The sequence below is a fragment of the Paenibacillus sp. CFBP13512 genome (genome assembly GCF_005233705.1).
GTDB classification, from domain to species: Bacteria; Bacillota; Bacilli; order Paenibacillales; family Paenibacillaceae; genus Saccharibacillus; species Saccharibacillus nuruki.
This window is the reverse complement of the sequence record NZ_QGAD01000005.1, coordinates 57,672-173,014: the sequence shown is the minus strand read 5'-3', so window position 1 is coordinate 173,014 and position 115,343 is coordinate 57,672. Positions and strand designations below refer to the sequence as shown.

At 40.1% G+C, this 115,343-nt stretch carries 113 protein-coding genes (2 of these 113 cut by a window edge); 7 read left to right on the top strand and 106 right to left on the bottom strand.

Translation table 11 applies throughout. From position 1 onward, the window contains the following. The 42 genes from PaeCFBP13512_RS09520 to PaeCFBP13512_RS09315 all read right to left on the bottom strand — a co-directional run. Positions 1 to 1,326, bottom strand: partial view of a DUF342 domain-containing protein gene (locus PaeCFBP13512_RS09520; protein WP_069327356.1) — the 5' portion only. The gene continues 81 nt to the left of window position 1, outside the view; the window shows 1,326 of its 1,407 coding nt (coding positions 1-1,326); it begins with the start codon at positions 1,324 to 1,326; its stop codon lies beyond the left edge, outside the window. A 34-nt stretch (positions 1,327 to 1,360) separates the two neighbouring features. Next, complete coding sequence (locus PaeCFBP13512_RS09515) at positions 1,361 to 2,149, bottom strand: FliA/WhiG family RNA polymerase sigma factor (RefSeq protein ID WP_069327357.1); 789 nt, start codon at positions 2,147 to 2,149, stop codon at positions 1,361 to 1,363. Positions 2,150 to 2,164: 15 nt separating this feature from the next. Further along, positions 2,165 to 2,614, bottom strand: coding sequence for a hypothetical protein (locus PaeCFBP13512_RS09510; protein ID WP_069327358.1), 450 nt, complete (start codon positions 2,612 to 2,614; stop codon positions 2,165 to 2,167). A gap of 3 nt (positions 2,615 to 2,617) precedes the next feature. Beyond that, positions 2,618 to 3,115 (bottom strand): chemotaxis protein CheD, encoded by a 498-nt coding sequence (locus PaeCFBP13512_RS09505; RefSeq protein ID WP_069327359.1) that lies wholly within the window; start codon positions 3,113 to 3,115, stop codon positions 2,618 to 2,620. After that, the gene (locus tag PaeCFBP13512_RS09500) at positions 3,108 to 3,734 is read right to left on the bottom strand and encodes a chemotaxis protein CheC (protein ID WP_069327360.1); all 627 of its coding nucleotides are present in this window, start codon (positions 3,732 to 3,734) and stop codon (positions 3,108 to 3,110) included. The genes PaeCFBP13512_RS09505 and PaeCFBP13512_RS09500 overlap by 8 nt, the downstream gene beginning before the upstream one ends. Before the next feature lie 4 nt (positions 3,735 to 3,738). Then, entirely contained in the window at positions 3,739 to 4,200 is a 462-nt protein-coding gene (locus PaeCFBP13512_RS09495; RefSeq protein ID WP_069327361.1) for a chemotaxis protein CheW, read from the bottom strand. A 28-nt stretch (positions 4,201 to 4,228) separates the two neighbouring features. Continuing rightward, positions 4,229 to 6,325, bottom strand: coding sequence for a chemotaxis protein CheA (locus PaeCFBP13512_RS09490; RefSeq protein WP_137222725.1), 2,097 nt, complete (start codon positions 6,323 to 6,325; stop codon positions 4,229 to 4,231). A 44-nt stretch (positions 6,326 to 6,369) separates the two neighbouring features. Then, the gene (locus tag PaeCFBP13512_RS09485; RefSeq protein WP_137222723.1) at positions 6,370 to 7,887 is read right to left on the bottom strand and encodes a protein-glutamate methylesterase/protein-glutamine glutaminase; all 1,518 of its coding nucleotides are present in this window, start codon (positions 7,885 to 7,887) and stop codon (positions 6,370 to 6,372) included. 25 nt (positions 7,888 to 7,912) lie between these two features. Beyond that, positions 7,913 to 8,797, bottom strand: coding sequence for a MinD/ParA family protein (locus PaeCFBP13512_RS09480; protein WP_069327364.1), 885 nt, complete (start codon positions 8,795 to 8,797; stop codon positions 7,913 to 7,915). Next, positions 8,794 to 10,137: a flagellar biosynthesis protein FlhF gene (gene flhF, locus PaeCFBP13512_RS09475; protein ID WP_137222721.1), complete on the bottom strand. Its 1,344-nt coding sequence runs from the start codon at positions 10,135 to 10,137 to the stop codon at positions 8,794 to 8,796. The genes PaeCFBP13512_RS09480 and flhF overlap by 4 nt, the downstream gene beginning before the upstream one ends. Further along, positions 10,134 to 12,167: a flagellar biosynthesis protein FlhA gene (flhA, locus tag PaeCFBP13512_RS09470; RefSeq protein ID WP_069327366.1), complete on the bottom strand. Its 2,034-nt coding sequence runs from the start codon at positions 12,165 to 12,167 to the stop codon at positions 10,134 to 10,136. The genes flhF and flhA overlap by 4 nt, the downstream gene beginning before the upstream one ends. Before the next feature lie 27 nt (positions 12,168 to 12,194). Further along, positions 12,195 to 13,283 (bottom strand): flagellar biosynthesis protein FlhB, encoded by a 1,089-nt coding sequence (flhB, locus tag PaeCFBP13512_RS09465; protein ID WP_137222719.1) that lies wholly within the window; start codon positions 13,281 to 13,283, stop codon positions 12,195 to 12,197. A gap of 25 nt (positions 13,284 to 13,308) precedes the next feature. Further along, positions 13,309 to 14,100: a flagellar biosynthetic protein FliR gene (gene fliR, locus PaeCFBP13512_RS09460; RefSeq protein WP_137222717.1), complete on the bottom strand. Its 792-nt coding sequence runs from the start codon at positions 14,098 to 14,100 to the stop codon at positions 13,309 to 13,311. 11 nt (positions 14,101 to 14,111) lie between these two features. After that, positions 14,112 to 14,381 carry a flagellar biosynthesis protein FliQ gene (gene fliQ / locus PaeCFBP13512_RS09455; RefSeq protein ID WP_069327369.1) on the bottom strand — a complete coding sequence of 90 codons (270 nt, stop codon included), beginning with the start codon at positions 14,379 to 14,381 and terminating at the stop codon, positions 14,112 to 14,114. Positions 14,382 to 14,418: 37 nt separating this feature from the next. Next, entirely contained in the window at positions 14,419 to 15,186 is a 768-nt protein-coding gene (gene fliP, locus PaeCFBP13512_RS09450) for a flagellar type III secretion system pore protein FliP (RefSeq protein WP_137222714.1), read from the bottom strand. Further along, a complete protein-coding gene (locus tag PaeCFBP13512_RS09445; protein ID WP_069327371.1) occupies positions 15,183 to 15,713 on the bottom strand; it encodes a flagellar biosynthetic protein FliO in 531 nt (176 codons plus the stop codon). The genes fliP and PaeCFBP13512_RS09445 overlap by 4 nt, the downstream gene beginning before the upstream one ends. Positions 15,714 to 15,725: 12 nt before the next feature. Next, positions 15,726 to 16,091, bottom strand: coding sequence for a response regulator (locus PaeCFBP13512_RS09440; protein ID WP_069327372.1), 366 nt, complete (start codon positions 16,089 to 16,091; stop codon positions 15,726 to 15,728). Between the two features lie 27 nt (positions 16,092 to 16,118). Then, entirely contained in the window at positions 16,119 to 17,429 is a 1,311-nt protein-coding gene (gene fliY / locus PaeCFBP13512_RS09435) for a flagellar motor switch phosphatase FliY (protein ID WP_137222712.1), read from the bottom strand. Continuing rightward, positions 17,419 to 18,417: a flagellar motor switch protein FliM gene (gene fliM, locus PaeCFBP13512_RS09430; protein WP_069327374.1), complete on the bottom strand. Its 999-nt coding sequence runs from the start codon at positions 18,415 to 18,417 to the stop codon at positions 17,419 to 17,421. Before fliM ends, fliY begins: the two co-directional genes overlap by 11 nt. 53 nt (positions 18,418 to 18,470) lie before the next feature. Further along, complete coding sequence (locus PaeCFBP13512_RS09425) at positions 18,471 to 18,953, bottom strand: flagellar basal body-associated FliL family protein (RefSeq protein ID WP_069327375.1); 483 nt, start codon at positions 18,951 to 18,953, stop codon at positions 18,471 to 18,473. Beyond that, positions 18,950 to 19,174 (bottom strand): flagellar FlbD family protein, encoded by a 225-nt coding sequence (locus PaeCFBP13512_RS09420; RefSeq protein ID WP_069327376.1) that lies wholly within the window; start codon positions 19,172 to 19,174, stop codon positions 18,950 to 18,952. Before PaeCFBP13512_RS09420 ends, PaeCFBP13512_RS09425 begins: the two co-directional genes overlap by 4 nt. Positions 19,175 to 19,253: 79 nt before the next feature. After that, positions 19,254 to 20,069, bottom strand: a complete 816-nt coding sequence (gene flgG / locus PaeCFBP13512_RS09415; RefSeq protein WP_137222710.1) for a flagellar basal body rod protein FlgG — start codon at positions 20,067 to 20,069, stop codon at positions 19,254 to 19,256. Between the two features lie 95 nt (positions 20,070 to 20,164). Then, the gene (locus tag PaeCFBP13512_RS09410) at positions 20,165 to 20,545 is read right to left on the bottom strand and encodes a TIGR02530 family flagellar biosynthesis protein (RefSeq protein ID WP_137222708.1); all 381 of its coding nucleotides are present in this window, start codon (positions 20,543 to 20,545) and stop codon (positions 20,165 to 20,167) included. Then, positions 20,542 to 21,273 carry a flagellar hook capping FlgD N-terminal domain-containing protein gene (locus PaeCFBP13512_RS09405; protein WP_241669337.1) on the bottom strand — a complete coding sequence of 244 codons (732 nt, stop codon included), beginning with the start codon at positions 21,271 to 21,273 and terminating at the stop codon, positions 20,542 to 20,544. Before PaeCFBP13512_RS09405 ends, PaeCFBP13512_RS09410 begins: the two co-directional genes overlap by 4 nt. Positions 21,274 to 21,293: 20 nt before the next feature. Then, positions 21,294 to 22,751: a flagellar hook-length control protein FliK gene (locus PaeCFBP13512_RS09400; RefSeq protein ID WP_137222706.1), complete on the bottom strand. Its 1,458-nt coding sequence runs from the start codon at positions 22,749 to 22,751 to the stop codon at positions 21,294 to 21,296. A gap of 97 nt (positions 22,752 to 22,848) precedes the next feature. Continuing rightward, positions 22,849 to 23,724 (bottom strand): MotE family protein, encoded by an 876-nt coding sequence (locus PaeCFBP13512_RS09395; RefSeq protein ID WP_161594246.1) that lies wholly within the window; start codon positions 23,722 to 23,724, stop codon positions 22,849 to 22,851. A gap of 69 nt (positions 23,725 to 23,793) precedes the next feature. Next, complete coding sequence (gene fliJ, locus PaeCFBP13512_RS09390) at positions 23,794 to 24,237, bottom strand: flagellar export protein FliJ (RefSeq protein ID WP_069327382.1); 444 nt, start codon at positions 24,235 to 24,237, stop codon at positions 23,794 to 23,796. 6 nt (positions 24,238 to 24,243) lie between these two features. After that, positions 24,244 to 25,563, bottom strand: coding sequence for a flagellar protein export ATPase FliI (fliI, locus tag PaeCFBP13512_RS09385; protein ID WP_069327383.1), 1,320 nt, complete (start codon positions 25,561 to 25,563; stop codon positions 24,244 to 24,246). Further along, positions 25,550 to 26,407, bottom strand: a complete 858-nt coding sequence (locus PaeCFBP13512_RS09380) for a FliH/SctL family protein (RefSeq protein ID WP_137222702.1) — start codon at positions 26,405 to 26,407, stop codon at positions 25,550 to 25,552. The genes fliI and PaeCFBP13512_RS09380 overlap by 14 nt, the downstream gene beginning before the upstream one ends. Further along, the gene (gene fliG / locus PaeCFBP13512_RS09375) at positions 26,400 to 27,416 is read right to left on the bottom strand and encodes a flagellar motor switch protein FliG (protein WP_137222700.1); all 1,017 of its coding nucleotides are present in this window, start codon (positions 27,414 to 27,416) and stop codon (positions 26,400 to 26,402) included. Before fliG ends, PaeCFBP13512_RS09380 begins: the two co-directional genes overlap by 8 nt. An 11-nt stretch (positions 27,417 to 27,427) precedes the next feature. After that, the gene (gene fliF, locus PaeCFBP13512_RS09370; RefSeq protein WP_137222698.1) at positions 27,428 to 29,017 is read right to left on the bottom strand and encodes a flagellar basal-body MS-ring/collar protein FliF; all 1,590 of its coding nucleotides are present in this window, start codon (positions 29,015 to 29,017) and stop codon (positions 27,428 to 27,430) included. Between the two features lie 43 nt (positions 29,018 to 29,060). Next, positions 29,061 to 29,369: a flagellar hook-basal body complex protein FliE gene (fliE, locus tag PaeCFBP13512_RS09365; protein ID WP_137222696.1), complete on the bottom strand. Its 309-nt coding sequence runs from the start codon at positions 29,367 to 29,369 to the stop codon at positions 29,061 to 29,063. A 30-nt stretch (positions 29,370 to 29,399) separates the two neighbouring features. Then, on the bottom strand, positions 29,400 to 29,852 hold the full coding sequence (gene flgC, locus PaeCFBP13512_RS09360; RefSeq protein ID WP_137222694.1) for a flagellar basal body rod protein FlgC: 453 nt from the start codon (positions 29,850 to 29,852) through the stop codon (positions 29,400 to 29,402). Between the two features lie 3 nt (positions 29,853 to 29,855). Continuing rightward, positions 29,856 to 30,266 (bottom strand): flagellar basal body rod protein FlgB, encoded by a 411-nt coding sequence (gene flgB / locus PaeCFBP13512_RS09355; protein WP_069327389.1) that lies wholly within the window; start codon positions 30,264 to 30,266, stop codon positions 29,856 to 29,858. Positions 30,267 to 31,104: 838 nt separating this feature from the next. Then, positions 31,105 to 32,505: an ATP-dependent protease ATPase subunit HslU gene (hslU, locus tag PaeCFBP13512_RS09350; RefSeq protein ID WP_069327390.1), complete on the bottom strand. Its 1,401-nt coding sequence runs from the start codon at positions 32,503 to 32,505 to the stop codon at positions 31,105 to 31,107. 129 nt (positions 32,506 to 32,634) lie between these two features. Continuing rightward, complete coding sequence (gene hslV, locus PaeCFBP13512_RS09345) at positions 32,635 to 33,177, bottom strand: ATP-dependent protease subunit HslV (RefSeq protein ID WP_069327391.1); 543 nt, start codon at positions 33,175 to 33,177, stop codon at positions 32,635 to 32,637. 35 nt (positions 33,178 to 33,212) lie between these two features. After that, a complete protein-coding gene (trmFO, locus tag PaeCFBP13512_RS09340; RefSeq protein ID WP_069327392.1) occupies positions 33,213 to 34,544 on the bottom strand; it encodes an FADH(2)-oxidizing methylenetetrahydrofolate--tRNA-(uracil(54)-C(5))-methyltransferase TrmFO in 1,332 nt (443 codons plus the stop codon). Between the two features lie 176 nt (positions 34,545 to 34,720). Then, the gene (gene topA, locus PaeCFBP13512_RS09335; protein WP_069327393.1) at positions 34,721 to 36,829 is read right to left on the bottom strand and encodes a type I DNA topoisomerase; all 2,109 of its coding nucleotides are present in this window, start codon (positions 36,827 to 36,829) and stop codon (positions 34,721 to 34,723) included. Between the two features lie 41 nt (positions 36,830 to 36,870). Continuing rightward, positions 36,871 to 38,010 (bottom strand): DNA-processing protein DprA, encoded by a 1,140-nt coding sequence (dprA, locus tag PaeCFBP13512_RS09330; RefSeq protein WP_137222692.1) that lies wholly within the window; start codon positions 38,008 to 38,010, stop codon positions 36,871 to 36,873. 277 nt (positions 38,011 to 38,287) lie between these two features. Further along, complete coding sequence (gene sucD / locus PaeCFBP13512_RS09325; RefSeq protein ID WP_069327395.1) at positions 38,288 to 39,217, bottom strand: succinate--CoA ligase subunit alpha; 930 nt, start codon at positions 39,215 to 39,217, stop codon at positions 38,288 to 38,290. A 42-nt stretch (positions 39,218 to 39,259) separates the two neighbouring features. Beyond that, positions 39,260 to 40,417: an ADP-forming succinate--CoA ligase subunit beta gene (gene sucC, locus PaeCFBP13512_RS09320; protein ID WP_069327396.1), complete on the bottom strand. Its 1,158-nt coding sequence runs from the start codon at positions 40,415 to 40,417 to the stop codon at positions 39,260 to 39,262. A 277-nt stretch (positions 40,418 to 40,694) separates the two neighbouring features. Then, positions 40,695 to 41,177, bottom strand: coding sequence for a MarR family winged helix-turn-helix transcriptional regulator (locus PaeCFBP13512_RS09315; protein ID WP_069327397.1), 483 nt, complete (start codon positions 41,175 to 41,177; stop codon positions 40,695 to 40,697). A gap of 233 nt (positions 41,178 to 41,410) precedes the next feature. Between PaeCFBP13512_RS09315 and PaeCFBP13512_RS09310 the strand changes: the two genes are divergently transcribed. Together PaeCFBP13512_RS09310 and PaeCFBP13512_RS09305 are read left to right on the top strand one after the other, a co-directional pair. Beyond that, positions 41,411 to 41,839, top strand: a complete 429-nt coding sequence (locus PaeCFBP13512_RS09310) for an organic hydroperoxide resistance protein (protein WP_137222690.1) — start codon at positions 41,411 to 41,413, stop codon at positions 41,837 to 41,839. A 383-nt stretch (positions 41,840 to 42,222) separates the two neighbouring features. After that, complete coding sequence (locus tag PaeCFBP13512_RS09305) at positions 42,223 to 42,861, top strand: hypothetical protein (RefSeq protein WP_137222688.1); 639 nt, start codon at positions 42,223 to 42,225, stop codon at positions 42,859 to 42,861. A gap of 196 nt (positions 42,862 to 43,057) precedes the next feature. Here PaeCFBP13512_RS09305 and PaeCFBP13512_RS23365 read toward each other — a convergent pair whose 3' ends face one another. Then, complete coding sequence (locus PaeCFBP13512_RS23365; protein ID WP_175425160.1) at positions 43,058 to 43,213, bottom strand: hypothetical protein; 156 nt, start codon at positions 43,211 to 43,213, stop codon at positions 43,058 to 43,060. Between the two features lie 19 nt (positions 43,214 to 43,232). Further along, positions 43,233 to 43,907, bottom strand: a complete 675-nt coding sequence (locus PaeCFBP13512_RS09300) for a sulfite oxidase-like oxidoreductase (protein WP_137222686.1) — start codon at positions 43,905 to 43,907, stop codon at positions 43,233 to 43,235. Between the two features lie 774 nt (positions 43,908 to 44,681). Here PaeCFBP13512_RS09300 and PaeCFBP13512_RS09295 point away from each other — a divergent pair. Beyond that, positions 44,682 to 45,911: a replication initiation protein gene (locus PaeCFBP13512_RS09295; RefSeq protein WP_137222684.1), complete on the top strand. Its 1,230-nt coding sequence runs from the start codon at positions 44,682 to 44,684 to the stop codon at positions 45,909 to 45,911. Between the two features lie 47 nt (positions 45,912 to 45,958). On the opposite strand, the gene PaeCFBP13512_RS09290 is transcribed toward PaeCFBP13512_RS09295, so the two are convergent. After that, positions 45,959 to 46,588, bottom strand: coding sequence for a TetR/AcrR family transcriptional regulator (locus PaeCFBP13512_RS09290; RefSeq protein ID WP_137222682.1), 630 nt, complete (start codon positions 46,586 to 46,588; stop codon positions 45,959 to 45,961). A 118-nt stretch (positions 46,589 to 46,706) separates the two neighbouring features. On the opposite strand from PaeCFBP13512_RS09290, the gene PaeCFBP13512_RS09285 reads away from it, so the two are divergent. Further along, the gene (locus PaeCFBP13512_RS09285) at positions 46,707 to 48,275 is read left to right on the top strand and encodes an FAD-dependent monooxygenase (protein ID WP_137222680.1); all 1,569 of its coding nucleotides are present in this window, start codon (positions 46,707 to 46,709) and stop codon (positions 48,273 to 48,275) included. 106 nt (positions 48,276 to 48,381) lie between these two features. On the opposite strand, the gene PaeCFBP13512_RS09280 is transcribed toward PaeCFBP13512_RS09285, so the two are convergent. From PaeCFBP13512_RS09280 to PaeCFBP13512_RS09145, 28 genes are all read right to left on the bottom strand, one after another. Further along, positions 48,382 to 50,142, bottom strand: coding sequence for a YifB family Mg chelatase-like AAA ATPase (locus PaeCFBP13512_RS09280; RefSeq protein ID WP_137222678.1), 1,761 nt, complete (start codon positions 50,140 to 50,142; stop codon positions 48,382 to 48,384). 125 nt (positions 50,143 to 50,267) lie between these two features. Beyond that, positions 50,268 to 50,636 carry a YraN family protein gene (locus tag PaeCFBP13512_RS09275; protein ID WP_241669336.1) on the bottom strand — a complete coding sequence of 123 codons (369 nt, stop codon included), beginning with the start codon at positions 50,634 to 50,636 and terminating at the stop codon, positions 50,268 to 50,270. Then, a complete protein-coding gene (locus tag PaeCFBP13512_RS09270) occupies positions 50,633 to 50,938 on the bottom strand; it encodes an EscU/YscU/HrcU family type III secretion system export apparatus switch protein (RefSeq protein WP_069327406.1) in 306 nt (101 codons plus the stop codon). Before PaeCFBP13512_RS09270 ends, PaeCFBP13512_RS09275 begins: the two co-directional genes overlap by 4 nt. Next, entirely contained in the window at positions 50,935 to 53,070 is a 2,136-nt protein-coding gene (locus PaeCFBP13512_RS09265) for a hypothetical protein (protein WP_137222676.1), read from the bottom strand. The genes PaeCFBP13512_RS09270 and PaeCFBP13512_RS09265 overlap by 4 nt, the downstream gene beginning before the upstream one ends. 321 nt (positions 53,071 to 53,391) lie before the next feature. Continuing rightward, a complete protein-coding gene (locus PaeCFBP13512_RS09260) occupies positions 53,392 to 54,012 on the bottom strand; it encodes a ribonuclease HII (RefSeq protein WP_137222674.1) in 621 nt (206 codons plus the stop codon). Between the two features lie 17 nt (positions 54,013 to 54,029). Continuing rightward, complete coding sequence (ylqF, locus tag PaeCFBP13512_RS09255; RefSeq protein ID WP_069327409.1) at positions 54,030 to 54,890, bottom strand: ribosome biogenesis GTPase YlqF; 861 nt, start codon at positions 54,888 to 54,890, stop codon at positions 54,030 to 54,032. Positions 54,891 to 54,942: 52 nt separating this feature from the next. After that, positions 54,943 to 55,614 (bottom strand): signal peptidase I, encoded by a 672-nt coding sequence (lepB, locus tag PaeCFBP13512_RS09250; RefSeq protein WP_137222672.1) that lies wholly within the window; start codon positions 55,612 to 55,614, stop codon positions 54,943 to 54,945. Positions 55,615 to 55,920: 306 nt separating this feature from the next. After that, positions 55,921 to 56,265, bottom strand: coding sequence for a 50S ribosomal protein L19 (rplS, locus tag PaeCFBP13512_RS09245; protein ID WP_069327410.1), 345 nt, complete (start codon positions 56,263 to 56,265; stop codon positions 55,921 to 55,923). A 196-nt stretch (positions 56,266 to 56,461) separates the two neighbouring features. Further along, complete coding sequence (locus PaeCFBP13512_RS09240) at positions 56,462 to 56,833, bottom strand: hypothetical protein (protein ID WP_137222670.1); 372 nt, start codon at positions 56,831 to 56,833, stop codon at positions 56,462 to 56,464. A gap of 124 nt (positions 56,834 to 56,957) precedes the next feature. Further along, on the bottom strand, positions 56,958 to 57,689 hold the full coding sequence (trmD, locus tag PaeCFBP13512_RS09235) for a tRNA (guanosine(37)-N1)-methyltransferase TrmD (RefSeq protein ID WP_137222920.1): 732 nt from the start codon (positions 57,687 to 57,689) through the stop codon (positions 56,958 to 56,960). Continuing rightward, a complete protein-coding gene (rimM, locus tag PaeCFBP13512_RS09230) occupies positions 57,689 to 58,210 on the bottom strand; it encodes a ribosome maturation factor RimM (RefSeq protein WP_137222668.1) in 522 nt (173 codons plus the stop codon). The genes trmD and rimM overlap by 1 nt, the downstream gene beginning before the upstream one ends. A gap of 99 nt (positions 58,211 to 58,309) precedes the next feature. Next, positions 58,310 to 58,540 carry a KH domain-containing protein gene (locus tag PaeCFBP13512_RS09225; RefSeq protein ID WP_069327413.1) on the bottom strand — a complete coding sequence of 77 codons (231 nt, stop codon included), beginning with the start codon at positions 58,538 to 58,540 and terminating at the stop codon, positions 58,310 to 58,312. 22 nt (positions 58,541 to 58,562) lie between these two features. Next, complete coding sequence (rpsP, locus tag PaeCFBP13512_RS09220; RefSeq protein WP_069327414.1) at positions 58,563 to 58,835, bottom strand: 30S ribosomal protein S16; 273 nt, start codon at positions 58,833 to 58,835, stop codon at positions 58,563 to 58,565. A gap of 55 nt (positions 58,836 to 58,890) precedes the next feature. Next, positions 58,891 to 60,273 carry a signal recognition particle protein gene (gene ffh / locus PaeCFBP13512_RS09215; protein ID WP_069327415.1) on the bottom strand — a complete coding sequence of 461 codons (1,383 nt, stop codon included), beginning with the start codon at positions 60,271 to 60,273 and terminating at the stop codon, positions 58,891 to 58,893. 88 nt (positions 60,274 to 60,361) lie between these two features. Then, positions 60,362 to 60,718 carry a putative DNA-binding protein gene (locus tag PaeCFBP13512_RS09210; RefSeq protein WP_069327416.1) on the bottom strand — a complete coding sequence of 119 codons (357 nt, stop codon included), beginning with the start codon at positions 60,716 to 60,718 and terminating at the stop codon, positions 60,362 to 60,364. 178 nt (positions 60,719 to 60,896) lie between these two features. Further along, complete coding sequence (gene trhA, locus PaeCFBP13512_RS09205; protein ID WP_069327417.1) at positions 60,897 to 61,547, bottom strand: PAQR family membrane homeostasis protein TrhA; 651 nt, start codon at positions 61,545 to 61,547, stop codon at positions 60,897 to 60,899. A 206-nt stretch (positions 61,548 to 61,753) separates the two neighbouring features. After that, a complete protein-coding gene (ftsY, locus tag PaeCFBP13512_RS09200; protein WP_069327418.1) occupies positions 61,754 to 62,761 on the bottom strand; it encodes a signal recognition particle-docking protein FtsY in 1,008 nt (335 codons plus the stop codon). 62 nt (positions 62,762 to 62,823) lie between these two features. Then, complete coding sequence (gene smc, locus PaeCFBP13512_RS09195) at positions 62,824 to 66,393, bottom strand: chromosome segregation protein SMC (protein ID WP_137222666.1); 3,570 nt, start codon at positions 66,391 to 66,393, stop codon at positions 62,824 to 62,826. A gap of 159 nt (positions 66,394 to 66,552) precedes the next feature. Next, positions 66,553 to 67,245: a ribonuclease III gene (gene rnc, locus PaeCFBP13512_RS09190; protein WP_069327420.1), complete on the bottom strand. Its 693-nt coding sequence runs from the start codon at positions 67,243 to 67,245 to the stop codon at positions 66,553 to 66,555. Positions 67,246 to 67,257: 12 nt separating this feature from the next. Continuing rightward, complete coding sequence (gene fabF / locus PaeCFBP13512_RS09185) at positions 67,258 to 68,496, bottom strand: beta-ketoacyl-ACP synthase II (protein WP_161594245.1); 1,239 nt, start codon at positions 68,494 to 68,496, stop codon at positions 67,258 to 67,260. 116 nt (positions 68,497 to 68,612) lie between these two features. Next, positions 68,613 to 68,846, bottom strand: coding sequence for an acyl carrier protein (acpP, locus tag PaeCFBP13512_RS09180; protein WP_069327422.1), 234 nt, complete (start codon positions 68,844 to 68,846; stop codon positions 68,613 to 68,615). Between the two features lie 83 nt (positions 68,847 to 68,929). Next, positions 68,930 to 69,679 (bottom strand): 3-oxoacyl-[acyl-carrier-protein] reductase, encoded by a 750-nt coding sequence (gene fabG, locus PaeCFBP13512_RS09175; RefSeq protein WP_137222663.1) that lies wholly within the window; start codon positions 69,677 to 69,679, stop codon positions 68,930 to 68,932. Between the two features lie 55 nt (positions 69,680 to 69,734). Beyond that, a complete protein-coding gene (fabD, locus tag PaeCFBP13512_RS09170) occupies positions 69,735 to 70,667 on the bottom strand; it encodes an ACP S-malonyltransferase (protein WP_137222661.1) in 933 nt (310 codons plus the stop codon). 47 nt (positions 70,668 to 70,714) lie between these two features. Next, positions 70,715 to 71,704 carry a beta-ketoacyl-ACP synthase III gene (locus tag PaeCFBP13512_RS09165; protein WP_137222918.1) on the bottom strand — a complete coding sequence of 330 codons (990 nt, stop codon included), beginning with the start codon at positions 71,702 to 71,704 and terminating at the stop codon, positions 70,715 to 70,717. Between the two features lie 86 nt (positions 71,705 to 71,790). After that, complete coding sequence (plsX, locus tag PaeCFBP13512_RS09160) at positions 71,791 to 72,774, bottom strand: phosphate acyltransferase PlsX (protein ID WP_069327426.1); 984 nt, start codon at positions 72,772 to 72,774, stop codon at positions 71,791 to 71,793. Beyond that, positions 72,758 to 73,354 carry a transcription factor FapR gene (fapR, locus tag PaeCFBP13512_RS09155; protein WP_069327427.1) on the bottom strand — a complete coding sequence of 199 codons (597 nt, stop codon included), beginning with the start codon at positions 73,352 to 73,354 and terminating at the stop codon, positions 72,758 to 72,760. The genes plsX and fapR overlap by 17 nt, the downstream gene beginning before the upstream one ends. A gap of 333 nt (positions 73,355 to 73,687) precedes the next feature. Then, the gene (gene rpmF / locus PaeCFBP13512_RS09150) at positions 73,688 to 73,861 is read right to left on the bottom strand and encodes a 50S ribosomal protein L32 (protein WP_069327428.1); all 174 of its coding nucleotides are present in this window, start codon (positions 73,859 to 73,861) and stop codon (positions 73,688 to 73,690) included. Positions 73,862 to 73,921: 60 nt separating this feature from the next. Next, positions 73,922 to 74,362: a YceD family protein gene (locus PaeCFBP13512_RS09145; protein ID WP_241669335.1), complete on the bottom strand. Its 441-nt coding sequence runs from the start codon at positions 74,360 to 74,362 to the stop codon at positions 73,922 to 73,924. Positions 74,363 to 74,582: 220 nt separating this feature from the next. On the opposite strand from PaeCFBP13512_RS09145, the gene PaeCFBP13512_RS09140 reads away from it, so the two are divergent. Further along, complete coding sequence (locus PaeCFBP13512_RS09140; RefSeq protein WP_137222659.1) at positions 74,583 to 75,803, top strand: nucleotidyltransferase; 1,221 nt, start codon at positions 74,583 to 74,585, stop codon at positions 75,801 to 75,803. Between the two features lie 23 nt (positions 75,804 to 75,826). Here the strand turns inward: PaeCFBP13512_RS09140 and PaeCFBP13512_RS09135 are convergent, their stop codons facing one another. From PaeCFBP13512_RS09135 to PaeCFBP13512_RS09120, 4 genes are all read right to left on the bottom strand, one after another. Beyond that, positions 75,827 to 76,852 carry a YlbL family protein gene (locus PaeCFBP13512_RS09135; RefSeq protein WP_137222657.1) on the bottom strand — a complete coding sequence of 342 codons (1,026 nt, stop codon included), beginning with the start codon at positions 76,850 to 76,852 and terminating at the stop codon, positions 75,827 to 75,829. 92 nt (positions 76,853 to 76,944) lie between these two features. Beyond that, positions 76,945 to 77,460, bottom strand: a complete 516-nt coding sequence (coaD, locus tag PaeCFBP13512_RS09130; protein ID WP_069327432.1) for a pantetheine-phosphate adenylyltransferase — start codon at positions 77,458 to 77,460, stop codon at positions 76,945 to 76,947. Beyond that, entirely contained in the window at positions 77,453 to 78,076 is a 624-nt protein-coding gene (gene rsmD / locus PaeCFBP13512_RS09125; RefSeq protein WP_137222655.1) for a 16S rRNA (guanine(966)-N(2))-methyltransferase RsmD, read from the bottom strand. The genes coaD and rsmD overlap by 8 nt, the downstream gene beginning before the upstream one ends. A 199-nt stretch (positions 78,077 to 78,275) precedes the next feature. After that, on the bottom strand, positions 78,276 to 78,671 hold the full coding sequence (locus PaeCFBP13512_RS09120; RefSeq protein WP_371748229.1) for a NucA/NucB deoxyribonuclease domain-containing protein: 396 nt from the start codon (positions 78,669 to 78,671) through the stop codon (positions 78,276 to 78,278). Positions 78,672 to 79,110: 439 nt separating this feature from the next. On the opposite strand from PaeCFBP13512_RS09120, the gene PaeCFBP13512_RS09115 reads away from it, so the two are divergent. Continuing rightward, the gene (locus tag PaeCFBP13512_RS09115; protein WP_069327434.1) at positions 79,111 to 79,287 is read left to right on the top strand and encodes a YjfB family protein; all 177 of its coding nucleotides are present in this window, start codon (positions 79,111 to 79,113) and stop codon (positions 79,285 to 79,287) included. Between the two features lie 161 nt (positions 79,288 to 79,448). On the opposite strand, the gene PaeCFBP13512_RS09110 is transcribed toward PaeCFBP13512_RS09115, so the two are convergent. The 4 genes from PaeCFBP13512_RS09110 to PaeCFBP13512_RS09095 form a co-directional block, all read right to left on the bottom strand. Further along, the gene (locus PaeCFBP13512_RS09110; protein ID WP_137222914.1) at positions 79,449 to 80,363 is read right to left on the bottom strand and encodes an SMP-30/gluconolactonase/LRE family protein; all 915 of its coding nucleotides are present in this window, start codon (positions 80,361 to 80,363) and stop codon (positions 79,449 to 79,451) included. A gap of 23 nt (positions 80,364 to 80,386) precedes the next feature. Continuing rightward, the gene (locus tag PaeCFBP13512_RS09105) at positions 80,387 to 81,049 is read right to left on the bottom strand and encodes an SGNH/GDSL hydrolase family protein (RefSeq protein ID WP_069327435.1); all 663 of its coding nucleotides are present in this window, start codon (positions 81,047 to 81,049) and stop codon (positions 80,387 to 80,389) included. 54 nt (positions 81,050 to 81,103) lie between these two features. After that, a complete protein-coding gene (locus PaeCFBP13512_RS09100) occupies positions 81,104 to 81,883 on the bottom strand; it encodes an alpha/beta hydrolase (RefSeq protein ID WP_241669333.1) in 780 nt (259 codons plus the stop codon). Positions 81,884 to 82,010: 127 nt separating this feature from the next. Next, positions 82,011 to 82,844, bottom strand: coding sequence for an AraC family transcriptional regulator (locus PaeCFBP13512_RS09095; protein ID WP_069327437.1), 834 nt, complete (start codon positions 82,842 to 82,844; stop codon positions 82,011 to 82,013). Between the two features lie 111 nt (positions 82,845 to 82,955). Here PaeCFBP13512_RS09095 and PaeCFBP13512_RS09090 point away from each other — a divergent pair, with 111 nt between their 5' ends. Next, positions 82,956 to 84,992 carry a beta-galactosidase gene (locus PaeCFBP13512_RS09090; RefSeq protein ID WP_069327438.1) on the top strand — a complete coding sequence of 679 codons (2,037 nt, stop codon included), beginning with the start codon at positions 82,956 to 82,958 and terminating at the stop codon, positions 84,990 to 84,992. 172 nt (positions 84,993 to 85,164) lie between these two features. Here the strand turns inward: PaeCFBP13512_RS09090 and PaeCFBP13512_RS09085 are convergent, their stop codons facing one another. The 25 genes from PaeCFBP13512_RS09085 to PaeCFBP13512_RS08965 form a co-directional block, all read right to left on the bottom strand. Beyond that, positions 85,165 to 86,673 (bottom strand): UxaA family hydrolase, encoded by a 1,509-nt coding sequence (locus PaeCFBP13512_RS09085; RefSeq protein ID WP_137222653.1) that lies wholly within the window; start codon positions 86,671 to 86,673, stop codon positions 85,165 to 85,167. Beyond that, positions 86,670 to 88,169, bottom strand: coding sequence for a tagaturonate reductase (locus tag PaeCFBP13512_RS09080; protein WP_137222652.1), 1,500 nt, complete (start codon positions 88,167 to 88,169; stop codon positions 86,670 to 86,672). The genes PaeCFBP13512_RS09085 and PaeCFBP13512_RS09080 overlap by 4 nt, the downstream gene beginning before the upstream one ends. Positions 88,170 to 88,467: 298 nt before the next feature. Beyond that, complete coding sequence (locus PaeCFBP13512_RS09075; RefSeq protein ID WP_083243450.1) at positions 88,468 to 89,517, bottom strand: phosphotransferase; 1,050 nt, start codon at positions 89,515 to 89,517, stop codon at positions 88,468 to 88,470. Positions 89,518 to 90,023: 506 nt separating this feature from the next. Then, positions 90,024 to 90,548 carry a (2Fe-2S)-binding protein gene (locus tag PaeCFBP13512_RS09070; RefSeq protein ID WP_137222650.1) on the bottom strand — a complete coding sequence of 175 codons (525 nt, stop codon included), beginning with the start codon at positions 90,546 to 90,548 and terminating at the stop codon, positions 90,024 to 90,026. Continuing rightward, positions 90,545 to 92,926, bottom strand: coding sequence for a xanthine dehydrogenase subunit D (gene pucD / locus PaeCFBP13512_RS09065; RefSeq protein ID WP_137222648.1), 2,382 nt, complete (start codon positions 92,924 to 92,926; stop codon positions 90,545 to 90,547). The genes PaeCFBP13512_RS09070 and pucD overlap by 4 nt, the downstream gene beginning before the upstream one ends. Positions 92,927 to 92,932: 6 nt before the next feature. Continuing rightward, entirely contained in the window at positions 92,933 to 93,856 is a 924-nt protein-coding gene (locus PaeCFBP13512_RS09060; RefSeq protein ID WP_137222646.1) for an FAD binding domain-containing protein, read from the bottom strand. A gap of 221 nt (positions 93,857 to 94,077) precedes the next feature. Then, the gene (locus tag PaeCFBP13512_RS09055; RefSeq protein ID WP_137222644.1) at positions 94,078 to 94,731 is read right to left on the bottom strand and encodes a nucleotidyltransferase family protein; all 654 of its coding nucleotides are present in this window, start codon (positions 94,729 to 94,731) and stop codon (positions 94,078 to 94,080) included. Then, the gene (locus PaeCFBP13512_RS09050; protein ID WP_137222642.1) at positions 94,697 to 95,728 is read right to left on the bottom strand and encodes an XdhC family protein; all 1,032 of its coding nucleotides are present in this window, start codon (positions 95,726 to 95,728) and stop codon (positions 94,697 to 94,699) included. The genes PaeCFBP13512_RS09055 and PaeCFBP13512_RS09050 overlap by 35 nt, the downstream gene beginning before the upstream one ends. A gap of 34 nt (positions 95,729 to 95,762) precedes the next feature. After that, entirely contained in the window at positions 95,763 to 97,085 is a 1,323-nt protein-coding gene (locus PaeCFBP13512_RS09045) for a 5'-deoxyadenosine deaminase (protein ID WP_137222640.1), read from the bottom strand. A 31-nt stretch (positions 97,086 to 97,116) separates the two neighbouring features. Next, complete coding sequence (gene ggt / locus PaeCFBP13512_RS09040; RefSeq protein ID WP_441343327.1) at positions 97,117 to 98,706, bottom strand: gamma-glutamyltransferase; 1,590 nt, start codon at positions 98,704 to 98,706, stop codon at positions 97,117 to 97,119. Continuing rightward, a complete protein-coding gene (locus tag PaeCFBP13512_RS09035) occupies positions 98,703 to 99,959 on the bottom strand; it encodes a pyridoxal-phosphate-dependent aminotransferase family protein (RefSeq protein WP_137222636.1) in 1,257 nt (418 codons plus the stop codon). Before PaeCFBP13512_RS09035 ends, ggt begins: the two co-directional genes overlap by 4 nt. Then, a complete protein-coding gene (gene allC / locus PaeCFBP13512_RS09030) occupies positions 99,946 to 101,220 on the bottom strand; it encodes an allantoate deiminase (protein WP_137222634.1) in 1,275 nt (424 codons plus the stop codon). The genes PaeCFBP13512_RS09035 and allC overlap by 14 nt, the downstream gene beginning before the upstream one ends. Continuing rightward, positions 101,213 to 102,604: an allantoinase gene (locus tag PaeCFBP13512_RS09025; RefSeq protein ID WP_137222632.1), complete on the bottom strand. Its 1,392-nt coding sequence runs from the start codon at positions 102,602 to 102,604 to the stop codon at positions 101,213 to 101,215. Before PaeCFBP13512_RS09025 ends, allC begins: the two co-directional genes overlap by 8 nt. A 73-nt stretch (positions 102,605 to 102,677) precedes the next feature. Beyond that, positions 102,678 to 103,028: a hydroxyisourate hydrolase gene (gene uraH, locus PaeCFBP13512_RS09020; RefSeq protein WP_137222630.1), complete on the bottom strand. Its 351-nt coding sequence runs from the start codon at positions 103,026 to 103,028 to the stop codon at positions 102,678 to 102,680. Further along, positions 103,029 to 103,556: a 2-oxo-4-hydroxy-4-carboxy-5-ureidoimidazoline decarboxylase gene (gene uraD, locus PaeCFBP13512_RS09015; RefSeq protein ID WP_137222628.1), complete on the bottom strand. Its 528-nt coding sequence runs from the start codon at positions 103,554 to 103,556 to the stop codon at positions 103,029 to 103,031. A 282-nt stretch (positions 103,557 to 103,838) separates the two neighbouring features. Beyond that, a complete protein-coding gene (locus tag PaeCFBP13512_RS09010) occupies positions 103,839 to 105,431 on the bottom strand; it encodes a PucR family transcriptional regulator (protein WP_137222626.1) in 1,593 nt (530 codons plus the stop codon). A 306-nt stretch (positions 105,432 to 105,737) separates the two neighbouring features. After that, positions 105,738 to 106,175: a GNAT family N-acetyltransferase gene (locus PaeCFBP13512_RS09005; RefSeq protein WP_137222624.1), complete on the bottom strand. Its 438-nt coding sequence runs from the start codon at positions 106,173 to 106,175 to the stop codon at positions 105,738 to 105,740. A gap of 85 nt (positions 106,176 to 106,260) precedes the next feature. Beyond that, entirely contained in the window at positions 106,261 to 107,022 is a 762-nt protein-coding gene (locus PaeCFBP13512_RS09000; RefSeq protein WP_137222622.1) for a class I SAM-dependent methyltransferase, read from the bottom strand. 164 nt (positions 107,023 to 107,186) lie between these two features. Then, entirely contained in the window at positions 107,187 to 108,914 is a 1,728-nt protein-coding gene (locus PaeCFBP13512_RS08995) for an ATP-binding protein (protein ID WP_161594244.1), read from the bottom strand. Between the two features lie 28 nt (positions 108,915 to 108,942). Beyond that, complete coding sequence (locus PaeCFBP13512_RS08990) at positions 108,943 to 110,037, bottom strand: cobalamin B12-binding domain-containing protein (protein WP_137222618.1); 1,095 nt, start codon at positions 110,035 to 110,037, stop codon at positions 108,943 to 108,945. A 236-nt stretch (positions 110,038 to 110,273) separates the two neighbouring features. Beyond that, positions 110,274 to 110,741, bottom strand: coding sequence for a hypothetical protein (locus tag PaeCFBP13512_RS08985; RefSeq protein ID WP_137222616.1), 468 nt, complete (start codon positions 110,739 to 110,741; stop codon positions 110,274 to 110,276). Continuing rightward, entirely contained in the window at positions 110,738 to 112,753 is a 2,016-nt protein-coding gene (locus tag PaeCFBP13512_RS08980) for a S9 family peptidase (RefSeq protein ID WP_161594243.1), read from the bottom strand. Before PaeCFBP13512_RS08980 ends, PaeCFBP13512_RS08985 begins: the two co-directional genes overlap by 4 nt. A gap of 85 nt (positions 112,754 to 112,838) precedes the next feature. Beyond that, positions 112,839 to 113,702 carry an ABC transporter permease gene (locus tag PaeCFBP13512_RS08975; protein ID WP_137222612.1) on the bottom strand — a complete coding sequence of 288 codons (864 nt, stop codon included), beginning with the start codon at positions 113,700 to 113,702 and terminating at the stop codon, positions 112,839 to 112,841. Between the two features lie 34 nt (positions 113,703 to 113,736). Next, positions 113,737 to 114,654, bottom strand: a complete 918-nt coding sequence (locus tag PaeCFBP13512_RS08970; protein WP_137222610.1) for an ABC transporter permease — start codon at positions 114,652 to 114,654, stop codon at positions 113,737 to 113,739. 94 nt (positions 114,655 to 114,748) lie between these two features. Then, on the bottom strand, positions 114,749 to 115,343 hold the 3' portion of the coding sequence (locus PaeCFBP13512_RS08965) for an ABC transporter substrate-binding protein (RefSeq protein WP_137222608.1). The gene runs 941 nt beyond the window's last position; the window shows 595 of its 1,536 coding nt (coding positions 942-1,536); the start codon falls outside the window, past its right edge — the gene reads right to left on this strand; it ends in the stop codon at positions 114,749 to 114,751.

The window sequence follows — 115,343 nt, the reverse complement described above, 5'->3', positions numbered from 1 at the left end:
ATATCTACCGATAACCACTTTAGAACCACCGAAGATAGTATGAATGACTTCAACTTTAGCTTTCGCCGATTCTTCCAGTGTTCTTTCGATTTCCCAAATACTTTCTTTGATTTCATCATGTTCACGCAGTTGGCTTTTTTTAGTCGCTGATAATTTAATACGCAAAGCCAATTTATCTGAACCAAGTTGTCCAGCAGAAGCAAGTTGATCTAATAAATGAAGTGCTTTTTCTGTTTTTTCCAAATTCTCTACATGGGTTTTTAATTCTTTACGTAGTACACCCAGTTGATTGCGTAATTCAGGAAGAACACCCACTTCAATATCAGTCACCGTAAAGCTGCTATTTCCGATTGTTCGCGCAACAACTGTTTCACCTGCTTGTAATTGTCCACCTACTATTAATCCTTTAGGTCCATTACATACAATCGTTTTACCTGCACGTACATTGGAATGCATAATACTTTGAGATACGATAACCGCTTCGCCCGCTTCTACATTTCCATCTTGAATAAATGAGCTTTTCACATTTACCGCAGCTTTGACTAACCCTTTATGATAACCGATAACTCCGCCTGTGATTTCGATTGAACCCCCTGCTTCGAGTTCTGCACCTTCTACACCACCAACGATACGAATATCACCCGATGCTTTGACACGAAAATTAGATAGCACATTACCACGTATAACGACCGTACCTACAAAGTCGATATTACCTGTATGATAATCAATATCTCCGTTAACTTCATAGACAGGAAATACATTAATCTTACTTTTTTCGGTCAATGATATCATACCATCTAAAGCAGCATAAATAACGGTATGTTCTGGATTTAACACAATATTTTTACCAACTTTAAATCGAGCTTCTTTGCCCGGTTTGTAAGGAATAGGTTCACCTGTAACCGATATTCCATCTTCTCCAGGTAATGGATCGATTTTCTTACCGATCATTTGCCCTTTACGAACATTGTTAAGTTGGACTAATTCTTTGTAATCTACTTTACCATCTTGAGTTTCAAGTGGTCTTCTACCTACATCATCAAATGATACGGTATATTCAATTCTTCCATCTATTCCATTCACCGGCTTTTGCCCTTGAGCAACGATTGCTTTGTCCAAAGTATAAGCTTCAGGCTGACTAGAAATTTGTTGTAAAATCATTGAATCGATCCCATGACTCAAACCTTGCGTACGCAAAAATCCCTCCAGTTGTTCGGCTGTGCATTCAAATTCTTCATCAAACTTTGTAAATTCAAGATAAGCGATAGATTTGTCTTCAGAAAAGATAACTTTTAAATATGGGTCTATTGCTAATTGAGAGGTCACGCCTAATTCACCCTTTCATACAAGTAGCGGCGTCTCACATGTCTTGCATTAATAGACCTTTTTGCTTATCCAGTGCTCCACGCAAACGTAGAATAGCTTTGGAATGAAGTTGAGAGATTCGTGATGGTGATAATGACATGACTTCAGCAATCTCACTGAGTGATAGGTCTTCATAATAGAGCAGTGATACAACCGTTCTCTCTTTCTCGGTAAGCTTTTCGATCCCTTTCATAAGCGATTCTTTAAGTACAAAATCGTTTACAGCGCGATCTGGATTTTTGGCTTTCTCATCTACGATCAAAGACATTCTTGTTTCTGATTCTTCTTCACGAATAGGATCTTCCAAAGAAGTAATCGTCATTACAGCTACATCTTGAAGCATATTTTGAAAATCTTTTTCCGTAATATCCAAATAGTTACTGATCTCTGCATCGGATACAGAACGCAGATATTTTTGTTCTAGTTGCTGATAAGCGTCTTCAATTTTGCGTGCTTTCTCACGTACCGATCTTGGAACCCAATCTCCTTGACGAAGACCATCCAATATGGCACCACGTACTCTCCAAGAAGCATACGTTTCAAATTGAAGTCCACGTTTATAATCAAACTTTTCAATAGCATCAATTAAACCCATGACCCCATTACTCATCAGATCATCTTTAGAAACATTTTTGGGTAATCCAATTGCAAGGCGGCTGGAAACATATTCAACGGTGCCATAGTAGTTTTCAATCAGCTTCTTTTTGGCTTCTACGTTTCCATACTCCTTCCATTGTACCCACAATTCTGAGTGATTTAGATGTGCTGCCTTTTGCTCGCTCAATTGCTTTCACCCTCCTTACTTTTGTGTCAGGTGACGAACAGCCTTCGCCATTTCCTCCGGATCTTGTTGCTTATTTGAAACCAGTTTTGGCGGATTAAGAGGTGCAAAGCCACCCTTGTCCACTGTGTCTGTTGGTTTCGGTGTTAGCAAATCGCTTAACTCCTGATCTTGATCAGGCGTTACTACATCAAATTGGCCCCCTCTGCTTGGATCATCTACGGAAGAATCAGGTTGTCCATTTTCCGAAGAAGTTGGAGTAGAAGGCTTATTCGTGGCTGCACCTGCAGGATTGGCTAGAATCCCAAGAACAAAGCGCAGCACGAATGCCAGGAAAAACCATAATGCAAATCCTAAAACGCCTCTAAATAAGCTAGTGGTCCATAAATTGTTTTCGATAGAAGCAAAAAAGGTAATCAAAAAACCGATTAAGCCTAACCAGAGATTAATTTTAATATTCCCTACCATAGGCTATAATTCCTTCTTACCCATTTGTACGCTTCTTATGAACAAAATCCCAGAAATACAATCCATTTCTATCGTTCGTCCGTAATTAGCGCCAGTATCCTCAGCTAACAATGGAATTTTGTATTCTTCTAAAAACAATTTACACGCTTCCACATTGCGAGGACCAATTCGCATGTGATCACCACCACTAGAAAAGTTAAACATTTGAGCACCGCCAGCCATTTTAGCAACGATTCGTGAGCGCGAAGCACCCAACGCTGTCATTTTGCGAACAAGTTCTGGAAGTGCTGTATCTGCATATTTGGCTATATTCAATTGTCCGTCTCTAGCAATATCCGATGAAGGAAGCATCACATGAGCCATCCCTGCAAGTTGAATGTTTTTGTCATATAGCGTTAGGCCCACACAAGAACCAAGTCCCGTCGTTCGAATAATTCCGGATGTTTTCACGACGTTTAAATCCGCCATACCCACTTTAACAATGTTTTGCTCTTCAATCATCAGTCAATGGAACTCCTAATGATTTAAAAATTTTATCAAAAGATTCAGGGTCCGGAATCAAGAAAAACTGCCCTTCCACTTCTTCTTTTCCTTCTAAGAAAGTCGTATCGATCAACAGTGCATCGTCGCCCATTTCACCGAATTGGATCAGACCATAATTTAAAATAGCACCCGCCATATCCATTGCTAAGCCAGGAACAGTCGGTGTCATTGAAAGTTGTGTGAAATCAGCTAATGAAGATAGATACGAGCCTGCCAAAATATTTCCAATCTCAGATAATGCAGATTGTTCCATTTCGTTGAAAAACTCTTCTTCACTTGCTTCAATTCCTGCTAAACGATGAAGTAATCCTTTACCCGCTTCAGGAGTTAGAATAAAGAACAAATTCCCTGGTGCTTCACCTTCTACACGAAAGAAAACAGCAAGTACGATTTGTTCAGGTCCTCCAACTTTATCCGCAATCTTTTCAAAAGGTAAAATCTGCACTTTAGGCACTGCCATATCAATCGGTTTATCTAAAAGTTGGGAAAGGGCAGTGGCTGCATTGCCTGCCCCTATGTTTCCCACTTCTTTTAGAACATCCATTTTGAACCCTTCAAGATCATCAAAAAGGTTCATAAGTTTAGTCCTCGATATTTTCTAGTTGACTGACTTCGCTTCGGTTCAAGACTTCAGCAAGGTTAAGCATAATCAGCAGCCGTTCTTCGTCCAGCTTAGCAACTCCATCAAGATATCTAGCTTTCACTCCACCTACAACTTCAGGCGGTTTCTCAATACGACCACGATCTAGATCCACTACATCATTAGCAGAATCAACGATAAATCCAACTTGAGTGGTATCTACGTCTACAATGATAATACGTGTTTGATCGTTATATTCATTTTCCGGAAGGTTAAAACGTCCACGAAGGTCAATAACCGGAATAACAACACCACGTAAATTGATAACACCTTTTACAAAATCAAATGTTTTCGGTACACGTGTAATTGGTAACATACGTTCAATCGTTTGTACTTTATCTACTTCAATACCGTATTCTTCTTTTGCAAGCTTAAAAACGATAACTTTTATATCTTCTGCCATGGGTAAATCCTCCTTGTTATAAACTACATCACTTGATAAATGCGTTCGGATCAATAATCAAAGCCACTTGGCCATCCCCAAGAATCGTTGCTCCTGAAACCCCTTGAATATCTGGAAGATATTTGCCCAAGCTTTTCAGTACGATTTCGTTTTGACCAATAAAGTTCTCAACAGCTAGTGCTGCTAGTTTGTCACCTTTACGGATTACGACAATTTCTGTTTCTTCTTCTTCACGCTCATCAAAGTCTGGAACTTCGAATACACGGCTCAATGAAAGTAACGGAATATGCGTTTCACGATAAGGAATTAATTGACTACCATGCAAATCACGTACCTGTTTGGATTTGATAATACCTGTTTCCACAATTGAAGTTAATGGAATCGCATATTTCTCTGAACCTACACGAATCAACATCGCTGAAATAATAGACAATGTCAATGGAAGTTGTACAGAGAACTTGGTTCCTTTACCTGGTGTGGAGTACACAGTTACATGTCCGCCAAGTGATGAAATTTTGGATTTAACCACGTCTAGACCAACACCACGTCCAGAAATATCAGAGATCACTTCAGCTGTACTGAATCCTGGTGCGAAAAGAAGTTGATATACTTCTTCATCTTTCATCGTAACAGATTGCTCTTGAGTTACGACGCCTTTTTTGATTGCACTTTGAAGAATTTTGTCGCGGTAGATTCCACGTCCATCATCCTCAATCTCAATAAATACATGATTACCACTATGAAATGCGCTTAGTTTGACAACGCCTGTCTCATCTTTACCTGCTGCAATACGATCTGCAATAGGCTCAACACCGTGGTCAACTGAGTTACGCAGTAAATGAACCAGTGGATCACCGATTTCATCAATAACTGTGCGGTCTAGCTCTGTTTCAGCACCTGTGATAATTAAGTCTAATTTTTTGTCTAATGATTTAGCCAAATCACGTACCATACGAGGGAAACGGTTAAATACAGTATCTACCGGAACCATTCTCAATTTGAGTACGATATTTTGCAAATCACTACTTACACGACCCATATGCTCTACAGCATCTGTTAGTGCAGGTACTTTCACTTCACTTGCAAGCTGTTCTAGACGTACACGGTCAATAAGCAATTCGCTGAACAAGTTCATAAGAACATCCAAGCGATCGATATCTACACGGATTGTACGAGATGGAGCAGCAACCGCTACTTTGGCAGCCGCTTTCGGTGCAGCTGGTGGCGCTGCTGCGACTTTAGCTTCTTCAACGACTGGAGCTGAAGCAACAGATGCCGTTTCTACAGGCAAGATTTCAGAAGAAATTGGAGATGATTTAGCTGCTGTAGCAGACATTTCTCTCAACGATTCTGCATCCAAGCGTGTCATCGTTACATTTTCAATCTCAGATACGCCGAGGATCATCGTTTTGAGTTCAGCTTCATCTTTTTGCGTGATGTAATACAGAGAGAAGCTACGATCAAATTTATCCTGTTCGATATCTTGTGTAGAAGGTTCAGATTTGATAACTTCACCGAAACGCTCTAACATATCAAACACCATATAGGCACGAACCGCTTTTAGTTGACAATCTTCACGAATAAAGACTTCAAGGTAAAGCGCTTGATGACCTTCAGACATCGATTGTTCAATAACAGATTGTTGGAACTCATCCAATTGGATTCCTTTGCTCTCTTGAACAATTTCAGCTGGTGTTGATGATGTTGGTGTAGCAGATACTGCTTTAGATGCAGCTGGTGCCATGTCTCCACGTACAATCGCTTGTAATGATTCTACGATTGCGGTTACATCTGCTTTACCTTCTCCGCCTTGTGTAATATCTTGAACCATTGATTCCAAAGCATCCAAACTTTTAAACAATGTATCAAAAATAAATTCTTGCATTGCTAATTTTTCATTACGTACCAAATCAAGTACATTTTCCATTTGGTGCGTTAGTGCTGCTAAATCTTCAAAACCCATTGTTGCTGCCATACCTTTAAGTGTATGTGCTGAGCGGAAAATAACTTGGACGATCCCAAGGTCAGCCGGGCTGCTTTCCAATTCCAGCATTTTTTCGTTCAACGATTGTAGATGATCGTTCGACTCATCAATAAACATGTTTAGATATTGATTCATGTCCACCGTGAGACACCTCCTCCATAAGATAGCATATAGCTTGTTGTAAACTATTTAACGATTTGTATAAGTTTAGGCGCAATTTCCGGCAATGGCAGGAGGTGATTGACACATCCAAGCTCTACGGCCGACCGCGGCATTCCGTACACTACACAGGTATCTTCGTTTTCTGCGATTGTAGAGTTTATACCGCTATCATATAAATTTTTCATTTCTCTTGCGCCATCGCTTCCCATACCTGTCATTAATACAGCATGACGCTGTAGCTCGGTAAAAGGTTGGATAGAGGCAAAAAGCGTATCCACTGAAGGGCGATGTCCATTACGTGGTGGTTCTTGTGTAAGCTGTATCCGGTAACTTCCTTGATTGCGAGCGACAGTCATATGATAACCGCCAGGAGCAATATAAGCTGTACCTGCTTGAAGAACCATTCCCTGTTCTGCTTCAACGACAGTAATACGACTTAAACTGTTCAAACGCTGTGCCAGAGATCGTGTAAAATTCGGCGGCATATGCTGAACAATCACAATCGGAGCAGGAAAGTTAGCCGGGATATTTTCTAATAAGCTTTTAAGCGCTCTAGGACCGCCGGTAGAGCATCCAACTGCTACCAACTGACGCCAAGGAGCTGTATTGCGTTCAACGCCTGCTGGGCGATTTACAGCCGGAGTAGACATTGATGGTGAAACAGGTGCTACTGGTTTTTCGATTTCTTTTTTGAAAGAAGAAGCCGCCGGTGGAGTAACCACTGGTTTGGTGCGTTTCGGTTCTTCTTCACGAACAGGCTTAGTCGGTATCTCCGGTTGCTTTTTAACCGGTGTTCCAGTAACAAAGGAAGGCTTAGACACATGACGCGGGTCCGCAGGCTTAGGTGCTACAGGACGTTTGTCTTGTGCTTGCTTGTCTGTTGTTACTTCTGGACGTGAAGGACGTGCAGTTGTATTCGGTGTTGGCGATGCTGGTTTGACCTGAAACCGTTCTGGACGACCTTGTTCCAGACGTTTATCAATGTCACGTTTAGATGTTTTTTTCTCAGAAGGTGCTGCCTGAGGTTCTGTTGAAGGTTGTTTGCCTTCTTCTTGCAGCTCTTGACTGTCTTGCAGATATGGCGACGGAGCAACGTCAGCCGCCATGTTTTTTTGTTCAGCTCTTTTGCGGTTTCTTTCCAGTGCATGAACAGCGGTATGAAGTTGTCTTCGTAGCTGTTGCCCAACCTCTTCAATATCCTGCGAATTACTGACCGAAGGCTTACGAATAAAGTCAAAAGCACCATTTTCCAAAGCCATAATTGTTTCACGCATACCCTGCTCATTAATGCCTGATAACATAATTATCGGCAGAGGACGCTGAGACATTATAATTTTTAGTGCTTCTAGCCCATTCATTTCTGGCATTTCTACATCCATTGTAACAACATCGGGTTTAAGTTCGACTACTTTTTTAGCAGCTTCACGCCCGTTATTTGCAGTATCTATCACGTGAAACAGAGGATCTGTCTCAATTAAATCCGAAATGATTTTTCTCATAAAAGGAGAATCGTCAACAACTAATATTTTATAAGTTGTCATATCAGCACCTCTGTTCCCTACAGAATCATTTAGTACGTTTAAGCCATTTTTGCATAAATCCTTTGATTCCTGTTAAGGTTCCTTCTGGACTTGCGTTTGGTGCAACCATATAACGTTGAGCCAAATTTTGAATGTCTTTGGATGCAATACATCCAGGAGAGTAGATTGAAAAAGGAACTTGTTTTTTTACGGATTGACTCACATGAGAATCATCGCTTACAAATCCCAAGAGAGGAATTTCTAAGTTCAGAAAGCGACTGGTAACCAATCTAATTTTATCTGAAGTCTGTACTGCTTCTTTTTCACTTTCAGCTCGATTCACGACTAATTTGAAAGAAACATCTTCTTCCATTCCGTGAACCACTTTGATCAATGCATACGCATCTGTAATCGAAGTTGGTTCTGGTGTCGTTACTACAATACATTCGTCAGCTGACATGATAAATTGTAGTGTTTCTTTCGACAAACCTGCTCCAGTGTCAAACAGAATATAATCCATATCTGTTGCTACTTTTTGAATCTGGTCTGTAAAGTAGATTAAATCTTTATCGGATAAAGAGAACAATGAGGTTAGCCCGGATCCACCAGCGATATAAGGTAATGATCCTGCTCCCTTTTCAATAATCTCATTGATCTGTTTCTCTCCACTAAGTAGATGAGACAAGTTAAACTTAGATCGTACACCCATCAGTACATCGATATTCGCCATTCCAATATCTGCATCAAATACCAACACTTTTCGCCCGAGCCGTTGAAGAGCAAGTGCAAAATTAAGCGTGAAATTGGATTTGCCTACTCCACCTTTACCGCTAGTGATCGTGATAAACTTCGCACTACGTGGTTCTGATTTAGGAGCCTGCACCGTTTTGGACGACATCAAATTTCTTAGTGATTGGGCTTGGTCCATCATGGCAATATATCTCCAAGCAATAGATTGGCAAGAAAGTCTGGACTTGGCATCAATAGATCGTCAGGTACATTCTGTCCATTGGTCATATAAGAGAGTCGCAATGGATATTCCTGAAGAAGATTGAACAAAGCACCATAACTTCCTGTCTCGTCTGCTTTGGTAAAGATCACTTTGTCCAATGGATACTTACTAAAATGTTCTGTGATCGTTCTCATATCTTCTGTTTTGGAAGTAAAAGATAAAACCAGATACGTTTCACTATTTTCCAATGGAGCTAATAAGCTTTGTAATTCAGATACCAGTAATTCATTACGGTAATTACGACCCGCTGTATCCATCAAAATCAGATCACATTCAGCTAAACGTTGTAGTGAGCGCTGCAAATCTCCAGGAGATTGAACCACTTCTAAAGGTACTCCTAAAATAGAGGCATACGTTCTAAGCTGCTCTACCGCCGATATACGGTACGTATCCGAAGTAATAAGACCTACTTTACGTTTATACTTAAATAACTGTTCAGCAGCCAGCTTAGCGATTGTAGTAGTCTTTCCTACACCTGTAGGACCTGCGACATATACAATTTTGGTAGCCGGATCAATCCCACCACCGATGCGTGATTGCGTAAACTGTTCGATCTGAAACTTCATAGCTGCTTTGGCATCGACATTGGTAATTAATTCTGGAGCTGGAAATTGTCCCATAGCTTCACTTAACCATGAATCAAGCAATTCTTGATCTAATCCTTGCTTTTTAAGACGGTCTGCGATTTCAATCAATGATGTTGGTAACGTCGCCATTTCTTTTTCACGACTTAAGTCAGCCATCATTTTTTTCATTTCACGTAATTCTTCAAACAATTTGTCTTGTTGATCCGATTGACTTGCACCATTAGATTCTGGAGCCTTATACACTGGCTGTTCAGCAACGAATGGAACATGACGTAAAGAAGATTGGGCTTGGTCTGAAATGCTTGGTTCCAGTGGAGCCGAGAATGGTGTTGAAGCTACCGAGTTACCTTCAGCTGAATCGGTTGGTTCTCCTGCTAATGCTTGTCGCATCGATTCAGCAAAAGCTTCACTTGATTTACGATAGGCGTCTGGTACTACACGTTTAGGCACCGCAGCCGGAATATTAATCTCCGGCTGTGCTTTTACTGGTTCAACAGCTTGTTCTTTCTCTACGGCTGCAATCACTTCAATCTTCTTTTTCTGAAACATCCCTAGAAAGCCGCCTGTTTTAAGTTCTTTGGTACTTAAAATAACTGCATCGCTACCAAGATCAGTTCGAATTTTTAACATCGCATCGGGCATTGTATCAACGATATATCGTTTTACCCTCATAAGTTCACCACCCCGACACTTTGAATTTCAACGTTAGGTTCAAGTTCACTGTAAGAAAGAACTGGAATATCCTGCATCGTGCGTTCAATCACTTGACGCAGATACATGCGTATAGCTGGCGAAGTCAACACGATCGGTTGTTGTCCCATTTGCAAAAGACGATTCACTTGCTCATTCATCTTCTGATACATCGACTGGGTCGATACCGGATCAAGTGCCAGATAACTTCCTTGTTCAGATTGCTGTACACTTTCGGCAATCTTTTTCTCCAGATTAGGTCCTACTGTAATCACACGTAGTGTTTCACCCTGGCTTGTAAATTGCTGCGTAATTTGTCGGGATAGAGCTTGACGTACATATTCAGTTAATACATCTGGATCTTTGGTATATGTTCCATAATCGGCAAGTGTCTCGAATATTGTAACCATATCCCGTATAGAAATTTTTTCTCTTAGTAATTTCACGAATACTTTTTGGATATCTCCTACTGCTAACACCGAAGGAATCAAGTCATCTACAAGCACAGGATAATTCTCGCGCAAGTTGTCAATCAATGCTCTTGTTTCTTGACGACCTAGTAGTTCATGACAATGTTTTTTGATCAGTTCAGTTAAATGTGTAGCAACAACTGAAGGTGGATCAACCACAGTGTATCCAGATAATTCAGCACGTTCTTTGGTTAATTCATCAATCCACAAAGCTGGCAGACCAAAGGCTGGTTCTAAAGTCTCTATTCCTGTAATTGAATCATCATCAAACCCAGGACTCATAGCGAGATAGTGATTTAGTAGTAATTCACCACCACCTACCACATTTCCTTTAATTTTGATGACATATTCATTTGGTTTTAATTGAATATTATCCCGAATACGGATAACAGGTACCACAAGACCTAGTTCAAGTGCGCATTGACGACGAATCATAATAATACGATCTAGTAAATCGCCACCTTGCTGTGTATCAGCCAGAGGAATCAGACCATATCCAAATTCGAACTCAATCGGATCGATCTGCAATAAGTTGATAACACTTTCAGGACTACGTACTTCTTCGATCTGTTGTTCTTCTTGTTGCTGTTCGGCTTCGACTACTTTTAAGTCAAGATTAGACTGCATCTTCCGAGCAGCGAATACTAACAGAATCGCTAGAGGGAATGTAGTTAAAAAGTGAATCGGTGTAAAAATACCTAACAGTGTAATTACGCCTGCTACGATATATAACAATTTTGGATAGGAGAATAGTTGTGCTGTAATATCGTCTGCCAAGTTACCTTCAGAAGAAGCTCTTGTAACAATTAGACCCGCAGCTGTTGAAATCAGTAATGCTGGAATCTGACTGACTAGACCATCACCAATAGTTAAAACAGAATACGTTGAAAGTGCTTCAGCGAATGGCATTCCGTGAACAGTCATCCCAATAATAAATCCACCAATTAGATTAATTAAGAGGATGATAATACTCGCAATAGCATCCCCTTTTACAAATTTACTTGCACCATCCATCGCTCCGTAGAAATCGGCTTCACGTTCGATTTTGCTACGACGTTCTCTAGCTTGATGTTCATTGATTAGACCTGCATTTAGATCCGCATCAATACTCATTTGCTTACCAGGCATAGCATCGAGCGTAAAACGTGCTCCAACCTCTGCTACCCGTTCAGAACCTTTAGTGATAACGATAAATTGTACAACGACGAGAATAAGGAAAACAACAAATCCAATAGCGATTTGTCCACCTGCAATCCAGCTACCAAATGTAGCAACAACTGAACCTGCATCCCCTTGTCCCAAAATCAATTTTGTTGTAGATATATTCAAAGCTAGCCGGAATAATGTGGTTATGAGCAACATAGCCGGGAAGATAGAAAATTCCAGTGCTTCTTTTGTATTCATTGCAATCAAAAGAATAATCATTGCCAGGGAAATATTTACAATCAGCAATACATCGAGTAGCCATGTCGGGATCGGAAGAATCATCATCATAATAATTCCTATGACACCCGCAAGCACAACCAAATCTTTAGTTTTCAATGCTATCCAGCCCTCCGATCCCCTGGTTTACTTGTTTTTACCTTTCATCTTGTACACATAAGCAAGAACTTCTGCTACCGCTTGAAAAAGATCACCAGGAATAGAATCTCCTATTTCTGATCTAGCAAACAATGCTCTTGCGAGCGGTTTGTTTTCCATCACGACAACACCATGTTGCTTGGCAAGTTCTCTTATTCGCAGGGCGACGTAATCTTGACCTTTCGCCACCACTTGTGGAGCAGCCATCTGACCATTGTCATATTTCAAAGCTACTGCAAAGTGAGTCGGGTTGGTAATAATAACGTCAGCATTGGGAACGTCCTGCATCATTCGCTGCATCGCCATACGGCGCTGTCTTTCGCGAATTTTCCCTTTTATCAACGGATCCCCTTCCACCTTTTTATATTCATCTTTAATATCTTGTTTGGACATCCGTATTCCTTTATTATGCTCATATCGCTGATACATATAATCAAAGATAGCAAGTACAAGTAAAGCAACACCTACTTTTATGCCCAAGCTCATTGTTAATCCAGCCGTATAGTGAAGAATGGCTTCAACAGACATATAAGCTGTTTTGGATAATTCATGAGAAGCACCAGACAATGTCTGATAAACCAGATACCCGATGACCGAGAGTTTGAGTATTGATTTCAAAAATTCTACGACTGAACGCATAGAAGCAATATTTTTAAATCCTTTAATCGGATCAAGTTTACTAAACTTAGGCTGTATAGGCTCTCCGACTAGCAAAAAGCCAACCTGTGCATAATTAGCGACTAATCCAAGTACAACAACAACTCCGAATACAGGTGAAACCAACATCATAATCTGTATCGCATATTGACCAAGCATCTGCATAATATTAGAAACCGTAACATCCATTGTTAAACGATGTAGAAAAGAATCTGTGAACAGCCATTCGATTCGTTTCATAAAAAAACTGCTAAACATCATCAAAGAAAATAATCCACCTAGCAATACCGCAGAACCGGGTATATCCATACTTTTAGCAACTTGACCTTTTTTACGCGTTTCTTGCTTTTTCTGAGATGTGGCTTCTTCTGTTTTTTCTCCAGAAAATAATTGCAGATTGATCCGTAATCTGAATGCCAATTCACAACCTCCTTCTACACGAAGTTTATTGTGGTCTGTTACCTACTACTTTTAATAACGATTGCATCGCTTGAAATAGTTGAGCAAAAACATGTTCGAACAGATAGCCAAAGCTTGGAGTTAACAGCATTAACATGAAGAGTCCAAGAATAATCTTCACCGGTACACCGATAACAAAAATATTGAACTGAGGTGCACTACGTGCTAAGAATCCGAGTCCTACATCTGTTAAGAACATAGCTACTACAATAGGTGCAGCCATTTGAAAAGCTATTAAAAATGAATTACTGAATGTTCGAATAAGAAATTCACTAATCGAACCATCCATCATTTTACTCATGATCTCGGAATCAATCGGAATCCAGTCATAACTGTAAAGGACGGACTGGATCAAGTAATGATGACCATTCATACTTAAGAACAATAAAATCGCAATCATATACTTCAAATTACCTAACAAAGGTGCAGATGCGCCTGTTAACGGATCTAGTACACTAGCGATACCAAAACCTGTTTGAATATCAATAAACGCACCAGCCATTTGTATAACAGTAAACATCAAATAAGCAACATAACCAAGCATTAATCCAATCATGACTTCTCTTATAACAAGTAGGATATAAATTTCTGGACTTTCTGATACAGTTACTGTGGTATTTTTGATCAAAAAAATTAAAAGGGATATAAAAAAGGCGATGCCTACTTTAAATGTATTTGGCACTCCTCTTGATGAAAAGATGGGTGAAACTACAAAAAAAGCAATCATTCGACAAAAAACAAGCAAAAAAACAGGAAAACTTTGCTGTAACATCTCCATAAGCAATCAGCCTAACCGACATATTTGTATAAATTGTCGAGAATATTATACGTGTAATCTACTAGAACACTCAGTATCCATGGACCGAATAGCAGAAGTGCAAGCATAACAGCCACAATCTTAGGTACAAAGGCAAGCGTTTGCTCCTGAATTTGCGTAGTAGCCTGAAAAATACTCACTAACAGACCTACTACAAGTCCAAGTACAAGCATCGGTGCGCTGACTTTGAGTACTGTATACACTGCCTGTCCCGCCATCCCGATGATAAACTCCGAACTCATGATTAACCTCCTTTAATAAGGAACATCTCTGACTACGCTAATTGAAGCTGAGTAAGAGGGACTTAACGACCAAATACCATCCGTCTACAAGAACGAACAGTAAAATTTTAAACGGTAATGAAATCATTACTGGCGGCAGCATCATCATACCCATGGCCATAAGTACACTGGCGACCACAATATCAATAACTAGAAAAGGTATGAAAATCATAAAGCCCATTTGAAAAGCTGTTTTCAATTCACTGATCGCGTAAGAAGGCACCATAACCGTAAGCGGAATATCTTGGATATTGCTAGGTTTTTCTGCACCAGTGTAATTGAGGAAAAGAATTAAATCTTTTTCACGTGTATGTTTAAACATAAATTCTTTAATCGGTATTTCAGCAGCTTTCAACGCCTCAGTCTGTGTAATACTACCTTTTAAATAAGGTTGAAGAGCTGTTTGGTTCATTGTCGATAATACCGGCGACATTATAAAAATAGTTAAAAATAAAGCCAGCCCCACCAATACCTGGTTAGGAGGCATCTGGTTAGTCCCGAGCGCAGTCCGGACAAAGCTGAGCACAATAACAATACGGGTAAAGCTAGTCATTAAGACTAAGAATGCTGGCGCAACACTTATAACGGTAAGCAGCAACAGGATAGATAACGAGCTAGTTGCTGGTGCTGCATCTCCTGAGCCACTATCATTGCCGATCTGAATATCAATATTAGGTATCGGATCGGCAGTGGCAAATGCTGAACTTACAGATGTCAGACTAACGATAAAAAGCAGTACGAGCGTTATAATCAGCTTTTTTTTCATGAATCCCTCGACCGATCTGTAGAGTTTTCCTCCTTCATCAGCTCTTCCATCTTCTGTTTACGATTAGGAATTTGGCGAAGCTTGCTTTCAAATACTTCTTGAAAAGCTTCAGTTTCTCCCAGTTCCTCTTCTTGCACATCCGATTTTGGACGAAATCTTGCACTGATTTTGGAGATTAGTGGAGAAAGAATATTTTTCTGCTCCACTGCTTCTGTTTGAAATGAACGGATAATCAGCATAGCTTCTTCAGGATCAGAAATTTTATCCACTAATGTGATATCATCTCCAACACCTACCAAATATATACTGCTACCAATTTCTATAACTTGTAATGATTTATTTGGCCCCATCGCTACCCCGCCGATCGTGCGTATCGCACGACGTGATAACCAGGTTTGACTTTTACGACCAAGAAATTTAAGTAGTAAAATGATAAGGGCTATAATTACAGCCAAGACGATTATAACCCAGACTATGCTTAGGAAATAATCGCCTGTTCCTCCCATTGTGGCTGTTTCACCTGACATGGGAATAATCTCCTACACGCCAAGCGTTTTGCTAATTGCTTCGATAACACGGTCAGCTTGGAAGGGTTTAACGATAAAATCTTTAGCTCCCGCTTGAATTGCATCAATAACCATTGCTTGTTGACCCATCGCAGAGCACATAATTACTTTTGCAGCTGCATCCAGCTTTTTGATTTCTTTAAGAGCAGCGATACCGTCCATTTCAGGCATTGTGATATCCATAGTAATTAAATCAGGACGCAATTCTTTAAATTTCTCGATAGCTTGTGAGCCATCTTGTGCTTCCCCCACTACTTCATATCCGTTTTTACTCAAAATGTCGCGAATCATCATTCTCATAAAAGCTGCATCGTCCACGATAAGAATTCGGTTTGCCATTGATTTAAAATCCTCCCTAAATGATCATTATTGTATTTTTTGAATGCGGTCCCATTGGCTGATGATATCCGTAACACGAACACCAAAGTTTTCATCAATAACAACAACTTCGCCTTTAGCAATCAGTTTGTTATTTACAAGGATGTCTACCGGTTCACCTGCCAATTTGTCTAGTTCAATGATTGCGCCCTGAGACAATTCGAGGATATCTTTAATTTGCTTTTGGGTCCTACCTAATTCTACGGTTACTTTGAGCGGTATGTCCATCAATAAGTTCAAATTATTTTCATCCATGTTCGTCACAGACGGTGATTGGAAGTTTGCAAATTGAACAGGTTGAACATTAACCTCTCTTCCAGCCATACCACCATAATGCTGTGGAGCCTGTGGTGGATAAGCCTGAGGCGGGTAAGCCTGTGGTGGCATCCCATACCCTGGTGGATATTGCGGATACGGTGGGTAAGGCGGATATGGCTGTTCTGGCGCTCCGTATGGAGGCTGTTGGCTATAATCCGGTTGCATACCCGGCATACCTGGTTGTGGCATATTAGGCGGTGCCATAGGTTGCTGTGGAGCCTGTTGAGGTGGTACGGCAGCCGTAGGTGCTGGTGCGACTGGAACTTCTGGTTCGGCTACTGTTTCTTCAGCACCTCCATTAATTAATATATCTACCATATATTTAGCAAATTCGACTGTTAACAATTGCATAATTGTAGAATCAATCAAATCACCAATCAAAAGTCGGAATGAAATTTTGATTAAGGTCTCATCATTAGGCAACATCGTTACCCCTTGATCATTACTTACATCAAGGATATCAATTCCTGGTGGTGAAATATTAACAAAACGGTTAAAAATAGTCGACATCGATGTTGCTGAGGAACCCATCATTTGATTCATTGCTTCTTGAACCGCACTGATATGAATCTCATTCAACTCTTCGTCTTTTGGTTCTCCTTCGCCACCTAACATCAGATCGGCGATTACTTGTGCATCTCTTTTTTGAATCACTAATGAATTTATCCCTTGAAATCCATCTACATATTCAACATGAACAGCAACATGAGGTTTAGGGAACTCATTTTCAAACTCAGGACGTGTAATAATTCCTACTTGAGGAGTTGTAATATCTACCTTTTGTCCAAGTAGTGTAGATAATGCTGTTGCTGCACTACCGAAAGTAATATTACCAATCTCACCAAGAGCATCCTGCTCCATAGGAGTCAAAAAGTCGTCCACCGTTTTGACAGACGATGACGAAGAAGTATCTTCATCGCTTGCAGACTGCTTAAGCAAAGCGTCGATTTCTTCTTGTGACAAATAATCCTTACTCGTCAAATTCTTCCACTCCTTCACTCACAATTTCATCAATCTGAATAGCTACCCGGTCTTTTACTGTTCCCGGACTGCCAATAAATTTAACTTTATTTCCTATTTTGATCGATAGTGCATCATGTACAGGCTTGTTCAGTGAAATCACATCACCTATAGATAAGCCGATAAACTCCTGAATCGATAAATTAGATTCTCCTAACTCAGCAATAACAGGTAATGTAGCACGATTCACACGATGTTGTAGAGCTTCTACTTCTTCTGGAGCAGGCTCTTTCTTCTGAGAAACGAACCAGTGATGCGCAGATAACTTCGTCATAATCGGCTCAATAACCACGTGAGGAATACATAAGTTGATCATCCCTGTCGTGTCACCGATTTTGGTACTTAGTGAGATCAAGGCTATCGTTTCATTGGGTGAGACAATCTGCATAAATTGTGGATTCGTCTCTAATGCTTCCATTCGCGGTGTAAGATCGATCACCGTTTTCCAAGCTTCTTGCAAACTATCGAATGTACGGCTAAATACTCGCTCAATAATTGTCGTCTCGATCTCTGTCAACGCGTTTATTTTAGAAGGAGCATTCCCTACACCACCAAGCAAACGATCTAGCATTGCATAAGCAATATTAGGATGAACTTCCATGACCATTCGACCTTCAAGCGGTTCAGCTTCAAATATATTAAGTATCGTCATTTTAGGAATAGAACGAATAAACTCATCATACGGAAGTTGTTCTACCTGTACCACACTAATTTGAACAAAAGTACGAAGTTGAGCAGAAAAATAGGTTGTCAGATATCTGGCAAAGTTCTCGTGAATCCTTGTCAAACTTCGAATATGATCTTTAGAAAAACGGACAGCCCGTTTAAAATCATATGCTCTAACCTTTTTCTGTGTATCCTCTTTTTTCAGTTCTTCTGCATCCATCTCACCAGAAGAAAGTGCTGCTAAAAGAGCATCTATCTCATTTTGGGATAATACATCTACCATAATCTCACCCCCCTTGCTAGTTTATTTGTAATGAGGATCATCTTATTCCAAAATTAAATCGCACTTACAATAAAATTAGTGATCTCAATATCTACGACTTTACCTCCATCTTCTGGAAGAGAACTGTTAATCAATTTGAGTAACTTGTCATTTAGAGCATCTTTTCCTTTTGCTCCATTTAATGCATCAGGGTTCGTATCAGCAAGTGTTTTGATGATCAATGGTTTTACTTTCAAATCTTTGATCAATTCAAAAGCCTCTTTTGTTTTACCATCTTGAAGTTGGAAGGAGAAACTCATATTAACTACGTATGAAGGATCACCCAAGTTTGTTTTGATATCGTCTATTGTTGAAGAGACCTCGGCTATTTCAGAAGCTGTCATTTTAGACAAGGCTTCTTTTTCAGCAGCAGCTGCGGCGGCAGCACTTACGGGTTCTTTCTCTCCGAACATATTTCCCATTAAGAAATAGGCTACTACACCGATTAATCCTACTGCCAATACCCCGCTAACGAGCCAAGGTAGTAACTTTTTCATGATAATTCCTCCATATGCTGCACTTTAATAGTTCCTGTTAATGTGCCTATACTTTTGTTGTATTCGTGGATGAGTTTGTTTAATTGGTCTGCTTTTTCTAAAACGATAATTCGTTTGCCTGTAGTTAATGTGACATACGTATCAGGTGTTTCTTCGATCATCTCGATTAAGAGTGAATTAAGCCACATTGGCGAACCATTTAATCTTGTTACAGGGATCATTTTGCCCCTCCTCAAAAAATGTCCTTATACAGCAAAAGGATGAGAAGGATAATATCATCCTTCTCGAACCTTTCATTAATTATCGTTTCAAGTTAACAATTTCTTCAAGAATAGAATCAGAAGTCGTAATAATACGAGAGTTCGCTTGGAAACCACGTTGAGCGACGATCATTTCTGTAAATTCACTTGTTAAATCAACGTTAGACATTTCAAGCTGACCTGCTACGATTGCACCAGTACCCGTTTCAGCATTATTTGCTGTAGTTAGAGTAATTTCTCCATCTAAAATCGCATTTGGTGTTACACGATACAAGCTACCTCCGATTTTTTCCAAACCTTCAGGGTTAGTTACTTTAGCAACTGCTAAAGTCTGACCTGTAGCTGTTGTGCCATCTGCCAATGTGTATAATAATTGACCATTTTGCTGAATCGTAAATGAAGTTGCTTCTTCTCCAACAACTACAGGAGCGCCGTCACTATCGACTACAAAAGCTCCATCTGAAGTGACAAGGTTACGGTTAGCATCTACATGGAAGTCACCAGCACGTGTTAGATAAGGTACTTCTTGCTCTTCAGTCAATTTAACAGCGAAGAATCCATCACCATCTAGACGTAAGTCTGTAGGGTTATTTGTTGTTTGTGCACTACCTGCTAAGTGAAGAGTATCGATAGAAGATACTGATGAACCTAAACCGATCTGTTGAGCATTTACACCACCAGCTGTATCTGTAGGCGCTGAAGTTCCTTTAACCGTTTGACTCAAAATATCTTGGAACATTACGCGAGATTGTTTAAAACCTACTGTATTTACATTGGCAATATTATTACCAATAACATCTAATTTAGTTTGAAAGCCTTTCATACCTGAAATTCCTGAATATAAAGATCTTAACATTGTGTTTCCTCCTATGGATGTTCAATTAGTGGGATGAGACTGCTTCAGTCGGTCGGCTAGTCTCCTGACTTTCCAATAATGGTCCAAGTCAGCAATCAAATAATTACAGCACTGTCGATTTGAGTAAAAACGTTATCTTTCATTGATTTGCCATCCATGGCGGTAACAACGGTCCGATTGGGTACATTCACTATTAAAGCGACATTGTTTTGCATCAGAATCAGCGATTCTTTGGACCCTTTTGCAGCGGCTTTATCTATAGCCTGATTAACACTTTTCAACTGATCTGCACTAAGTTCGATTCCTCGTTGCTCTAATCGTTTAGAAGCATGATTGCTGAACTTTAGTAATTTGTTATCTAAAATATTTTGAAAGTCAGATGTTGACGTTTCATTGTTTACATTTTTGGTACGTCCCAGTAGACCGGAATTGAGATTAGTCGGATATAACTGACCTACTTGGATAGGACCACTCATGATGAACCTTCTTCACTGGCCGGTGTTGGTGTATCCGTTACAGGCTCTGGTGTTGTCTGTGTTGCTCCTGTAGGTGTACCTGCTTGTTCTCCTGAAGATTCAGTAGACGTTTCTTCAGTGGTAGGCGTAGGCACTGTTGCAGCTGGTTCAGTCGTTGTTGCCGGTGTTGTTGTTTCTACTGGTGCTGTTGGTGTCTCTGTTACGCCTGATGGTGTTGTTGGCGCCGGTGTCGTTGTAGCCGTATCAGGTTTGGCTGGTGTTGTCGTTGCATTAGCTGCTTCTACCATAGCAATAATACTAAGCGGAACAGCATTTTCTCCTACCTGCGCATATTGCACGCCAGCTTTCATAACAATCGATCCTACAACTCCGGATTGATATGTTGTTGTTTTCTCACCTGTTGCACTATCTGTTTTTTCTTCAGGCCAAGTGATTTTTTTACCGATCAATTGGGAAGAAGCTCCTAGTGAACTATCTACAGATGAACCTACAGAATCAATTTTTTTACCGATGTTGATCAACTGTTCTAATGAGGAGAACTGAGCCATCTGTCCGATAAATTCAGTGTTTTCCATTGGAGACATTGGATCCTGGTTTTTTAATTGAGCGACTAGAATCGTTAGAAACTGATCTTTACCTAACTCGCTTTTGTTTGTTTCGGCTGCTTTCTTTACATTACTTGCAGAGTAATTAGGCCACATATTGGATGTTGAAATTGCATCTGCCAATTAAATTCACCTCCGTTCGTTTATGCCTTAGCTACATAAGTGCTACCATAGTTGACTGTGCTCGATGCTGTAGCGGCTTTTGTTTCTTCACGCCATTCTTTCAACTCACCATTCAATTCAGCTGCAAGGATTGCATCATCATTCTGTTCTTCTCGTCCATTAGAACGTCGTCCAGACTGCTGTTGACCTGCACTCGAACCAAATCCCTGTCCGCCATTATACATTTGAGATTGCAATGAAGAACTTTGTGTTACCTCTAGCTTTTCAACTTGAAGTCCTTGAGATTGAAGCGCTGAGCGTAATTGAGACATTTGTTGATCCAACATATCTTTTGCCATATGCTTTTCAGTAATAAATTGAGCTAAGACTTGACCGTTTTGTATTGTAATTTTGACATCCACTTTACCCAAGTTTTCAGGATTCAATGAAATGGTTGCTTCAGAGATATCTTTGAATTGTTGGACATCTAATTTATTAACGATAAATTTACTCATTTCATCTGGAAAGTTCTGAATATTCACAGTTGTTGTTGGTACTACAACTTTTGCATTAGGTACGGCTTCCGCACGCATTGCAAATTGTCCTACTGTCATTACAACTGGTTCAGGTTGCTCATCCGCTTGATCAGACGCAGCTCCTTGCTCACCACTAGCATCTTTTGCAGCATTTTGAATAATGCTTTGTACTGCACCTTGTTCAGCAGCTTTCTTCGTTTCATCTACTACTGTGATCTGTGCCGCTGTATTTGCTTTCGCTTCATCTTTAGGGGCTGTAATGATAGCTCCTTGATTATTTACAGAAGTTGTCACTGCATCAGGTGTTTGAGTACTCGCTTTTTGCAACATCGTTTGTAGTCCTGTAAGCAATTGTTCTAGTTCAGGATTAGCTGCTTGTGTACCATTTTTGACAGCTTGTAAAGTATCTACAATTTGTGTCACAGCATCTGCTACTGCAAATCGAAGTGTTTCTGGGTTTTTAGCCAGATTGTTCATAGCGGATTGTGCTGTATCCAAAACGTTAGAAGCTGTTACGTCTTGTGCATCTGTTCCTTCTGTTGGAGATGTTGATTCTGAAGAACCTGATAAAACTTGTTGAACTTGTGTCAACCAACCTTGTAAAGATTGAACAAGAGCAGGATCTGTTGTAATGGCTTGATCCATATCTTGCAGTTTGTCTAGTAGATCGTCTAGAAGCTTACCTACTTTCTCCACTTGTTCCCCATTTGTTCCATCACCTGTGACATCAGTAGATTGTTGTCCACCAGAAATCATCGCCTGTAGTGTTTCTAATAAAGAAGCAGCAGTACCCATAATTCCAGAAGCCGTTTCTACTAATGGATTAGTTGGTGTACCATTTACTCCCATTACCTGTACAAGAGCTTGATTAAAGCCTGGAGCCGAAGTAACATTCGTACCTGATGCTTTGGTTGCCGTCATTGCGCCCGCATTACCTAATAAGTTTTGAAGTATCATACTCATTTATTATCACCTCCTTTAAGGAAAAGGTTAATAAGACAGACTTCCCAACTGTGACCTATATCGACACAATAGGAAATGCTTCCGACTCTATTCATCATTAGTTACCTAACAATTTATTGACGATCTGTGCAGTGCCTGTAGGATCTGTTGTAGACATTGCAGCCAAAATACTAGAACGTGTAGAATCATCCATTGTATTCAAAATTTGAAGCACTTTAGTCTGACTCACTTTAGCTGTTTGTAATAACAATGTTGCTGCACTGCTTGCTGGCATACTTGTAAATGTCTGAGCCATCGCTTCTGCATCTAATTTTGTACTAGAAGTAGACGCTGGTGTCGTCGCTACAGTAGGCGCATTCGCAGGTGTTGGTTTGGCATTTCTCAAAGCCAAAGATGTTTCTGCTGCTATTTTAGGATCCATTTTTTGCAAGATACCTGCTTGATCCGTAGCATTCATTTCATTTAAAATCAAAACCTGTTCATCTGTAGTCATGACTTGCATAATCGCTGCTGCTTTAGAAGAGCTCATCTCAGCATAGACTTTAGAAAGATTTTTGATCTGTTTTTGATATCCAGTAGGTGGAGCTGTACCCGCGGCTGCCGCAGTAGCATCCGCCAATTCTTTAGTTTTTTTCTCTTCTTCTAGTGTGTTGATAGTTGTTTGTTGTTTTGTATTTACCACATTTGCTGCATCCAATTTTTCTTTTAATGCTTTGACGGTTGCATCGTTGCTTTCAGTTTGAGTCGCACTTGCTGTTGTACTACTTTCTTTATCGGCAGAAGGCACCCAATTTTTCACTATAGGAATTTGGTCTAGTGTATTAAACATACTTTTACGTAAATCTACGTTGAATAACATAACGATTACGCCTACTAATACAAGGGTAAACAGAATTGGAGTTGCAATAAAAAGGAATCTTCCCATTCCACCTGATTCCTTTTCCACTTCCATTTCTGGACTTTTCTTCGCCACGGTAAACCTCCTTGAGCCAAACATACTTAATTCTAATTAGCGTCATACTGGTATCAATTGGTGTATATATTACTTGGAGTTCATTACATAACGCACTGTAGCCATTTCGTCGAGATCATTTTGCTCACGAACCATATGTTCATGAGTAAATTTAGTCTTTGCTTTATCTTTGGCTTGTAACCACACTTTTTCATCAACCATTTTTTCAGTTAAATGAAGTTTTTTGTGCTCCACTTCTACCTGAGCTTCACGAATATCGATAATTTTGCGTGAGATACATTGATCGAGATAAACGACATAACGTTGTAAATCTTGCAATTCAGAAATAGGCGCTCTATTTTCAATCGCTTGATTAATCATTTCCAACGTGCGGCCTTGATCTTCCAGCAGTTGATCTAATGTTTGTTCCTGTGCTTGTAGTTCTCCCAGTGCTGAAGATAATAGCCATTCTGCCTGGTTCTTTGCACTCGATTTGATATCAACAACTTTTTGAAAAGTATACTGGAATTTCATAAATTATCAGCTCCTCGCAAATTCGGCAATCATCTGTTCTTGTGCTCCAGAAAGTGTCGTTTTTTCATGTACTTTTTGTTTGGTGAATCTCCAGATATCTTGTATACGCTCAATCGCTTCATCAATATCAGGACTGGATCCTTTTTGATAAGCACCGATATTAATTAAATCTTCTGATTCTTTAAATACAGACATCAGTCGCTTGATATTATCTGCTGCATCTGTCTGCTCTTCTTCTACAATGTCTTTCATTACCCGGCTGATACTGGCTAATACATCAATCGCTGGAAACTGTCCTTTGTTAGCAATAGAGCGATTCAGCACGATATGACCATCCAAGATCCCTCTGACAGCATCGGCAATCGGTTCATTCATATCATCACCATCTACCAGTACGGTATAGAAGGCAGTGATAGAGCCTGTAGGTCCTGTACCTGCTCTTTCTAACAACTTAGGTAAGCCAGCAAATACAGATGGTGTATATCCTCTCATTGCAGGTGGTTCGCCGACAGCCAATCCTACCTCACGTTGAGCCATAGCATAACGAGTGACTGAATCCATCATAAACATCACGTTCATTCCGCGATCTCTGAAATATTCAGCTATCGTTGTAGCAATCAAAGCACCTTTGATACGAATGAGTGCAGGTTGATCAGATGTAGCCACGATAACGACAGAACGTTGTAACCCTTCTGGACCTAGATCGCGTTCGATAAAATCGCGTACTTCACGTCCACGTTCTCCAATAAGTGCAATTACATTCACATCTGCTTCTGTATTACGAGCAATCATTCCCATTAACGTACTTTTACCAACACCAGAACCAGCGAAGATACCTACACGCTGACCTTTACCTATGGTTAGCAGTCCGTCAATCGCTCTTACTCCTATACTGATAGGATCTTGAACTCTGGGTCTTGAAAGTGGATTAGGTGGTGTGTTAAAAGTAGAATAATGGGTCATTCTTGCTGGAATCAATGAACCATCTAAAGGTTGTCCTAATCCATCTAGCACTTTACCTAGTAATTCTGAACCTACTTGAACAGTAAGCGGCTTCCCTGTACCGACAACATCGCATCCTGGACCAATCGATTGTAATTCACCGAGTGGCATTAACAGAACTTTGTTATCCCGGAAACCAACTACTTCAGCTCGTAATGGAGCAATACCTTTTGTTGGATAGATATAACATACATCTCCAATGCTTGCGTCCGGCCCTTCAGACTCAACCATTAATCCTATCACCTGAGTCACTTTACCGTTGATACGAACCGGATCAAGTTGCTTTAAATATTCTAAATATCGTGAAGAATTAAGATCCTGCATTTCCATTCCCCCGCTCTTCATCATGAAGCGCTAAGCGAACCAATTCTTTTTTAATTTCGCTTAGTTGAGTATCAATACGAGCATCCACACTACCAAATGCTGATCGAATGACACAGCCGCGATCGGTTACCGTCGAATCCGGTAAGATTTGAAGTTCTGCTTGAGAGTCGATTGACAGTGTTAACTCTTCTCTAGCAGCATGTACAAAATCGAATTGACTTGGACTAATACACAATGTAATGACACCTTGCTCTCGCTTGCGAGCGAGTGTTCTTTTAATCAAATCAATCACATAATCTTCTTGTTCTTCAAGCTTTTTATTAATCACTTTTTCAGCTATACCACAACTCAAGTTTACTAAGAAAGGTTCTGCTTCTTGAATGATTTGCTCTTTGGCTTCATAAGCTTGACCAAGAACTGTCTGTGCTTCTTGCATCACTTCAGTCATATGAATTTGCATTTCAGCTTCGACACGTTCTCTTCCTTCTTCAAAACCTTCTTGAAAAGCTTGTACTTTAATCGCTTCAATCAAGTGCTCATCTTGCTGACGACGCTCTTCCCACCAAGCTGCAATCATTTCTTGTGCATTTTGGAGAATACGTTCTGCTTCTTCAGCCGCTTCGCGTACTTGACGTTCTGCAAATTCTTTGGCATCTGTTAACATTTCTTCTTTCAAGCGAACCGTATGCTCATCCACATGCGGTTGATCATAAGCATGTGAATGAGGAACAATATAGGATTCTTGATGATTTAGATCTGATTGTTTGTAATAATCACGGCTAAAGTCGAGCTTTTTAAGCACTTCCACCGGAGTGTACTGGGATGATTTAATCAAATTAGACAATGATATCATCTCCTCCACCGCGCGCTATGATAATTTCACCAGACTCTTCAAGTCTTCTGATAATACCTACAATACGAGTCTGAGCTTCTTCTACATCTTTCAAACGTACAGGACCCATGAATTCCATTTCTTCTTTGAATGTCTCCGCCATACGTTTGGACATATTTTTGAATACGGATTCGCGTACATCTTCGCTTGCCACTTTGAGCGCCAATTGAAGATCGGCGTTTTCCACATCCCGTACAATCCGCTGAATCGAACGATCGTCGATATTGACAATATCTTCGAAAACAAACATCCGTTTTTTGATTTCTTCAGCAAGTTCAGGATCTTGAATTTCTAGTGAATCCAGGATCGTTCTTTCTGTTCCTCGGTCAACACCATTCAAGATTTGAACAATCGATTCGATACCACCAGCATTTGTATAATCTTGTGTAACTGTTGCTGATAGTTTCTGTTCTAGTACACGTTCAATTTGTGAAATAACTTCTGGTGATGTACTGTCCATCATCGCAACTCTTCTTGCAACTTCAGCTTGCTTTTCTTGAGGTAACGAAGAAAGAATAGCTGCTGCTTGTTCGAATTGCAGATAAGACAATACTAGAGCAATCGTTTGTGGATTTTCATTTTGGATAAAGTTCAAAATCTGACTAGGATCTGCTTTACGAGCAAAATCAAATGGTCTTACTTGTAAAGTAGCTGTTAGTCTGTTAATCACTTCAAGCGCTTTATTTTCACCTAACGCTTTTTCAAGAATTTCTTTGGCGTAATTGATACCGCCTTGAGAAATATATTCTTGTGCTAAGCAAATTTGGTGAAATTCGGAAACTACCGAGTCTTTTTCACTACTTTCTACTTTGCGTACGTTAGCAATTTCGAGTGTTAATTGTTCTATTTCTTCATCACGTAGATGTTTAAATATTTGAGCCGATACTTCCGGTCCGAGTGAGATTAATAATATGGCTGCTTTCTGTCTTCCGTTAAGCGCCTGAGTACTTCCCTTTGCCATCGATTCACCTCTTATTCATCAGCAAGCCATGTACGTAATAAGTTAACAAATTCATCTGGTTTCTTTTTGGCAAGTGATTCAAGTTGTTTACGTACTTGACTATCATTCGTCAAGTTATCCAAACTAATCGAAGGAAGCTCAGTTACTACCGGTAACAGCATATCTTCTTCATAGTTTCCTGTTTGTTGTTGCTTACGACGACGGTAGATTACGAACACTACTGCTGCGATTACAAGTGCCGCAAGTGCTGCAATAATCCAAGTCATATTGTTAGCGAAAAATCCTTCATCTGTTGTATCTGTAACGAATGCTTGTGAGAACACATTTACTTTAGATGTTAAAGCAGCATCATTTGCTGCATAGGTCACTCCGTTTTCTGACAACGAAGTTCTAACGATACTTTCCAGCATACCTTTGACATTATCCAAAGTTGCTTGGTCTGCTGGTTGTCCAGGTAAAGGATCAATAGCAACGTTGATTGTTAGATCTTTTACAAAATAAGGACTGGATACAATTTCATTATGAATTTTGTTGACATCATAATTGATTGTACTTTGAGATTTTTCTGATTCATTACTACCTGATGATGAGCCACCTGGATAAGTTGGAGTATCTGTACCTCCTGTGCCAGCAACACCGCTATCAGGAGTCGAAGAACCGGTACTGCTTTCTTGGATCTGTTGAGCACTGATCTCGATGCCTTTCATATTTTCAACATCGACAGGCTCTACACGATCTTCTTTTGAATTTTTTTGATCAAAATTCAAGTTCGAAGCAACCAGTACATTTACCCGTTCAGGTCCTAGCAATCTTCCCAAAAACTGTCTTACATTATTTTCAATATCAGCTTCATACTTTTTCTGTAAAGCCATGTTTTCTTGCACTGCACCTGCAAGTCCAGAAGGACCGCCACCTTTAACAGTGGATACTAATTCGCTACCGTCTGTACCATTTGTGATAGTAATATTCACAATCGGTAAGTGAGGAACAGCTGTACTTACTAAGTTATAGTACCCGTCGATAGCTTCTTGCGTCACACGAAAACCTGGCTTGAACTGCATCACTACGGAAGCTGTCCCTGTGTCTTCATCTTCTGTGCTAGCAAAAAGGCTCTCTTGTGGCAAATTCACTAATACTTTTGCATTGCTTACTCCGTTCATTTGTTTAAGCAATTGTGATACTTCACCATTCAAAGCGTTATTATATTTTACGTTAAACTCATTATCTGTCATACCAATAGCAGAAGAACTAGCGTTAAATTCGCTAAATCCGATCGTTCCGTTCTGCATCAACCCTTGCGATCCTACAGCTACTTTTGCTTTAGCAGCACTTTCACTCGCTACGGAAATACTCGTACCATCTTGATTTAACTGGTAAGGAATACCTTGTCCTTCCAAGTATTCCATAATCGCAGCCGAGTCTGTAGAATCTAAATTCTGAAATGCTACTTCATATTGCACTTTAGAAAACTGAATTGTTAGTACAACAATAGCTAGAATAATAAACGCCAGCGTTGAGATTAGTAATATTTTTTGGTTTTTATTAAAATTCTTCCAGTATTGGACAAGTTTATCTCTATACTGGGCAACTCTCTCATTCACACTGTCACCCCACTCGAAACTATGCTATGAAACATATAATTGATTACAATTGCGTACGCATGATTTCTTGATACGCTTCAAGCGCTTTGTTACGAACTTGAGAAACCATTTGTAGACTCAGTAGCGATTTCTCGGCAGCGACCATGACTTGATCAACATCCACTTGTCCTAAAATGAATTTGTCGTTCATCTGGTGAACTGTTTTCTCCTGTTGTCCAACTTGATTCATAGCATCTTCTAAGTAAGAACCAAATTGTTCCATCGCTTCACCAGGTGTTGCTTTGGCTTGCGTTGTCATTCCCGTCGTCATCTTTAAAGGGGATGCAGCATTGAACATTGTGTTCTCTATCATTATTTACCCCGCCTTTCTATCTTTGATCGTTTATTTACCAATTTGTAGTGCTTTGGTAATCATTGCTTTAGAAGCATTGAGTGCAGTTACGTTAGCTTCATATGAACGCGAAGCTGATATCATGTCCACCATTTCTTTTAAATTATCGACGTTTGGCATTTTCACATAGCCGTCTTTGTCTGCGTCTGGATGAGTCGGATTATATACAAGTTTGAAAGGTTCTGGATCTTCTTGAATCGCTGAAGCTTTAACACCGTTAATTCCGTTGCGGCTTCCATTCATTGCGGAATCAAGTGTATCTGAGAAAGAAGGTTTGTTTGTTGACAACACAACTTCTTTACGACGGTAAGGAACAGCTTCACCATTGACGACTTGAGCTCTTGTTGTCTCTGCATTCGCAATATTAGAGGAGACGACATCCATCCGAAGTCGTTGTGCGGTTAAAGCAGAAGCGCTAATATCAAAACTGCTACTAATTCTCATGGATTAGCTTCCTCCCTGAATAGCGGTTCGCATCATTTTAATCTGATGATTAATTTGTTCAATATAAGCATTGTAACGAAGTTGGTTTTCAGCAAGATTGCTCATTTCTACATCCATGTCCACATTGTTTAAGTTGTTATTCATGACTGTGCTTTCGTTGCTAGTGACCATTGCTTGAGGAATAGAATTTGTATTACCTAATTGAAAATGTCTTTTATCTTCAACTTTACCACTAAATGGCATCTGAGAATCATCCATTTGGCTTTTAAGCATATTTTCAAAAGATACATCTGATCTTTTAAAATAAGGAGTATCTGCATTGGCAATGTTATTTGAAATAACTTGCTGTCTGAGTGTAGCTGCTCCCATTGCTCCTTCTAATCTTTTAAATCCAACATCATTTAAAAGGTTCATTGACATCACTCCTTTCAATATCCATGCTGATCTGGAAAGTAAATTCCATATTTTTATCATAATTCCTTTTTTTTCGACAAAATCATTGCAAATCATGTTCGTAGTTAAAGTTGTTTTGTGCGTCATTCTTCCTAAAATCTTATACCATAAGTTTCCTAGAGAATTGGACATAACACAATGAGAATAAAGCCCTATCTTTTGACAAAAACTGAGTCTTTTTGTCTTGTTTTAAAAAAATTCTTCCAAATTACATGAAGAAAATACCATTTAAGATGAATTAAACCATGTAATTTTTGTCGATTATGCACGAAATTAACTAACTTAACTTTTAAAGGTTTTATTTAATTTTAAATATTTTAGGTCTTTTATCATCTATAGCGTCCTGATAAAAATTAAGAAGATTAGTTAATTGAACAACTTTTAGCACGATTTAGCGACATATAGCCTAGTGCATATTACTTACTGAAAAATAATTTTTTAAGGTTTTGTGAATTTTATTTCATTTATCCATTTTATTTTTGACTAAATGTGCTTTTTAGAGAATAGTGCATGCTGGGGAAAAAGAATTTGCATGTTTGCGAAAATGAATCAATCATAACGTATTCATTGTAAATTGGCTAGTATAATATATACGTGTTCTTTACTATATCGGATCATCTCAACTGTTCTTGTACTGTGTTTTTCTTTCTGTACTCATCATACAACTTTCGCGAGTATGAAAATATAGGAAAAAGGCGGGGAACTTTGAGAAACAGTACCCCACCTTTTTCCTAAAAAGATGATTTCCTATTCAATTTTAGTCTTTAGCGACTAGTACAAGTACTATAGCCATAGAAATTTACAGAATATACTGACTCAAATCTCTGTTTTGAGCAATTTCTCTTAATTTCTCTTGAACATATTGAGGGGTAATAATCATTTTTTCTAACGTCAATTCAGGTGCTTCAAAAGATAAATCTTCAAGCAGTTTTTCCAAAATCGTATGCAATCGACGTGCACCAATATTTTCAGTATTCTGATTAACAGCTGCGGCGATCGAAGCAATCTCACGGATCGCTTCAGCAGAAAATTCTAATTCTATATTTTCTGAACGTAAAAGATAAATGTATTGTTTTGTTAACGCATTTTCAGGCTCTGTTAAAATATTTACAAAGTCTTCTAAAGTTAAACTATCCAATTCTACCCGAATCGGGAAGCGTCCTTGTAATTCAGGAATCAAATCTGAAGGCTTGGACGTATGGAAAGCTCCAGCTGCGATAAATAAAATATAATCGGTTTTGACCGGACCATATTTGGTCATAATGGTAGAACCTTCAACGATTGGAAGGATATCGCGTTGTACCCCTTCTCTCGAAACGTCAGGTCCTGTACCACGTCCAGAACTGGTTACTTTATCAATCTCATCGATAAAAATAATACCAGTCTGTTCTGCACGACGTAGCGACTCTTGATTCACATCGTCCATGTCCATCAATTTATTCGCTTCTTGTTGCGTTAATATTTTACGAGCATCTTTAATCGGGAGTTTACGTTTTTTTGTTTTTTTAGGTAAAAAGCTACCTAACATTTCTTGCATATTCATGCCCATTTGATCATTGCCTTGACCTGCAAACATATCCATTAAAGAAGGCATAGAATCTTCAACTTCAACTTCAATCACATCGTTTTCTAACTTGCCTGCCAACAGATCAAAACGCACTCTACGTCTTTTATCTTGAATCGAACCCTCTTGTTCAAAATTCGTCTGAGGTTCTTCAGGCTGACTTTGATTACCAAATAGCATTTCAAGCGGATTACGTTGTGATTTATTTTTAAAACCAGAAGGTACTAGGATTTCGACGATACGTTCATTCGCCATTTCTTCTGCTTGATCTTTTACTTTTTCAGTACGTTCTAATTTCACCATACGAATAGCTGTTTCTACTAGGTCGCGTACCATAGATTCAACATCTCTTCCTACATAACCTACTTCAGTAAACTTGGTTGCTTCTACTTTAATAAACGGAGCATGAACCAACTTCGCTAAGCGACGAGCAATTTCTGTTTTACCTACACCTGTTGGACCGATCATTAAAATATTTTTAGGTACGATCTCATCCTGCATATTTTCCGGTAATAGGCTACGACGATAACGATTACGAAGTGCGACCGCAACTGATTTTTTAGCGTTTTTTTGTCCAACAATATACTTATCCAATTCGGTAACTATTTCTCTAGGGGTCAAAGCAGTGGTTGTCATGATCTTACCTCCATATCGATAAAAGTAGTGAACTGATATTAATGATCATTATTAAACAAAGATACGATTATATAAAAACCGGTGCTTCGTCGCACCTGTTACTAAAGTACGCAGTAGCACCGGTCCCTCTTACAATTCTTCTACAATAATATTATCATTCGTATATACACAAATCTCCGCAGCGATATGCAAAGAGGCTTCTACGATATCTTTAGCTTCCATATCTTTACTATGACGTTTAAGTGCACGAGCCGCAGACAATGCAAAATTGCCTCCAGAACCGATAGCAATCACATCATCGTCAGGTTCAATGATTTCTCCGCCACCTGAAATCAATAAAATTCCACTTTGATCCATAACGATCAATAAAGCTTCTAGTTTGCGAAGTACACGATCAGAACGCCATTCTTTCGCTAGCTCTACAGCAGCACGTTGCAAATTACCATGATGTTCTTCAAGCTTTTCTTCAAACTTTTCAAACAACGTAATCGCATCAGCTACAGAACCTGCAAATCCAGCGAGTACTTGTCCGCGATAGAGGCGACGTATTTTTTTGGCATGTTGCTTCATAATAACATTTTGTCCGAATGTAACTTGACCGTCACCCGCGATAGCTGCTTTACCATTGTGACGAACAGCACATATCGTTGTAGCGTGAAATGAGAGATCCATTTATACTTCCCCTCCTTTACATAGTCAAACGTTAATTATTGTGTAACTTCTGATGGCTCTAGCTCAAAAAATGTTTTAATACTTTCTAAAGCTTGATGCGCCAGCATTTCGTTTTTCTCTTTTTTATTACGAATACGTTTTTCTGGTTTAGGTAGCAGACCAAAGTTCGCATTCATCGGTTGGAAATGATCTGGATCAGCATGTGTAATATAGTGAGCCATACTTCCTAGTGTACTCTCCAAAGGTAAATGAAGCAATTCTTGCCCTTTAGCTAGACGTGCTGCGTTCATACCTGCTATCAATCCAGATGCCGCAGATTCTACATATCCTTCTACACCTGTCATTTGTCCAGCAAAGAAAATACGATGATCATTTTTAAGCTGATACGTATCTTCTAACAGTCTAGGCGAATTGATAAATGTATTACGGTGCATTACTCCAAAACGAACGTATTCCGCATTTTCAAGACCAGGAATCATTGAAAATACACGACGCTGCTCGCCCCATTTCAAATGCGTCTGGAATCCAACTAGATTATATAACGTACCTGCTGCATTATCTTGACGCAATTGAACAACTGCATAAGGTAATTCACCTGTATGAGGATTAATTAAACCTACAGGTTTCATCGGTCCAAATAAAGCGGTTTGTCTACCACGTTTCATCATCACTTCAATAGGCATACAACCTTCAAAATAGATTTCTTTTTCAAAATCTTTTAATTGAGCAGTTTCTGCTTCGATCAGTGCTTCATAAAACGCATTAAACTCTTCTTCATTCATCGGACAGTTCAGGTAAGCGGCTTCACCTTTATCATAACGTGAAGCTAAGTAGACTTTATTCATATCAATAGAATCTTTTTCAACGATAGGTGCCGCAGCATCATAGAAATAGAAATATTCTTCACCTAATAAAGCTTGAATTTGCTGTGACAATGCAGGTGAAGTTAGAGGACCTGTAGCAATAACTACAATACCGTCTGTAGGAATTTGTTGTAATTCTTCATTGACTACAGTCACCAACGGATGGTTATGCAGAGTAGATGTAATTTCGCCGGAGAACCCATCACGGTCTACAGCAAGAGCTCCTCCTGCTGGAACAGCATGACGATCCGCTGCTCCAAGTACCAAAGAGTTCAGCATACGCATTTCTTCTTTCATTACCCCTACTGCATTTGCTAATGTATTCGAACGTAATGAATTACTACATACCAATTCTGCAAATTGATTTGTATGATGCGCTGGTGTTTTTACAACAGGACGCATTTCATATAAAGTGACAGGCACACCTTGACTTGCGATTTGCCAAGCCGCTTCACTACCTGCAAGTCCTGCCCCAATAACCGTTACTTTTTGAATATCTGACACAATAAAAAACCTCCTGCATAATGCACTTAATCTAAATAGTTATAACTTGTACCCTATTTAAATGAATAAATAAGATACAAGTTATAGGTAAAGTGGATACAGTGATCCACACTTTATTTAATGATACGTATTATACGTGAAAAAGTCTCAAAATCCTACTTCTTAGCAACTAAACGTCAATCCACCTCTAATGCCTCATCTTCTTGTTCTTCAACCATCTCCGTATGATCACAATGAGTACATTGCAACTTCACACCTTGTTTGTTGCGTTTTTCGACCATCATCGATTCGCAGACTGGACAAGGTTTAGGCGATGGACGATCCCATGATACAAAATCACAATCAGGGTAACGATCGCAACCATAAAAGACTCTGCCTTTTTTACTGCGACGTTCAACGACATGTCCTTCTTTACACGTTGGACAGGTTACGCCGATGTCTTTGATAATAGGCTTCGTGTTACGACAATCTGGGAAGCCTGAGCAAGCTAAGAATTTACCGAAACGTCCTAATTTATATACAAGTGGCAATCCACATTTATCACAAATTTCATCAGACACTTCGTCTTCAATTTCGATTTCTTTCATTTCTTCTTCTGCAAATTCTAAGCGCTTTTCAAAAGACTCGTAAAACTCGCTCAAAACATGAACCCAGTTCTCTTCACCTTCTTCAACATGGTCCAAATTCTGTTCCATATTCGCAGTAAACTCAGCATTCAATATTTCAGGGAAAAATTCTTCCATCAACTGAATAACCAATTCACCCAGTTCTGTAGGCATAAATTTCTTTTCTTCAATCGCTACATAACCACGCTTTTGAATCGTTTCAAGTGTTGGTGCATACGTACTTGGTCGCCCTATACCTAACTCTTCCAACGTTTTAACTAAACGTGCTTCTGTATAACGCGGAGGCGGTTGAGTGAAATGCTGTTTGGGTTCGATCTCTTCTTTTTGAAGTTGATCGCCTTGAGCAAGTGGTGGTAAGAATTTGTCGCCTTCTTCTTTACCATCATCATTACCTTCCACATACAATTTCATAAACCCTTGAAAACGCACTTTGGAACCTACTGCACGGAAGGTTGTAGGACCTGCTGTGATATCAACAGATAATGTATCCAAAACAGCTGAAGACATTTGACTGGCTGCAAAACGTTCCCAGATCAATTTGTATAAGCGGAATTGATCACGACTCATTAATGGCTTCAATGTATCCGGTTCACGGATTGCAGAAGTTGGACGAATCGCTTCATGCGCATCTTGTGAATTTGCTGCTTTTTTAGAATACTGGCGTGGTTCATCAGGAACGAACTCTTTACCGTATTTTTCTAAAATAAATTCTTTCACTTCTTCTTGTGCTGATGCAGCTACACGGGTTGAATCGGTACGCATATAGGTAATCAAACCAACGGTTCCTTCTTTACCTAGATCGATACCTTCGTATAATTGTTGAGCTACTGACATCGTTTTGGCTGCACGGAAGTTTAATTTACGAGCAGCTTCCTGCTGTAAAGAAGATGTTGTAAATGGTGCAGATGGATGACGCAAACGTTCACGTTCTTTGACATTGGATACTTCAAAAGAAGAATCTCCAATCGCCGCTAGAATTTCTTTCACTTCTGCTTCATTATGAAGTTCCTTTTTCTCGCCATTTAAGCGGTTGAACTTCGCTTCAAACGTTGTATCATTAATCGTTAATTTCGCTGTAATACTCCAGTACTCTTCAGCTACGAAATCAGAGATTTCATTTTCACGATCAATAATAATTTTAACAGCTACAGATTGAACACGACCTGCGGACAAACCTTTTTTTACTTTTTTCCATAATAATGGACTGATTTTGTACCCTACTAATCGATCCAGTATACGACGTGCTTGTTGAGCGTTTACAAGATCCATATTAATTTGACGCGGTGTTTTGAAAGCGTCTTTTACTGCTTGTTTGGTGATTTCATTAAATACAACACGACACATTTCGGTTTCGCCAACGTCAAGCGCATGAGCCAAATGCCATGCTATTGCTTCACCTTCGCGATCCGGATCGGCTGCGAGATAGACTTTTTTCACTTTTTTACGGGCATCTTTTAATTCTTTGAGGATAGAACCTTTGCCTCGAATCGTAATATATCTAGGATCAAAATTATGTTCTACATCAACACCTATTTGGCTTTTAGGCAAATCGCGAACATGACCCATAGATGCTTTAACAATATATTTACTACCCAGGTACTTACCGATTGTTTTTGCTTTTGCCGGTGATTCTACAATAACCAGTGTATCTGCTGCCATTAGGTTCGTCCCCCTTTCATCATTTCTATCTTTTATATTATTTATATTAAGGTATATAGCGCACCAGAGCGTTGACTGATCTGTTTTTTTATGATTAAAGATAACAGAACGGTATGCAAAAGTCCAAAATCAAACTTCGATTGAATATGTAATTCATCAATCGTTGCATCACCCTGCTCCAATATAAGGTATATCGTTTTTTCGTCTGTTGTCAAATCGAATTTTGCAGAAAAGTCTGAAATTGGAGGTTTTGAAGCACTGATTTGACTGGATTTTTCTTTCATTTCGTACGGATTATCACACCGTTTGATTAAACTTGAATCATATTCCTTCATTATATCTTCTGTAGAGGTAACCAGAATGGCTCCTTGCTTCAGTAGAGAAAGCGTCCCCTGACTTTTGGGAGAAGTGATTGGCCCCGGTACAGCAAAAACATCACGATTCTGTTCCATGGCAAAATCAGCGGTAATCAAAGAACCACTTCTAGCATCAGCTTCAACAACCACAGACCCGTAAGAGAGCCCTGATATAATACGATTACGTTGTGGAAATAGCCCGGGTGAGGATTTGGTACCTATCGGATACTCAGATAATACAAGTCCTTGATCAGCAATTCGATGATACAATGAGCGATTTTCCGCAGGATAAATAGTATCAATCGCTGTGCCTAGAACAGCAATAGTCTGTCCATTCGCTCGAAGCGCTGCTTCGTGACATACACTATCAATACCTCTCGCCATTCCACTGACTATCGTAACACCACGCTCTGCCATTTCACCAGCAAGTAACTCACCAACTTTGCGTCCATAAGCGGTCGGAACCCTTGTCCCTACCATACCGATACAGAAGCTAGATAGCAGTTCTACCCGTCCTTTAGCATATAAGATCCATGGCGGTTGAAAAGTTTCCTTCATTAAAGTAGGATACTCCTCATCAAGCATCGTGATAATATGAATTCCTTGCTCCTCATACTTCTTTATTTTGGTTTGGAGATACTCTGGTTGTAGCTGTTCAGGTAAAGATTGAGCTACTTTCTCAGGCATGCCTAATCCACGCCAGCTTCCGGCATCCCATTCCGGCAGTTCGCGCAGATCTACATGATTCTGCAATATATCCTTCATTCTTTTCCAACCTATACCAGAAGCTTCACATAGTCCAAGCCATATCAATTTATCATCCATTGTAATGATCTCCTTTTCAGGAGCAGGAACAAATCTTCCTTCTCCATTTAATCGTAAACCTAACTATTTTGCAAGCGTTTACTTCATTTTTAGGTATTTTCTTCCATTATTCTAAGTCATTTTGAGGTAAAAAATCTAAATGAACGCAAAAAAAGCAACCTTTGTCTCCTCAAGAGAATACAAAGGTTGCTTACCTTATACGTCCGTTACTATCTAATTACATTCATTATAAAGAACAGACTGTAAAAAGTCTATATGTGAGTATTAAAGTCCCTTTTTAGTGCGTAGTACACTCACTTAAAAGACCTTTTTCTTCTAAAACTTCAACTAATGTTGAACCCATTTCAGAAGGAGTAGGTGCTACTTTAATACCGCAAGATTCTAGCTTAGCAATTTTTTCAGCAGCAGTACCTTTACCACCGGAAATGATTGCGCCTGCATGTCCCATACGTTTGCCCGGAGGAGCTGTAGCGCCGCCGATAAAGCCTACTACAGGCTTCGTCATATTCGCTTCAATCCACTCTGCCGCTTCTTCTTCTGCTGTACCACCGATCTCACCAATCATAATGACTGCGCGAGTATTCGGATCTTCGTTAAACATTTTCAGAATATCAATAAATTCTGAACCTTTAACTGGATCTCCACCGATACCTACAGCAGATGATTGACCGATTCCACGAGTAGACAATTGATGAACAGCTTCATACGTTAATGTACCACTACGTGATACAACACCTACATAACCTGGCTTGTGAATATAACCTGGCATAATACCAATTTTACATTCGCCTGGTGTAATAACACCCGGGCAGTTAGGTCCGATTAAGACTGTTTTTTTGCCTTCTAGATAACGGGATACTTTAACCATATCCAACACTGGAATACCTTCTGTAATACAGATAACCAGATCTAGTTCAGCATCGATTGCTTCAAGAATAGAATCAGCTGCAAATGCAGGAGGTACATAGATAACACTTGCTGTAGCGCCTGTTTTTTCCTTAGCTTCTACAACCGTATTAAAGACTGGCAATTTAACTGTTTTGCCATCTTCCAGTGTAATCTCAACATCAGTTCCACCTTTACCAGGTGTTACGCCGCCAACCATTTGAGTACCGTAATCTAGCGCACCCTTAGTATGAAAGAGTCCTGTTGCCCCGGTAATACCCTGAGTGATGACTTTTGTATGCTTATCTACCAAAATACTCATTGTTTAGACACAGCTCCTATCACTTAATTTAGGTCCTGGATTTTATACGAGAGCTACGATCTTCTGTGCTCCGTCCGCCATAGAATCCGCGGCAACGATGTTTAGCCCTGATTCGGCGAGAATTTGTTTACCTAAATCTACGTTCGTACCTTCAAGTCTTACAACTAAAGGACGATCCAGACCGATTTGTTTGGCAGCTTCAACTACGCCGTTAGCGATAACATCACAACGCATAATACCACCAAATATATTAATGAAAATACCTTTTACACTACTATCGGACAAAATAATTTTGAATGCTTCTGTTACTTTCTCCGTTGTTGCACCGCCCCCTACGTCAAGGAAGTTAGCCGGTTCGCCGCCATAATATTTGATAATATCCATCGTAGCCATAGCCAGACCTGCACCATTAACCATACAACCGATATTACCATCAAGAGCGATATAACTTAGATCGTATTTGGAAGCTTCAATTTCTTTTGCATCTTCTTCATCCAGATCACGAAGTTCAAGAATATCAGGATGTCTAAAGATCGCATTCGAATCAAAATTCAATTTTGCATCCAAAGCAATAACTTCACCGTCACCAGTAACAACTAGCGGGTTGATTTCTGCGATAGAGCAATCTTTTTCGATAAAAGCAGTATACAATGCAGTCATAAATTTAGCTGCTTTGTTCACTTGTTTTGTCGGAATATTGATTGCGTATGCTAGTTTACGAGCTTGGAACATTTGTAGACCAATAGCCGGGTCTACGGTTTCACGGAAAATCTTTTCAGGTGTTTTCTCAGCGACTTCTTCAATTTCAGTGCCGCCTTCTTCAGATGCCATGATCACGACTCTACCTGTAGCACGGTCGATAACAACACCTATGTAATATTCTTTTTGAATATCACAGCCTTCTTCGATTAGAAGTCGTTTAACTTCTTTTCCTTCAGGACCTGTCTGATGTGTTACAAGCACTTTACCCAAAATCTCTTGAGCATAAGTACGTACTTCGTCCAGACTTTTAGCTACTTTAACTCCGCCAGCTTTACCACGACCACCAGCATGAATTTGAGCTTTGACCACACACACTGGGCTGCCCAGTGATTGAGCTGCTTCTACAGCTTCTTCTACCGTGAAAGCAACTTTACCTTCCGGTACAACTACTCCGTACTGTTTAAGTACTTGTTTTCCCTGATATTCATGGATATTCATTCAATAAATCCTCCTATCAACATGAATGCATTCCGGCAAGAGCCCCCGGCAAATCAATAACCTTCAATATTGTAACATGTTTTTAAAACGCTTTCCTTAAAAATTTCGCCAATTTACTCCATTTACTGGAAGTTATCTTGAGTAAGCTAGCTCTTACTTAATATATCATGTATACGCTATCAAAGTAAAAAAACAAAAGCCCTTTTACCAAAATTCGATAAAAGGGCTTTATTTCAACCGATATGCTGTTACACAAGATACCTGTATTTTGTATAGATTAAGACTTGTTATTCGCCATTTCGATATTCGTTTGGTGTACATTATGAAGCAACTGTTTAAATTCGCCTAGCAATTCTTCGAGTTTCTTCGTATTCATACATGTTCCATCCATAACATCTTGTGGAATATTAACTGCTTGTTCCTGCAACTGCTGGCCTGCTTCAGTCAATGTAATATGCACTTTACGCTCGTCTTCTGTAGAACGTTTACGAATAATCAAGCCAGCGGCTTCTAAACGTTTAAGCAAAGGAGTCAATGTACCTGAATCCAAATACAAAGCATTTCCTAATTCTTTAACTGTACACTCTTGTTGCTCCCATAACACGATCATTACGAGATATTGAGAATAAGTCACTCCCAAGCGATCCAATAGCGGTTGATACATTTTAGTCATTTCACGAGAAGAAGCATAAATAGCAAAACAAAGTTGATTTTCAAGCTTTAACTGCGGATGTGGATACTCATTAGAATCTGTAGTCATGCTATATCACCTACCTATAATTATTATAAAATATATTTTTCTTTAACTAATATTTTACCCAAATACAAAAAAATGAACGACTAACAAGAGTGTGCGAAATCTACTTTATAGATATGATTATATCATAAAATCTACTGATTTACATAAAGATAGCGAAAAATATTTTACTTTTCATATTAATTGTGTTAAATTTAATTTTGTAAAATAAATTATATAAAAAGGTGGAGTTATTCATGTTAACTATCCAACAAAAAATGTATGAAACTACAGTAAAAGCAGTTGGAGGTCGTGCAGGTTATGTTGAATCTTCTAGCCCTGAACTTCGTTTAGATATTGCAACACCAAAAGAAATGGGCGGCGCTGGCGGTGCTGGTACTAACCCTGAACAATTATTTGCAGCAGGATATTCTGCTTGTTTTGATAGTGCTCTAAATATGGTTGCTCGTATGCAAAAAATCAAACACGAAGGTACAGAAGTAAATGCTACTGTAAGCTTCGGTAAAGCTGAAGATGGCGGATTTGCGCTTGCTGTTAAAATGGATGTTTTGGTTAAAGGTGTAGATCGTGATGTAGCTATGAAATTAGTAGAAGAAGCTCATAACGTATGTCCTTACTCTCGCGCAACACGTGGTAATATCGCTGTAGAATTAAACGTTATCTAATATTAGATTGTCCAACTTGTACTTTATCCCTATAAACCCTTTCTAACTCTACCCCCTTAATATAGAGTTTAGAATATCGATTTTGAGAATATTACAAAAGAAGCAGTCCCCTAACTGCTTCTTTTTTCTATGCAAATAAAACATTTTTGTTCTATTTTGATTTATTTTCAGAAAATATGATATTATTACAAACGTCCCAAAACGTTGCTATGACTGATATTTTCTAATTATGATTATGGATTCACGGTTCTTACAAAATGTAAGATTCGTGTCAAAATCGACTGTTGTGTGTATGTATGTTATAGTGAAAAACGTTATTTATTTTTCATATTCAAAAGATTCATCGCCTTACAGATGAACTTAACACACAGGAGGTCCAATTTATGAAACTCAAAATCAGTACTTTTCTACTTGCACTCACCGTCGTAGCTGCGACCGCCGGCTGTTCTAATGGCAACACAGAAACACCAGCTAGCACGACAACCCCAACAACAACTAATGAATCTACAGCCACTGATTCTACAGCAACAACAGATGAAGGTGCCGCTGTAACTGACAATGAAATGGCTACAACTGAAGACGCAACTACGACAGACCCTGCTATAGAAAGCACAGACAAAACAACTACAGATGCTACTACTGATAGCACTGCAACAGATGTTTCTGCTGAGAAAGTAGCAAGTGCCATCAAAGCGCAAAAGATCGATTTGATCTCTGCTCCAGATGAGCAAAACAGCTGGGTATTGAATGATGTAAAAGCTACTCGTTATGTAACAGATAAAGACTTGAATAAACAGGAAACTGTTTCTATTTATAGCTTCAAATCAGCTGACGATGCTAAAAAAGGGTTGGAAGATTTGAAAACTCAAACAAGCAAAACCCCTTACGATTTGCTTAACAAATCCACTTACACTAAAGGTAACGCTGTAGTGGTATATTGGTTTGAGCCTTCTTTAAACAAAGGTAGCAAAGAAAAAGGAATGTTAGACGCTAAACTTCAAAAAGCTGTAGATAGCTTGTAAGTTAGATTCAGCTTCTTGAACCTAGTTCCTTTTGAGTATTTGATCCAAAATCTTTATTATACTGTTTAAAAACAGACTACACTATTAAATGAGCTAAATAAAAAGAACCGTTTTTATAAACGGTTCTTTTTGCTGTATTTATTATTACCAGCATTCTAAGAGTGCTCTGTTTTGCTGCTCACCCTTATCCGGATAATTACTCTCTTCCACCTGTAAAAGGATTGATCTCATACGTCAGATCTCGACCTGCTTTTTTTTCTTCATGCGCTATACGTTTACCAATCGCTATGTGATACCAAATTCCTGGGGCAGAAAGCAATACCATAAATAACAAATACCATACTATAACCATATTTATCAGCTCCTAAATATTAGTCAGCTTCACAATATTTCCATTCATCTTCTGGCATTTCATATTCGTCGGAAGAAAAACGTTGTTCTTGGAAAGGATCAGCTACATTATGAAAGCCATGATCTTCCCAGAATCCACGTCGGTCTTCTTTCATAAATTCAATACCACGCACCCATTTGGCACTTTTCCAAAAATAAAATTTCGGAACAACCATCCGTAATGGCCCACCATGCTTAGCAGTAATCGGTTGATCATCATAATTCCAAGCTAATAATACATCTTCGTCCATCAGATCTTTCAAAGCTACATTGGTTTCATAATCAGGATCTGCATGAATCATTACATATTTTGCTTCTGATTTGACTTTCAATACATTCATTAGATCAGAAAATTTGACACCTTCCCATGCTGTATCAAATTTAGACCAGCGAGTCACACAATGAATATCACTGACAGTACGAGTGACTGGTAACTTTTGCAAATCTTCAAATGTAAATAATTGCTCTTCTTCAACTTCGCCAAAAATACGCAAATTCCAAAAATTCATATCATATTCAGGTACACTACCTTCATGCAAAATCGGAAAACTTTCAGTAAGTGTCTGTCCCGGAGGTAAGCGACGTTGTAAATCTTGCTCTAATATAGGCGTTTGCGGAACTTTAGCGCCTTTTAGACGATCTGCTTTATTCTGCATCATTGCCCCTCCTGTCTTTTTGTATTCATATTCTATATTTTAACATTAATTTTTGCGTATTTATAGCAATTCATCTGAGTACTGATTCAATAAAGTCTAGTATCCATAGATCTATACTACAATCATGAACTCTTTATAAAAGACTTCAGTAACTATTCACTATCGCTTTAATCTTTGATGAAATCGGACATATATAGGGTGAATATTTGAGTTATTGTCTATCTTTTACCTATATTGAGCAAAATCAGTACATATTTTGCTTTACTATGGACAAAAATAGGGTCAATACTTGGGTTCCTATTTATTTGCCCTATTTTTGTCCATAATAAATAATATTTTTGATTAATGACCCTATTTTTGTCGCATTTCATTTCAAAATAACGCTAATAATCACTGTGATTATGGCTGATTTAGACCCTAATTTTGTCCATAGTATGCCCTACAATTGTCTATAGTTCGTCCTATTTTTGTCGCACTATACCCTAAAGTTGTCTATAGTTTGAACCTAAATCTGTCTGACTTCTGCCCTATTTCCGTCTACAAATGACCCTAAAACTGTCCATAATTCACCCTATTTTTGTCCGATATTAAGGCTGGCAAGCTAGGATTATCAACAGATATCATCGACTCTAAACAAGTAAAATATTTAAAACAATAAAAACAAGATATGTAAAATAAGATAAACAACTCAAAGTAAGATATTGTGCTGCTTAAGCTACTTTTATCATAGATTATCTATTATAATGAAGGAACGTCTTGGAGGTTATATAACATATGAAGAAAAATAATCTGGTTACAAAGTCTAATGATCTTATTGAAATGCCTTTAAAAATGAGTGTAGTTGAACTACGTATTATTTATGTACTGATCAGCATCATTTCACCGGAAGATCAAGAATTTCAACGTTACCGATTTAAGATTAGTGAATTTGCCAAATTAGCAGGTGTGAAAAATAAAAATATTTATGCACAAGTAAAAGAATACACACTAAATCTAATGTCCCATCCTTTTTACATAAATGAAAACTTACAAGTAAACTGGTTGGCATCTGCGGAATACTTTCCGAATGAGGGCATAATTGAAGTCGAATTTTCGCCCAAGTTAAAACCTTATCTTCTTCAATTGAAGGAAAAATTCACTTCATTTCGTCTAAACGATATTCTAAAGCTTAAAAGTGCTTATTCTATGCGGATCTATGAGCTTTTAAAACAATATGAGAAACTAGGTCAGCGTACTCTCAAAGTTCAACGTTTAAAAGAACTACTAGGTATCGAAGATCAATATCCCGTTTACTCCGACTTTAAAAAGCGTGTGATCACCAAAGCACAGCAAGAAATCAACAAAAGTACAGATATCGAATTCAGTTATGTGGAACGTAAAAATGGTCGTAAAGTAGATGAAATTGTATTTACGATCAAAACAAAAGCTAAGCAAAATGTCACGATTCTTCCAGCTACTGAAGCGGTATCCTCGGTACAAACCCATACAGCTCATCGTTTAAGCGATCGTTTGAAAAAAGAATTTGGATTAACGACGATAACGATCCAAACGATTTTAAAAGCGTACGAAAAAGACTATATCACTGAAATTCTAGATATCGTCAAAATCGATGTACTGAGTGGACGTGTACATGATATTCCAGCTTATACAGTCGCTGCGCTGAAAAATGATTATCGCAAAAAGAAAACGGAGCTTGATATGGAGCTAGAGCGCCAGCACACATTGAAATTAGAAAAAGAACAAAAATCGCAGTTACAACAACAATATTATGCGACTGTTGCTGAAAAGTTGAATCAGTACATTATTGCTATGAGTGAAGAACAGCTAAATATAGAAGTTCAAGCGATGTTACATAGTGTAGCTGACAAAGATATCGAAATTATTATCACAGATGTTCGTGATCCACAATTGATGTCTGGTGGTTACTTCAGACAATATCTCAATAAAAAATACTTTAGTGATTATACATTTGATGTATTTATGCTAGACATCACAACAGCTTAAAAAAAGAGAAGTAGCTATAATAGCCACTTCTCTTTTTTATGACATCATTACATCATCGGTGCATAAGCGCGAAGAAAAACGCGTACGCCTTCAGTAATGATATGCTTCACTTGCTTTTGATCCAAATCCTTAGGGTTGGGTTGATTAAATACCAGCAGAATCGTTAGCGCAGCAAAGTGCTTGGTAGCCATATGAGGATCAGGGATATTCAGTAATTTATTTTCTCCAAACGCTATAAACCTCTTGATAATGCCTTCTTCTGTTGCACGATCCATATCTTCATAAAAAGATTCTGACAAATTAGCAACCTCTACCATAGCCAGACGGATCAAAGCTTTATAATCAGACGAACCATTGGCAAAGACAACTATTTGTTCACAAAATAAAATAAGAGCTTGCTCCAAATCATCAAATTCCAAAAGATGATCTGAAATTCCTTGTTCAATCATATTTAGAACCGTTGCACTGGTTTCTTCCATAACCGTAAGTAATAAGTGTTGTTTATCCCCATAATAATCATACACTGTCCGTTTAGAAACTCCTGCTCTATGAGCAACAGCATCAACACTGGATTGGTTAAATCCCTCAGATAGAAAAAGTTCTCGTGCTGCTGCAATAATTTTAGTTCGTTTATCTAAAGAACCTTTACGTACTTTTTTATTTTCTATCGTATTCATTCTCAAATTCCCCCTTATAAGTATATTATCAAAAATTGATTAAAGTTCCACTTTACTTATTACACTGTACGGTGTAGTATAATTTATTATCTGCTATATCCCAAGGAGGATTCTATACATGGAAACGATCTTTTCTTCTGTTGATGTTCTTATTGTTGGAGCTGGACCTACAGGACTTACACTTGCTTGCGATCTTGCCCGTCGAAATATTAGCCATCGCATTATTGATAAAAACACTGTATATAACGTAGCATCTCGATCCAAAGCTATTCAACCTCGTTCCCTTGAGGTCGTTGATGATTTGGAAGCTATTGACTACATTTTAGATACAGGTGTTGTCGATTTGCCTGTTCGTTATTATACTGCTGATGGTAAAAGTATAGATAAGCCATCTATTACTGTTGCCGCTAGCAGCAAGTTTGAGACACCCTATCGTCATCCAGTCTGGATTGCTCAATTTGATGTAGAAAAAGCATTACGTGATTGCTATGCTATTCTTGGAGGTCAAGTCGAGTTAGGGATAGAAGCTGTAAAGCTTGTTCAAGATTTGGATGGAGTAACAGTAACTGTCAAGACATCGCAAGGCGAAGAGCAAATTCATGCTCGTTATGTAGTCGGTGCAGATGGAGGTAAAAGTAATATTCGCAAGTTTATTCAATTGCCATTAGTTGGCGAGACATACGATGATGAGCGGTGGTATCTGGGAGATATACAATTAGAAGGTCTGGATCGTGATCGTATTCATATTTGGACATCTTCAGAAGGAATGTTAGGGATAACTCCGCTACCCAAATCGAATATTTGGCAACTGCAAGCCACTATTTCAGCAGAAATTCAAAACCCAGCAGAACCATCTTTAGAATTGTATCAGACTATGTTGGATCAACGAGCTGGTACTGGGCGTGTTAAGCTCACTCATGCATCCTGGCTTTCTATTTACCGAATCAATGTGCGGATGGTTGAATGTTATCATAGCCATAGAGTTTTCCTTGCTGGTGATGCGGCACATGTTCATTCTCCAGCAGGAGGTCAGGGTATGAACACAGGGATGCAAGATGCGTATAATCTTGGATGGAAACTAGCCGCCGTACTTCAAGGAGCTGATACTCATTTACTCCATACGTATGATGAGGAGCGCCGTCCAATTGCTCAAGCTGTTCTTCAAGATAGTTCTAAGAAAATAAAAGCAGTTACTGCAACAGTAACTGAAAGTGGGTCATTATCTCAATCTCTAAGTACAATATCCGATGATCTAACAAGCGGGCTTTCTATTTCCTATCGCTCCAGTTCTCTTACTCGTTCATTTACTGGAAAAAACATTCCTCTTTTACTACCTGGAGATCGTGCTCCTAATGCTGATATTCTGCAAAGTGAAAAATTTTCCGGAACTATTTTTGATCTGCTACGTGGTACACACTGGACAGTTTTAGCTTTTGTAAATCATACCGATTCTTCTATATTGGAAAACCTTACTCATGACCAGCTTCGCTTATATTCTATACTTCCATCACACACAGAGAGAACAGATCATATCATTGATAAAGCAGGAAATGCTTATCGAATTTACAATATATCAAATGAAGAACTACTATTGATTCGTCCAGATGGCTATATTGCACTACGTACTTCTATAGAAGAGTCACGATCTATTTTACAATATTTAAATGCTATCTATTACTTAAGTTAAATAGACTGTCTTATCCCAATTAGCAAGAAAGTGAACAGAAGGAATGAGATAAGTCATTCCTCCTGTTCACTTTTTTTATCTATTTTACATTAATATATGTTACTACTTATCCATGCATCGGATTACTCAGGTCTAATTGACGATATTGAATCGCTTCTGCAATATGAACCGCTTCAATCTGCTCCATATTTTCCAGATCAGCAATCGTTCGAGCTAATTTCAAAATTCGATCTCTAGCTCGCATACTCATTCCTAATTGTTCAAAAGCCGTTTCTAACAGTTGGTTAGCAGAATCAGATAAAAAGGTATATTCACGTAACCATTTACCTGATAATTCACTATTCCAATGAATATCCAAATGCTGATAGCGATTCAATTGAATCTGGTGTGCTTGCTCTACGACAGCACGCATACTTGCCGAATCATAGCCTGTATCTTCTGTTCCTTCTTTGGCTCGTTGCCAATCTTGCTCGGTAGGACGAGGCACTTCTATTTGCAGATCTATTCGATCCAATAATGGACCTGAGATTTTGGAACGATAGCGAGCAATCTGACTATGACTACATGTGCAAGGATGAGCAGCATGTGTACTCCCTAGATATCCACAAGGACAAGGATTCATCGAACCTGCTAATAAGAAATTAGCGGGGAATGAAAATACAGCTCGTGCTCTACTGATCGTCACTTGATGATCTTCGAGCGGCTGTCGCAATACTTCTAATACCGATCTTGGAAACTCTAGCAATTCATCTAAAAATAATATCCCTTGATGCGCCAGGCTGACTTCTCCCGGCTTAGGTATACTTCCCCCTCCAATCAATCCTGTAACTGTTGTACTGTGATGAGGGGCGCGAAAAGGACGCACAGAGATTAAGCCAGCATTAGAGTCTTTGAATCGTCCTGATACACTAAAAATTTTAGTCACTTCCAGTGCTTCAGCATCAGTTAAGACAGGCAAAATAGTAGGTAGACGTTTAATCAACATCGTTTTTCCTGTACCGGGAGGACCTAATAATAAGATATTATGCATTCCTGCGGCAGCAATCATTAATGCTCGCTTCACATGTTGCTGTCCGAATACATCTCCATAATCTTCTTGCATCGATGACGTGGGATGCTGGATATGTTCTTTTTTGACCTTTTGTACACGTAATGGGGACAGAATGACCATTTTGCGTGGATCTGATTTCTTTTTCGATTTATTCATCGAATCATCTATCGCTGTAGCGAGTTTCTGTTCATTGGGAGAAGAATGAGCATGAATCTGTTTTACTTTAATCTCAGGCTGACCGGGTAAAGACATGTGGAAAGATTCAATATGATCTTGCGATACAGGCTGATTTGCTTTCCTATCGGAATCATGTTGTGAACCAGCAAACAAATCATTTAGATGATGAATAGCATATACCTCTATACCTTCTACTAACGCAGCTTCTGTTGCATTTTCTTGAGGAACCAATACTGCTTTTAACCCATGCTGACGAGCGGTATCGACCATAGACAACACCCCCGGAACAGGTCGCAAAGTCCCATCTAATGCTAATTCTCCAATTAACAAGATTTGATCTTGATCCGGCAAAAAAATCTGATCACTTGTTGTCAAAATACCCATCGCAATCGCGAGATCAAAGGCTGAACCTTCTTTACGTAAATCTGCGGGTGCCAGATTGATCGTTACTCGTTGATTAGGAAAAGTAAATCCGCAATTTTTAATCGCAGAACGCACTCTTTCGATCGATTCTCGAATCGCTGAATCGGGTAATCCAATAATCGCAACCATGGGTAGACCGTTCGATAAGTCTGTCTCGACTTCCACCATAACTCCATTGATTCCATGCAAACAAGCGCTAAATAATTTACCATACATAATAAAAAAACACCCTTTCTCCAAAAACCTTGTTAATCTCGCAACTGATTACAGTGCGGATAGAACTACCGGTTTATTGAAAAAGGGTGCTTCCTCTATTTTCAATAGATTTTATTTACAACTCATTATACAAAAGCAGCTACGATATGCTCCAACTCTACCACTTGATAGGAATGATTCATCTGAATCGTTATCACATCATAGCGAAAAGGAAAATGTGACTGCCCTTTGTGATGCGCATAGACTTCTGCGGTTTCCCGAATTTGTTTTTGTTTGCGCCAGTCGACAGATTCAGCGGGCGTGCCATATACATCACTTGTACGACTTCGCACTTCTACAATCACAATCGTGCCTTCGTAAAAAGCAATAATATCCAACTCACCACTACGACAGCTCCAGTTGCGATAACCAATCTGATAGCCTTGTTGTTCTAAATAATAAGCAGCGGTATCTTCGGCAATACGTCCTTTGTATTTGCGATCATCTGTTTTCACCAATCATGACCGCCTCGATTCAAATTCTTATCTGCACGATAAATAAAGCTAAGCACTTCAGCAACTAGTTCAAACAATTCACCCGGAATTTGTTGATCAAGATCAAGCTTCGACAATACTTCAACTAACGCCGCATCTTGTTGCACAGCTACTCCTGCTTCTTGCGCTTTTTCTAGAATACTTTCGGCAATTCTTCCTTTACCTTTGGCTACTACTATCGGAGCTGAATTTTGATTTGGATCGTACTTAAGGGCAACGGCTCTTTTGGCTCTCATTGCCATATCGTCTTTGGGTTTATTCATATTTTCATATCCACCCCTTTGTAATCAGGCGGTGCATAACGTTGTAAAAGATCATGATCTGACATACCTGTACTGTTTTCATTAGTAGCAATGGATCGAACAGGCATGGCATCTACTTTAAGAGATAACAATTGATAACCTAATGCACTCATCGCTGTAGCCATTTCTTCACGTTTACTTTCAACAAGAGGTGCGAGTTGTTCCAGATCATTATGCACTTTAAGAGTAACGATTTTGTCTACGACATGCACATCGACAAGAGTAGGTCCTAATGAATGCATATCTAGGTCAAACCATAGTCGGCAATTAGAAGCGTCTAATTCCCCTTTAGGGCCACGGCGAGATTGAATCTGTACAGAAGCTGTTTCCTGTCCATCTGGACCTTTAAATGGAACAAACATCGTGACCTGTGCAAAAGGAGCAGTACGATCTGTATTTAGCAATAATTGCTGACCTGTTAATTGCTGAACCAGCTGTTGGGCGGCTTCTTTCAACGCTGGAGGAACATCATCTGCGGCTGTCAATTGAAGTAAGATTCCTTTTAATGTATCTTGAACTTTGCTCACAGCATCATCCGTATTCGAAGCCATTTGTTGTGCAATGTGAGCTGGATTTGTCGCATCTACACTATTACGGTTATTTAGAAGTGCAGGATTCAGTAAAGGATCTGCTTCTATTGGTGTATTCTGCGCATTAATTGCTGCTTGTGCCTGTGCATTGGCAGTCACTTGCTTCGGATTCATGGTGTTTTGCAATTCGGCATCTGGAGCTATCTGATCTGGATTTGTTGCGATTTGTTGGAGTCCATTCGGATTAGCCACACGAGCTGTAGGTGCAGGCAATAGTTCTTCTAATGTAGGATTTGGCATACCATTAACCATATTCATATTAGACTGAAGAGCTGGATTAGCATTACGAGCCGTTGTAGGGTCTGTTGATGCTTGCGCAAGTCCATTAGCTCCCAAAGATGTGGTTGTCTGCTCAGAGCGTGTAGGTACAGCTTCAGGGGCTGTATTATTTACACTTGCACGTGCTACTTGTTGTTCATGCTCTGCTCCAAGCAATTTCAACACACGACCCAACCACGGTTCTGTTGCTTGAGCTTTGGGACTACCTGTTGCTGCTGTATTTGTAGAATTAGCCAGAACTGATGGAGCATCCTCCGCAGTGTTTGACGGACTAATCGTTGTAGAAGCATTTGTCGTTGTCCCTTGTGCTTGCTGTGTTGGATTATTGGCTGTTGTGGTCACAGGTGCTGTTGGCGATTGAGGACCATTTGGATTAGGTACAGATGGTAAAGTCATTTTGCCACTATTAACATCTGTATCTGGATTGGCAGATTGTGCAACGATACTTCCCAATTGATCCAGTACCGTTTGTAATTTACCCAGTAACACAGATGTGGGATTATTATTTTGTGCTGGATTAGCATTTCCTTGAACTGCCTGATTAGGTGTCGATGGATTCGATGCTACATTCTCTGGCGCTTGATCGCTAGTTGTACCTTTACCTAGATTCGATGCATTTTCTTGTACTTCTGTCACGGTAGCACGAACCAGATTATCCAGATTGCTTAACAGATCATGAAGAGGAGGTCCAAATATCGCTTGCTGTAGACCGCTCACACTCTGTGCTGTCACAGGTAGACCCCGCTGAATCGCTACAGCCGCAGATTGTACCCATTCACCTACAGGTACACCAGCTGGCTTTTGAAACAGTGTTGATTGTATATTTTTGACGTTATCGGCATTAAGCGTTATACCCGACGCTCTCATCTGAGTAATCATTTCACGATTTTCTTTGGTATCTGGCAAGTTAAATGATTCTAATACTTCTCCCATCGACGCATTAGATAAAGGATTCGATGGATTGCCTGTTACAGGTTTTAAAACAGGTAACCCGTCTGAATCAGGAGCTTGTACTTGTAATAATGTAGTTGCTCCTTGTTGTAAAGGTGTCTCTAATTTGGCTCTGACCTTCACACCTTGAATCTGGACAACTGCTTCTTGCCCATCTTCCGATATGCTTGTCACCACTCCGCGGACGACTTGACCTTCTTTCAACTCCATTTGCCGTGCTTCACCTGGCTTGCTATCGCCTATAAGCCCACGGAATAGTGATCCAATATTCATAGTCATCCCTCCTATCATCTTTTCTAGTTCATCATGATCTCTATTTTTGTATCACTAACAAGTAGACTATAAATAACTTCAACATTATGAAGACCATTTGTAGTCGATGCTTATGTATATTTTGATTTACGATTCGTCCTTTTGGTTATCTTATTTATCGGTTAAAAAGTGTCTAATGATGAGGATATGTCTATACAAAAAAGAACCCGCTCTTTATTGTAAGATGCGGGTTCTTCCCATAGCATATCTATTGATATCTTCACATAAAGTAATATAGATGCATAATAAATCATTCTATCTTAGAATTCAATACCTTGATGTCTAAAATAAAGTGGGTTGTTCGAGTAATAAATTGCCCAAAAAGCTTTTGCGATGTAATGGTGTAATCCCCTGCGCAATAATCTGAGCACGATGAACTTTGGTCGCGTATCCTTTATGACCAGCAATACCATAGCCTGGATATTGTTCTTCCCATTCACCCACACACAGACGATCACGAGTGACTTTGGCAATAATCGACGCAGCCGCAATACTATGACTATTCGCATCACCTTTGATAATCGAGCGTTGCGGAATATCAAGATCGACCTTTTCAGCATCCACGAGAATGTAATCAGGAGATACGCTTAATTGTTGCAAAGCGATCTTCATCGCTAGCCTGGCAGCTTGCTTGATATTAATCTCATCAATCGTTGCTGCGTCTACATAACCAACACCTACAGCGAGTGCTTGCTCCATAATCTGATCATAGAGTTGCTCACGCTTTTTCTCAGACAGCTTTTTGGAGTCATTCACGCCTTCAATGATTACACCTTCAGGCATAATTACAGCTGCCGCAATCACATCTCCAAATAGACAACCTCGTCCTACTTCATCTACACCTGCAATATGGTGATATCCTTCTGTAATACATTCACGTTCATATTTTAACAATTCTGACATGATGATTCCTCCAATACTTAAGGAGTCTCCATGGAGATTCGTCCCATTTTACCTGCACGCAACTCACGCAAAATAACTTTGGACGCTTTTTCTAAATCAATGCGTCCACCACTCATTAAGCAACCACGTTTACGACCGATTTCTTCCATAATTTCTACGATTTCATTCGGGTTTTCGAAATCTTGTGGTTGTTCAGATAATTCAAAACGTTCAGCGATATTATCCCAATAGTGCTTGCAGATGTATTTCATTCCGAAATAAGCTACATCTTCTACGTTCAGAATTTCTTCACGAATAGCGCCTGTTACTGCTAGCTTATAACCGATAATTTGATCTTCAAATTTAGGCCACAAAATACCCGGTGTATCTAACAGTTCCATTTCTGTACCGACTTTGATCCACTGTTGCCCTTTGGTTACACCTGGACGGTCACCGGTCAAAGCAATACTTTTTCCTGCAAGACGGTTGATCAAAGTCGATTTACCTACGTTGGGAATCCCTACAATCAATCCACGCATAGGACGTTGATTCATGCCTTTAGCAGCACGTTTGTCACGCTTGTCTTTCAACAAGACTTTAGAACGTTCAGCGATCTCTTTGATCCCTTGTCCACTTGCAGAGTCTAAAGGAAGAACAGCATGTCCTTCTTCTTTAAAATATTCAACCCATTCTGCTGTCACTTTGGGATCAGCCAAATCGGATTTGTTCAAAATAATCATTCTCGGTTTGCCCTGCAAAATCTCATCAATCATTGGATTACGACTGGAGAGTGGCAGACGTGCATCCACGAGTTCAATAACCATATCGATTAATTTAAGCTTTGCCTCGATCTGGCGACGTGCTCTTGTCATATGTCCGGGAAACCATTGAATAGCCATCGGTTTTCCCCCTTACTTCTTTAAATTAGCTGTCCGTATATGTTAGGCAGCTTTATTGTTGAACCCACTTCGCATCACTAAACGGCCAGAAAATAACATCTGCACGTCCAATAATATCTCCAAGCGGTATATAACCGATCATACGACTGTCTTGACTGTTGGAACGATTATCTCCCATTACGAATACATGACCCGCAGGTACAGTTCCATCCGGGAAATTCTCTGTTGGGAAATTGTTAATATTATAATCGCTACCTTGTGCATGTGCATTATCCAATGCCGATTGGATATAAGGCTCACTGATTTCTTTACCATTGACAGTAACTTTATCACCTTCAACTTTAACAGTGTCTCCAGCAACAGCGATAACACGTTTGATAAAGTCACGATTTTGTGAAGGAACTTTCAGTACAACTACTTCTCCAGGTTGCGGAGTACGAATATCGTATAGAATTTTGTTCACGATCACACGTTCACCCGTATGAAAATTCGGTTGCATGGATGGACCGTCTACAATAAACGGTTCAAACAAGAACCAGCGGATAACGACAACAAGTAACAAAGCAACCACAATCGCTTTAATCCACTCTTTCGTTTCGCTTTTCTTTTTCTTCTCAGGTTGTATCGTTCCTGAATCTGGAGTACCTGTGTTGAGAGGTTCTTGTACTTCTGTCGTATTTGCTGCATGTACTTCATTGTTAGATGGTTTTGTGTCTTGCTCCATAGGCCATGCCTTCTTTCCTGGTTTAATTGGCGCTTTGTATATGTACCGACTAACATACTAGGACTAATCCTTATGCTACGTATACCAAGTACCTATACGATTTCACTCTATCTATTTTACACACAATTTTGTAAAAACCAAATTTTGAAGGATTCTATTCGTCAAGAAATACAAAAATCCCGTCTACAGCCGTGTATAAAGGCTGTCCGGCGGAATCGGATGTGAATCATTATCTTAAATAACAGCGTAAAAATAACGAAAAGGGCTTGTTTCACCAAGCCCTTCTCAATCGCGTATCCAAAAGGATTAACGACGCAATTCTTTAATTCTAGCTGCTTTACCGCGAAGCTCACGAAGATAGTACAATTTCGCACGGCGAACTTTACCACGACGAGCTACTTCTAGTTTATCGATTTTAGGTGAATTTACTGGGAAAGTTCTTTCCACACCTACACCGTAAGAAATTTTACGTACTGTAAAAGTTTCACCGATGCCGCCACCTTGGCGTTTGATTACAACTCCCTCGAACAACTGAACACGTTCGCGAGTACCCTCGATTACCTTAACATGCACTTTTAAAGTGTCGCCTGCACGGAAATTAGGGATATCTTTACGAAGTTGATCTTGAGTAATTTCTTGAATGATATTCATTAATAACTTCCTCCTTCCACACAGATGTTCATACGTCTCAGGGAATAATTCCTCATCATTGATCGTAGAGGACCATCAGATTCACACAACAGTCTAATATTATCATAGATCCTTATAGAATAACAACACTTTTTCAAAAAAAGTTAAAAGATATATCCACTTTAAATCATCTTTGATTCATTATCTATATAGTTAACTATTCAAAATCACTTTGTTCTAGTAGATGTTGTAGACTTTTCAAGCGATTGATTTCTTCTTCAAAAGTAAGATGATCTGTTAATCGACTATTTTCTAACGCTCGTATTCTTGCTGTCTTTTTGTGATCAATACTACGATCAATTAATTTCATGACTGTATTACGTCCACTATAATCAGCGATAAAATATTTTTTGTACGATTCGACTTCGATATACATAAGATAGGCAAATTCAGGTAGCAAACGATTGATCACAATCGTAGCATCCTGTTCTACAAATTCTTTATTTAAAACTGAAGCATATCCCTGACTACGCAAGTCACTACTTAATCGATCCAACCATTGCACATATTCCTGTTGCAAATCATTCATGGTGTCCAAACTCCTATTCTTTGGGCTTATCCAATTCCAATATGTACATAGAGATACAAAAAAGAATTTCCCCATAATCGACCTCTACAGATCTTCATACAGCGAAATTCTTAGATATATTTAGTTAACTACGCTGATTGTTAAGCCATTGGCGTTCTTTGGTTGTCAAATCAGCTTGTTCTAACAATTCTGGACGACGTTCTAATGTACGAAGTAAGGATTGTTCACGGCGCCACTTTTCTACATTAGCATGGTGACCGGATAATAAAATATCAGGTACTTTCATCCCTCTATATTCGACTGGACGTGTATAATGTGGATATTCTAGCAAGCCTGTGCTAAACGAATCGGTTACCGCACTGTTGGCATTCCCTAATACCCCTGGTAAAAGGCGTACAATGCTGTCTACAGCCGCCATAGCCGGTATTTCACCGCCAGTAAGCACATAATCACCTATTGATATCTCATCGGTTACCAGATGCTCACGAATACGTTCATCATATCCTTCATAATGACCGCAGATAAATATCAAATGTTCTTCCTGAGCCAATTCTTCAGCTTTGCGTTGGGTAAAAGGCTCCCCCTGTGGACACATCAAAATAATACGTGGAGATACAGATGTTGATGCAGGTGCCAAATCTTCCACAGCATCAAAAATAGGCTCAGGCTTGAGCACCATTCCCCCGCCTCCACCATAAGGTGTATCGTCTACCGTACCATGTTTGCTTTTAGAATACGTACGAAAATTAATCGCATTTAATTCTACAATACCTTTGGCTGCGGCTTTACCCAGAATGCTAGAACCAAATACACCGGTAAACATTTCCGGAAATAAGGTTAGCACATCGATCTTCATCATTCCAAAAGACCTTCCATCACATGAATCAGTACCTTTTTCTCTTTAACATTAATATCAAGCACCACATCATGAATATAAGGAATCAATACTTCTTCGCCTTTATCTGGACGAACGACCCATACATCATTAGCACCCGGTTTTAAAATATCTACAATCTTACCGATTTTGATGCCTTCTTCTGTAAAGACTTCACAATCTAGAATTTCATGAAAATAAAATTCATCTTCTTCTAACTCGATGATATCATCTTTAGAAACTTTTAATGTCCAACCTTTATATTTCTCTACTTCGTTAATATTGCTAAATCCTTTAAAACGAACTACATACATATTTTTTTGCAAACGAGAACTTACGATTTCAACTTCAAGTTTATTCCCGTTTTCTTCATTAATCATCCAGAGCTTTTTGCCTTCAGCAAAACGAATTTCAGCAAAATCGGTATTCGGATATATTTTGAGTTCTCCGCGGATACCATGTGTATTTGCTACTTTACCTACAGTTAAAAATTGTTCAGTCATGTTATTCTCCTCTAACCTGTAATCTATATTTGATCGTATTTTGATTGAAAATGTACGAAAAAGGGCTAGGACATCATCCTAACCCTCTTTCGTATATTTTTAAGACATTATATCAACGGTCACCCGTTTATTAGTCTTGACTGCTGCTGATGTAACGACCGTGCGGAGAGCCTTGGCGATACGTCCTTGCTTGCCGATCACTTTACCAGCATCGTCCGGATGGACGCTAAGTTCGTATACGATCAAGTTCTCTTTTTCCACAACGTTCACTTTTACATCATCGGGATGATCCACGAGAGCTTTAGCAATAACCATTACTAATTGTTCCATAGATACTCCTCCGAATCAGCAATTATTTTTGCTGTTTAAGCTCATGAAACTTTTTCATAACGCCCGCTTTGCTAAGCAAGTTGCGAACGGTATCAGAAGCTTGTGCTCCTTGTTGAAGCCATTGAAGAGCTTTTTCCTCATCAATCTTAGTTACAGAAGGTTCTGCAACTGGATTATAAGTACCGATTTCTTCGATGAAACGGCCATCACGAGGGGACCGAGAATCGGAAACCACGATACGATAGAAAGGCGCTTTATGAGCACCGATGCGTTTTAGACGAATACGTACTGCCACGAAAATTCACCTCCTTCAAATTAATTCAATAATATATACATTGCATTTCCTGAGTTTAACGGAAAGGAAACTTCATTCCCTTGCCACCCATTTTTTGCATTTGTTTCATCATTTTATTGTTCTTGCCGCCGCCCTTAGGATCCATCATATCCGAGAACTGCTTCATCATACGGCGCATTTCATCGAACTGCTTGATCAGACGGTTTACTTCTGCAACAGAAGTTCCGCTACCTGTAGCAATCCGTTTACGACGACTATGATTAATCACTTCTGGATGTTGTTTCTCCTGAACAGTCATCGACTGAACAATTGCTTCAATACGTCCAACTTGCTTATCATCAACTTGAAGATTTTGGTTTTTCATTTTTCCCATACCCGGAATCATGTCCATAATCTGATCAAGTGGTCCAAGCTTTTTCACTTGATCCATTTGCTCTAAGAAATCTTCGAATGTAAATTCGGCATTACGCATTTTGCGTTCCATTTCTTTTGCCTTATCTTCATCGATATTCATTTGAGCTTTTTCGATCAAGGATAACATATCACCCATACCTAGAATACGTGAAGCCATACGCTCTGGATGGAAAGCTTCCATTGCATCTAGCTTTTCACCAAGAGTAGTGAATTTGATCGGACAACCCGTTACGGCTTTGACAGACAATGCTGCACCACCACGAGTATCTCCATCAAGCTTAGTTAAGACTACACCTGTTAATTGCAATTGAGTGTTAAAGTTCTCGGCTACATTGACTGCATCCTGACCTGTCATCGCATCTACAACTAACAGAACTTCATCCGGATTCACTAATTCATGAATCTGGCGCAATTCATCCATCAATTCTTCATCAATATGCAAGCGACCTGCTGTATCAATAATCACGTAATCATTATTGTTATTTTTGGCTTCTTGCAAAGCTTGACGAGCAATCTCAACTGGACTTGTCTGATCTCCCATCGTAAATACCGGTGTATTGATTTGCTCTCCCAGTACTTGCAACTGTTTGATCGCTGCTGGACGATAAATATCGCCTGCAACCAGTAAAGGACGATGATTTTGCTTTTGAAGCATTTTGGCTAGTTTACCAGAGGTTGTTGTTTTACCAGCACCTTGCAACCCGACCATCATAATAACGGTTGGTGACTTCGCTGCTTTGGCAAGTTTGGACTGTGTTCCACCCATCAACTCGGTAAGCTCTTTATTAACAATGTCGATAATAACCATGCCTGGTGTGAAGCTTTCCATCACATCTTTACCGACCGCTTTTTCTTTCACTTTGGAAATGAATTCTTTTACGACTTTGAAATTAACGTCTGCTTCAAGTAACGCTAACCGCACTTCGCGCATTGCTTCGTTTACATCTTCTTCAGATACTTTACCTTTACCACGAAGTTTGCTAAATACGTTTTGCAGTCGTGTTGTTAAGCTTTCAAATGCCATGTGTCTTCACCTCCGTTTATTTCACGTTAAATAATATATGGTCTGTATATCTATATCGTACTTCTTTACATGTATAAGTATATATGAATTAATCGTTGGCTTCCAAGCGCTCTACAATATCCATCATTTGCGATTGATATTCATGTGTCACTCCACTTGAAGACAATGTCGATTTGAGCTCTTCTAAATCACGCACACGGCGATAATGCTTTTCCATCAGACCAAGCTTTTCTTCGTACATTTCTAATACTTGCTCTGCACGCTTAATATGCTCATACACCGCTTGTCGACTAATACTGAACTCTGCGGCGATCTCTCCTAGAGAGTAATCATCATGAAAATAGTATTTAAGGAACATCTGCTGTTTGTCTGTAAGTAGAAGCTCGTAGAAATCAAATAATGAATTAATTCGGGTCGTTTTATCGAGCCGATTCTCTTGACTCATATGGGGCACTCCCTCCGTCAAGGAAAAACACTTTACACCTCATCAACGTTCTATATCATAGCAAAAAATAAAATAAGATGTCAAGCATAATTACTTAACATCTTATTACTTTTATAAATGAGCTTCAAATATCGATCATTCAAGCCCAAAATATGAACTTTTTACGTCTATTTATCTATTACAAATGAATCGGCAAAACATAAAATAAAATCATAAAGAAATGCAAAATGCTACCTGCTAGCACAAACAGATGCCAAACCGCATGATGGAAAGGAAATCCACGCCAGACGTAAAATATCGTACCCAGCGTATACATTAATCCACCAATAGCTAGTAGAATAATGCCACCGCTTGCCATATTCGTTGTCAATGGTTCCCATGCGATAACAATTAACCATCCCATTAAGATATAGAAAATCGTCGACATAAATAGAAAACGTTTGACGAAGTATGCTTTAAACGCACATCCTAAAATGGCGATGCCCCATACGATTCCAAATATACTCCAACCCAGTGCCCCTTTGACAACAATTAACATCAAAGGTGTATATGTTCCTGCAATAAATAGATAAATGGCTGAATGATCAAAAATCTCAAATAAATCTTTGGCTTTGCCATCTCTGAATCCATGTACTAAGGTAGAACTGGTATACAACAACAGCATGCTGACTCCATAAATCGTAAAGCTTACTACATGCCATGGTGTACCTTTAAGTACAGCAAAAACAATTAAAATAACTAATGCAGCAATACTAAGAGCAGCTCCTATACCATGAGTTACTGCATTTGCTACTTCTTCTTTACGGCTATACGTATGTGTGAGAGCCATAAGTCACTTCCTTTCTTCGATCCAATCTTATCCCTATGCTATATGATCTACTTGATGCTTAAATGTTATGTAAGTAACTCTAGATCGTATCTGATAACGAAAATAAAAAGCAGTAGAAATCGGATAAGAGTTATCTCATTTCCGTTTGATTTCTACTGCTATTATAACTCAGTTCTGTATGAAGATGCTACTTTGGCAATTTGGCCCTACTCTTTGGAATCCGTCTTTTCAGCTTCTTCCTCTTCTTGAATCAATCCTGCAAATAAAGCATGAACAAACTGTTCACTATCAAACGGTTGTAAGTCATCAATCTTCTCGCCTAGACCTACAAATTTAACCGGTAAGTCTAATTCTTGACGAATGGCTACCACGATTCCACCTTTAGCAGTTCCATCTAATTTGGTCAATACCAGTCCAGTCACGCCACTTTTCTCACCGAATAGTTTGGCTTGGCTTAGTGCATTTTGACCTGTTGTCGCATCAAGTACCATCAGTACTTCGTGCGGAGCATCTGGAATTTCACGTTGAATTACACGGAAGATTTTGTTCAACTCATCCATCAGATTGCTTTTATTCTGTAAACGTCCTGCGGTGTCGCATAACAATACGTCTGCTCCACGCTGCTTAGCTGCGCGTACAGCATCATACATCACTGCTGCTGGGTCAGAGCCTGATTGTTGCTTAATCACTTCTACGCCTGCACGTTGGCCCCATACTTCTAATTGCTCAATAGCTCCCGCACGGAATGTATCTCCTGCGGCAAGCAACACTTTTTTACCTTCTTGTTTGAAACGGTGTGCCATTTTGCCAATTGTTGTTGTTTTACCTACACCATTGACACCTACAAATAAAATAACTGTAATTCCACCTTGTTGCATATTTAAGCCTGTATTTTCGTTTCCACGAAGTAAGCCCGTTAACTTCTCAGATAATACAGGTTGTAGTTCAGCAGCATCTTCGATTCGGCGAATACGAACTTCTTCACGAAGATCATCAATAAGCTCCATCACGGTATTTACGCCTACATCAGCACCGATAAGAATTTCTTCTAATTCTTCATAGAACTCTTCATCAATTTTTTTGCGACGAATTACAAGGTCTGATACTTTTTCAACAAACCCTTTGCGTGTTTTTTCTAAACCATCGCGGAACTGTTTAGTTACTGTTTCTGTTTTTGTAGAAATGCTGTCTTTTAACTTTTTAAAAAAGCTCATGAGATTCCTCCAGATGATCAATTATATATAGTCCATAATAAGCCTATCAAAATGTAAATAGATTAAGCGATATCTGCTTCTTCATCGTCCAATTTAACAGAAACTAGCTTCGAGACGCCGCCTTCTTCCATCGTGACTCCATATAGCACATCAGCTTCTTCCATAGTGCCTTTGCGATGAGTCACTACGATAAACTGTGTTAATCCTGAAAACTCTCTTAGATACTGTGCAAACCGCACTACGTTCGCTTCATCCAGTGCCGCTTCTACTTCATCGAGTACACAGAACGGTACAGGTTTAACTTGTAAAATGGCAAATAACAATGCCATCGCTGTTAATGCTCGTTCGCCACCAGAAAGCAATTGTAGATTTTGCAACTTTTTACCCGGTGGTTGGGCAACAATATCAATTCCTGTTTCAAGCATACGTTCAGGATCGATCAATACCAAGTCTGCACGACCTCCACCAAACAACTTACTAAATACCGTACCAAATTGACCACGAATCGCATCAAATGTGACTTTGAAGCGTTTGGACATTTCTTCATCCATTTCGCGAATGACTTGATATAGTGTTGTTTTGGCTTCGACCAGATCGTTTTGTTGAAGCGTCAAAAATTCATAACGTTCATTCACACGTTGATATTCTTCGATCGCTCCTAGATTTACTTCACCCAGATCCATGATTTTGGATTTCAGATGACGCACTTCTTTTTCAGCCACTTCAATATCTTCTGGTAATTCATAATCTCTTTTTGCCATTTCGTAAGTGAGTTCGTAATCTTCACGCAATTTGGCTAAAATATTTTCAAGTTCTACATCCAAGCGATTGACTTGAATTTCTATTTTGCGCAATTCATCTTCAACGGTTTTGAGTTCGTTACGCTGTTCGCGTGTTTCGTTTTCTTCCAGTTCTAACTTTTGTTGAAGTCGTATTCGTTCTGCACGTTTCAATTCAAGTTGTTCACTGGTTTCTGTACGTTTACGGCGTAGACGTTCCAAATCAGTACGTTGCTTCGTTTGTTCACGCTCATTTTTTTCCAAATCTTTAAGAATAACAGCCAGTTGTTCTCGATTGCTCTCCAACTCTTGACCATAATCTTGTGATTCTTCCTGTGAACGGGATAATTGTTCTTCTAGTGAGAAGATTTCTTGACTCAGTTTACCTTCACGAATTTTGAGATCAGTTACTTTTTCTTGCAACTGTTCTTTAGCAGACTCATTCGATTTACGCATTTTTTCTGCATTTTGGATACTATCTTGAATCGCTTGCTCTTGCTTTTGCAATTCAATTAGTTTCTGTTCTGCATCTTTACGAGCTTTGGCAATCCCTGCAAGTTCTTCAGTATAGCTACTTGTCTCTTGTCCATACAATTCATATTGTTCATTCACATGACGTAACTCATGCTCGATTTGTTTGAGTTCGCTTGCGACCTGTTGTTCTTCTGTACGCTTACGATCCCCATCCGCTCGCAATTGATCCAGTCGATGTTCATGATCTTGCAGACGCTTCTGCACATCAATAATTTCTTTTTGCAGACGTTTCACTTGAGACTCGCTTTCAGTGATCTCATTTCCCAACTGATCCAATTGGCGTTTACGTCCAAGTAAATTATTATTCTTTTTGTGCTGACTACCCCCGGTCATCGATCCACCTGCGTTGACAACATCGCCCTCAAGCGTCACGATCCGGTAACGGTATCCTAATTTGCCTGCGATACGGTTGGCTTGCTCTAACGTCTCTGCAATGACTACACTGCCGATCAGACTACCGACTATCGATGCATAACGCTCATCATAGTCGACCAGTTCAGCACCAATCCCGACAAAACCTTCTGCACTTTCAGCAAGTCGTTTGTCATTATCCTGCATTTTGCGTGGACGAATAACATCAAGAGGTAAAAATGTAGCTCTGCCTAATTGACGTTGCTTCAAAAATGCTATCGCTTTACGCGATACTTCTTCATCTTCCATCACCACATGCTGTACTGAAGCACCAAGCGCCGTTTCCATTGCCAGTTCTAATTTCTCAGGCACGGTGATGAGTTCGGCTACAGCCCCGTGTACTCCGTGCAGTTGTGAGTTACGTGAAGCTTTGAGCACTTCTTTAACGCCTAGCATAAAGCCTTCAAAGTCTTCTTGCATTTCCTGCATCGTATCCCGGCGAGACACTAATGCTTCACGACGTTGCTCCCATTTGCGAATGGCTGTCTGCATTTCTTCGCCAGACTTCTGTAACTTATGCAATTGCTCACTATGTTGAATATAATCAACACGTACTTTAGCAATTTCTTTAGCTAATTTATCCGTCTGTAGGGCAGAAGCAGCTTTGCTATCTTCGAGACGTTTTTTCTCGGCTTTCCATTTACCAGATTCACTTTCTGCTCGTACCATACGGCGTTGTGTATTCTCGGTCTGCTGATCTGCGTACCGAATTTCATTACGAGCTTGTGCCATCGTATTCATCAGTTCTAGCAATTCGCCTTTCAAGCTTTCTTCCTGATGTTGTCCGATACCACCATTAATCTGGATCAGGCTATTTTCTTCTTGAGTAATATTTTGCTGTAGCTCTTGCAATTGCTTCGTTAAGGTAGCAAACTTGGTCTGTAATTGTTGGCTTTCTCCTGTACGCTGACTGGTACGTTCTTCACTACGCTCTAAAGCTACACCTAATTGCTTTTGATTTTGTTCTAAATTTAGACGGCGTTCTTTGAGTAATTCACCCAGACCTTCTGATTTCTCCGTCTGCTCGCTATATTGAAGCAGTAATCCTTGTAGTTGCTCTACAGCTTCTTCTGCTTCACGAAGAGCACCACGTTCACTTTCAAGCTTCTCATCATGACCGGATACAACACTTGCTAACTTTTGCTGTACTTTTTCCAGTTCAGCCATTTTGGTACTTGCTGTACTCCATGCGGTATGAATCCGTTCGATACCATGAACATAGAGCGATATTTCTTTATGTTTAAGCTCTTCTTTGAGTTCTTTGAAATGAATCGCTTTGGTAGATTGTTCTTTTAGGGGTTCAATCTGATCTTCTAATTCATGTACAAGATCATAGATACGTAACAAATTCTGCTCGGTATCATCTAATTTACGAACCGCATCTTTTTTACGAGACTTGTATTTCACAATTCCAGATGCTTCTTCAAAAATACCCCGACGATCTTCCGAACGAGTACTTAGTATTTCTTCGATACGTCCTTGCCCGATAATCGAATAAGCTTCTTTCCCTATCCCTGTATCCATAAACAGCTCGGTAATATCTTTTAGACGACAAGATTGTTTGTTGATCAAATATTCGCTATCTCCACTACGGTGTACACGGCGCGTAATCGTAACTTCGCCAAAATCGAGTGGTAGCGTCTGATCCTCATTATCAAGTGTAAGCGACACTTCTGAATAACTTACTGCCTTCCGACTATCACTACCTGCAAAAATAATATCTTCCATTTTGCCACCACGAAGAGACTTGGCACTTTGCTCACCAAGCACCCAGCGGATCCCGTCAGATATATTGCTTTTACCGCTACCGTTTGGTCCGACAACGGCGGTAATACCTTTCACAAATTCCATTTCTGTCTTATCCGCAAAAGATTTAAATCCTGCTAATTCTATTCTTTTCAGGAACATAGTTCGTTGTTCACCTCTACTGCTATTGTAGCATAATTACCTGCTGTTTCATCAATGGAAAAAGAGCAAAAAGCGGTCGATGCCTCTTGATTCACGCAAGCTGGCTGTGACTGCTCTTTGCTCTTTGTTTGTCCTGTAATTGTCAGAAAAGAGAACGGTTTATTTCAACTTCAACCGATTCAATGCCGCGGCAGCTGCCCGTTGCTCTGCTTCTTTTTTAGAACGCCCGGCTCCCTGACCTAAACTCTCTTCTCCCATACATACTTCCGAGACAAACTCCCGCTCATGTGCAGGGCCTTTCTCTTCAATAATACGATACTCCAGTACTCCCATATTGTGATGCTGAGTTAACTCCTGAAGCTCGGTCTTGAAGTCCATCATCTGGAACTGCCCACCTGGAGAAATGCCTGAGAATACATGTGCGTTTAGAAAAGACTTCACAGCTTCTAAGCCTTGGTCCAGATATAATGCTCCAATAAAAGATTCAAAAACATCAGCGAGCAGTGCTGGACGCTGACGTCCGCCTGTCAATTCTTCTCCCTTGCCAAGCAAAACGTATCTGCCAAAGTCGAGCGCTTCCGCAAACTTCACCAACGAAGGCTCGCATACAATCGCTGCACGCAACTTCGTAAGTTCACCTTCAGGACGCTCAGGATATGCATTGTACAGGTACTCCGACACTGTCAATTCCAAAACCGCATCACCCAAAAATTCCAAACGTTCATTGTCTTGATGTTGACTAAAACGATGTTCGTTCACATACGAAGCATGTGTGAACGCCTGTTTGAGTAATTGACGGTTTTGAAATTGGATTTGAATTTGCTGTTGTAGCTGTTTCACATCTCCGTTCAAGAAACTGACTCCTTACACTTCAAATTTCTTCAGGATGACTGAGGCATTATGCCCCCCAAATCCAAAAGAGTTGGACATTACTACATTCAAATCTGCTTTGCGCGCTTCATTCGGCACATAATCTAAATCACATTCAGGATCTTGATTATGCAAATTGATTGTAGGAGCGATAATCTGATTTTCTAAAGATAGTGCACAGATTACAGCTTCAATACCACCAGCTGCTCCTAAAAGGTGACCTGTCATCGACTTGGTCGAACTTACAGCGATGTTATACGCATGATCGCCTAATGCTAATTTGATTGCTTTGGTTTCAGACTTATCGCCTACAGGAGTCGATGTACCGTGAGCATTGATATAATCAATATCTTCCGGTGCAATACCTGCACTACGAATCGCCATTTTCATACAACGAGCTGGACCATCAGGATCAGGCTCTGTCATATGGTGAGCATCTGCGCTTAGTCCATAACCAATCACTTCAGCGTAAATATGAGCTCCACGTTTTTGAGCATGTTCCAGTGATTCAAGAATCATAATTCCTGAACCTTCACCCATTACAAATCCATCACGACCGGTATCAAACGGACGACTTGCGGTTGTTGCATCATCGTTACGTGTAGACATCGCACGCATCGCACAGAAACCACCCAATCCCGAAGGACGAATCGTTGCTTCAGCACCACCGGTAATCATAACGTCTGCTTCACCATCACGGATAAATTTGAATGAATCTCCTATGGCATGACTACCACTTGCACACGCACTGACAGGAGCCAAGTTAGGTCCTTTAGCGCCGTGAAGAATAGATACATGACCAGAAGCCATATTCGCAATCATCATTGGAATAAAGAATGGACTTACTCGCTTTGGTCCTTTTTGCATCAAAATAGCATGCTGATCTTCAAATGTACCCAGACCACCAATACCTGATCCGATAATAACCCCAACACGCTCAGGATCTGTATCTTCTGCAATATTAAGCTTACTGTCTTTCAAAGCTTCAACCGTTGCTGCTTCTGCAAATTGAACAAAACGGTCCATTTTGCGAGCTTCTTTACGTTCCATATAATCTTCTGCATTGAAGTCTTTCACTTCAGCAGCAATTTGCGTAGGATAACCACTGACATCAAAACTTTCAATGGTACTTACACCGGATTGACCGGTAATGATATTATTCCAAAATGTATCTTTGTCTTTACCAAGGGAAGTCATAACTCCCAAGCCTGTAATTACTACTCTATGCTTCAAACACATTCACCTCTATATCGACTGCATGTGTATATTTTGTGTTCCATCCAAAAGACGCCAAAATGAGGAGAAGTCCCGGCCCGCTAACAAGCAGGTAACGGGACTTTAGTTAAGCCTTAGGTATGAGATTGTATGTAAGTTACAACTTCACCTACGGTCGTAATTTTCTCCGCATCTTCGTCAGAAATTTCCAAGTCAAACTCATCTTCCAATTCCATAACAAGTTCCACTACATCAAGCGAATCTGCGCCAAGATCATCTTTAAAAGATGATTCCAATTTAATTTCAGCTTCGTCAGCTCCCAAACGGTCAATAACGATGCGTTTTACACGATCCAAAACATCAGACATCCGTTTCACCTCCTCTTCCAAAGTATTATACGAAAATCACACGTAAAAAGCCACATATCCCTAAAAGAGATATTGTACTTCTTTTACATGTACATACCGCCATCCACATGAAGCGTCTGTCCTGTCATGTAAGAAGCTGCTGGTGATACTAAGAAAGAAACAACCGATGCAATTTCTTCGGGTTGACCGAGACGTGCAAGCGGAATACCTTCTAGCATTTTGTTACGCAGTTCTTCACTCAGTTCATCCGTCATATCTGTTGCAATAAATCCGGGCGCCACACAATTCACTGTGATGCCACGTGAAGCTAATTCTTTTGCGGATGCTTTGGTTAAACCAATTACACCTGCTTTGGCTGCGACATAGTTGGCTTGTCCAGGGTTACCCAGTACACCTACTACAGAAGAAATATTAATAATACGACCGTAACGTTGTTTCATCATCGGACGTGTAACCGCTTTGAGGCAATTAAACACACCTTTGAGGTTCGTCTCAATGACTTGATCAAATTCGTCTTCTTTCATTCGCATGATCAGGTTATCACGGGTAATTCCTGCATTATTAATCAAAATGTCGATTTTACCAAAAGTTTCGTTAACTTGTTTGACCATAGCTTCGGCTTCTGTAGCTATTCCTACATTAGCACGAACAGCAAAAGCTTTGACGCCTAACTCTTCGATCAGACGTACGGTTTCGTTAGCAGCATCTTCACTACCCGCATAGTTAACTGCGATATCTGCTCCAGCTTCTGCTAGTGCAATCGCAATACTACGACCTATGCCTCGTGAAGCTCCTGTAACCAAAGCAGATTGTCCTTGAAGTGGCTTACTCATAACATACGCATCTCCTTTTCAAATGAATCATCTGATCCGGCTTCTGGAGGGAAGATTAAACTTCCACTTGAAGTGCTTCTATACTTTCCAGACTGCTTATATTAATCAAGCGTACATTTTTATCTATTTTTTTAATTAATCCTGTTAATACATTACCAGGGCCAATTTCGATAAAAGTATCTACACCTTCATGAATCAGAAAACGAACACTATCTTCCCATAATACAGGAGAGTATACCTGTTCTACCAGTAACGCTTGAATATCGCTTCCCTGAGTCACTGTTTTGGCTGTTACGTTCGCCACAACCGGTACAATCGCATCACGGAAAGATACCGTTTGTAAACGCTCAGATAATTGATCTGCTGCTGATTTCATCAAAGAAGAATGGAAAGGCCCACTCACTTCAAGCATAATCGCACGTTTGCCACCGATTTCTTTGACTCTTGCTGCTACAGCATTTACGCCTTCCACCGAACCTGATACTACAATCTGTCCGGGACAGTTCACATTAGCCAGTTCCACTGCATGTCCTGTAGCTGAAATCTCAGCACACAATGCCGCTAAAGGTTCGCGTTCTGCTCCAAGTACAGCAGCCATAGCTCCTTGACCGGATGGAACAGCTTGCTCCATATATTGACCACGTGCACGTACAATCGCTACAGCTTGATCAAAATCCAAAGCATTAGCGGCTACAAGAGCACTATATTCTCCAAGACTATGACCTGCTACATAATCAGGTGTAATATTTTTAGATTTTAAAGCTTCAAACAAAGCGATACTTGCCGTTAACAAAGCAGGCTGTGTATTCGCTGTTTGTTTCAATTGCTCTTCAGGCCCTTCAAAAGCAAGTTCACTGATACTAAAACCTAATACTTCATCAGCTGTTTTGAACAACTCTGCTGCTTGAGGTAATGCATCGTAAACGTCTTTTGCCATACCTACTTTTTGAGCGCCTTGACCTGGAAATACAAATGCTATTTTACCCATAGGAATCATCTCCTCCCTATTATCTGTTACCAATCAAATTCGTTGGATTACCATACTAATACAGATGCGCCCCAAGTTAGACCGCCGCCAAAACCAACCATAACGACACGATCGCCTTCTTTGATTCGTCCTTGTTCCACAGCTTCTACTAATGCTAGTGGAATAGATGCCGCAGAAGTATTCGCATATCGATCAACATTGATCATCACTCGATCTTCTGACAACTCTAGACGGTTCATCGCGGATTGAATAATACGGATATTCGCTTGGTGAGGAATCAAAATATCGATATCATCTTTAGTCATTCCTGCTTTGCGAAGAACTTCATCGGTTGCTGAACCCATCACACGAACGGCAAATTTGAAAACTTCACGTCCACCCATACGAATATAATGTTGATTGTTGCTTAGCGTTTCTGCGGAAGCTGGCAATCTTGAACCACCTGCTGGCATTGTTAATAATTCGCCACCAGAACCTTCAGCACCAAGATCAAATGATTTAAATCCACGACCTTCGCCCACTTCACCGATAATTACTGCTCCAGCACCATCACCGAACAACACACAAGTGTTACGATCAGTATAGTCTGTAATACGTGATAACGTATCTGCTCCAATAACCAAAGCATTTTTATATAAACCCATTTGCAACATACTTGTTGCAGATGCTAGTGAATAGACAAATCCAGAACACGCTGCTGATAAATCGAAAGCCGCCGCATTTTTTGCACCTAATTTATCTTGCAAAATACAAGCGGTTGAAGGGAAAAAGGTATCTGGTGTAATCGTAGCTACTACAATTAAATCCAATTCTGTTGCATCCATACCTGCTGATTCCAATGCTTTGATGGCTGCTTCATAGGCTAAATCAGAAGTTGCTTGCTCTGGAGCTGCAATATGACGCTCACGAATACCTGTACGACTGACAATCCATTCGTCATTCGTTTCAACCATTTTTTCAAGATCTGCATTTGTTAATATTTTTTCAGGAACATATTTTCCTGTTCCGATAATACCGATAGGTAAAACATTAATCATTGGTGTCACTCTCTTCCCACTAATTTCCTCATCGTTTTCGTTCCACGTCATTACGGTGGGGATGGATAAAACATGACGCAAGATGCTTATTGTATAACTTCTTTAGATATATTTTCAACCAACTGATTGCTGATCGCTATTCTTGCCTGACGAACAGCATGCTTAATGGCTCCAGCGTCAGATGAACCATGACTTTTGAGAACAAGTCCGTTCAATCCAAGTAAAGGAGCACCTCCATGCTCTTTGTAATCTAGCTTGCCCTTGAGACTGCGAAGTTCGGGCATTAATAATGCGGCCCCAATCTTGGTCTTGAGCGATTTGCTAAATTGTTGTTTGAGCAGTGAAAACATCGCTGATGCTGTACCCTCAAGTGACTTTAACATAATGTTCCCTGCAAAACCATCGCAGACCAACACATCACAGACTCCATTAAGTACATCGCGTGCTTCTACATTTCCTACAAAATTAATAGGCAATGCTTCTAGTAACGGGTAAGCTTCTTTGGTTAATTCATTGCCTTTGTTGGCTTCTGTACCTACGTTCAATAATCCTACACGCGGGTTAGTAATACCATGAACTTTGTCTCTATAAATGCTACCCATCAGCGCATACTGTGCTAGATGTTCTGGTTTTGCGTCCATATTAGCTCCAAGATCAAGCGCAAGTGTTCCGCCATCGTCAATCGTTGGAATCATAGGCGCCAGCGCAGGACGCTCAATGCCTTTAATACGACCAACAACGAGCAAGCCTGTTGTCATCAGTGCGCCTGTATTCCCTGCTGAGATCATCGCTTGAGCATTGCCTTCTTTGACCATGCGACCTGCTACAACCATTGAAGCGTCTTTTTTACGACGAACAGCTTTGACGGGCTCATCTTCTGCTTCAATAATTTCAGTCGTGTGTACTATTTTTAAGTTGGATGGAATCTCTGTCAGTAATGCTCGAATACGAGTCTCGTCTCCAACTAAAATGATCTCGGTATCTTTCCATTCTTTGGCGGCTTCGAGTCCACCTAATACATTGCTGTCTGGAGCGTGATCTCCGCCCATCGCATCAATGGCGATTATCATGATCTACTCCTCCTTCATGCTGTTCTTCACCATCTGAACGATAGATTGTAAAGTTTCCTTGAAATACCATTTCTTCACCAACATACGTCAGTACTTCTACTTTGGCTTTTCCTTTACGTGCAGGATTAGATTGCACATATGCTTTGGCAATACACTTCTCACCCAGATGAACCGAGCGGACAAATCTGATATCTGCCGATGCTGTCAAAGCAATCGCATCATTGATCACAGCGACCGCTAATGAATTCGCCTGTGCAAAAATGTGATGTCCACGTGCAATCTGTGTACGAGAAAATATATGTTCTTCACGAATCTCAAAAATAGAGATTCCACTTTTGTCGAGTTGCAGATCAACAACATCTCCGATCACTTCATCTAGAGGAAGTGATTTTACCTGATCGTAGGAGCGCTCAGCCATCAATTTCATTCGCTCACGCAACTCCGGTATTCCAAGTTCCATTCGATCTAGACGAATCGTCTGAATACTGACTTTTAATTGTCTGGTTAATTCTTGATCAGTCACAAACGGATTCTCTTCGATAATCTTCACGAGCCGTTGTTGGCGCTGCCGTTTGGGCAAACGTTCGATGGCTACGCACCTCCTTCGTGTTACGCAAATCGCACACAGATTTTAAAATTAAAGATACAACTTGAAAAGTTCTATCCGGGTACTACTGTATTCAAAAATATATGTAAACCTATTCGGTTTTAGTTTAATTTCATGTTGCCGTTCATTTTTAGAACCTGGTACTAAGAATGTAGTATAAAGCATATTGAACTAAAAAGAAAGTGTCTGGTCTAGGTTATCCGCTAAACACGATTTTTCTGTGAACATTGTGTTTGATATACCAAATTATAAATATACAAAAAAATAGTACTTCACCAAATGATGAAGTACTACCTTTGTGAAAGACTATTGTTTGATAATCTCTCTTGATTTGTATGTTCCGCATACTTTGCAAACGCGGTGAGCCAATTTCATTTCTCCGCATTGCTCGCATTTCACCAAACCAGGTACTGCCAATTTAAAATGTGTACGACGTTTGTCACGACGTGTTTTGGAAGTTCTCCGTTGAGGTACTGCCATTGTTCCCACCTCCTTCATCTAATCAATCTTATCCAATGAACATATTACATGATCATTAAATCACTTAAAGAAATCTTTGAGTCCTGCCATTCTCGGATCGATAGGTGTGTTGTCACAACCGCAATCCTGCTCGTTCAGGTTGACTCCGCATGTCGGGCAAAGACCTTTGCAGTCTTCACTGCATAATACTCCAGGCGGAAGTTCAAGTACAGCAGCTTGTTCCATATATGGAGCTAAATCAACAGTATCTGTATTCACATACAGTGTATCATTATCTTCAGCTACATCTTCTGGTTCTTCACCATGCTTGAATTCTTCCTGAATCTCGAACTGTAAGTTCAAATCCACAGGCTTCAGACAACGTACACACGCCATCTGTAAGTCAAGTTTCAGTGTTCCTTGTACATCAACCACTTCATTGACTCTTTGCGCCGCTTTCACATCTACTTGGAGAGGTGTATAAGACAGAACATCGCTATGTTCCTTTAAAATGGAACTCATGTCAAGCGTGTCATGAAACTCTATCGGTTGATCGCTTTGCGCCAATTTTCTAAATTGAAATTGCATCATTATCACTCCAAACAAACAAAAATTATTATACCGATTATACGCAAGCTTTGTCAATGAATATTTGTTAAGGTATTTTGGTTAACACCTATTTTCGTTTATACTGATACCTATATTCAATATCAATGCTTGAGTTTTAAAAAGGAGCCTATCTATGAAAGTCGCAGGAATAATCGTCGAATATAATCCACTTCACTATGGACATCTACTTCATTTACAACGGACACGAGAAAAAACAGAATGTGATGCTATCGTTGCTGTGATGAGTGGTGGCTTCACACAACGTGGCGAACCGGCTATTTTTAGCAAATGGGCACGTACTGAAATGGCACTACATGCTGGATGTGATCTGGTTATCGAGTTACCTTCTGCTTATACTGTACAACCTGCTGAGTGGTTCGCTTATGGCGCAGTTTCACTTCTTGAAGCGACGGGTCTTGTAGATTCATTAGTGTTCGGTAGTGAGTCTGGTTCTCTGTCCCCATTAAAAGCTTTAGCAGACCTGCTAACGAACGAATCACCTGAACTGCGTCTACTTATCCAGAATCATCTTAAAGAAGGGATAAGCTACCCTGCGGCGCTTGGTCAAGCAGTAGCCAGTCTCTATAGTATACCAGATCAAGCCACATCTTTGTTAGATCAACCTAATAATACACTTGGACTTCAATATATGATTGCGCTGAATCGGTTAAATAGTTCTATACTGCCGGAGACGATCCAGCGAGAACAATCGCAATATCATGATCTTCAACCGACTCATGAACAGATTGCAAGCGCTACAGCAGTACGCAGGCTTCTATTTAGTGATGTTCAGCAAGCAACACCATATCTGCCCGCAAGTACGATGTCCATTATTGAGCGCGAAATAGCCGCAGGTCGTGGCCCTGTAAAGCTTGATCAGTTATGGCAATCTTTATTTCAGCAGATTACCACGCACTCGCCACAACAACTTGCACAGTATTATGATATGAGTGAAGGGTTGGAATATCGTTTCAAAAAAATATTACCTACTTTACAAAATTACAGTATTACTGATCTGATGACAGCACTCAAAACCAAACGTTATACCTATACACGTCTACAACGTCTTATTGCACATCTATTATTAGGTCATACGAAGTCGGTATTGAGCATCGAACAGTTGGAACAAGGTCCCGGTTATATTCGTGTACTTGGCTTTACAGACACAGGCAGAGAATTATTACGACAAATGAAAAAGACCGCTTCTCTACCGGTGATTACCAAACCGACAGATACCGATCATGTTCATATGGAGCTAGATATTCGCGCTTCTGCTATTCAAGCTTCTTGCTTTGCTGTACAGCAATCTTCTACTTTATATTCGGATTATAGACGCTCTCCGATTAGAATATAATGATTTCAAAATAAACAAAACCATTATGAAGTTGATAAGGTATTCAATGCGTTAAGTGCATCATCTAACGTACTTACCGAGATCAGTTGCATCGAAGATTTCATTTTGGCTAATTGTGCTTTGGCATCGGCATAATTGCCTTTAGGCACTAAGAAAATAGTTGCTCCTGCTTGCTGAGCTGCGACCACTTTGTGCTGAACACCACCAATTTCTCCAACTTGACCTTGAGGATTAATCGTTCCTGTACCTGCAATACGATGTCCTCGGGTTAAGTCTCCTGACGTTAATTGATTATAGATTTCTAATGTAAACATCAATCCAGCCGAAGGCCCACCAATATTAGTATTGGCAAAATGAACTTCATGATCCGCATCTTTAGGCGCGATTTTTTGGACTTCACCGATCGATACGCCAAATCCGACACGTTCTTGTCCGTCGCTATCTTTAAATTGAGTTAAGCTTACAGGCAGAGTAATCTGAGTACCTGCACGTTCAAGCACCACTTGCACTTGATCGCCATTTTTTTTGCTTTGTAATACTTGTTCCAGTTGTTTAAACGATGTAATCGGTTGCTGATCTATAGAAATAAATTTGTCCCCGGCATGAATAGAAGTACGAGCATCCGGTACACTAACCACAAATACATACTGAGGTTCTACACCGTAAGGAATGCCTGCTTTTTTGTAAGCAGCAGCGATCGCATACGATTGTGAACTGCTCATATAATACAATTGTTCTGCTTCATATTCAGCACGATTACTTTGAATTGTTTTGCGAACAATTTCTTCATTGGAATCAAATAAAGAAGCGATCAACATTGCTGTATTGGCGTAAGTGACCGATATGGTGGTTAGCATAAATGTTCCTTTTTCATCCTTCTGGCCACCAGCCACACTTACGATGGGCTTCAATTCATCGGCACTACCAGGTCCATTGATCATATAAGGAGTTGGCATATATACCAGTACATAGACCAGAATAACAACACAAATAATATACAAAAAAGATTGTTTGCGGCTCATCGGGGATTTTAATAATCGGCCAGGCATGTTTTTCTCTCCTTTGATTCTTTTACAGCCTCACTTGGCGGCTACTCTTATTATCCCACGCTTATGTCCTCAATTCCATATTCGCGATTTAACTACTCGCTATCCGGACCTTCACTGAACTTTTGTTTTAAATGTTTTTCTATAATAGGCGGTACAAATTCAGATACGTTGCCATTAAAACGAGCGATTTCTTTAACCACGCTCGAGCTTAAATAAGAATATTTCGGATTGGTCATCATAAAAATAGTCTCTGCATCTGGATTCAGTTCACGATTGATCGAAGCCATTTGTAATTCATACTCAAAATCAGTCACTGAACGAATACCACGCACAATCACCTGCGCTTGGCGTTCACGTATGTAATTAGCTAACAGATCGCGAAAACTTTCAATGGTTACATTTGGCAAATCTGCGGTGACTTCTTTTAACAATTCAACCCGTTCTTCCACGCTAAATAGGGGCTTTTTACTCATATTATTCAAAACAGCCACCACCAGATGATCGAACTGCTTAGCAGCACGATGAATAATATCCATATGCCCCATCGTTACAGGGTCAAAGCTCCCTGGATAAACCGCTAGATGTGATTTGGTTCCATGTTCACTCATTGGATGATTGTCCTCCCTGTTGTTGTGGTTCATATTCGTATACATTAATCGCTGTTTCTCCATAAACCACATGACGAATACACACGAAATGTTCTAGTTCTTCTGGATAATCATGTCCTGATTCATACTCTAGAACAATCGTTGCTGCTGGAGCTAACAATCCTCGTTCATGCATTTCGTTCATCAGTTCGATCCCATTTTTCATTTTGTAAGGAGGATCAAGAAATACAAGATCAAATAGGGCTTCACGTTTGGCTAATACTTTCAGTGCACGTCCTGCTTCATTACGGTACACTTCAGCTTGTTCGGTCAAGCCAGCCACTTGTAGATTACCACGAATCACTTCTATACTTTTATGTTCCAAATCTATAAATACCCCTTGCTGGATACCACGACTGAGTGCTTCGATCCCCAGACCGCCTGTACCTGCAAAAAGATCTAATACTTTTCCACCATCAAAATAAGGTCCAATAATACTAAAAATCGATTCTTTTACTTTGTCTGTTGTCGGACGTGTTCCATTACCGGGTACAGCTTTTAATGGACGCCCTTTGGCACTGCCTGATATGACTCTCATCTTGTGTTCACCTGTCTTTATGATATTTCGTATCACCATCTATTTGGCTTCATATGTCAGTTCTACGATGTACAAAGCTATCGTATCATATCATGTCTATGGTTCAAAAGGAATGTATCCTCAGCTTAGATTAGCATGCTAGATATAGATATGATGATGTATATATCAAAAAGCCCCTACAAGCAATGTAGGGACCTTCTGTATTTTAAAATCGATTGACTACGAGCTATAAAGTTCATTATTGCAATATAAATTTCACTTTGGTTCCATCCGGATATTTAGTCAATTGGTTACCCACCCATGATCCTGCTCCGCGGTTGTCTGAAGGTGTGACATAACGGATATCAGCTCCTGTACCGCCTTCAAGACACATCGCCATCGGCCACTCATCACGATCATAACCGGATTTGGTAGGTACTCCTTTTAATGAATCTTCACGTCTTTGATCTGCGCCATCCCGATCAATCGTACAGACTTCAGAATGTCCATCTGCAATCGCGTCTTTGATATGATCGGCTGTCTCAGGGTAACGACTGGTTGGAAAAGTAAGTGTGTAATCATAGGCTGCTGCTGCGTATATCGTATTATGTATTTTGCCCTCACCTTGCACTAAAAATGACACCGTTACTAACATCATAAACGTCATAGCTGTAAACAAAATCTTTTTCATACATCAACTTCCTTCCATTTTTTATTTAAATAATATAGGATATGAGATTATTTTAACTGCAATTTGTGATTTTTAAAATAGATTTATGTAAATTTAACAAACATAAATTGTGAGTAATATTTAATCATTGTCTTTATCTGCGATTACATTTTACATAAAATTAACATATACCTAACATAAAATCACAAAAAAATAACCCCATCGATTATCGACAGGGTCTATATTTATATTTATTTCAAAAGGGGTATGTCTGTATATTAAACGCTTGATATGAAATTAATCTGATGATTAGCTGAAAATAAGATTAATTTTATTTTGCTTGGATTTATATTTTATAGGGATTGTCCGATATAGATTAGGTATGCCTTCATTTCCAATAGAGGCAACGAAAGGAGGTCCTATCATGGATATCGCTTCATTATCCACGGCAATGAGCCAAAGTTCGCTTTCGCAAGCTGTTGGTATCAAAGTACTTTCGTTATCTAAAGACATGGCTGAGCAACAAGGTCAACAAATGGCAGAAATGCTTAAACAAGCACCTCACCCGAATTTGGGAGGATCACTAGATATTCGCGCGTAATTCTGTATAAGATCACTTTTCTTATCTTTTATGATGCCGAATATGTAGCCTTGTCTGTTATCAGCAGACTTGGGAACAGAGCAAAAAGCTTCAATCTAGACCGATTGAAGCTTTTTGCTCTGTTTTACGTTATATTTGTGCTCTATTGTATAAGATATCTTCTATTCTTTTGAAGTCACAGATTGCTCAAGATTTACTGCACGCTTCCCTTGATTAAAGTAAGCGGTTGGCATCCCTTTCACTCCTGGCTTAACCATAAACAAACCACCTGCTAACGGTTGATCTGCACTATCATCATCTTGCGCTGTTGTGATATAAAGCTCATCCAAATGCTCACCACCAAAAGTACAAGACGTGACACAGTTAACAGGCAAGGAGACTTCTGCAATCACTTTGCCACTGGTTGGATCAATACGTGAGACACGTTGGCCTCCCCAGCGAGCGACCCACAACATACCTTCTGCATCGATCGTCATTCCATCCGGATATCCTTCACTTTCGTCTACCGTAGCAACGACTTGTTTATTCGAAATGGTACCTTCATTGATATCATAATCAAAAGACACAATTTCAAGTGTTGGCGTATCAATATAATACAACGTACTATGATCTGCGCTCCATGCTAATCCATTCGATGTAGAAACTTCATCTATTAGCAAAGAAACATTGCCTTCGGTATTTAAGCTATAAAAAGCACCTTGCTCGGATTCTCCATTCAAACCCATTGTTCCTGCAAGGAAACGCCCTGCTGGATCGCATTTACCATCATTGAATCGGTTACCCGGTCTGCCTTCTTCAGGATCGTGAATTATGAATTTCTCACCTGTGGTCAGATTTAAGCGGTATAGCCCACTAATAAGTGCGACAATCACTTCATTTTCCAGATACGGAACTACTGCGCTAACATGCTCTCCAATATCTATAGTACGATCTTCATGGGTAGAAGGATAATACATATGCAATTGATAACCTTCAATATCCACCCAGAGTAAGCGTTGAGATTGTTGATCCCAGCTGGGTCCTTCACCTAATTTGGCTTTGGCATCGATAACGATATTTGCTGTATATGTTTTGATACGTAACCCTCCTTGCTTTTCAATTATGGTGTAGAACGGCTCCAATCATATTGAACAGCTTGCAAAAATGAACGAGCAAGCACTAAATGTCCATTTTGATTCGGATGAACATGATCCCATCCATTCGATAATGAAGCTGGATACACATAAGCAGACAATGCGTCAAAAGCCGCTTGAGTATCTACAACGATCGCCCCTGTTTCTTGTGCAATACGTTTCACAGCTTCTCCGTAAATATCCATCGTCGCACGCATAGGATCTTCAGTAGTCGTTGATAAGTAATAAGGTGTCATTAAGATTAACCCTTTGACTTTAGGCAACGTCTGCTGTACCAGTTCACGCAATGTCTGTTCATATTCTTCTAAGTATACATGCCAATCCGTTTCAAGTGGATGGCTGAACTGCCGCCATACATCATTGATCCCGATCATAATAGATACCCAATCTGGATTGTGTTTGAACACATCTTCTTCCCAGCGAGCTTTGAGATGTTTGACCTGATCTCCACTTGTACCTGTATTGAGTACACGAATATTATAATCAGGATAAACCGTTTGCAAAAGAGAATCGACTAAAGAAACATAACCATCACCGATCTCCCAATATTGTCCTACAGGTCGTCCACGTCCACAATCAGTAACCGAGTCACCAATCATCAATAAGGTGCTATTTTTTTCAATTTTCATCTCTATCCATCTCCTCTAGACTGACAAAAATAGGGTCATCTACAAGTACAGTGATTACCATCCTTGACGATGAAGCCAAATCATACATTGCTTGGTCCAGTTTCCCATAACTGGGTGCTCCAAAGCAAGCCCCTGTCCATGTCCACCACTCTCATAAATATGTAATTCAAATGGAACATGATGTTGCTCTAAAGCCATTGCCATCTGCAAGCTATTTTGGACGGGTACAACATCATCATCTGTATTATGCCAGATAAAAGTAGGCGGTGTCTGTGCTGTAACACATTGCTCTGCACTGTGAGCACGAATCTGTTCAGGAGATGCTTCTGCTCCCAATAAAGATAATCGAGAACCCTCATGTCCATAGTGCTCCATCGTAATAACCGGATAGCACAAAATCATAGCATCCGGTCTCGAACTAATCGATTGAGTGACTCCTGCTACCGTCACCGATTGTTCTTCGTACACAGTACCTGTCATCGCTGCTAAATGACCCCCTGCGGAAAATCCTAATATCGCGATTTTGGACGGATGAATGCCATAATGCGCGGCATGTGCGCGTACATAACAAATAGCACGTTGACCATCTTCTAATGGAATACGTTGCTGTTTGGGTAATAAACGATAATGAAGTACAAAAGCAGAAATACCATTTTGATTAAGCCACTCTGCAACAGGCGCACCTTCATGGTCTGCCCGATGTTCATACCCTCCGCCGGGCAATACAATGACCACTTTATCCGAATTTTCTACAATAAACGGTACTAAATAAGCTCTTTCTTCTGTGGTAGCTGTATCTTCTTTTCCATCGATCCATATCTTTTCTACACTCACATTCTGATCCCCTTTCTGAACTATCACTGGTTATCAATATATTGTAAGCGCTTAATAAAATCAACTCAATAATTGAAGCAGATCGGACCTATCCGCTTCATGATTCATTGATAATCTAACCTATTATTCAATACAAATTACGGAATTGTTCCGGTGTAACATCTTCTAATCGACGGAATGTAGCTACAAAATGACTGGAATCTCTAAATCCAACTTGACCTGCTACTTCTTTAATCGTCATGCGAGGATACAGTGTCATCAATTCTTTGGCTTTACGAATACGAAGTAAAATAAAATAAGCATACGCCGTCATTCCAAATGTCTGGCGGAATAAAGTATTCAAATGTCTCGCACTTACACCGACTTGATCTGCCATATCTTCAAGACCAATATTAGGATCGTCATAATGGGATTCCATAAAGGACATCAGTGGCTTCAATCGTTCTACTGTATGGGATAACGAAGGCAGATTATTCACACGACCATGCTTTTTGAGCAATGTTAAAAAGCGGTATAGATCCGAACTGGTATCTAGCCCTGATAAGTCACGATCACTGCGAATCTGACCCAGTAGTCCACTGGTAAATGTCTCTAATTCACATCCACGATCCCATTCATAATAAGCCGAATGTGATAATCCAAGCGTCGATACGATAGCGAGAGACTGAGGTCCTCCAAATGTTAAATACGCGGTCTCCCATACCCCGCTGATCGGACGATACCCATGAGCATCTCTAGGTGCCAATAATACACCTGATCCTGCTTTGACTGTATAGCTAGTTCCACCAAAATAAAGTTCGCCTTCTCCATTAACAGCTTGAATCCAATGATAACAAGGATAGCCATCTGGACGATCAATAGATTCCTGATCGGCGTTGTACCCGATACTCTCCATATGAATAGGTAACTGCAAGTCTCTAAGCTCTGTAAAAAAGCGACGATCCGGTATAGTTACATACATATTTTTCACTTCCAATCTCCATATTATTATACACTAAGCACATTTTATTATATTCTATAAGGGAACGAGTTGCTTTACTATAGAGTTATTCTTATACAAGGAGTGACAGTCATGATTAGCAGTAAACTTCCCAAAATTTTTTACGGTGGCGATTATAATCCTGAACAATGGGATCAACAGACACACCAAGAAGATCTACAACTATTCAAACAAGCTGGAATCGATATTGCTACAGTCAATGTATTCTCTTGGGCACGTAATCAGCCCGATGAAGTTCATTATCAATTTGAATGGTTAGACCAATTGATCGATAGCCTTTATGAAAGCGGTATCTATACTTGTCTTGCAACCAGTACTGCTGCACATCCGGCATGGATGGCGAAAAAATATCCTGATGTTCTTCGTACGGATAAAGATGGTCGTAAGCGTAAATTCGGCGGTCGTCATAACTCTTGCCCTAATAGCCCGACGTATCGTAAATACTCCACAGAAATTGCTAGTCGACTTGCCGAACGTTATAAAGATCATCCTGCAATTGTAGTATGGCATGTCTCTAACGAATACGGTGGCGATTGTTATTGTGACAATTGTGAACGTGCTTTCCGTGTATGGCTCAAAAAGCGCTATGAGACATTAGATGCACTGAATACCGCATGGAACACTTCATTCTGGGGTCATACTTTTTATGACTGGGATGAAATTGTGCTGCCAAGTAATTTGAGCGAAGAATGGGGAGACGATAATACGAACTTCCAAGGTATGTCTCTTGACTATTCCCGTTTCAACTCGGACAGCATGCTAGAGTGTTATCAATTGGAATATGATGCGATTAAAACTATTGTTCCAGAAGCATTAATTACTACGAACCTTATGGGCTTTTTCAAACCTTTAGATTATTTTAAATGGGCGAAACAGATGGACATTATCTCATGGGATAACTATCCAGGATTGGACACACCGGTTAGTTATACCGCTTTAGCTCATGATCTGATGCGCGGTATCAAAAATGGTGATCCATTTATGCTGATGGAACAGACACCTAGTCAACAGAACTGGCAAGCTTACAATTCACTTAAACGCCCGGGTGTGATGCGCTTATGGAGTTACCAAGCTGTCGCTCATGGTGCAGATACGATTATGTTTTTCCAACTTCGTCGTTCAGCAGGCGCATGTGAGAAATTCCATGGTGCTGTCATTGAACATGTTGGACATTCCAATACACGTGTATTCCGTGAAACCGCAGCACTTGGAAGCGAATTACAGACTTTGGGTGACACATTACTTGATTCGCGTATTGAATCCAAAGTTGCTATACTATTTGATTGGGACAACTGGTGGGCCATCGAAAAATCAAGCGGTCCTACGATTGCGCTCAAATATGTAGATCAGATACATAAATACTACAAAGCCTTTTATGATCGTAATGTTCAGGTCGATGTAGTGGGTGTAGATTCTGATCTTAGCGCCTACGAATTAGTTATCGCGCCTGTTCTTTATATGGTCAAACCAGGTCTAGCTGATAAATTAGAACAATTTACGCAAAATGGTGGCACATTTGTCACGACATTCTTTAGCGGCATTGTAGGCGAGACTGATTTGGTTGCTCTGGGTGGTTATCCTGGCGAACTACGTAAGTTGCTTGGTATCTGGGTAGAAGAAACAGATGCTCTGCTTCCTACGATGCGTAACCAAATCGTAATGGATACTCCTTTAGGTGATCTTAACGGCGATTATGAATGCGGCATGCTCTGCGATCTGCTTCATACCGAAGGTGCCGAAGTTCTTGCCCACTATGGTGATGACTTTTACAAAGGAATGCCTGTACTTACCCGTAATACGTATGGTAAAGGTGAAGCATGGTATATCGCTTCTGATGGAGAAGAAGCTTTTATTGACGGTCTCATGAAATTTATTGCCGATCACAAAGGCATTCAACCTGTGCTTGATACTCCAGCAGGTGTTGAAGCTGGGCGACGTGTTAAAAACGGCGAACAATTCATTTTCTTGCTCAACCATAATGCGGAAGCTGCTACAGTAGAACTACACGATCTACAAACGACTAATTTGCTAGATCCTCATCACACAGGTTCTTCTATCGAAATTCCTGCGCGTGGTTCTGTTATTCTTAGTGCTTCCTATAGCAGTTAAATCCATTTCAGTATAATATTAATCTCAATTGGTAATATATGACATGATAATCGATTAACATCCTTATTTTACCACGAATGAAGCGATACGTAAAATGTATTTAATTACATTTACGTATCGCTTTTTTTCGTTCGTATTTCTAGGCTATATCTATATTTAAACCGTCATTTGCTTATAAAATAACGCCATCTTTAAAAATAGCTATTTCGCGGAAACCATGTTTTTCACTGTTCGTTTGTTGCCGTCCTGAAGCAATATCTACAATCGATGTTAATAGATCTAGAGATACTTCTTCCATCGTTTCACCTTCTAATAGTTGCCCTGCATTATAATCAATCCAATGTTTTTTTCGATAAGCCAGATCTGATTGTGTAGCGATTTTGAGTGTAGGTACAGGTCCACCAAATGGCGTTCCTCTTCCTGTCGTAAATAACACAATGTGTGCCCCTGCCGCAGATAGAGCTGTGACAGATACCAGATCATTACCGGGTGCTTCGATAATATTTAGTCCGGATTGTTGTACACGCATACCGTATCTGAGTACATCCATGACTTGAGAATGTCCACCTTTTTGCGTACAACCCAGAGACTTTTCTTCCAGTGTAGTGATGCCTCCTGCTTTGTTTCCCGGCGACGGATTCTCATAAATATTTTGCCCATGATTCACAAAGTATTGCTTAAAACCGTTGATCAATTCAACCAGTTCTTCAAACACTTGCGGTGTCTGCGCACGATTCATCAATATTGTCTCTGCACCAAACATCTCCGGTACTTCTGTTAGGATTGCTGTTCCTCCAGCAGAGACAATAAGATCTGCAATAGAACCGACTAACGGATTAGCTGTAATGCCTGATAAGCCATCTGAGCCACCACATTTTAACCCTATTTTTAATTTGGATAAAGGAACCGATTGGCGCTGTACTTGCTCTGCCTGCATGACCAGTTCTTCCAGTAAATTTAATCCTACTTCCATCTCATCATCTTCTTCTTGTGCTTTGAGATAACGGACTTTGTGCGCATATTCTGGCGGGATCGCTTCGGCAAATTGTTCAATCTGATTATTTTCACAACCTAGTCCGATAACTAGCACACCCGCTGCATTGGGATGAAGCACAAGTGAAGCTAATAATTGCTTCGTGTATTCCAGATCATCACCTAATTGGGAACAACCAAATGGATGCGGAAAATGATAGACCCCTTCAACCCGTCCTTGCATATCTGCATGAGCAATACGAGCGAGCGCTTCACAGACTTTGTTAATACAACCTACAGTATTAATAATCCAGATTTCATTACGAATACCGACTTCGCCATTCTCACGTACATATCCTTCAAATGTCTGTAAATGTTCAGGAACAATTGTAGGCATCCATGTCGGTGTAGGTTCATAATGATAATCTAATGTTCCTGATAGACCTGTACGTAGGTTATGCGTATGAATCCATTGTCCGGGCTGAATCTGTTCTTTGGCTTTGCCGATTGAAAATCCGTATTTCATTACATCTTGATCAGGTGCAATCTCATGTACTGCTATTTTGTGACCACGTGGAACATGATCACTAACAGACAGGATGGTTCCATTTTCTAACATAATGAGTTCGCCGGGAGACACATCTCGAAGCGCAATCACAACATCATCTTGCTTTTGGATAGTGATGCAATCTTTGATTATAGTATTCATAGCTGTGCTTCCTCCAATAACTGGATATTCGATACGATGGCTTTCGCTAATCCTTCAATTTCAGTCAAATCTTCATCCCAGATCTGTTGATCTGCCAGAATAGACGTAACAACATTTGCTAATTGTGGTTGTTGCCAGTATTCTGCAAGGCGCTGTAGATAGCGTTTATTATCTTTTATAGTAATCAGTGTGCCTGATGGAATCTGTGTCTGATACGATTGTCCATCTTCCACTGATTGTGTCCGATACAATAAAACCAAAGCGGCAAAGGAGTACACGATCTCAGCAGGCAACTGGTTATATTTTTCTGAATACGCTTTCAATGTTGGTAAGATTCGAGTCTTAAATTTGCTTAGACTGTTCAGTGCAATATCTTGCAGACGATGTTCCAGATAGGGATTACGGAAACGCTCGAATGTTGCTGTTGCATACGCATGTAGTTCTTTTTCATCTAATGTTAATGCTGGAATCACTTCTTTAGTGATCGTAGACATCACCCAATCGCTAAGCTTTGTATCTTCCATCACATCACGAACAGTGACTTTGCTATACCATAATCCTACAGGAGTCATTAAAGTATGTGCTCCGTTAAGAATACGTACTTTGCGTTCTTGAAAAGGTTGAAGGTCTTTCACCCAGTGCACATTCAGTCCAATCTGTGCCAATGGTAAACGTTTATCCAGTTCTGGATCCCCTTGAATCGCCCATAGATGATAAGGTTCTGCTGTATTGATAAATGGATCTTCGTAACCATATTGATTCGCCAGACGTTGATATTCTTCTTCAGGTGGCATACCGGGTACAATTCGATCCACCAGATTGTTGAGAAAACGCTGGGACTGCTCGATCCATCTCACAAAATCAGCCCCCAATCCAAATTCTTTCGCATAACGAAGTACATATTGCTTGAGTAGATCACCATTATGTTCTATTAATTCGCAAGGTAAAATTAACAACCCGTGTTCCAAACTCCCTGCAAAATGTTGAAATCTGCGATACAAAAATACGGTTAATCGTGCAGGATAATTAAGTAACGGTTCTCCTTCTGTATAATGGATCGGTTCATAGGCTAATCCTGCTTCTGTCGTATTGGAGATAATAATATCCAAAGATTCCAATTCTGCTAATTGTAGAAATTGTTCCCATTCGGTATAAGGGTCGATAAACGTTTTGAACACAGGAATAATAGACTTTTCTTCAATCACTTCTCCCTGTTGTAATCCCCGTGTAATCAATGTATACAGCCCATCTTGCTCTGCTAATTGTTTTAATTTGATAGCTCCATTTGGTGTAGGCGGAGTCAGAGCAATACTGCCATGGTATTTCCCTTGATTAATACTTTCATAGATCATCCAATCAAAAAATCCTCTTAAAAAGTTACCTCCGCCTATTTGCAATATTTTAATTGGAAGCTGGCGAATAGTTTCGATCTTACGACGCTCATCCTGACTATTCATTTCTAACCGCAAAGGTGCAATATATTTTCCGATCGACATGATACGCCTCCATCCTGATTTATATATGATGATTATGTTTTCGATTAAATGATTGCATCAATATTGTTCACGTTAACATTTTACAAAATATGACTCTTATTTGCTTCCTATTGTAGCATCAAATCTATAAAAATAGTCAACTAAAATATATTTATTATGATCCTTTTTTTATTTCAACTACGATCGGGACGTATTCTGTAGTCATTGGCTATAAAAAAATAACGAACATCGAGAGTATTCTCAACATTCGTTATTTCTATGTTCACTTTGGACGAAGTAGTCATCAAGTCTCAATGCATTACTTAAATATACGACGACATAATAATTGTAAAAGCGGTCCACTTTTTTCATACCATTGTAGTCCAGCATCAAGACGCTTGGCTTGAGCAATCACCACATCAGCATCATCGATCCCTTCGAAATATCGGCTTAAAAAGTGCATAAATACATCAATACGACGTAATAAAATAAGCAATGGGATCACTTCAGTCTCCTGATCTGATAACTGAACATGAGTAGCATATCCTTGTAAAAAAGCAGTACATTGCTTTTCGTCTGCTCCATTCCACTCTACAGTCTGCAACATATCTGATAAGCATACCGCTGGCTCCATAGCCCGTAGATCACGTGTAACAAATTCAAAATCCAATATAGCGGTAATCTCTCCATCAGCGGATTCAAGCATATTCGATGCATTTAGATCCCCATGAATTAATTGATGTGGTAATGATACCAGACGTGTAATCCGCATCAACTGCTCTCCAAGGCGTTCTCCAATCCGATAAAGAATATCTGCAATACTGTTAAAATCTTCTGGTGGATGAGCGCAGAACGCTTCCAATCGACCCGGACTGCACAAAGGATACGATTGACCTAAACGATAATAAGGCGGATACACTGGATGCAGATCAATATCAATCTGTGCCAATGCCGCTGATAATTGACCGGTGACCTGTCCAAAGTGGAAAATCTCTTCTGTTGTTCTAAGTTGAGGCGTCCGCCCATCCATATAATGAAATAACGCTGCTATTCTGCCAGCGCTACGAGAATCATCTTCATTGACTGGTTGTGTAACATAGATTGTCTGCCCTTTGGTATCTTTGACAGGCTTTGGTGTATTTAGCCCAACCAAAACAGCAGGAAGTGCAGATAATACTTCATGCTCATAACGAACTTTCTCAGGCTCGTTGTGTGTCTCATAACGTCTTAGCACATAACGACTAGACGCGTGATCGATAAACATCGTGGTATTATTCATACCGCCTTTACCTTCAACCATATGCCAATTTCCAGATGGAAAATAATGATCTGCCAGTTGTTCCATGGAATCTATATATTCGCTTTCCAAGGGTTCCCCTCCTTGCTGCCTTTTATAATGCGGGTAATGGAGAAGCTGATTGAGTCCATATCGTTGAGAACTCTAGGTGCAGACACTGACTTTTTTCAAGCCAAAATATGTGAGCAATAGAAATGCAATACGACCATGCTTCATCTATTACGTTGTCTGTATACTATTCAGCAATCTTATCAGCCTATTGCATCTTATTTTCGATGAAAGCTAACCTCTAACCTTTTACCTGTTTGTTAATAATATAACAATTCAGGTGTCCTTACCAATCCAAATTTTAACGGATTGCAAAAGTTCAGGAATACGTTTACTTAAACAGCACTGATTCTTGTAATTCTTACCTTATAAATAGCTAGGTAGCTTCTATATCCTATCTTTGTATGGGTAAAAGATATAAGGGTATACACCAAAAATCCTTTTCCTGTTCGCAGTGATCTGCTTCAAGAAAAGGATCGATCTTTTATGGGATAGGAAGTGGGTCAGTATCATTGTTGATATGGTTAGCGTTAACGAATAATTTGTTGTTGAGTCGGCAGTTGGATATCTTGTTGCTGGCATTTGGTAGCGGCACTTTGGACAGCTCGCATAATTCCTCCGTATCCAGTGCATCGACACAAATTACCACACAGTCCTTCTTTGATCTCATGATCGTTAGGGAGAGGGTTCTGATCCAGTAAAGCTTTGGTTGAAATAATCATACCGGGTGTACAATATCCACATTGAAATCCACCTTCTTCTAAAAAAGCTTCCTGAATCGGATGTAATTGATCTTCGTGTTCACCATGTAATCCTTCAATAGTCGTAATCTCTTTGCCTGCACATTGATAAGCCATTGTCAGACACGAATTAACAGGTTCTCCATCAATCAAGACCATACAAGCACCACAACGACCGATTTCACAAGAGACTTTGGTTCCAGTCAGATCGAGGTCACCACGGATGATATCTAATAGACGACGCGAAGGATCGATTTGCAGTTCACGATGTTCTCTATTCACAGTCGCTTGCCAGGTTGTATTTGTTGTTTTCATCGTGGACTCACTCCTTCTTCTTGCCATGTTTCGATTGGTTGAATCAGTAATTCACGAGCAACAGGTAAATGAGGAACCCATACACCGACAGCATCCCGAATCGCAGCTGTAATCGCTGGTGCAAGCGCCACTGAACCTATCTCGCCTATTCCTCGTGGCCCAAAGGTGTCTCCTTCTGGCAAATCTTCGATCGCTTCTACTTCAAGAGAGGTATGCATATCTTTGATTGTAGGAATCAGATACGTATCCATATTTTTAGTCAAATAATGCCCTTGATCCATCACTGCATCTTCAGTAAGTGTGAATCCTAATGCCATCACACTACCGCCTTCAATTTGTCCCAAAAATCCCATCGGATTAATGACCGGTCCTGCGGCAACCGTATGATAATTCGCTAACAATTTCACATGTCCTGTTAATGTATTAACTTCCACTTCGGCGGCAACAGCGGCATACGTATATAAATAATGTCCACCAACTACAGCATCAGGCGTAGTTGGATAAGCGAATTCGGTATCAAAAATCAATTGTTCTTGTTGACCGGCTTGACTCATATATTCTGCAATTTCAAGATACGTGATAACAGGTTCCGATTCTTCTAAAATAATCGGGTCATCAGTCAATAATCGTATCCCTTTAACCCCTGTGGTTAAATGCTCCGACGGTACACCTGTGATTTGCGTAGCTATTTTTAAGATCGTTTGAAGAAAAGGAGTCTTGAGTCGCTGCAAAGCCATCCATGCCATCGTCGTCGAACGGGAAGCTGTACTTGATCCGCTATGAGGTACACGATCTGTATCTCCTATAACGATACTAAGATCATCAGGTTCACACTGGAAGAGATCCATCAACATCATCTCTAATGTAGCAATTAATCCTTGTCCGAATTCTTCATAGCTAAATGAAACTTCAATCTTCCCTTGTTCATTGAGTGCAAGACGTCCGCCAGCGGGGTCATCAATCCCATATCCTAAGCCTGCACCATGCATAGCCAGTGCCGCCCCTATCCCACGCTTAATCCATGGCGGCTGGAACGTAGATGACTCTTCACTTAGTCCGCTCATCACTTCAACGTTATCATGCCATTCAGAATCTGCTGAGCTAGCTAACTGTAACTTACGTTTCCATAGCTTGGATTCAGCCAATGCCTGCATCACTTGTTCAAGACCATTAGTCTGTAAAATACGTTGTTCTAATGGCCCAGGATCATGTTGTAGACGACGATTCATCATTCGGAATTCCCACGGGTCCATATGGATCATTTCAGCCAACCGATCCATTTGCCCTTCCATTGCAAATATCGCCTGATTGCCACCAAATCCACGAAATTCACCAGATAGTCCGTTGTTGGTATAGACCGAGACGCCTTCTACATCCACATGCTCCATACGATAAGGTCCCATAGAGTGTTCTGTTGCAAAATTAAGCACAGGTGCTCCGAGTGTCGCATATGCTCCTGTATCTGCCACAATACGAACATAATGAGCGATAAGGCGACCTTGTTCGTCCATGCCTGTTTTCATTTCAATCTTCATCGGATGACGCTTGAGTCCAGCCCGAACCGATTCCTGACGTGAATTATGCATTTTGATCGGACGACCACTTTTCAATGCTAATAATGAACCATACGGCTGTACATTTAATTCATCTTTACCGCCAAATGAACCTCCAATTGGACTGGATATCACACGAATACGTTCTTCATCCCAACCTAGAATACGCGCAATTTGCATCCGATCTTTATAACCATGTTGCGTTGGAGCATAGACCGTCAGACGACCATCGCTTTCAGGGACAAATAAACCGCCTTCTGTTTCCATATACGCATGCATTTGTCTGGGTGTACTGTAGACTTGATGCACCACATACGCACAAGCCGCTAAAGCCGTATCTGTACTTCCACGCTTCACTTGCGTACGATGAAGAACATTGCCTTGGGGATGAAGTCTTGGAGCTGATTCTTCCAGTGCTCTAGTCGGATCGGTAATCGTCTCTAACACTTCATATTCTACATGGATCAAAGACAGCGCATGTTCAGCAATCTCTAATGACGTTGCGGCTACAGCTGCGATTGCATCTCCAATATAACGAACCGTATCTTCACATAAAGCAGGTTGATCAGGGGTAGCTATACCAAATCGATTCAGTCCGGGGACATCCTGATGAGTAATCACTGCGATAACGCCTTCATAGGCTTCGGCTTCAGACACATCCAATGACAAAATACGTGCATGCGGATGAATACTGCGTAGAACACGTCCACATAACATGCCTTCTGCGGTCATATCGGTTAAATATCGCAATTCACCAGTTACTTTTTCTTTACCATCCCGTCGTTTGCGCCAGCGTTCTCCACTACTCTCCCGATTCAGCAACATACTCTGTCATCTCCTTTCGATCTGTGAATGAATACTTTCCCATAATCCAGCTGCTAGCAGATTTCCTGCTGTTTGTTGACGATACTGTTCACTAGCAAAAGGATCGCTGTACGTTACAAAATCTTCATTTGCTAATAGAGCTATCGACGTGATCATTTCTGCATGATACCGATTTCCTTCTAATAACTGTTCACATCTTGATAATCGCATCGCAATACCTGAACCACCACCTGCGGCTATTCTAACTTGTGAGAAGTACCCTAACGGATCGACCATGGCACGAAAAGCCACCGTAACCAGCGATGGCGTAAATGCTTCTCTCCGTCCAATTTTGCGAAAAAAAGTGATTTCTTGTTGATGTTCAGTAGACTGCTTTTCTAATACAATGCCCATTAAAATAGCATGTAGACTTCTACGACCGCTTTTCACTACATCTAACCAATCGACGATATCTTGTTGGATCAAGTCGACTTCGCTTCCGATATCTGCCCAATGAAGTGAAGCATTGTGCACTAACAAAGCGGGAATAGCATCACCCACTGCTGAAGCTATATTGCCCCCGATCGTTGCTTGATTACGAATAGAAGGAGCGGCAATATGACGACAAGCTTCATATAGAGTGGCTCCATGATTCGCTATATACATATCTGCTCCGCATTCGCGTAGTCTTGTTAACGCTCCAATGTGTATATGCCGCTCACTCTCATCAATGCCACGGAGATCGGCAATCGTATCGAGCCTTATCAAATGCTCATGTTTACTTACGATGCCGCCTTCCCACTGAGTACGCAATAAGGTTCCACCTGCTACAAAAGCGGCATTGGCTCCATATTGACGTTTGATCATCATGGCTTCTTCCATATCTGCCGGTTCCCACACCTGACATGGAAAAGGATCAGGAATCCTGCTTGTCTCTATATTCATTTCCATGATGTCACCTCCACTTGTTCAAACCTTACTTTCGATGATGATATATGAGCCTTTGTCATCTATCCGTTGAACAAATTTTAATGAAATCATGAATTTATGTCAATTATTCTAACCTATATTTGTGTTATACCTAAATTAAAGGCATTATTTTGTGCTTTATGCCCTTTAAATAAATAAAATACGATTTTATATGTAATATAATATAACATTAAATGAGAATATCAATATTGAGCTAGATGTTGTTGGATCTGTAACCATGCTTCAGGTGTATCTGCGTCCCAGAAGAAATGATCAGGATACCTTACAATATTGCTATAAAAATAAGGATTTGTTAGCAACTTACGAGCGCCTTGATCACCTTCCAGTTCTTCTAGATACGTCCACATATGTTCAGGAAAAATCACAGGAGGCTTTATTCCTTCATGATCGGCACAAGCAATAAAATCTACATCCGGCTGATGCTGATAAATAGTCATTAGTTCAGTCAACATAGTCGATGTAATTAAAGGTTGATCACCAAGTAAAATAAGTACGGCATCTGCTGAAGATAACCGTACTTGCTTCATTCCACAACGAATCGAATACGACATTCCTAAATGTGCTTGTTCACATACCACATTCTGCATTTTAGAAGGGTATTGCTGTATCCAATCTTGAATCTCCTGTTGCCATTGTGATGAAGAATAAGGTGCTGTGACAGTGATAACCTGCTGAATCTGCTCGGTATGGAGCACAGTAGACAGTACCTTCCCTCCAATCGTCATGACAGGCGTTGCATTTTGATTAGAGGGTATAGATTCTAACGGTAGACTTAATTTGTCTTTGCCCATACGACTGCTTTTACCCGCCGTAAGCACTAATGCGGTAATGTTCATTCATAACTTCCTTTCTCGGTACAAGCACACGCCCGCGTTTGACAGCAATCAACTCGGCTACAATACTAATCGCTATTTCATCAGGGCCATCTGCTCCAATCGATAAGCCCACAGGCGAATGGAGATTAGCATAAGCAGGTAATTGATCCATCAGACGACGTGTCCGCTCTTTAGAACCCATGATTCCTAGATAAGCACAATCTTGGTCTATCATTAACTCAATCCATTCTCGTTCACGTGGGAAATTATGACTCATTAATATCACATAATCTTGTTCACCTGGCTGGATCTGCTCATACAATGATTGTGGAAATCCGACAACACAGGTCGCTCCGGGAAAACGTTCATTTGTACATAATCCTTCACGCCAGTCTCCGATCACTACGTCAAATCCAGCTACCTGTGCCAAAGAATGAACAAGTTTACTGTCATCTCCAGCACCGATCAGAATTAGACGTGGCTTAGGTCGATACGTGCGTACGAATGTATACTGCTCCTTTTCCGAAGAAGGAACTTGTACTATACTCAAATCTGCATTATGAGCAAGCATCAACGGTTGATGAGATAACTGATAATCAATCTGGTCGCCATTGTTTTGAAAAGAACGAGTTAATACGACATTTTCACCTTGATTTAAGCGGGTATGCAATTCAGTAATCACATTCAAAAAGGAACCTCTGACTGGCTCTAACAAAATATTCAATAATCCGCCACAGCCGATATTTTCGCCCCAGGATAGATCATCTGCTGGTCGCATATCATATTCCACGACGCAGACTTGTGAACTGTCCCAGACAGCATCAACGCGAGCTACAAGGTCACTTTCTAAGCAACCCGGGCTAATACTTCCAAATTGCTGTCCATCAGCCGTCAGAATCATGGAGACTCCTTCTTTGCGGTACGCATGTCCTTCTACATGGACAACAGTAGCCAGAACTGTACGTATGTGTTGTTGATGTTGCGATAATGCAATTGTGCACAGGTCCTTCATATCCATGAGTCTCCATCTCCTTTGAATGTAAATATGAATTTTAAATCCGTGTCATTAAACGTTTAATCGAACGATCAGACTCACGTAATACAATACTGCGATCAATTGTTTTGACACGGCGATTCGCTAATACTACGCTACCATCGATAATCACAGTATCTACATTGCTACGTGTCGCAGAATAGACCACTCTGGAATAGACATCCACATCATATGAAGGAAATGTATGATAATCTTCCAGATCCAGTAGTACCATATCTGCTTTTTTACCGACTTCGAGACTACCGATTTCTTTGGCCATACCGAGTACTTCTGCGCCACCCATCGTTGCCATACGTAGCACCGTTCTAGCATCCATCACTGTAGGCCCATGAGGAACCTTTTGGATCAAAGCCGCCAGTCGCATTTCTTGGAACATATCTAGATTGTTGTTACAAGGTGCTCCATCAGCGCCAAGACCGACATGAATATGACGATTCATCAAGTCTGGAATCTCGGCAATTCCTGAAGATAACTTCAGATTAGAACCCGGACAATGCGTTACTTTAACTCCACGCTTGTACAAAATCTGCTTTTCTTCTTCGCTTAGCCAGACACAGTGTGCCAGAATCAGACGTGGATTCGCTAACCCAATATGATCGAGATAGACAATATTGCGCATACCTCGCTCTTGTTCAACCAGTGAAATTTCGCCACGATTTTCAGAAGCATGGGTATGCACTTTAACATGATATTGTGCTGAAAGATCACGAACTTCGGTCAACAATCGTTCAGTACAAGAAACAACGAATCGTGGACAAAATGCATATTGAATACGTCCACCGCCGAATCCATTCCATTTTTCCAGTAAATCTACACTTTTTTGTAGAGATTCATCGGTATCTTCTTGTAAAGGTTCAGGTACATCGGTTCCATGATCCATCATCACTTTGCCCGAGATCACACGTAGTCCACTCTGCGCCATCGCTTGAAAAGCCGAATCGGTATGATGCACTGTTTCCATATCACAGATCGTAGTCGTTCCACTGGAAATAAGTTCTCCAATACCAAGCAAAGCCGAATAGAAAATGGATTCTTCATCATGAGCCGCTTCCAGTGGCCAGATACGCTTACGCAACCAGTCCATTAGCTCCATATCATCCGCTCGTCCACGGAACAATGTCTGACACAAATGAATATGAGTCTGAATAAATCCGGGAAGCAATGTTTTGCCTCGTCCATCTATTTCTTGATCCGCATGATCGTCCAAATGAGGAGCCATTTTGACAATTTTATTATTTTCGATCAATAAATCCCCGATAAATACTTCTTCGCTGGCATTCATTGTGACCATCTGTGCTTGTCTTATCATGATGCTTCCCATGCTGCTTACCCCTCTCTGTCTCTATACCACGTTATATGCCAATCGCGATCCCATCACTACGAGGGTCAGCCGCACCGCTAAATACGCCTTGTTCACTAATCATAATCCCCTGTGCTTCGCCCATTACCGCATCATAATCACGGATCGGTTCAACGATATGACCGTATGCTTCTAAACGTGAATAAATATCTTCGTACGAACGACTTTCGATCTTCAACGTATCGCTCATATCGCCCCATGTTCGTCCATAGAGCCAGCGAGGTAATCCAATCGCTTGTTGGATATTAAGCTGATAATCAATCACCCCGGTCAAAATAGACAACTGTGTCTGTGGTTGCCCTTCTCCACCTTGTGTACCTAACAGCAGATAAGGCTTCCCATTTTTGGTAACCATCCCTGGCATTAACGTATGGAACGTTCGTTTACGTGGCTCCAAGACATTAGGCGCACGATCATCCAGTGAAAAGAATGATCCACGATTTTGTAAAATGACTCCACTATCTCCCGGTACATAAGCCGATCCAAAATCAAAATAAAGACTTTGAATAAACGAAACGGTATTTCCTTCATCATCTGTGACAGCCGCATAGGCTGTATCTTGACCCATCGCTGGAGACAGATGCGGAGACGCTTGCGGACGATACTGCATGTCATACCATAATTTGCGGGCATAGTCTTTGGAAAGTAATTGCTCTAACGGAATCTCTCTGAACGCAGGATCAGTCAAATAACGATCACGATCTTGAAATGCTTTTTTGACGGTCTCAACTACAAGATGATAAAATTCAGGTGAAAAACGAGCGATCGACGATAGTTCTACATTTCCCAAAATGTTGAGCATCATCAATACCGAGAATCCCTGTGTGTTCGGTGGCATTTGATAGACTTCATGCCCTCGATAAGTGGTCGAAACAGGTTCTACCCATTCGCCTTGATGGGCTGCTAGATCAGCGGTTGTGATCACACTACCGTCTCGTTCTGTCGCTTTCCCGATCATCTGTCCGATACTGCCACGATAAAAGCATTCACTTCCTTGCTCACTAATCAATCGAAGCGTCTGAGCAAGCTTATGCTGAACAACAATATCGCCTTCTACAAGTGGAATACCCTGAGGGCAAAATACAGATTGAAGATGAGAATCTTGTTGTATCCATTCCAGATCACGTATAATCCAGCGTGCTAGACTAGGCGAAGCAGGAAAACCTTCTTCGGCATAACGTACCGCAGGAGCCATAATTTCAGCCCACGATAATCGTCCATACTTTTTCCAGACATTCTCCCAAGCATCCACCATACCCGGTACCGTTACAGCAGCCAAAGGGCCACGGCTTGGAATAGAAGTATACCCTTGCTTGGTGTACCATTCAGGAGTTGCTTTGGAGGCGGAACGTCCACTTCCATTATACCCTTCAATCTTGCCTGTATGCCCATCATGAATCAGAAAAAAAGCATCTCCACCAGGTCCTGTCATATGTGGGTAAACGACACCCAGTACAGCACTTACCGCAACCGCAGCATCGAATGCATTACCACCGGACTGCAAAATAAAAGCGCCTGTCTGACTTGCTAAATAATGCGGTGCTGCAACCATTCCTCTACGCGATTGGGGCATAATGTTCACTGGTACGTCACCTCTTTCTGACCGGCATAGACACGAAGCGCCGCTTGCACTCCTTGTCCTGCTGGCAATGATACACCATGATGAATCAATACTGCTTCTAAAGCGCCCAAGACGTGGAGTACATTTTTGCGACTACTGCTATATCCCATACTCCCAATCCGCCAGATTTTACCTTGTAATGGGCCAAATGAACTGGCGATCTCAATCCCAAAATCATGCAATAACATCGAGCGTACACTTTCTCCGTCTACACCTGATGGAATGTAAATACATGTTACTACAGGCAATCGTGCGGCATCATCACCGAATAATTCTAAGCCCATACCACGAATACCGGCTACGATCGCAGCTCCATTTTCCGCATGACGTGCAAAACGTGCTTCAAGCCCTTCTTCTAATAAAATCCGTAATCCTTCACGTAATCCGTACAACATCGAAGTCGCTTCAGTATGATGATTAAGTCGCTTAGGACTCCAATAATCTTGCAGTTGAGCAAGGTCAAAGTAATTGCTAGCAATACGATGATGACCGGATAGGACGGCTGAAGGAATATCGCCTACAGGACGAAGTCCACGCTCAATACTTTTACGATTCTGAATCTTACGTTCCACTCGATCATTGTACGTAATCGGTGCCATACCTGAAGGGACAGATAGACACTTCTGTGTTCCTCCCATAACCGCATCCACTTTCCATTCATCGGTATAAAAAGGAACACCTCCGATGGTTGCAACCGCATCGACAATAAATAACACATCATGCTCACGGCAAAAGTGACCGATCTCTGCTAAAGGTTGCATACATCCTGTAGACGTTTCCCCATGGACCATTGCTACAATTGTAGGACGATGTTGTAGAATAGCTTGCTGTACAGTTTGAGGATTAAATACCGTTCCCCATTCGGTCTCAATTGTCACAACGTCTGCACCGCAACGCTCAGCAATTTCTGTTAATAAATGACCAAATCGTCCATAGATCGGAACCAATACTTTATCACCCGGTTCAATCAAGCTAACCATAACGGCTTCGAGACCTGAGCGTGAAGTACCATCTACAGGAAAAGCCCACTGATTATCCGTTATATATAATTCACGTAACATTTCCATTGTCTCATTCATGATATCGGTAAAAGCCGGGTCAAATTGTCCCAAAATAGGCATCGACATTGCTCGCAATACACGCGGATCGACTTCAACAGGACCGGGAGTCATAATGGTGCGCGGGGGCGGAGATAAGTCTTTATAACGCTTCATGGTCTTCACCTCGATAAGCATATTGATATAGCAATTCGGTTAGCACTTTGAAGCCCTGTACGATATCAGCTTCGGCTGTATATTCCAATGGATTATGACTGATTCCTTCCCGACTAGGTACAAAAATCATAGCAGAAGGACATTCCACGCCGAAAATCTGAGCATCATGCCCTGCCCCACTCGGAAGTAACATCGATGATATGCCTGCTTGATCACATACATGTTGCAAATCATCAATCATCGCTTGATGCATTGGCACAGGTTCAGCACGTAGATGTTCTTTCCACGATAATGTTAATCCTTCTTGCTGAGCAATCGCCGAAATTTCTTCATATAAAGCATCTGTATAATCATTCAATATACGATGATCCAGATGACGGATATCCAATGTAAATGTAGTCTCCCCTGCAATCACATTTGGTACATTTGGTGAAACATGTAGACTACCTACTGTAGCTACCAGAGGATCACCCCACTCCAGTGCCGAACGTTTCACATGACTAATCATTAATGCTGCTCCTGCCAAAGTATCTCTACGCCACTGCATGGGTGTTGTTCCTGCATGATTGCTTTCACCGAGTACCTTCACTTCGATCCGGCGTTGTCCTACAATGCCTGTCACCACACCGATCTGATGGTCTGTCCGCTCCAGTACAAATCCTTGTTCAATATGAAGTTCGATATAAGCAGCAAATTCTCGTTTACACGTTGGATAGTTCGAATCAGCTCCAAATCCGGCTTGTTTCATCGCTTGTTCGAGACTGATCCCTTCTCGATCTTGCACCATAGGAACTTGATCCGCTTGATAAGATCCTGTTATATTACCTGAACCCCAATAGGTTAAAGGAAATCGGCTACCTTCTTCTTCTGCCAGTGATATGACTTCAATCGTTCGTAAAGGCTGTCCATATGTTTCTTTTAAATAAGAAAGTGCCAGCACACCGGCTACAACGCCAAGTGCACCATCATATTTGCCTCCAAAAACAACCGTATCGATATGGGAACCCGTTACAATCGGTAATTGTTCAGCTTGTTGTCCTACTAATCGACCGCTTAGATTCCCAACTTGATCGTAAAAGGGTTCTAATCCTTGTGCTTCCATATAAGTAAATAAAGACTGTTGTGCTTCTAACCATGCAGGAGTATAAAGTAAACGTGTGACTCCGCCTTGCTCGTCAGCTCCGAATTGAGCCAGCCACTCTAACATATGGTGTAACTTTACACTGTAATTTTCGATCATAGGCGCTGCTTGCTTAGCCATGAATCACTCCTCCTGTCTGATAAGCGACAAACTGCCCTACACATGTATCTGTTAATCCTGAAGATTGGTCATAAACAATATGTCCGCGTACAATGGTTTTTTGCACTGTCGAAGAAAAAGAATATCCGATATACGGACTTTGACGATGCTTATCATAAAGATCCTCTTTGTCTAACGTATTCGGTTGATTCAGATCAACAAGCACTAGATCAGCATCTAAACCTATTTCAATCTGACCTTTAGACTGTGCCAAGCCTAACCGTTGTGCCGGATTCTTCGACAACATATTCGTTATCGCTGGCAAAGGAATCTGTCGCTGGTGATATCCTTCTTCTAACATTAATAATAATGTGCTTTGTGCTCCCGAAATACCGCCCCATGCTTCAAAAAAATTAGTGGATTGCTTCATTTCTGGAGGACAAGGCGAGTGATCAGAAGCAATAATATCAATTAGTCCCAGAGATACAGCATCCCAGAGAGCAGATTGTTCTTCAGCACTCCGTAAAGGTGGAGCACACTTCGCAAGTACACCTTGATTCACCATATCTTGATCTGTTAACACTAAATAATGAGGGCACGTCTCTACCGTCACATTCAGTCCTTCTTGCTTAGCGGCTGTAATGATATCAACAGCTTCACGACTACTGATATGCACAAAATGCAAAGCACAACCTGTCTGACGGCTATAATCTAGCGCACGTTGTACAGCGATGACTTCCGCAACAATCGGTCTGGAATCCAGATAATCTCTAACCCCTGTTTTCCCTTGGGCTATCGCTTGATGTGCAAGTGTAGATACCGTCGATTCATCTTCTGCATGTAATGCAAGCACATGACCTAAGCGTGCGATTTCTTTCATCCCTGCTAATAACGTATCATCATCTGCTCTTGTGAAAATCTCTTCCCCTTCGCCGCCCGGTTCTGACATAAATGCTTTGAACCCGACTATACCGCCTACAGATAGCTCTTCTAGTTGCGCTACATTGCCTTCTACCAGACCACCCCAGAGCGCATAATCAACATAAGAATGATGTTCTGCCGCTGTCTTTTTGGTGGCAAGATGTTCTGCATTTACAGTTGGAGGTACTCCATTCAGTGGCATATCGACATAAGTTGTCATTCCACCTGCGGCAAGAGCAGCCGAACCTGTCTGGAATCCTTCCCAGCTACCTAATCCAGGCTCATTAAAATGAACATGAATATCAACAGTTCCTGGTAAAATATGCAATCCTTCTGCTTGGATAACAGTAATCTCATTTCCATATGTCATAGGAGGAGTGAGCGATTGTATAGTTCCATTTCGAATACCAATATCTAGCTTCGCTACACGATCTGATAATACGACTGTTCCTCCAGCAATAATCAAATCCAGTTCTGGTTGCATGCTCTACACTCCTTTTCACTTCCCATGGGCTAACATCATGTATCTCTCTGCTATCCAGCTTATTTCAAATAGATCAACTTCCGCGATATGTACTATATCCACCGGGAGCGACCAATAAGGGAATATGATAATTTTGCTCGGTATCTACAATATGGAAACGTAAAGGAACCTGTTCCCACAGTAATGTTTCTTCTGTGCTTGTACCGATATTTCGATGATAATCGCCTACATAAAAAATCAATTCGTACACTCCTGCTTGTATATCTTCCCCTGATAACAACGGTTGATCGACACGTCCGTCTGCATTGGTGATTGCGGTAGCCAATAATGCTTGCTTTGCACTATCATAAAGTTCGACTTTGACCCCTTGTGCGGGTATACCTTGTGCCAAATTTAATACATGCGTTGTTATTTTACCGCTCACTCACTCCACCTGCTTTCTGTATAGATTACGCTCCTCTGCCCACATTTGAAGTCTTAATCCTGCTATCGTATGTACTTGTCCAAGAGCAGTTTGAAATTCTTCTGTAGCTGATCTACCGGTTCGTTGACGCATGGATTCTAGAATTTGATCTGTACTTTTTCCTTTGACAGCTAGAATAAATGGAAATTGATATTGGTCGGTATAATTGCGATTGAGTTCAGCTAGCTGTTCAAATTGTTCTGCTGATAGTCCAGTCAATCCCGCTCCTGCTTGTTCCGATTGTGAATGTTCACTCATTTCTATTTTGGTTCCCAGATCTGGATGCTGTCTTAATAACGTTAACTGTGTTTCTTGACTGGATTCAGTCACTATATTTTTCATGGTATTTAACATGTCTTGTAAAGTATTGAACGGTTGATGCTCCCATGCTTGCTCTGTAATCCAAGCAGAATGTTCATATAATCCGCCAAATTGCTGTAAAAATTCTTCTTTTGACCATGACTGCCATGGTTTCTGTGTCATTTCCATTGTTATTCCTCTTTTCGTTCGTTCTTTTTTATCATTTTACGTAAGGTTATTGAACATATCAACTAAACGCCTATAAATTTGTTATATAACATAACATTGAAGTGGTGTTTTGTGAATAATACAAAAAAACCCTTACCAGAAGGCAAGGGTTCATCTACATATAATGAGCAAACCTAGATATAATCAGCAAACAGAAAAAGTCTATTCTTTACGTATAGCAACCAGATAGCCATCCAAAGAAATCGGTAACCTTTATCCAATACTACCCTAATCTGCTATCGGCTAAGACTGCTGTTTATCTTTCAAAAATTTGCGGAACGTAAATACCATTTTAAGCTTGAGTAGATCGTTTGTTTTTTTGAAATCCATCTGCAATAATCCACCAATTTTATCCATTCGATACGTTACTGTATTGCGATGCACATACAACTGCTTAGCCGCTTCATTAATCAATCCATCATTTTCAACAAAAGCTTCAAGGGTATTCATTAGTACCTGATTGGGATCACTATCTTTGATCAGTAACGGTTCCAGTATCTTATGACAATACGTCTCCATAATATTCTCCGGTACATGTTGAAATACATACGCAAATTCCAATGTCTGAAATTGCAAAGCAATATGCGTCATTCCAAATCGCTTCGCTAACTTACGTGTCTCCAATGTTTCCTGATACGCTTCACGTAATGAACTGGGTTCCGTCTTAATCTTACTGATCCAAAAGCGCGGACTACCTCCATCATGACTAAGTGATTCCATATCTTCAAATCGATTCATCAAAAACGTAGACAACTCTTCACCATAATCACGTTGGGATGGACAAGCATAGATCGACAATATACCTTCTTCAATCCGAAAATGCTGAGAAGGAAATAACTGCATGAGCGGATTATATTGTAACTCTTGATGAATCTGTGCAAGACGCTTCTCAGAAGAAAAAGCTTGAGGTTCAAGGGTCGTTAATACACATTGATAAGGACCTGTAAATAACTGAACACCTAATCGTCCTGTACCCTCGGTAAGATCATCCAGAGACATTCGCTTGGATAGATATTGTGTAATCAGTGTACGCATCTTATCTTGCACACCTGGATTCACATGTTCACGGTAAGTAGTATCCATATGGAAGGCTAACACTTCTGCCGCTTGCTGAAATAATTCCTCTTCTTCTTTCAGGGGCATCGAGCTATCTGTGAAAACAAGCAAAAATCCATATTGCTCACTACGCTTCATAATCGGTACACGGTAACAGCTACCAAGGTTCCATTTCACACGGGTAGGTGACATTTTCCACGGCCATCCTTGCAGTACATTGTCTCCGCCTTCGCCACCATTATAGAGAATATGTCCGCGAGAGCCAATAATCGCAATCGGATATTTTAAAATATCTTCCAGTACAGCAAATACATTTCCCTGTTGATCCTGATTAAGCGCAAACTGCATAAGACGCTTTTGCTTATGTAAAACCGATTGCAACAGTTTGGTACTCCGTTCATGTTCCGCTTGAAAAAGAGCATTCATCTGATCAGAAAAGGTAAATTGAAAAGGAAGCTCAAGCAGTGGAAATTGTAAACGATCGGCTTCATCAATAATTGCTTGTGGAATCACTTCCCAGAATCGTCCTAACTTGACTCCTAGACCTGCACAACCACGCTCATTCAATTTACGCATCAGCTTGATCGCTTCTTCTTCACTGTCTTTCATAATAAAAGCAGTTGTAAATAACATTTCTCCACTTTTGATCCAGTCGGCGATATCTGGCGCGTCCATAACATTCACTGACTTCATCAGTCGTGATGTTCCCCGGGCACCCGCAACAAGGCGCGCTTCAGATAGAGGGTACACTGCGAGCGCTTCTTGAACCGTTAATTGCATACGAGTACCTCCTATTCCGCTAACATCTCTACGAAATTCCAAATAATATTGTGATGTATTATAACATACAAATCATTTGCATTAGTATAACGATTATTTATACCTTTTCTCTTATGACTCGATCTAAACAAAAAATACACCCTTTTATCCACTATAACTTTGATCTGCATAGGGCAAGATCCAAGTTAATAAGGACAAAAGAGTGTATTCAGATACAATAATCTTCTATTGCGTGAAATAAATCAAACGATAGTAGTTCAGTTCAAGATCATATGATAATCCTTATTACGACTTTGACGACTGTAATTACTCATCGTCCTCTTCAACATCATAACGACAGACATAGCGTTCTGAAGCTGCATTCAATTCACCATTGCCAATAACAGTAAATCCAATATTGCGGTAAAATTCTGCACCTTCATCATCAGCTTCAGCCAATAGGACAGCAGGCTCTGCTGTTTCTAATAATTCTAGTAAAATGCCACGTCCATAGCCTTTACCACGTTCGGCTGGTGTAATCGCCAAATGGCGTACACGCAATGTGTATGGTGCTTCGCCTTCTTCTGCGCAACCAATAACACCGATCCATTCGCCTTCTTCTTGGTATCCGTATAAATGCATATGATCCTGTGTACTATATTGGTGTATCACTGCTTCCAACACTTGAGGATCAGGAAACACTGCATACGATAATAATTCCTGTAATTGAGGTTGTTCTAATCTTCCATCGATCCGTTCTAACACACTGTATTCCTCCTGTACGGTTTGCTTGACTACTTCTCTATTTTACATGATGTGTCAAACCGCTACACTATTTCATTTCATATCCTTATAGATCTGTATCTTTTCCGACTTGTTCTAACACTTCAGGGTGAGGTTGTGGATCTTCTTTACAAGCAGCAAATGTGATCCAATTGCCTTGAAGTTCGATTTCTTTATTGTCTTTCGTTTCTTCGATCGCTTGTGCTACCGCTTTGCGCTCGATAATATTCCAACCTTCATAATATTGATGTAATAGACTTACCAATTGCTCTGTGGTCAAATTCAATTCAATATTACCTTCTTCTGCTTCTCCTGTCTGTTGATCGACCTGTTGGACGGAAGAAGTCATCGAAATCAGATGAATACCACCTGTACGAGTACCTGCTTGCATATTCGCAATCACTTTTTGCAAAGATTCTTCAGAAGATACATGTTCTAAGCATCCAGTAGCGATCATATAATCGTATTCTTCTTTGGCAATCTCGTAACTTTCCACATCACTGGTCACCGCTTCAATTCGATCAGCCACTTTATATTCTTCTGCATATTTTTTCAATTGATCTATCGCAGAATCTAACAAATCGACTCCAACGACCACACCGCCTTGAGTGAGTTGTTGCGCTACTGGAATCGTATGTCTACCTACACCACAAGCCATATCAAGAACTTTAGGAGCCGGTGTATATTTTTGCAGTCGCTCTAATAACTCCATTACAATCGGTGTAGGCCCTGCCATCCATGTGCCCGGTTCAAACAATTTATTTTCTTCGTAAAACTTTTCGTGGTAATCGGACTCTGATTCTCTAGCTGTATCAAATGCTGCGCACATCCATATCGCCCCTTATTTCGAATTTGTATATATACCATTACCCAATTATTTATCCTTTCTAAAGGAAGCATTCAATTTATTTGTATAGACATATATGTAAAAGAAAAACCTCCAATCAAAACAAAAAACGGAACCTGCTTTGTGCAGACTCCGTACTATCGTTTTTATTTGATTAGATGTTCTAGTTCCCGACATGCTTTCTCATAAGCAGGTACCAGTAACTGTACAAGCTCCTGAACAACTCGCAAGTCGTTTTCTTTAGCAAGACTTTCAATCTCATGCAGTAATTGTGCCATATATTGAATACCTATACTCAAGCTACCTGATTTCAGTTCGTGTGCTGCTTCAGACAGTGCAGTTGCATCTTTACGAAGCACTAACTTTTGTAATCGTTCTAGCTTGTTAGGTGTCTCACTTTTGTACATTTCGATCAGTGTCCGTAATATCTCTGGATCTCCATCATCATTGAGATCTAATATTTCCTGAATAACACTCATATCTAATGCTTTTTCATGAACAATATCAGGCAGCCATTTACGCATCATTATCGTTAAACTTTCCAGATTAACAGGCTTTGTCAAAATATCATTCATACCTGCATCCAAGCATTTCTGACGATCTTCCTGACTTGTATTTCCTGTTAACGCAATGATAGGTACAGGAGAACGCATTTCTGCTGTTTCCAACTCACGTATCTTATGAGTGGCTTGCAGACCATCCATAATAGGCATACGATTATCCATTAAGATCAGATGATACGTATGACCCAAATACTTGGATATCGCTTCTTGTCCATTACTTACCGTATGCACCTGTTCCATACCCATCTTTTTCAACTGCAATTGAATAACCTGACGATTGATCGGATTGTCTTCTACAATCAATATCGATTTATCTGTCTGCTTGTGATGCAGACTTGAAGGCAATTTCAGATGTTCGCTTTGTTGGCCACCCAAATGATTAGAGATCAATTCTGGAGTATCCGAAGAAGTTTGAACTTTTTTGAGCGGAATATCGAACCAAAAAGTTGATCCCTTATTTTCTTCACTTTTCAAATCAATCGTTCCTTCCATCAGCTCTACAAATGACTTGCATATGGAGAGCCCCAGCCCTGTTCCTTCTACATTATTTTTTCCAGGTTGATCGGCTTGTGCATAAGGCTGAAACATATTTTTTTGATTCTCTTCTGAAATGCCGATTCCGGTGTCTGTAACTTCAATGTGAAGAATCTGTGAATTTGCACTATTGTGTTTGAGTTGTATACTCACTTCGATGGTTCCTTGATTGGTAAATTTATTAGCGTTACTCAGTAGATTAAGCAAAATTTGTCTTATTCTACCTCCATCACCGATCAATTCATTTTCTACTCGATAATCGATAAAAGCAGAAATGATGTTTTGATTTTTTTGCGCTTTCGGCTGGCTTAGTCGAATAATATGATCCAATAACAATCGTAGATCAATCGGCTCTTCTTGCAGTCTCATTTTGCCTGCTTCCATTTTGGAAAGATCAAGCATATTGTTAATCATACTGAGCAGTAACTCGGCAGATTCTTGAATCAACATCACCGATTGTTTTTGCTCATCCGATAATTCAGAAGTCATCAAAATTTCTGACATTCCTATCATTCCATTCATCGGTGTGCGTATCTCATGAGTCATAATTGCCAAAAAACGAGAGCGAGCTTGATTCGCATGAATCGCTTCTTCTTTGGCTGCATTTAATTCAGCATTGGTCTTGGCTAGTTGACGTTGTAACGTAACCATTTCATTATTCATTGCCGAAAATTCAGACAGAATTTGTTCTTCCTGATATTTGCTTTTGATCATCTTATGGGAAAGATCTTCGATCGTTTTACGCAAAATCGTGATTTCTTGTTCAGCATTCGTCATTGCGTTCATCTTCCCTTCTAAAGGCTATTTAACCTTTTACCGAGGGCTGGCTGCCTGATTGGTTCAGGGCTACTAAGCTTGTCGCTACTTCAACAGCTTTATTTGCATCAGGTGCAAAACCATCTGCCCCAACTCGCTTCCACAGTTCCCTGTCAATATTAAACGGCAATCCGCCGACAATGATTTTGACATGTCTGGTTGATTCTTCAGCGCGAATTTTTTCGATCAAGTCTTGCACTAAATGAACGTGAAAGGTCATTGTTGCAGAGATAGCGATAATATCCGCTTGATGTTGCACTATCAATTGTAAAAGACTGTGATCTGGAACATTAGCACCTAGATAGTAAGTATCCCAGCCTTCCATTTCAAAAAAATCAGCCAACATGCGAATTCCGATCTCATGTTGTTCTTCTCCTACACAAGCCGCAACTAGGCGATATCGCTCTTGTCCCGCACTGATCCAATAAGGATACAGACGTGAAATAATGCTTTGAGTCGCAGCTGTGCAGAAATGTTCTTGTGCAATATTGATTTGGCTAGTCTGCCATAATCGACCGATCTCATATTGTACAGTCTGGAATATATGAATGTATATGTCTTTGATAGGAGTATCGTTTTCAAGAAGGTGTACGATCAGCGTGTAGGCTTCTTTGCGTTCTGTACGTAGTAAGCAATCTAAATATTGCTTAGCTTCTTTTCCTAATAACGAGGTTTCCACAATATACGATGATTGAAATTCAGTTGTTTGAACATGCTGTATACCCATATCCAAATAATCAATCACATTGGACTTATGGGGATGATCAAAACTTTTTTGAAGCGCTTTTTTGATGGCATTCAAGTTCACTAATAAATCTTGTTCGGATACTCGATATCCATTTAAAAGCACTTTAAGCCATGAAATATAATTCATAAACAAACTTGGACTCTTCATCAATACACTTTCAGCTAAATAACTAAGGGTATATAAAGAATCTTGTTTGGTTCGTATTCTGCCGTTCGGTCCGAATCGTTGTATCAAATCAGGTTGCTGACGATATTGCATCTGTGTGACCTTTTCTGCAAATCGATTCGCTTCTGAGATTAACTGTTGTCCTGCTGTACCTTCTTGTTGTAGTGCCATGCGTGTGACCTCCCTGTCATAAAGACCTTACGAGGATCAATTCGCCTGCACAGATCGTAAGATGTATTTACAACTGCTGTTTATTATTCAGCTTATTGTGATATCCAGAATGTATACCTTGGTGAAATTTTCCCATAGATTGATGAATTAAGCAAGTTCTATAGGTTGCATTTTATACATAAAGCCCACTTTTAAGCCTTAGATAAATGTAAAAAAACAGAAAAAGCTGTCAATAATCAACAGCTTTCGTTTTTTAAACGTATTTGTATAGTTGTAGAATATGAATCCGTTTGCAGTTCAGCTACCATTTCCCATTGACTACCTATTCGTTCCTCTAGCATATCCTTCTGATCTGAAGTCAATCTCAATCCAGACAACCTATTTTCATGTTGGCTATAATCTTTATGCTCTTGTAATTGAAAGCGCAATTTGAGTAATCGTTTCACTCCACCAATATGAATAAATTTGAAGCGATATCCTTCAATCATCGCTCGTTCCCACGGATCGTTCATTTCAGTAGCGGTATGTAGGCGATCTAGCATATCCATATTAGGATCATCTACTTTGGATACAATGGTTGCAAAGTCTTTGTGATGAATAAAATCGATCAGTTGAGCAGCAGGTATTCCACTGCTCAAACAGTTCTCAATCCACAGACCTACTGGTAATGACAACTTCACTTTTTCCAGAAATGGTTCTGTCATGGATTCACCTCTATTGGGAAATGAATATATTGCTTCATCCAGTCGTTGACATGGCTCAGTAGATCGACACGATAGCTAGGCTTTCCGCTTTTTAACACTGTATGATTTGAATCAGGATAACGTACCATTTTGGTTTGTTTTCCTTGCCGTTTTAGAGCGATATACAGTTGTTCGCTCTGTTCGATAGGGCAACGCATATCTTGTTCACCATGAATAATAAGCAGTGGTGTATTGATATGCTGTACATGAGCAAGAGGAGATTGCGACCATAACCGATCAAAGTCTTCCCATGGATTCCCACCTACGATCCCTTCTGTATACGAAATACCAATATCGCTAATTCCATAAAAGGATATCCAATTGGAAATACAGCGCTGTGTGACAGCCACACGAAAACGATGATCATGAGCAATAATCCAATTGACCATCAATCCTCCATAACTACCACCGCATATCCCTAATCGCTGTTCATCTAATTCAGGATGATGCTGTAATACATGATTAACAGCTTCGATAAGATCACGATAATCACCACCACCGAAATCTTGACGACATGCTTGTGCAAATTGTTGACCGTATCCGAAGCTACCACGCGGATTAAGCATTAATACTGCATACCCTTGCGATACTAATGTCTGCATCTCATGGCTATACACATCAGAGATCATAGCATGAGGCCCTCCATGAATCTGTAAAATCAGTGGTATGTTATCGCTATTGTCTGTAACTTGTACAGGTTTCATCAACCATGCTTGAATCTTAATTCCATCTTCATGGGTGTACCAAAATGATTCTGGAATAGAGACTTCATGTTGAGATAACCACAGATCTGCTGTATGTGTTAAGCGATAGGGATCATTTGATAGATGGTGAGCTACTGGATCAATTGGTAATTCTACCAATTCATAAGGATGATTAGCATCTGCTATCAATGCAACAAATCGATCTCCTTGTGGAGCAAGTACCATTTGATGAATATCTTTTCTACCTGTGGTGATTGCAGTACATGTTCCTTGATTAGTGATTCGGTAAATATCTACACTTCCTTGATAGGTTCCTAGTACATAGACAGATTGTCCATCTATATCGTAGATCGGTCCTGGAATAGCCCCAGCTGACTTCATATCATTCAGTATAAAATTACCGAATTGAATATCAGAGTATGGAGTGAGCGAGTCTATCTGTCCGGTTGAACGATCCAAACGGTACACTTGATTCTGAGTTCCACTTCCATATTCTCGATTATTAGCAATACATGTCCATGACTGTCCATCCGGTGCATACGCAAATTGACTGATAGTAAGGTCATGTCTGGTTTGTAATTCGGTCTGCTCAGAAGCCATATTTAAAGTATACAAATCATTATAAAAAACTATATCCATATCGCTATATATAATAGAAGGTTTTTTTTGAGCAAGGTAACTAATTTCGGTTCCATCCGGTGACCAGACAGGATAAGAAGCATCAAATTCACCGCTTGTTAATTGCTTTATTTGACGATGTTGTAATTCTAATAAAAATAAATGTTGGTACGTTCCATTCCATAATCCAGAACCTTCTGCTTTGGGCGTCGTTCGCTCTACAATATGTCCACGATCAGGTAAATGAGCTTGCTTTTCATATTCACCTAGTACTCGGCTAGTCATAATTATAGAACGTCCATCTGGTGACCAACGGAAGAATCCAATACCACGTTCCAGCTTACTATATGGAGTCATAGATCCAGAGGTATAATCCAGTATCCACAATTGAGGTTTTTTATCGATTTTACGAATAAAAGCTAGATATCGTCCATCTGGTGACCAGCTAGGCGCTGTATCATAATCGCCATCAGTGATCCTTTTGGTGTGTTTACGGTCTGCTGAAATATAATAAATATGCGTTTTGTACTGATTATGTTCACGATCAATGATTTTATGCATATAAGCTATAGATCCATCTGGATGAATAGAAGGATCGCTTACCCATTGATAATCGTACAAATCTTCTGGTTGTATCGTCTTTTTACTCATCACCATAGTCTCCTTCACTTATCACGTTCTTATCTATACTTCATAATTGTTATAGGGATCGTTATATTGATATTGGCAAGGGTCTTTACGATTGATCATTTGTAATTCGAGGATCTAATTTATCCCGCAACCAATCTCCAAGAAAGATAACTCCCAATACTGTAAATGTAATCGCCAATCCTGGAAAAGTAGCGACCCACCAACTGGTTGCAATATACTGTCTGCCATCACTCAGCATCCCGCCCCATGATACATCTGGTGGCTTAATCCCTAATCCGAGAAAGCTTAGCGATGCTTCCATTAGAATCGTTGTCGCTACATTCATACTGGAAATAACGATCAACGATGACATCACATTTGGTAAAATATGATGGAAAATTAAGCGACCTTGCCCTGCGCCTGCCGATTGTGCCGCTTTGACAAAATCACGTTCTTTAAGACTTAATACTTCACTACGAATGACTCTTGCATACGATACCCAGTTGGTTAATCCAATCACGATAATCAAAGTGATCAATCCCGGCTGAGTTACAGCTAATACAACCAATGCTAATAATATCGAAGGAATCGCTAGAAAAGAATCTGCAACCCGCATAATAATGGCATTAATCCATTTCCCATAATATCCAGATAATAATCCCAGTACAGCTCCGATCATGCCGGACACCAATACTGCTCCTACACCAACAATTAAGGATACCCGAGCTCCATATACAATTCGGCTCCAGATATCACGACCTAGATTATCTGTGCCTAACCAGTAAGTCGACTCGCCTCCATCTAACCATACCGGTGGCTTGAGTCTTTTTAACGGAGCAACCGAAGCTGGATCATGACTCGCTAACCACGGTGCAAATAAAGCACACAATACAACCGCTACAATAATCAGCAATCCTAATGTGCCAGTTTTACTTTTTAATAACTGACGGATCATTCCTTGATCAGGCATGTCTACCCCATCCTTTCTGCCGATTGGTTCCTGATCAACTGTATCTAATACGAGGATCAAGCAGGCGATACGAAATATCAGTCAATAGATTTCCTATAATGACAATCAATGCGATCACAAATACAGAAGCCTGTACAATCGCCATATCATGCGTGTTTACTGCTGTTACTAACAATTGCCCTAGTCCTGGCCAAGCAAATACGGTTTCAGTAATCAATGTGCCACCGATCAGACTGGTAAATTGCAATCCTACAATCGTGACAACAGGAATTAAGCCATTACGAAAAGCATGCTTCATAATAATAACAAATGGACGTAACCCTTTACTCTTCGCAGTCAAAATATAATCCTGATTTAGAATTTCAAGCATACTGGAACGCACCAAGCGGGTCATCTGTGCACCAATTCCAATCCCCAGAGTAAAAGCAGGCAATAACAAATGCTCTATTCCTCCTCTACCGGAGACAGGTAAAGCACCTAACATTACTGAAAAGAATAAAATTAGCATAATCCCCATCCAAAAGTTAGGCATTGCTTTGCCAATCACAGAAATACCTGATATCAATAAGTCGGTAAATGTATTACGCTTGACCGCAGACAAAATACCGAGTGGAATCGCCATAATAATCGCAAAAATCATCGCTGCTACCGCCAACTCAAAGCTAGCGGGTAATCGTTCTAAAACCAGTGGTAAAGCAGATTCTCCATAACGAAAAGAAGTCCCAAAATCTCCTTGCAATGCACTTCCTAGAAATGTGATGTATTGCTTATACAGTGGTTGATCCAATCCGAGTGCCTCTGTAAGCACAGCGCGATCTTCTGCTGTAGCCGTTTCAGGTAACATTAACGCTACAGGATCACCGGTCACCCGCACTAAAATAAATACAATTAACGATACCAGTAGCAATACCGGAATCACCTGAAGCAGTGACTTTATAATATAGCCTTTCAATCCAATCACCTCCGTACACCGTATATACTGAACTTTTGCCGATTTTTATAACAAAAAGCAGGGAAGACATATGGCTATCCCTGCTTTAATTTGTTTATCCATTCACAGGTGTAATATCATCTGCATAGAACATTTCATCACTTCTTGGCGTAAATTTCACACGGTTATCTGCTCCATAAATTCCTTCCATTTGGAACAAATACACTGCTGGGCGATCTTCTGCCAAAATCTGTTGTACCTCTTGATATTGTTTTTCACGTGATGCTGGATCCATATTTACAAGCGCATCTTGTAATAACTTTTCAACTTTAGGATTGTTATAATCCGTTTCCCCTGCTGCTTCTGTTTTGAGATAACGATTATAGTTATTGGATGCGTCAAATAATGAATTACCTATGCCGATCATAAAAATTTCTTTGAATGATTTGGAACTGTATCGTTCACTAAAAGCACTTGGTTCTAGCACTTCAAGATTCGCTTTAAACCCTGCTTCATTCAGCATAGCCGCTACCACTTCAGCATATTCTTTGTATTGAGAAGAGACCGTCATATTCAGTTCTGCTCCTGTATGACCGGATTCTTGTAATAATTGCTTCGCTTTGGCTGGATCGTATAATGTCTGTTTGTATAGTGAAGGATCTGCTCCAAAGTTACCCGGTGTAACAGATGTACGAGTCACAATCCCTGCT

What these genes read in the sequence shown, in the direction of transcription:
- PaeCFBP13512_RS09070 (WP_137222650.1), bottom strand. Translation starts at nt 90,548, where the DNA reads ATGAAAACAACAAATACAACCTGGCAAGCGACTGTGAATAGAGAACAT.
- sucD (WP_069327395.1), bottom strand. Translation starts at nt 39,217, where the DNA reads ATGAGTATTTTGGTAGATAAGCATACAAAAGTCATCACTCAGGGTATT.
- coaD (WP_069327432.1), bottom strand. Translation starts at nt 77,460, where the DNA reads ATGAGTGAACATGGAACCAAATCACATCTAGCGGTTTATCCAGGGAGC.
- PaeCFBP13512_RS09085 (WP_137222653.1), bottom strand. Translation starts at nt 86,673, where the DNA reads ATGAATACTATAATCAAAGATTGCATCACTATCCAAAAGCAAGATGAT.
- rimM (WP_137222668.1), bottom strand. Translation starts at nt 58,210, where the DNA reads ATGACTGAACAATTTTTAACTGTAGGTAAAGTAGCAAATACACATGGT.
- topA (WP_069327393.1), bottom strand. Translation starts at nt 36,829, where the DNA reads ATGGCAGCAGATACACTGGTTATTGTAGAATCACCGGCAAAAGCAAAA.
- PaeCFBP13512_RS09295 (WP_137222684.1), top strand. Translation starts at nt 44,682, where the DNA reads ATGAAGAAAAATAATCTGGTTACAAAGTCTAATGATCTTATTGAAATG.
- PaeCFBP13512_RS09485 (WP_137222723.1), bottom strand. Translation starts at nt 7,887, where the DNA reads ATGACAACTTATAAAATATTAGTTGTTGACGATTCTCCTTTTATGAGA.
- PaeCFBP13512_RS09035 (WP_137222636.1), bottom strand. Translation starts at nt 99,959, where the DNA reads ATGAAGCGTTATAAAGACTTATCTCCGCCCCCGCGCACCATTATGACT.
- ylqF (WP_069327409.1), bottom strand. Translation starts at nt 54,890, where the DNA reads ATGGCTATTCAATGGTTTCCCGGACATATGACAAGAGCACGTCGCCAG.
- PaeCFBP13512_RS09090 (WP_069327438.1), top strand. Translation starts at nt 82,956, where the DNA reads ATGATTAGCAGTAAACTTCCCAAAATTTTTTACGGTGGCGATTATAAT.
- PaeCFBP13512_RS09270 (WP_069327406.1), bottom strand. Translation starts at nt 50,938, where the DNA reads ATGAATAAACCCAAAGACGATATGGCAATGAGAGCCAAAAGAGCCGTT.
- flhF (WP_137222721.1), bottom strand. Translation starts at nt 10,137, where the DNA reads ATGAGGGTAAAACGATATATCGTTGATACAATGCCCGATGCGATGTTA.
- PaeCFBP13512_RS09115 (WP_069327434.1), top strand. Translation starts at nt 79,111, where the DNA reads ATGGATATCGCTTCATTATCCACGGCAATGAGCCAAAGTTCGCTTTCG.
- sucC (WP_069327396.1), bottom strand. Translation starts at nt 40,417, where the DNA reads ATGAATATCCATGAATATCAGGGAAAACAAGTACTTAAACAGTACGGA.
- plsX (WP_069327426.1), bottom strand. Translation starts at nt 72,774, where the DNA reads ATGATAATCGCCATTGATGCGATGGGCGGAGATCACGCTCCAGACAGC.
- PaeCFBP13512_RS09165 (WP_137222918.1), bottom strand. Translation starts at nt 71,704, where the DNA reads ATGATTAATGTTTTACCTATCGGTATTATCGGAACAGGAAAATATGTT.
- fliP (WP_137222714.1), bottom strand. Translation starts at nt 15,186, where the DNA reads ATGAAAAAAAAGCTGATTATAACGCTCGTACTGCTTTTTATCGTTAGT.
- hslV (WP_069327391.1), bottom strand. Translation starts at nt 33,177, where the DNA reads ATGGATCTCTCATTTCACGCTACAACGATATGTGCTGTTCGTCACAAT.
- PaeCFBP13512_RS09140 (WP_137222659.1), top strand. Translation starts at nt 74,583, where the DNA reads ATGAAAGTCGCAGGAATAATCGTCGAATATAATCCACTTCACTATGGA.
- PaeCFBP13512_RS09105 (WP_069327435.1), bottom strand. Translation starts at nt 81,049, where the DNA reads ATGAAAATTGAAAAAAATAGCACCTTATTGATGATTGGTGACTCGGTT.
- PaeCFBP13512_RS09010 (WP_137222626.1), bottom strand. Translation starts at nt 105,431, where the DNA reads ATGCAATTAACGGTTCAAGAAGCGCTCGCAGTGTACCCTCTATCTGAA.
- PaeCFBP13512_RS09210 (WP_069327416.1), bottom strand. Translation starts at nt 60,718, where the DNA reads ATGAGTCAAGAGAATCGGCTCGATAAAACGACCCGAATTAATTCATTA.
- PaeCFBP13512_RS09445 (WP_069327371.1), bottom strand. Translation starts at nt 15,713, where the DNA reads ATGTCAGGTGAAACAGCCACAATGGGAGGAACAGGCGATTATTTCCTA.
- PaeCFBP13512_RS09280 (WP_137222678.1), bottom strand. Translation starts at nt 50,142, where the DNA reads ATGTATGGTAAATTATTTAGCGCTTGTTTGCATGGAATCAATGGAGTT.
- fliQ (WP_069327369.1), bottom strand. Translation starts at nt 14,381, where the DNA reads ATGAGTTCGGAGTTTATCATCGGGATGGCGGGACAGGCAGTGTATACA.
- PaeCFBP13512_RS09305 (WP_137222688.1), top strand. Translation starts at nt 42,223, where the DNA reads ATGAAACTCAAAATCAGTACTTTTCTACTTGCACTCACCGTCGTAGCT.
- PaeCFBP13512_RS09290 (WP_137222682.1), bottom strand. Translation starts at nt 46,588, where the DNA reads ATGAATACGATAGAAAATAAAAAAGTACGTAAAGGTTCTTTAGATAAA.
- PaeCFBP13512_RS09420 (WP_069327376.1), bottom strand. Translation starts at nt 19,174, where the DNA reads ATGATCCCTGTAACAAGATTAAATGGTTCGCCAATGTGGCTTAATTCA.
- PaeCFBP13512_RS08995 (WP_161594244.1), bottom strand. Translation starts at nt 108,914, where the DNA reads ATGACGAATGCTGAACAAGAAATCACGATTTTGCGTAAAACGATCGAA.
- PaeCFBP13512_RS08975 (WP_137222612.1), bottom strand. Translation starts at nt 113,702, where the DNA reads ATGCCTGATCAAGGAATGATCCGTCAGTTATTAAAAAGTAAAACTGGC.
- PaeCFBP13512_RS09095 (WP_069327437.1), bottom strand. Translation starts at nt 82,844, where the DNA reads ATGTATGTAACTATACCGGATCGTCGCTTTTTTACAGAGCTTAGAGAC.
- PaeCFBP13512_RS09145 (WP_241669335.1), bottom strand. Translation starts at nt 74,362, where the DNA reads ATGAGTTCCATTTTAAAGGAACATAGCGATGTTCTGTCTTATACACCT.
- ftsY (WP_069327418.1), bottom strand. Translation starts at nt 62,761, where the DNA reads ATGAGCTTTTTTAAAAAGTTAAAAGACAGCATTTCTACAAAAACAGAA.
- PaeCFBP13512_RS09225 (WP_069327413.1), bottom strand. Translation starts at nt 58,540, where the DNA reads ATGGAACAATTAGTAATGGTTATTGCTAAAGCTCTCGTGGATCATCCC.
- fliJ (WP_069327382.1), bottom strand. Translation starts at nt 24,237, where the DNA reads ATGAAATTCCAGTATACTTTTCAAAAAGTTGTTGATATCAAATCGAGT.
- fliM (WP_069327374.1), bottom strand. Translation starts at nt 18,417, where the DNA reads ATGGTAGATGTATTATCCCAAAATGAGATAGATGCTCTTTTAGCAGCA.
- smc (WP_137222666.1), bottom strand. Translation starts at nt 66,393, where the DNA reads ATGTTCCTGAAAAGAATAGAATTAGCAGGATTTAAATCTTTTGCGGAT.
- fliI (WP_069327383.1), bottom strand. Translation starts at nt 25,563, where the DNA reads ATGCAGGATCTTAATTCTTCACGATATTTAGAATATTTAAAGCAACTT.
- PaeCFBP13512_RS09480 (WP_069327364.1), bottom strand. Translation starts at nt 8,797, where the DNA reads ATGATGGACCAAGCCCAATCACTAAGAAATTTGATGTCGTCCAAAACG.
- dprA (WP_137222692.1), bottom strand. Translation starts at nt 38,010, where the DNA reads ATGGATGATAAATTGATATGGCTTGGACTATGTGAAGCTTCTGGTATA.
- PaeCFBP13512_RS09045 (WP_137222640.1), bottom strand. Translation starts at nt 97,085, where the DNA reads ATGGGAAGCATCATGATAAGACAAGCACAGATGGTCACAATGAATGCC.
- PaeCFBP13512_RS23365 (WP_175425160.1), bottom strand. Translation starts at nt 43,213, where the DNA reads ATGGTTATAGTATGGTATTTGTTATTTATGGTATTGCTTTCTGCCCCA.
- flgC (WP_137222694.1), bottom strand. Translation starts at nt 29,852, where the DNA reads ATGAGAATTAGTAGCAGTTTTGATATTAGCGCTTCTGCTTTAACCGCA.
- PaeCFBP13512_RS08980 (WP_161594243.1), bottom strand. Translation starts at nt 112,753, where the DNA reads ATGAGTAAAAAGACGATACAACCAGAAGATTTGTACGATTATCAATGG.
- fliE (WP_137222696.1), bottom strand. Translation starts at nt 29,369, where the DNA reads ATGATAGAGAACACAATGTTCAATGCTGCATCCCCTTTAAAGATGACG.
- PaeCFBP13512_RS09495 (WP_069327361.1), bottom strand. Translation starts at nt 4,200, where the DNA reads ATGGCAGAAGATATAAAAGTTATCGTTTTTAAGCTTGCAAAAGAAGAA.
- PaeCFBP13512_RS09080 (WP_137222652.1), bottom strand. Translation starts at nt 88,169, where the DNA reads ATGTCGATCGGAAAATATATTGCACCTTTGCGGTTAGAAATGAATAGT.
- allC (WP_137222634.1), bottom strand. Translation starts at nt 101,220, where the DNA reads ATGGCTAAGCAAGCAGCGCCTATGATCGAAAATTACAGTGTAAAGTTA.
- PaeCFBP13512_RS09000 (WP_137222622.1), bottom strand. Translation starts at nt 107,022, where the DNA reads ATGTGCGCAGCATTTGATACAGCTAGAGAATCAGAGTCCGATTACCAC.
- flgG (WP_137222710.1), bottom strand. Translation starts at nt 20,069, where the DNA reads ATGTTAAGATCTTTATATTCAGGAATTTCAGGTATGAAAGGCTTTCAA.
- PaeCFBP13512_RS09120 (WP_371748229.1), bottom strand. Translation starts at nt 78,671, where the DNA reads ATGTTAGTAACGGTGTCATTTTTAGTGCAAGGTGAGGGCAAAATACAT.
- PaeCFBP13512_RS09440 (WP_069327372.1), bottom strand. Translation starts at nt 16,091, where the DNA reads ATGGCAAACCGAATTCTTATCGTGGACGATGCAGCTTTTATGAGAATG.
- ffh (WP_069327415.1), bottom strand. Translation starts at nt 60,273, where the DNA reads ATGGCATTTGAAAGCTTAACAACACGACTGCAAAACGTATTTAGCAAA.
- PaeCFBP13512_RS09400 (WP_137222706.1), bottom strand. Translation starts at nt 22,751, where the DNA reads ATGAGTATGATACTTCAAAACTTATTAGGTAATGCGGGCGCAATGACG.
- PaeCFBP13512_RS09505 (WP_069327359.1), bottom strand. Translation starts at nt 3,115, where the DNA reads ATGATTGAAGAGCAAAACATTGTTAAAGTGGGTATGGCGGATTTAAAC.
- PaeCFBP13512_RS08990 (WP_137222618.1), bottom strand. Translation starts at nt 110,037, where the DNA reads ATGGCACTACAACAAGAAGGTACAGCAGGACAACAGTTAATCTCAGAA.
- fliG (WP_137222700.1), bottom strand. Translation starts at nt 27,416, where the DNA reads ATGGCAAAGGGAAGTACTCAGGCGCTTAACGGAAGACAGAAAGCAGCC.
- PaeCFBP13512_RS09410 (WP_137222708.1), bottom strand. Translation starts at nt 20,545, where the DNA reads ATGAGTGGTCCTATCCAAGTAGGTCAGTTATATCCGACTAATCTCAAT.
- PaeCFBP13512_RS09025 (WP_137222632.1), bottom strand. Translation starts at nt 102,604, where the DNA reads ATGCAACCAGAACTGGATTTGATTATTGCTGGAGGAACAGTCGTATTA.
- PaeCFBP13512_RS09050 (WP_137222642.1), bottom strand. Translation starts at nt 95,728, where the DNA reads ATGGATATGAAGGACCTGTGCACAATTGCATTATCGCAACATCAACAA.
- PaeCFBP13512_RS09425 (WP_069327375.1), bottom strand. Translation starts at nt 18,953, where the DNA reads ATGAAAAAGTTACTACCTTGGCTCGTTAGCGGGGTATTGGCAGTAGGA.
- trhA (WP_069327417.1), bottom strand. Translation starts at nt 61,547, where the DNA reads ATGGCTCTCACACATACGTATAGCCGTAAAGAAGAAGTAGCAAATGCA.
- PaeCFBP13512_RS09315 (WP_069327397.1), bottom strand. Translation starts at nt 41,177, where the DNA reads ATGACTACAGATTCTAATGAGTATCCACATCCGCAGTTAAAGCTTGAA.
- PaeCFBP13512_RS09240 (WP_137222670.1), bottom strand. Translation starts at nt 56,833, where the DNA reads ATGAATGATTTGCAACAGGAATATGTGCAATGGTTGGATCGATTAAGT.
- uraD (WP_137222628.1), bottom strand. Translation starts at nt 103,556, where the DNA reads ATGGAAATGACACAGAAACCATGGCAGTCATGGTCAAAAGAAGAATTT.
- hslU (WP_069327390.1), bottom strand. Translation starts at nt 32,505, where the DNA reads ATGACAACCACTGCTTTGACCCCTAGAGAAATAGTTACCGAATTGGAT.
- PaeCFBP13512_RS09060 (WP_137222646.1), bottom strand. Translation starts at nt 93,856, where the DNA reads ATGGAAATGAATATAGAGACAAGCAGGATTCCTGATCCTTTTCCATGT.
- fabG (WP_137222663.1), bottom strand. Translation starts at nt 69,679, where the DNA reads ATGAGTAAGCCACTTCAAGGACAATCTGCTTTGGTTACAGGAGCTTCA.
- PaeCFBP13512_RS09300 (WP_137222686.1), bottom strand. Translation starts at nt 43,907, where the DNA reads ATGCAGAATAAAGCAGATCGTCTAAAAGGCGCTAAAGTTCCGCAAACG.
- pucD (WP_137222648.1), bottom strand. Translation starts at nt 92,926, where the DNA reads ATGTTGCTGAATCGGGAGAGTAGTGGAGAACGCTGGCGCAAACGACGG.
- trmD (WP_137222920.1), bottom strand. Translation starts at nt 57,689, where the DNA reads ATGAAGATCGATGTGCTAACCTTATTTCCGGAAATGTTTACCGGTGTA.
- PaeCFBP13512_RS08985 (WP_137222616.1), bottom strand. Translation starts at nt 110,741, where the DNA reads ATGACAGAACCATTTCTGGAAAAAGTGAAGTTGTCATTACCAGTAGGT.
- flgB (WP_069327389.1), bottom strand. Translation starts at nt 30,266, where the DNA reads ATGAACCTTTTAAATGATGTTGGATTTAAAAGATTAGAAGGAGCAATG.
- PaeCFBP13512_RS09265 (WP_137222676.1), bottom strand. Translation starts at nt 53,070, where the DNA reads ATGAATATTGGATCACTATTCCGTGGGCTTATAGGCGATAGCAAGCCA.
- rpmF (WP_069327428.1), bottom strand. Translation starts at nt 73,861, where the DNA reads ATGGCAGTACCTCAACGGAGAACTTCCAAAACACGTCGTGACAAACGT.
- rplS (WP_069327410.1), bottom strand. Translation starts at nt 56,265, where the DNA reads ATGAATATCATTCAAGAAATTACTCAAGATCAACTTCGTAAAGATATC.
- PaeCFBP13512_RS09055 (WP_137222644.1), bottom strand. Translation starts at nt 94,731, where the DNA reads ATGAACATTACCGCATTAGTGCTTACGGCGGGTAAAAGCAGTCGTATG.
- rsmD (WP_137222655.1), bottom strand. Translation starts at nt 78,076, where the DNA reads ATGGTGATACGAAATATCATAAAGACAGGTGAACACAAGATGAGAGTC.
- PaeCFBP13512_RS09285 (WP_137222680.1), top strand. Translation starts at nt 46,707, where the DNA reads ATGGAAACGATCTTTTCTTCTGTTGATGTTCTTATTGTTGGAGCTGGA.
- lepB (WP_137222672.1), bottom strand. Translation starts at nt 55,614, where the DNA reads ATGGAGCAAGACACAAAACCATCTAACAATGAAGTACATGCAGCAAAT.
- PaeCFBP13512_RS09135 (WP_137222657.1), bottom strand. Translation starts at nt 76,852, where the DNA reads ATGCCTGGCCGATTATTAAAATCCCCGATGAGCCGCAAACAATCTTTT.
- fabD (WP_137222661.1), bottom strand. Translation starts at nt 70,667, where the DNA reads ATGGGTAAAATAGCATTTGTATTTCCAGGTCAAGGCGCTCAAAAAGTA.
- PaeCFBP13512_RS09500 (WP_069327360.1), bottom strand. Translation starts at nt 3,734, where the DNA reads ATGAACCTTTTTGATGATCTTGAAGGGTTCAAAATGGATGTTCTAAAA.
- PaeCFBP13512_RS09260 (WP_137222674.1), bottom strand. Translation starts at nt 54,012, where the DNA reads ATGTCAGAATTGTTAAAATATGAACGTGAATGTATTACAGAAGGATAT.
- fliR (WP_137222717.1), bottom strand. Translation starts at nt 14,100, where the DNA reads ATGGAGATGTTACAGCAAAGTTTTCCTGTTTTTTTGCTTGTTTTTTGT.
- PaeCFBP13512_RS09510 (WP_069327358.1), bottom strand. Translation starts at nt 2,614, where the DNA reads ATGGTAGGGAATATTAAAATTAATCTCTGGTTAGGCTTAATCGGTTTT.
- PaeCFBP13512_RS09310 (WP_137222690.1), top strand. Translation starts at nt 41,411, where the DNA reads ATGTTAACTATCCAACAAAAAATGTATGAAACTACAGTAAAAGCAGTT.
- acpP (WP_069327422.1), bottom strand. Translation starts at nt 68,846, where the DNA reads ATGTCTGATGTTTTGGATCGTGTAAAACGCATCGTTATTGACCGTTTG.